Raw genomic sequence first — 115343 nt, 5'->3', positions numbered from 1 at the left:
GGCGGCGATGCACTTCTTGCTGTTGGCGGCCAGGTCGGCCTTGAGCCAGTCGATCTGGGCGCTCTTGTCGAAGGAGTTGGAGTCGAGGGCGACGAAGTGCCAGTTGCCCTCGTCGTAGCTGTAGTAGCTCTTGCCCTGCGGGTAGGCGATGGAGCCGAAGTACGACTTGTATCCGGCGAGGGATCCCGCGGGGTCGTACGTCTCGTGGTTGCCGGGGACCGGGCGGGTCTTCGCCTTGAAGGCGCCCCAGGTCTTGTCGTAGTAGGCGCGGTAGTCGCTGATCCGGGCGTCGTCGTACTGGTTGTCGCCCATCGTCAGATAGAACTTCGGGTTGATTTGCTGGGCGAGCTTGGCGGTCTTGGGGTGGGCGCACTTGCTGTCGGAAGCGGTGCACTGGGCGGCGATGTCACCGGCCGCGACCACGGTGAAGGCGCCGGTCGGCGGCGGCCCGCCGTCGAGGGTGCCGTACACCTCGGCCTCGAAGAGCGAGTAGCCGTACGCGGTGCCGCGCGCGGTGCCGTACACGCGCAGGTACCTGCCCTTGCCGGTGAGGCCGGTGAGGTCGTCGGTGCCGCCGTTGCCCGCTGTCTCCTGGGCGATCGGGGTCCATGTCACCCCGTCCGCCGACATCTCGACGCGGTACGCCTTGGCGTAGGCGTCCTCCCAGATCAGCTTGACCCGGGAGACGGAGGCGGTGGCGCCGAGGTCGACCCGGACCCACTGCGGGTCCGCGCCCTCGGCGCTGGCCCAGCGGGTGGCGGGGTCGCCGTCGAAGGCGTACGCGGCGCCGAACGCGGAGGACTCGGCGGAGGAGGCGGTGGCGGGTTTCCCGTTCGAGACGATCGGGTCGGCGGCGGCCCCGGCCCGTCCGGTCGAGGCGAGCAGCAGTCCGCCGACGAGCGCGAGCACGGCGGCGAGGGTGAGGAGGAGGGTGGGTTGTCTGCCGTGGGACTTGGGGAGGTGGGCTGAGATGTTCAGGTGCATACCTGGACTCCCTGGCGTGGGGGTGACGAGAGCTGGACACAGGTGCGGATTGCCGCACCCCGGGAAGGGGCGTCGGCACGGCGGCCGGGTCAGAGCTCTCGCTGAGCGCGTCATGCCCATGGCAAGTGGGGCACCGCGCCAAGCCGCCGTCAGGGAGACTAGTGGGTAGGAAGGTTTCCTACCAGTGCTTCAACTGGGGCTGTGGGGACGGGTGTTGAGGGCGTTACCGGCCGCGGGAACCGGGCCGGGGGAGGAGCGTCCGCACACGGTGGCGGACCTGGCGGCCGGCCAACCCGCGAACGACAGCGGACCGAAGCCGACCCACCCTCGTCAGCCGGCCCCGCACCCTGTGACGGCGTAAAGCGCTTCACGTGGTTCACGTGGTTCACGTGGTTCACGTGGTTCACGTGGTTCACGTGGTGAGGAAGTAGCTCACGCGCGGATCCGGTCCCGGATCCAGACGCCCGCCTCCTTGAGGATCGAGGTGCCCGTCCAGGTGTCGTCGGTGTCGCAGACGCCCTTCTTGAAGACGGCTCCCGAGCGGTGGTCGTCGGAGTAGTTCCAGTTGACCCAGGAGATCTTCTTGCGCTTCATGAGGTCGAGGTACTTCTGCGCCATCGCGAAGTCGTTGGCGCCCTCGCCCTCGTAGTTCTGGGTGCCGAACTCGGTCACGAAGACGGGCAGCTTGTCGGAGGCCCGGTCGAGGGCGGACAGGTACTCCTCGCGGTGCGAGGCCGCGTAGAAGTGGAACGTGTACATGATGTTCGAGGCCTTTACCGGGTTGTTCACCACCTCGGACTCGTCCGAGTCCTCGGAGACCCCGAAGGACGACCAGGCGCGGGTCCCCACCAGGATCACGGAGTCGGGGTCCTGTGCGCGGATGACCGGGATGATCTTCTCCGTGTACGACTTGATGCGGGACCAGCTGACTCCGGACGGCTCGTTGGCGATCTCGTAGAGCACGCCGGGGTGGTCCTTGTACTTCTTCGCCATGGCGGTGAAGAAGGTCTTGGCGCGCTCCAGGTTGAAGTAGGGGTCGCCCGGGTCGAGCATGTGCCAGTCGATGATCGCGTACATGCCCCGGGCGTGAGCCATGTCGACGAACTTCTGCGCACGGGCGGTGAATTTGGCCGGGTCGTCCTGGTAGCCCTCGTCCTGGACGTACGTGGAGATGCGCAGGACGTCCGCGCGCCAGTCGGTGGCGAGCGCGCCGACCGACTTGCTGGTGACGCACTTCGGGAACCACTGCGTGCCGTGCGTGCTCATCCCGTTGAGCTCTACGGCCTGCCCCGTGCCGTCGCAGAGCTGAGTGCCGCAGACCTTCAGGGGGCCGTTGATCGCCCGGGACCCCGCGGGGGAGGGGTGGGGTCCGGCGGCGGTTGCCGAGGTGGTGCTGGACAGCGCGAGGAGAACAGCCGCAAGGGAACCGGCAGCCATGGACATGACAGATCGACACGATCGGTGCATCACGGGCTCCAGATGAGGGGTGGGGGCTTGCGTTCTTGGCGTGAAAGCTAGGGCTCCGCACAGGTGGCGTCAAGAGTGTTGGGAAACCTTCCTAACGATTAACCGGAACGGAACGAGGAAGCCGCCGGAGACCGGATTCCTTCACGTGCAGCTCAGGGGAGGATCCGCTCCCGGGCCGGGTTCGGCCCGCTTGGCCGCCAACGGCGGACGGACGCCTCGCCACCGCTGCCTCCTGCTCTGTCGGCCGACCCGGAACGCGTACGGACGACGCCGGCCGCGCGGCGCCGCGCACGGTGGTGAACCCCGGGCCCTGGAGCTGTCCCCACGTCCGATCCTGACGGTCGACCCATTACGCCGCCCCGCACACCCGGCACACCATGGGGGCGGCGCAGGCTGATGCGACGTCAACCCGAGTGCGACGCGCGGCGCCGGACCATGACGGCACTCACCATCGAGGAGCCACACATGACCCCGTACCAGCGTGCGTGGGGCGCTCTGCTCGCACTGGCCGTGACGGCCGGCGGCACGGCGTGCGCGCGAACCGACGACACTTCGGCGCGGCAGAACGCCGCACACGACATCGCGGCGCATGCCACCGCCGCACACGTCCTCGCAGCGCATGCCACCGCCGCGCACGCCATCGCCGCACACGCCACCACCGACCACCCCCGGCTCCGCGCGCTCCTGCACCGACTGACCACGAAGGACGGCGGTCCCGGTGCGCTCGTCTCGCTCCGTGACCAGTCCGGCGGCACGGTGCTGACCAGCGGCGTCGCGGACGTGGAGAGCCGCGCGCCGGTGCGCGGGGACAGCCGGTTCCGGATCGGCAGCATGACCAAGCCGTTCGTGGCGACCGTCGTGCTCCAGCTGGTGGGCGAGGGCCGGGTGGCCCTCGACGTGCCGGTGGAGCGCTACCTGCCCGGCGTCGTCCGCGGCCACGGCAACGACGGAAGGAGGATCACGGTCCGTCAGCTCCTCCAGCACACCAGTGGCATCCCCGACTACCTCGACGACCTCAAGTTGGAGGACGTCCTCGGCGACCCGCTGGCCCACCACGACACCCGTGACCTCGTGAACCTCGCGCTCGCCCACCGACCGACCTTCGAGCCCGGCACCGGCTGGAGCTACTCCAGCACCGGCTACCTGCTGGCCGGCCTGCTCATCGAGCGGGTGACCGGCCACCCGTACGGCGACGAGATCCGCCGGCGCGTCATCACACCGCTCGGCCTGCGCCGGACGTCCGTCCCCGGCGACAGCCCGAAGATCGGCGGGCCGCACCCGCGGGGCTACGCCCGGCCGGGCAAGGACGCGCCGCTCAAGGACTTCACCGCGATCAACCCCACCCTCGCGGGCCCGAGCGGCTCCATGATCTCCAGCGGCGCCGACTTCAACCGCTTCCTGGGCGCACTTCTGGGCGGCAAGCTGCTCCGCCCCGCCGAGCTCCACCAGATGATGAGGACCCGCCCGACCGGCAGCCCGGACGGCGGGGCCTACGGCCTCGGCCTGGAGAGCCACCCCCTGCCCTGCGGCGGCCTCGCCTGGGGGCACGACGGCGGCATCCTCGGCTACCAGACGACGGGCGCCGCCACGGTCGACGGCAGGCGGGCCACGGTCATGGTGAACGTCTACCCGGGCGAAACGGCCGCCCAGGACAACGACCTCACGTCCGCCGTCCGGACGGCACTCTGCGAGGGCCGTGAGGAACTCGCGAAGTAGTTCCTGTCGCTGATCAGCGTCCGGCCCGGACGTTGATCAGCGGTGAGCCGGGGCTCGGGGCTACGCCTCGTACCGATGCCGACGCAGCCTCGAAGCGCTTCGATGAATGTACTGGACAGGCGTTATTCGCTCCGGCTATCGTGCGCTCAAACAGGCATCATAGACGTAGCGGGCGTTTTCGAAGCGCTTCATCAAATGGAGATTCCGATGGTCACCCTTGCCGAAGTAGCGCAGCATGCCGGAGTCTCCGCCAGCACCGTGAGCTACGTCCTCAGTGGCAAGCGGACCATCTCCGAGGTGACGAAGCAACGGGTGGAGCACAGCATCCAGGAGCTTGGTTACCATCCGAACGCCGGAGCCAGGGCGTTGGCGAGCAGCAGGTCCAACATCATCGCGCTCATGATGCCGTTGCGTACGGACATGTACGTGCCCGTGATGATGGAGATCGCCATCGCCGTCGCCACCCACGCACGGGAGCACGGGTACGACGTTCTGATGCTCACCGGTGAGGAGGGGCCCGCCGCCGTGCGCCGGGTGGTCGGCAGCGGTCTTGCCGATGCCATCATCCTGATGGACGTGGAGCTCGACGATGCCCGGCTTCCCCTTCTGCGGGAGAGCGGACGGCCTGCGGTGCTCATCGGCCTTCCTGCTCAGACCACCGGCTTCACCTGTGTCGATCTCGATTTCGCCGAGGCAGGGGCCATGTGCGCAGAGCACCTGGCACAGCTGGGGCACCGTCAGATCGCGGTGATCGGTGAGGCGCCGTCCGTGTACGAGCGGAAGACCGGCTTCGCGGAGCGCACCAGCGACGGTCTGCGCTCCCGCGCGCGCGAGCTCGGGTTGAGCGTGCTCTACCGTCCGTGCGAGGGCACCTACGGCGCGATGGCCGGTGCACTCGGCCAGATCTTCACCGAACGCCCCGACATCACGGGATTCGTCGTGCAGAACGAGCAGGCGCTGGAACCGCTGCTCAGCCTGCTGCGACAGGACAGGCGAGCCGTGCCCGAGGACATCTCGGTGGTCGCCGTCTGTCCGGAGCAGGTGGCTCTCCAGGGTTCGGTCCGGCTGACCTCCGTCACCATCCCGGCGCGCGAGATGGCACGTCTCGCAGTCGAGCGTCTCATCGGCAAGATCGAGGGGCAGGCCGACGACGAGGTCCTCCTCCTCGAACCCGAACTCGTCGTTCGTGGAAGCAGCGGCCCGGCTCCCGTCGCTGGGTGAGGGGTGAGGGGCGAGGGGTGAGCAGAGCAGTGGTGCGGTGGGGGCACGGGCGTCTCCCGTGCCCCCACCGCATGCCGGACACAGCGAAGGGCCGACGCAGGCCGGCAGCGACATGGTGTCCACGGTGGCGGCCGGAGCCAGTATCCGCCGCAGCCACACCAGTTGGGCCAGTGCCACGGTCGCGAGCGTCTGGGCCCGCAGCCGCAGCACAGGGGCAGGCACGGCAGGTTGCAGTAACGGCCCCCGCCGGTCGGCGGTATCGGCCCAGTTGACCGTGGGACCGGACGGCCCAGCGCGGTGTGCCCGACCGTGAACAAGAAGAAGCCGAGTCCGGCATCGAAGCCCGTCGAAGCCGATTGACATCAATCGAAGCCGATCGAAGCCGGTCGAAGCCATATGATGCCGGACTCTTTGTGCCGCGCCCCCGACCCCCGCGACCCCCGGGGGCGAGGTGTCTTTCAGGCCGAGAAGGTGACGCGTGCGAGCCGTACCGGGCCGCGCAGTCCGAGGCGGACCTCGTGCGCACCGGCTGCCACGGCGACGGGAGCGCTCACCGTGGTGTAGTCGTAGGGACCCGCCGTGCCGCCCGGGGAAAGCGTGAGCGTGGCCAGTACCGGGCCGTCACCCAGTGAGAGTTCGACCGTGCCCTCGCCCGCGGCCTCCACCGTGATCCCGGCGGCCCCCTTCCCGAAGTCGCAGTCGCGGAACACCAGTCGGCCCGTCCGGTCGACCGCCGGGGCGACGGAGTCCCCCGACGACTTCGTGCGGTCCACGATCTCCGTGTCGCTCTGCTCGTCGAAGTCCGCCGCTTCCAGGCCGCCCACCATGACCGGCCGGGGGACGGAAGGCTCGCCGTCGAGGTCGACGGTCATGGCCAGACGGATGTCCTCGCTGGACGCTCCGAGCAGGAACTCGTACGGGCCCGGTGCCACCCGCTCACGTCCCAGCGCCACGTCCCAGAACGCGAAGGCCGACAGCGGTACGTGGAAGGTGATCTCCGTGACCTCGCCGGGTGCGAGGGTCACCCGCCGGTGCGCGACCAGTTCCCGGCGGGGCCGGGGAATCGACGGCTCCACGGCCCGGGTGTAGAGCTGGGCGACCTCGTCCGCGGTGACCTCACCGGTGTTGCCGACCGTGAAGGACACCTGCAGCGCCCCGTCCCCGACGCGCGTGATGAGGTCGTCGTAGGCGAAGGACGCGTACGACAGGCCGTGGCCGAACGGGAAGAGCGGCGTCCCCTCGAAGTACAGGTACGTCTGGCGGCCGCCGATCACGTCGTAGTCGAGGAGGTCGGGCAGGTCGAAGTCACCGGCGTACCAGGTCTGCGGGAGACGGCCGGCGGGGGAGACGTCGCCGGCCAGGATCCGGGCGAGGGCCGTGCCCGCCGCCTGGCCGCCGTGTGCCGTCCACAGCAGTGCGGGCACGTCCCCGTGATCGAGCGTGTAGGGGTACGACGACACCAGCGCCAGCACCGTGGCCGGGTTGGCCGCGCGGGCCGCCCGCAGGAGGCGCTCCTGGTGGGCGGGCAGGGACAGCGTCGTACGGTCCTCGGTCTCGCGTCCGTTGATGTGCGGATCGTTGCCCGCGACCACCAGGACCACGTCCGCGTTCGCGGCGGCCCGGCTCACCGCGTCCTCGCCGCGCTCGACGACGACGACCTCGAAGATCTCCCCGCCCTCGTCGGCAACCTTCAGGCCGTCGGCGGCCACATGGAGGGGAAGACCCGTACCCATGTGCCGAAGGAGGTGCCCGTTCTCGTGTGGTTCCAGGCGGAACGTCTCCTGTACGACCCAGCCCCCCGGCTGGTCGGCGGAGGCTCTGACGTAGCCGTCCTTGGCGACGGAGAGGTAGCGGCCGTCGGGCGCGCGCAGGGTCAGTACGTCCCCGCCCCAGTCGACGAGGGAGAGTGCGGTGCCGGTCGCGTCGGTGGTGAGCGGGGGCAGGTCCGTCCGGCCCGCCAGCAGGGCCGGGTCGATGGCGCCCTCGGCGCCGCGCACCTCGTCGCCGGCGTCCGCCTCGGGGACGTGCAGGAAGGTTCCGGCCGAGGTCTTCAGCAGGATCCGGTCCACGCCCTCGGTGAACTCCACCTGCTCCGGGCCGAACCGCTCGGACAGGCCGGACAGCGGTGTGCTGCGGTGCAGGAGCGTGCCGCTGTACCAGTCGAGCTTGCACTCGTCGGCGAGCAGGCCGACCACCGCGAGCCGGGTGCCCGGCGCGAGGGGCAGCAGGCCGCCGCTGTTCTTGAGCAGTACGACCGCCTGCTCGGCCGCCTCCTGGGCGAGGGCCCGGTGGGCCGGGGTGTCGAAGTCCGTGGTGGACGCGTGCGGGTCGCTCTCCGGGTCGAACTCGCCGAGCCGGAAGCGGACCGAGAGCTGGCGGCGGACCGCCGCGTCGACGTCCGACTCGGTCAGCAGGTCCTGCTCCAGTGCTCCGCGAACCCGTGCGGCGACCGTCGAGCTGTCGGTGCCGAGGTCGGTGAAGCTGTCGACGCCGGCCAGGAGGGCCGCGGCCGTCGCCTCCTCGTGGGTGTCGAAGTAGTGCTCGGAGTCGACCAGGTTGGACGGAGCGCCCGCGTCCGAACAGACCATCAGGTCCTCGTCGGTCCAGGTGCGCAAGTGCTCGCGCAGGTACGGCGAGACGTGGTTCGGGCGGCCGTTGACCAGGTTGTACGCCGGCATCACACCGGCCACGGCACCCGCCTCGACCGTCTCGCGGAAGGCGCGCAGGTCGTACTCGTGCAGCACGCGCGGGCGGACCGAGGAGGACGTGACGTCGCGGCCCGTCTCGTTGTTGTGGGCCAGCCAGTGCTTGAGGACGGGCGCCGTGCGCCAGTACGTCGGGTGCTCGCCGCGCAGACCGTGCGTGTAGGCGGTGGCGATGACGGAGGTGAGCTTCGGGTCCTCCGAGTAGCCCTCCTCGTTGCGGCCCCACAGGGGGTGGCGCAACAGGTTGACGGTCGGGGCCCAGACATTCAGCCCCACCCGGTCGTCGCGGGCGCACATCGCCCGGACCTCCTTGGACACCGCCTCGCCGACCCGTCGTACGAGATCCGGGTTCCAGGTCGCGCCCAGGCCCACGGCCTGGGGAAAGACGGTGGCCGGACCCATCCAGGCCACCCCGTGCAGGGCCTCCTGGCCGGTGCGGAAAGCGGCGACGCCGAGCCGTTCCACCGCAGGTGCGAACTGGTGCAGGAAGCCGATCTTCTCGTCGAGGGTGAGCTGCGACAGAAGGTCGTCGACGCGCTTCGCGACAGGCAGCCGCAGATCGCGGAAAGGCGGCGGTGTGTGCGACGGGTGGGCTGACACGTGGGATCCCCTTGAGCTGGAACGGTAAGTGTGTGCGAAGCGCTTCGATGCTCGTCAGAGACCGGGGTGGGTGTCAAGAGAGCGACAGCATCGTATGGATCAGGGCGAGCAGATGGCGTCTCTGTACGCCGCAGAGGAATCTTGGAACGACTCTTGTGCGCCTTTGGGTGTTCACTTAACCTCGCAGCAACATCGAAGCGCTTCGACTCCACATTGTGCTGCATTGGTTGGACGTCCGCTTCGACTCAGCTCAGCCAGTTCCAGTCTCGACACCCAGCCGACGGTCTGTCTCCGGTTGTTCGGGTGCGCCATGAAGGGTTGACGCAATGACGACGAATGCCACCTCCTCCGGACCGAGCCGGAGAAGCTTCCTCGCCTCCACGGCAGTCGCCACCGCTGCGGTGGCCGGGGGAATGCCGCTGCTCACCGCTTGCGGCGGTTCGGACAAGAAGTCGCAGGAGGAAGGCACCACGTCGAAGAAGGGCGCCGACAAACTGATCCCGACGTACGCGGCCAGCACGGTCGGCACACCGGACCTTCCTTCGAAGAACGGTTCGCCGGCCGGCTACATCGCCCCGATCAACCTCGCGGCCCTCCCCGCTTCGGCCCCGGCCAAGCTCGGTACCGGCGCTCCCCTCAAGATCATGTCCCCGCTCTGGGGCACCCCGCCGAAGCCGGACTGCGCGTACTACACGGCGGTCGACGCGGCGGCGGGCACCAAGGTCACCTGGCAGAACCAGGACGGCAACACCTACGGCGACAAGCTGGGTGCCGTCCTCGCCTCCAGCTCCATACCCGACATGGTGGTCGTGGCCAACTACCACCTGGTCGGCAAGATCCCGAACGCGGTCACCTCGAAGTTCCTGGACCTCGGCCCCTATCTGGCGGGCGACAAGGCCAAGAAGTACCCGAACCTGGCCGCGATTCCGTCCGACGCCTGGCGCATGAGCATCTTCGGCGGCGCGCTGCGGGGCATTCCGATGCCCTCCGCCACCGCGAGCTTCATCGTTCCGTACTACCGCAAGGACGTCTTCGACAAGAAGGGCTGGTCCGTCCCCAAGTCGGCCGACGAGTACCTCAGTTGGGCCAAGGAGGCCACCAGCGCCAGGGCCAAGGTGTGGGCCTGCGGTGACATGAGCTGGGTCTCGGGGAGCATCTTCGGCGTCTGTCCCAAGTGGAACATCGACGACGACGGCAAGCTGAGGTACCAGATCGAGCGGCCCGACTACCTCGAATCCCTGGAGTGGACCCGCAAGCTGTTCGCCGCCGGCGTGGTCCACCCCGACGACAAGGCGCGCTCGGGCGACGCGGCCCAGCGCTTCACCGCCGGACAGATCCTCTCCTTCAACGGCGACATCTCCCTCTGGTACGTACGAGCTGCCGAACAGGCCCGTACCAACCCGGACTTCACGATGGACGCCATGGACATCTTCGGTGCCGACGGCGGCAACCCCACCCTGTGGGCGGCCCAGCCCGCCGCCGTCTGGTCGATGATCCGCAAGGGCGCCTCGAAGGAGACCGTGGAGAACGCGCTGGCCGCAGCCAACTTCGCGGCCGCGCCCTACGGCACCAAGGAGCGGATGCTCGTCGACTACGGCGTCGAAGACACCCACTACACGGTCAAGGACGGCATCCCCACCAAGAACGAGAAGGGCAACAGCGAGTTGATCAACGCCTGGTCGATGCTGAGCGCCCCGGCTCCCTACCTCGCCCACCCCGACCTCCCCGAGGTCGCCCGCAAGCAGGTCGAGTGGCAGCAGCGGATGGGTGCCTTCATGAAGAAGAACTCCGTCTACGGCATGAACATCGTCGAGCCGACCCGCTACGCCAACCTCGCCAGCCAGCACGAGCAGTTGCAGATCGACTTCGTGCGGGGCAACAAGAGCCTGGCCGACGTGCAGGCCGCCATCTCCACCTGGAGGTCCTCCGGCGGCGACAAGCTGCGCGACTGGTACAAGGAGCTCCTCGACAAGAACGGCAGCGGCAACTGATGTCACTCAAAGCCAGGAGCAGGTCCGACAGGACCTCTCCTCCTACGGCCGTCGAGGAGCCGACGGGCGCGGGCATCACCGCCGACGCGAAGCCGCAGGCGCGCGCTCCGCGAGGGACGGCCAAGGCAGGCAAGGCAGGCAAGGCAGGCAGGGCGGGCGGGGCGGGCGGGGCAGGCAGGGCAGGCAGGGCGGCCAAGGCAGCCAGGGCGGGCAGGGCAGGAAAGGTCGGCAAGGTTCCCTGGCGGCTGCGGCTGCGCCGTGACCGCACGCTCATCCTGATGACCCTGCCCGTCATCCTCCTGCTCCTGCTCTTCCACTACGTCCCGCTGCTGGGCAACGTCACCGCCTTCCAGGACTACGATCCGTACGCCGCTGCCAACGGCATCATGGCGATCTTCGAAAGCCCCTGGGTCGGCATCGAGCAGTTCACGCGGATGCTCCAGGACCCGCTGTTCTGGAGCGCCACGAAGAACACCCTCGTGCTGTTCGCGCTCCAACTGGTGCTGTTCTTCCCGGTACCCATCGCTCTCGCGCTCGTCATCAACAGCGTGATCCGGCCCCGGGTGCGGGCCGTGGCGCAGGCGATCATGTATCTGCCGCACTTCTTCTCGTGGGTCCTCGTCATCACCGTCTTCCAGCAGGTCTTCGGCGGCGCGGGCATCATCGCCCAGACCCTCCAGGACCACGGGTGGGACGGCTTCGACCTGATGACCAACGCGGACCTGTTCAAGTACCTGGTCACCGCGCAGGCCGTGTGGAAGGACGCAGGCTGGGGGATCATCGTCTTCCTCGCCGCGCTGTCCGCCGTCAGCACCGATCTGTACGAGGCGGCCGCCATGGACGGTGCGGGGCGCTGGCGGCGCATGTGGCACGTGACCCTGCCCGCGCTGCGCCCGGTGATCGCACTGCTGCTGGTGCTCAGGGTGGGGGACGCGCTGAGCGTCGGATTCGAGCAGTTCCTGCTCCAGCGGGACGCGGTCGGCGCGGGGGCCAGCGAGGTCCTCGACACCTACGTGTGGAACATGGGCATCCAGAACGGCGACTTCAGCTACGCGGCGGCGGTCGGTCTGGCCAAGGGCTTCATCGGAGTCGCTCTCGTCCTGGGTGCGAACAAGTTCGCGCACCTGCTGGGCGAGCAGGGGGTGTACAAGAAGTGAGCCTCAACACGCAACTCGTCCGCAGCCTCAAGGCTCCGCCGCGCCCCGTCTGGGAGGAACCGCCGAGCAAGGCAGGAGTCACGGCCAAGAGCGGCTTCCTCGTGCTCTGTTGCCTGGGGGTGCTCGTTCCCCTGTGGATCGTGATCATCACCAGTCTCTCTCCCAAGGCAGTGATCGACCGGGTCGGCGGCCTCGTGGTGATCCCCCAGGGCCTCACCTTCGTCAACTACACCGAACTGCTCGGCGGCGGACAGGTCAGCCGGGCGATCCTGGTCTCGATCGGCGTCACGCTCTTCGGGACGCTGTTCTCGATGACGGTGTCGGTACTGGCGGCCTACGGCCTGTCGCGGCCCGGGAGCCTGGGTCACCGGTACTTCCTGATGACCATCATGGCGACCATGTTCTTCGGGGCCGGGCTCATCCCGACGTACCTTCTGGTGCAGTCGCTGGGCCTCACCGACAACTATCTGTCACTGGTCCTGCCGAGCGCGGTCAGCGTCTTCAACATCCTCGTCCTGCGGGCCTTCTTCATGGGGATCTCACCCGAACTCACCGAGTCCGCCCGCATCGACGGGGCCGGTGACCTGCGTATCCTGCTGACCATCATCCTGCCGCTTTCGCGTGCGGTGGTGGCCGTCATCTCGCTGTTCTACGCGGTCGGCTACTGGAGTGCCTGGTTCAACGCCTCCATCTACCTCACCGACCAGGAGATGATGCCGCTCCAGAACGTGCTCATCCAGCTGGTCCAGAAGAACACCGAAATGCCGGCGGGCCTGCAGTACGCGGTCCGCACCGGCCAACTCTCCGCACTGGGGCTCCAGATGGCCGTCATGGTGCTCGCACTGATCCCCGTCGCGGTGGCCTCCCCCTTCGTCCAGCGGCATTTCAAGAAGGGCATGCTCACCGGCGCCATCAAGGGCTGAAGCCCTGCTCCTCCACCCAAGGACGCGGCGCCCGCTCCCACTTCCTCCGGTGACGCGCAGCCGATCGAAATCGTCACCGGAGAGGGCCACCCCCTCAGTCGAGGGGCGTGGTAGTACCCCTGCAATTCCCCCCACCCGTGGAAGGGACACCATGGTCAAGAGCGCGATACGCAGGATCACCACGGCGGTGCTGGCACCGGCGATGGCTCTCGGTGCCGTCGTCGGCCTGGCCTCCGCACCCGCTTCGGCAGCAGTCTGGAACTCCTGCGACCAGTGGAGCGGCACCAGCCTGAACGGCTACAAGCTCTACAACAACATCTGGGGCTCCGGCGCCGGCAGGCAGTGCATCTGGGCCAACTCCGGCACCAACTGGGGGATTTGGGCCGACCACCCCAATACGGGCGGCATCAAGTCCTACGCCAACTCAACGAAGACGATCAACAAGACGATCGACTCCCTCGGCCGGCTCACCAGCGACTACCACGTCAGCGTCCCGTCGTCCGGCGCGTACAACACGTCGTACGACATCTGGGACACCGACCACCAGTACGAGATCATGCTCTGGGTCAACCAGAACGGAGCCGTGGGCCCGATCGGCACCTGGCAGGCGAGCGTCACGCTCGGCGGCCACAGCTGGAACGTCTACAAGGGCACCAACGGATCGAACCAGGTGTTCTCGTTCCTGCGGACGTCCGACTCCAGCTCCGGCACCGTGGACATCAAACCGATACTCCAGTGGCTCGCGTACACCAAGGGCTGGATGCCCGGCAACGAGACCATCGGTGACGTCCAGTTCGGCTACGAGGTCACCTCGTCGTCCGGCGGACTCAACTTCAACACCAACAACCTGACCATCAGCGGCGGCTGATCAGGCACACAAGGCGCCAAGACGCCAAGGCACCAAGGCCGAGGCCGGTCCGCGTCCCTCCCCGGGCACGGACCGGCCTCGGCCCTCTGCGTGGAGCTTTCGGTCAGCGCCGGGCGAACTGGACCCCGGTGGGCTGTACGACGTCCGGCCGTACCGCGAGGGCGCCGATGGTCAGCCGCTCGCCGTGGATGTCGGTGAGTCTGATCGCGCCGCCGCACCCGTTGCCGTCCGCGGCGATGAAGTAGTTGAAGGAGGTGCGCTCCAGTTTCCGCCAGCCGCCGCCCGCAGTACGTACTTCCAGCCCGGCGACGGGGTTGCGGTGGCCGATCGCCTGGAGGGCGCACCAGTGCGGACTGGAGCCGGACTTGTACCGGATGGAGATCTTCTCGGAGGTGCCGGGGCTCACCAGACTCCAGGTGATCGGGATCCGGCCGACCACGAGATCGGCCAGTTGCGCGAACGCCTGTTGGCTGAGGTCGATCTGCCCGGGTTCGCAGGGCAGCGGGCATTCGTTGGTGATCCGTACCGTGATCGATTTGCCGTTGGACGCACGGACGAGCACGTGTGCGCCGCACGCCCTGGACGTCTGGTAGTCGGTGGTGTTCATGGCCGCGACCATGAGGTCCGGGCTCGGGCCGAACAGGCAGGCACCGTTGCCGTCCCCGGCCTCGTAGGCGGTGGCGACGCCCTGGTGGGCGGTGGACTGAAGCCGACCCGGCTGCGGGGCCGGGGCGGGCTTCTGCCGGGGGCGCGGGGTCTTGGTGGGCGAGGGGCGTGCCGCGGTGGTGGTCGGGGCACCCGTCGGAGTGGGGGAGCCGGCTGGGGTGGCGGTGCCGGTCGGGCCGGCCGTCGCGGTCGGGGTGCCTGTCGTGCCGGCGGCGGTGGCGTTCACCTGGGCGGAGGCGAGGGGTGCGTCGGCGACAGCCCCCGCAGCGCCGTCGCGGTCGGCGGGCAGGACCATGACCAGGCAGGCGAGAACGCCCGCGGTGATCAGCGCCGATGCGGCGCCCAGTGTGAGTCTGCGTCGGTGCCTGCGCTGCCGCGCGGCCTGCCTCGGTGTGTTCATTTCCTGTCCGTTCACAAGATCGAGCCGATGGTGCACTGCTGAGTGACCGCCCGAAGCGCAAAGGTTGCCGACGACTTCCCACCGGAAGTGGCCGCGGCAGGACGGCGAAGGGGGAGAGCGGGTGTGGGCCCCGCACGGGAGACCGGCGGGGCCCACTTGGTCAGCGACTGGTCAGCAGGCCGGATGCCTACTGCCGCGGCGCCAGCCCGCGCTCGTGCAGCCACCTCAACTGGCGCGCGGTGTTGCGGCCGAAGCCGCCGCCGTGGTCGGCGAAGGGCCAGACGGTCATGGTGCGGTCCTCCCCGGCGTAGTGGTTGAAGGCGGCGTAGACCGTGGGGGGCGGGCACGTCGGGTCCATGAGGCCGACGCTGAACAGGGCCGGGGCCGTGGCGCTGCGGGCGAAGTGGACGCCGTCGAAGTGGTCGAGCGTGTCGAAGGCCGTCTCGACCCGGTGCGAGCTGTGCCAGCGCAGGTATTTGACGATTTCCTGGTACGGCCCGTCGTCGCTGATCCGCGCCGCCTCGCGGAAGTGGCACAGGAACGGGACGTCGACCAGCGCCGCAGCCACCTGGTCGGGGGCGAGTCCGGCGACCGCGAGGGCCAGGCCGCCGCCCTGGCTGCCGCCCGCCACGACGACCCGCCCGCCGTCCAGTCCTGGCAGTTCGGCGACCGCGTCCACGGCGCGCACGCAGTCCGTCATGAGGCGGCGGTAGTAGTGGTGGTCGGGGGAGTCGATGCCGCGGGTCATGAAGCCCCCGACCCACTGGGTGCCGTCCCCTTCACCGCGGTCCGGGGTGTCGTGCCCCTGGCCCCGGCTGTCGACGACGAGTTGGGCGTAACCCGCGGCGGACCACAGCAGGTGGTCGGTGGGCAGCCCGCGGCCACCGCAGTACCCGGCGTAACTGACGACGACCGGCAACGGCCCCTCGGCACCGCGCGGGCGCAGCAGCCAGGCGGCCACGGGTTCGCCGTTCCAGCCGGGGAAGCGTACGTCGTCCACCTCGACGGTGCTCAGCAGATGCTGGTCGGTGACCCGCTCGGTCTTCACCGCCCCGCTGTACGAGCGGGCTTCGGCCAGGGTCTTGTGCCAGAAGGCGTCGAAGCCCTCCGGCGGGGTCAACTCGGGCCGGTAGGTGCGGAGTTCCTCAGGGGCGTGATCGGTCGCAGACATGGTGGTCCTTGGGAGGAGAGGGTGGGGAGAGGAGAGGAGAGGAGAGGGCGGGGAAGGGTGCGGGAGGAGAGGCGCCGCGGGGAAGCCGACCGCCCCGGCCGCCCGGGGAGGTGGGCGGCCGGGGCGGGGGCTGTTCGGTCAGGAAGGCTTGACAGCCGTACCGGTGACCGAGTCCTTGTTCTTCGTGAGCCGGTACTTCAGCTTGGCCCCACTGTGGAAGTGGAAGGTGAGGGCCACCTGATCGCCGTCACGCAGCGCCTTGAGGAACTCGGGCTTCAGGACGATCGTGCCCTTCGGGTAGTCCGGCGAGAAGGCCAGGTTGAACTCCTGGAACGAAGTCCAGCTGGTCGGACCGGCGTTGCTGCCGTCGCCGTAGGTGGCTTCCATCGTCGCCAGCTGGTCGCCCTGGTACTTCGCCGGGACGGTGAAGGCCTCGGGCGTGCCCGTGGCGTTCGACAGCTCCGGCATGTCGTGGGCGACCACGTCGATCTGCCAGGGCAGCCCGCGCGAGAAGCGGGCCTGGAGCGTCGCGCCGGCCCCGTACTCCTGGCCGGCGGTCAGCCGGGTCAGCGCCGGCGCGGTGAGGGTGAGCCGGTCCTCGTAGACGGTGTAGTCACGGCCCTCGGCGAGTTTGGTGTCTCCCTGCCACAGGCCCCGGAACTTGGTGCCGTTGAGGTTCAGGGTGAGCGACTGGGCGGTGATCGGCTTCGCCTTGGTGACGAAGACCTTGTCGAAGGAGGTGGAGCCCGAGCGGGTGGTCCAGCTCGACTTGATCCAGGCGAACAGGGCCGGGTCCCGCCACTTCAGCTTCTCCCGGTCCAGGTAGTTGAAGGCGTCCCACAGGGCGGTGGTCACGCCCGCCCTGCGCGCCGCGTACCCGACCTGCTCGAAGTACTTCAGCGCCTCGCCCCGCTCGACGCGCTCGGGGTGGTGGAAGTCGGGGTAGCTCAGCAGGCCGAACTCACCGAGGTAGACCGGGATGCCCCGGCTGGTGAAGGTGTCGTGCATCCGGGCGAAGGCGTCGGTCAGGTCGTTCCTAGCGACCTCGTCGTAGCGGGTGCCGCCCGCGACGTTCACGCTGAACGGGTACCAGCCGTAGAAGTGCACGGTGGCGACCAGGTTCGGGTCGCGCAGCCCCTTGATCGTGGTGTACACCGCGTCCATGAACTCCTGGGTGGGAGAGCCCGCCGGGGTGGTGACGACGAGCAGACGGTCCTTGTTCCCGCCGCCCGATCCACGCACGATCTTGTGGAAGGAGGCGTGCAGCTCGTGGTTGTACTGGTTCTTCTGCGCGGGGGTGGCGTCGGCGTAGCTCGGCTCGTTGATCCCCTCGAAGAGCAGTGTGCGCGGCGAGTCCCGGAACGTGGCGGATATCTGTGTCCACAGGGAGTTGAAGCGGGCCAGGACGCTGTCGTGGTCCTTGGTGATCTTCTCGACCCACTGCCACGAGTCGTGGTGGACGTTGAGCACCACGTACAGGCCCTCGGCGAGCGCCCCGTCGACGACCTCCTTGACGCGGTTCAGGTACGTCGCTTCGACGGTGTACGGCGCGGTGACCGACTGGTGCGCGCTCCAGGTCACCGGGACGCGGACGCTCTTGAAGCCCTCGAACCTGATGAACCTGAACAGTTCCCGGTTGGCCTTCGGGTTGCCCCAGGACGTCTCGTCCGGGATCGCGTCCAGGGTGTTGCCCAGGTTCCAGCTGGGCTCCATCGCCGCGACGGCGTCCATGGCGCGGGCCGGGACCTTGACGGCGGCCGGTGCCTGCGCCTGTCCTTCGGCGCCGCCGCCGGGCGCGGCGAGCGCGCTGCCGGACAGCCCCAGGACGACGAGCAGCGACATCAGCAGGGCGGCCAGGCGTCCGGAGCCGCGGCTGCGGCGGTGTGCGGTTCTTCGTACGTCCTTCACAGGTCGTGCCTTTCGGTCGGGGGTGCGGGTGGTGCGGTCCGGCTCAGCCACTGAGGGGCTCGTAGTCGAACCAGTCGAAGTGGACGGTGCCGTCGGCGGCGTACATGCCAGTGACCCGTCCGGTGAAGCCGCCGGCGACCTCGGTCGACAGATAGCGGCCGTCGAGGCCCGCGAGCTCGGTGACCGTGCCGTCGGACTCCTCGACGCCCAGCGTCAGGAAGTCGGGTCCGGTGCACGGCCCGTGCGGGAGCGGCGGGTCGGTGACGGAGAGGGTGAGGACCAGGGGCCAGGCGGGCGCGGGCCGCGCGGCCACGACCGTACGGAGGGAGCCGACGCGCGCGATCACCCGGATCTCGTCGGCGGAGGCCTCGATCGCGTAGTGGTGCTGCTCGTCGAGCCGGACGGCGAGGCCGCCGCGCCCCTCGGCGGGGTCGACGAGGGTACGCGCCCGGAACACCGCGTGCTGCTGGCGGCGCCCGGTGAACACCACGTCGGGCGCGTCGAGGGATGCGCCGCGCGCCCGGAGCGTCAGCCAGCCGGGGCGCTCCTCGGTGGTGCAGTGCTCGACGGGCCGGTCGCGTACGGAGATCCAGTCCGGCCGCAGCCGCGCGTCGTCGAAGTCGTCCCGGGGCTCGTGGCGGGGCCCGGGGGACAGCGGCCACGGGACCTGGGGCAGCTCCAGGGAGACCTCTTGGACGACCGGCCAGTCGTCCACCCAGGTCACGGGGGTCAGGAAGGTCTCCCGGCCGAGCACGTGCCAGCCCGGCGTGCCGCCGCCAGGCCGGACGCCGAGCAGCACCATCCACCAGGAGCCGTCGGGGCCCTGGACCAGGTCGGCGTGCCCGGTGTTCTGGACGGGGCGGTCGGTGCCCCGGTGGGTGAGGACCGGGTTGTCCGGGCAGGGCTCGAACGGGCCGGCGGGGGAGGGGCCGCGGGCGATCGACACGCCGTGGCCGCGCTCGGTGCCGCCCTCGGCGATGAGCAGGTACCAGTACGCGCCGATCCGGTACAGGTGCGGGGCCTCCGGAGCCTTGGCGTCCGGTCCCCCCGCCCAGAGCCGGTGCGGCTCGCCGAGCGTCTGCCCGGTGGCCGGGTCGAGGCGCACCTGCCAACCTCCGGCGACCGTGCACCAGCAGGTGCCGTCCTCGTCCCAGGCCAGGTCGGGGTCGATGCCGGGCACGTCGGGGGCCCACACGGGATCGGACCAGGGGCCCGCGGGGTCGGTGGCGGTGACGATCAGATTGCCGCCGTCCTTGCTGCAGTTGGTGACGATCAGCCAGAAGCGGCCGTCGTGGTGGCGCAGGGTGGGGGCGTAGATCCCGCCGGACGACCACGCGGTGGACAGCGGAAGCTGCTCGGGCCGGTCCAGGACGTTGCCGATCTGCGTCCAGTGGACGAGGTCGCGGCTGTGGAAGAGCGGGATGCCGGGGAAGTATTCGAAGCTGGAGCAGGCGAGGTAGTAGTCGTCGCCGACCCGGCAGACGCTGGGGTCGGGGTGGAGGCCGGGGAGCACCGGATTGGTGGGGCGGGCGTTCGGCTGGTGCAGCGGGGGCACTCGACGGGTCCTTGCTGTCGACGGGTGAGGCGCAGGGCGGGGCGGTGGCGGTTCAGGGAGTGCTGAGGCGGAGCACGACGGCGGTGGCGGTTCAGGGAGTGCTGAGGCGGCGCAGGGCGGGGCGGTGGCGGTTCAGGGAGTGCTGAGGCGGAGCAGGACGGCGGACGGCGCGGTCGGCAGGGCCAGGCTCAGCTCGGCCCGGCCGGGCGTCCAGACGTAATCGGCCCGGCCGGCCGAGGGATAGAGCAGGTCGACCCGGGCGGCGGCATCCCGCAGGTGGGGCAGGCGAAGCGTCGCCGTGGCATCGCTTCCGGGACGGCGCCAGGCCGTGAGACAGGTGGTGGCGGGGGTACGCAGGGCCAGCGCGACCCAGGGGTCGTCCCAGCCGGGCAGGCCCAACGGCCAGGACGGCACGGCCTGCGGCAGGTCGCCGCGGATGGATTTGTACACCGCCACGGCCTCGTGGACCAACGCCCGCGCTTCCGGGGCCAGTTCGGGAAGACGACCGGAGAGATGAATGCGTCCCAGGAGTGCGTTGGCCATGGTGAAGGCCACCTCGTCGAGGGAGTCCTCCGGTTGCGGGTACGCCCACACAGCCCCCTGTTCGGGGGTGACGGCTGTGGGCGCGGAAGCCGCGATGGGGGCGTAGTGGTGGAGGTTCTGCTGATCGCTGGTGGACTGCAACTGCATCCGGGACAGCAGGGCGTCGTCCCAGCGCATCCCCCCGGAGGCGCAGTTCTCCAGGACCAGGTGCGGGTACCGGTCGAGGACGCCGTCGAGCCAGTCGAGCTGCGCCCGGTTGTGGCCGAGCAGGCCCGCGCCCGGGGTCTCGCCCGGGTGGGCGCTGGTGCCGGAGCCGGGATCGACGTTGTGGTCGAGCTTGAGGTAGCCGACGCCCCACTCGCCGACGAGACGGTCCACGACCTCGTCCAGGTGGGCTCGGGCGGCCGGATGGCGCAGATCCAGATGGTGCCGTCCGGCCTCCGTGACGCGGATGCCGTCGCGGCGGAAGAACGCCTCGTCGGGCAGGGACTCGGCCGTCGGGCTGCGTACGCCGACCATCTCCGGCTCCAGCCACAGCCCGGGAACCATGCCCCGTTCCCGGATGCGGTCCAACACCTCGTGGAGGCCGCGCTCCCCGGGGAACCGGGAGGCGGCAGCCTCCCAGGCGCCGACGGTGTTCCACCAGCCGCCGCTCTCGTCGTCGTACCAGCCCGCGTCGATGACGAAGTACTCCGCGCCCGCTTCGGCCGCGGCCTCGATGAGCGGCAGCAGCCGATCGGTCGTGGGGTCGCCCATCAGACAGTTCATGTAGTCGTTGAAGACGACGGGCAGCTGCTGGTGGTCGTCGTGCGGGCGGCGCTGGACGCGACGGTAGCGGGTCAGCGCGGCGAACGCGTCGTCCGGGCCGCCGTCGGCGCTGAAGGACAGGGCGGCGGGCACGGCAGCGAACTCGGCGCCGGGTTCGAGGGGGTGACGCCAGCCGTGCTGGATGTCGGTGGGCCCGAACAGCGCCGCGTAGAGGTCCTGTTGGTTCTCCGCGCACTCCCAACGCCAGCCTCCGCCGTTGTGCTCGATCTGCCACACCCAGGTGCGGCCGGTGCGCCGGTCCGTCCACCCGCCCATGGGCAGGCGTCCGCAACTGGACCAGGTGCCCTGCCCGTTCAGGGCGAATCCGGCCCTGCCGTGCGAGACGCTCACCCGTCCGCCTCGGTCCGGTGTGCTCAGGCGCATCGGCTGCCGCTGCCAACGGCATTCGGCCATCCAGTCGTTCTGCGCCCACAGCAGATCCGCGTCGTCGACGGCCCTCGCGGTGGGCGGGACCAGGCAGCCCACCACGAGCGAGCTGACCGACTCCAGGTTCAGCGCGGCCCGGCCTTCGTTGCGTAAGACCACCTCGCCGCGGAGTGCGGGGACGCCGTCGGGCGACCGGTACGTCACCTCCGCGACCAGAGCGGTCCGCGGCTCGTGGAGGTGCACGCTCAGCACGTGCCAGTCGCCCTCACGGCTCGCGCGGTGGCTCCGGTACCGCAGCCGCCCGCCGAGGTCGGTGCCCACCAGGCGGTCGCCCGACCAGCCGCGGCCGTGGCCCGTGGCGGTCACCTCCACCAGAGGCAGGGACGCACCGAGGCTCGACCGCGCCTCGCCGGGCTGTCCGATGCGGGTGAGGCGCGGACGGCCGTCGTCGAGGGTGATCTCCAGGTGGAGGGCCTCGTGCCCCCACTGGAGGACCGCCTGTCCCCCGGCCGTGTCTTGTTGGGTCATGGCGTCCCTTTCGAGGTCAGTGACCGCGCAGAACCGCGCAACCGCCGGCCGGCAGTTCACGCACGGGGGCATCGGTGAGCAGGTCGTGCGCGGGCTCCGGCAGGGGCACGGCCGCGGCGGTGTGGTTGAGCAGGACCTGCCAGGAGCGGCCGTCGGACGAGCGGCGGGTGACGGCCTCGACACCGGCCGGAAGGCCAGGTGTCTCAGGCTCGACGCCGGCCTCCGTCAGCAGACGGCCGACCAGCGCCGCGTAGGCCGCGTCGTCGAGCCGGGTGGAGAGGTACCAGCCCTGCCCGGTGCCGGAGCGGTGCCGGGTGAGGGCGGGGCTGTCGGTGAGCATGCCGTGGGTGTACGTGGCGAGCGCCTGGGCGCCCTCGGTGTGCAGGAACTCGCTCCAGTCCGTGCCGTGCGACCCGTCCGACAAGGTGATCCGCTCGCCCTGCCCCAGCGGCCGGTACTCCTCCACGCGGACGCCCAGCGCCTCGCGCAGCGGCTCGGCGGGCCAGCCTCCGGTCCTGGCGTGGAGGCGCTCGTCGACGAGGCCGGTCGCGTGCTGGACGAGGAGGATGCCTCCCCCTTCCACGTAACGGCGCAGATTCTCCGCGCCCGCGTCGGTCAGCAGGAACAGTGCCGGAGCGACGACGAGCGGGTAACGCCCCAACCCGTGCTCCGGGTGCGCGAAGTCGACGCCCGCTCCCGCCTCCCACAGCGCGCGGTGCGCCCGGACGAGCGTCGCGTGGTAGTCGAGCCGCCCGGACGGCAGCCCGTCCACACCGAGCGCCCACCAGGCGTCCGGGTCGTCCAGTACGGCGACCGAAGCGCTGACCGTCGACCCGGCCAGCTCGCCCAACCGGGCCACCGCCTCGCCCAGTTGCGCGACCTCGCGGAAGATGCGGCTCTCCGGGCCCGCGTGCGGGATCATCGCCGAGTGCCAGGTCTCCGCACCGGCCCGGGACTGCCGCCACTGGAAGAACAGCGCGCCCTCCGAACCGCGGGCGATGTGGCCGAGGCTGTGGCGCAGGATCTCGCCGGGCTCCTTGCCGAGTATCCGGTCACCGGCGTACACGGTGTTGGTGCCCTGCTCCATCAGCAGCCAGGGGCGCCCGCCGGCCAGCGAACGGGTGCGGTCGGCATGGAAGGCGACACTGGCGGCGGCGCCCATGCCGGGTGCGTTCGGATACTGGTCGGACGTGACGACGTCGAGCTCGCGGGCGAGGGCCCACAGATCCACGTTCTGGTACGAGGGGAGCATCAGGTTGGTCGTCACCGGCCGGTCACTGTGTACGCGGATCGCGTCGCGCTGCTCGCGGAAGGCTGCGATGACCTCGTCGGACCAGAACCGGCGGAAGTCCACTGTCTGGCCCGGGTTCTTGTGCCACTGCGTGGCGCGCGGCGGCAGCACCTGCTCCCAGGAGCTGTAGCGCTGGCTCCAGAAGGCCGTTCCCCAGGCGTCGTTGAGGGCCTCCAGTGAGCCGTGGCGCGCACGCAGCCACACCCGGAAGGCGGCCGCCGTGTGGTCGCAGAAGCACAGCGTGGCGTACTCGTTGTGCACGTGCCACAGGGCGAGGGCCGGGTGGTCGCCGTACCGCTCGGCCAGCGCGGAGGCCATCTTGCGGGCCGCGCGCCGGTAGGCGGGTGCGGAGAGGCAGTAGGTGTCGCGGCTGCCGTGGACCAGGCGGGTGCCCTCGGGGGTGACGGGCAGCGCGTCGGGGTGGGCCAGGGTGAACCAGGGCGGGGGAGAGGCGGTCGGGGTGGCGAGGTCGACGGCCACGCCGTTCGCGTGCAGACGCTCGATGTGGGCGTCGAGCCGGTCGAAGTCGTAGCGTCCCTCCTCCGGTTCGAGCAGGGCCCAGGAGAAGACGCCCACGGTGGCCAGGTTGACCCTGGCCCGGCGCATGAGCGCGTCGTCCTCCTTCCACACCGGCTCGTCCCACTGCTCGGGGTTGTAGTCCCCGCCGAAGGCCAGACCGCCCAGACGGTCGGTGATGCTGCGAGTGGTCATGGGGGTTCCTCGGTTAGGGGAGGGGCTGGGCGCCGGCGCACTGTCGAAGCGCTTCAACCTCCGACGCAAGTTAACGGAACGGTCTTGCGTAACACAAGGGTTCCTCTCGCACGAACAGCCCCTACTGCCCCCCTGATACGGCTACTTGGCAGGACGGCATGGTGAGACCTCGTGAGAGTCGTTCATCGAAGCGCTTCAGTCACCAGCTGATGGGCAGTCCCGTGAGGAACGAGGTGAGCCGCTGGGAGATGATCCGGTCGTCCCGGGCCGAGTAGTGCCAGTGGCACCCGAGGAAGTCCAGGTCCGCGTGGTCGAGGAACCAGTGGCGGACCCCGCTGTCACCTGCGTCGTTGCGCGCCTTGACCACCTGTTGGACGTGCTCGGCGAACGAGCCGCTGCCGAATGAAGGTCGGTCATGGCGTGAGGGGATGTCAACCGGCGTGCAGGGATGAATAGCGTCGTGCAAGCGATTCCACTGCCCGACTTGCTGCACTGCCTCACCTTTTGTGCGCACTCGGACATGTGATGTCTGGCGGGTGCTTCAGGGCCCGTGCGTCACTGGGGCGTCTACGATCTTCCCCACGCGAGGTTCGCCCCCGCACGTACGACCCCGTCCCCGCGTCCCCGCTCCCGAGGCACCGTGACCGAACTCCCGCCCGTACAGACCGCTTTCGTCCGGCTCGACGGGCCGCCCGACCCGGTGGCCATCGGCACGGGCGTCCACGGTCCGGCCGGGCACGTGGACGAATTCCAGTTGCCGGACCTGTGGCAGTTCCACCTCTACCAGTACGAGGCCGACCTGACCGTGGGCGGCGTCGAGCACCTGATCCGCCCCGGCACCGTCAGCCTCGTGCCGCCCGGAACGCCGGTCCGCTACCGCTACCGTGGCCGCTCCGAACACCTCTACGTGCATTTGCGCCTCGGGACGGCGGGTACCGCCCGTACGACGCCGACGGTTCAGCGCGCCGGATCCCAAGCCGCCGTACTCGACCGCCAGTTGCGGCAGGCGCTGGCCGCCTGGCCGCACGCCAGGGGCCGCGCGGTGGCCGAGGTGTGGGCCGCCCTGTGGGGCGTGGCCGAGCTGGACCCGCCCCGGGACGGGAACGCGCAGGCCCTCCATCCCGCGGTGGTCGCGGCGGTGGCCCTGATCGAGGCGCGGCTGGCAGAGCCGCTCGCCGTGCCCGACATCGCGAAGGCGGCCGGCGTCTCCCACAACCACCTGACCCGCCTCTTCGGCACCGCCCTGGGAGACACCGTCGTCGGCTATGTCCGCACCCGCAGGATGGAGCGGGCCCAGCATCTCCTGCGAGCCAGCACCCTCTCGATCTCCAGGGTGGCCGCCGTCGTCGGCATCCCCGACCTCCAGGCGTTCAACAAGGCCTGCCGCCGGGAGCTCGGAGCCTGCCCGCGCACCATCAGGGCATCCTGGAGCGGCACCCCGGCGCACCGCACCACGGTGAGAATCGACCAGTAGACGGTGAACACGGCCCACGCGCTCCGCGAGCGCCCGCTCCTAGCGTGTGCGTCATGACGACGGAGCCCGAGCAACTCGAAGCCGAAGAGACGTCCGACCGGGGCGGCACACTGATCGATTCGGTGCGGATGGCGCGCTTCGTGGCGAGCGGATCGCTGCGGCTCGACGCGGTGGTCCCGGCCGCGATGAACGCCGAGGCCCTGCGGGTGCTGGCGGACGGAGTGGAGTCGGTGCCCTACGGCACACCGGTGTCCCAGGCCTACGCACCGGGCTCCTTCCCCCGCAGGCTGCTCGAACTGCCTCGGGTGGCAGGCGCGTTGCGCAGTCTGGTCGGCCCGGAGCCGACGGTGGACCACCACGCCGTGCACATCCGTGAGCCGCGCGGGGGAGAGGCCCAGCCGCTGCACGCGGACGCCATCATCGACGTACGGCCGGACGCGTTCGACGTCCAGTTGATGTACTACCCGCAGCAGGTGACGCTGGAGATGGGCGGCACGCTGAGCGTGCCCGGAAGCCATCTGCGGCGCACCAACGAGTCCGACACCGGCCGGTACCAGAACCTCCGGGGCCAGGACCGGCTGGTCTGCCCGGCCGGAACGGTGGTGTTCCTGCACCACGGGCTCTGGCACGGGGGCCGCCGCAACGACAGCGACATCCGGCGCTACATGTTCAAGATCCGCTTCAATCCGACGGTGCGCCAGCGCCTCCTGTGGGACCACTCCGACCTGCACGACCCGCAGGTGCACGCCGAACTCGACGCGCACTTCCCGTGGTACGAGCAGGCCGCCGGCCGCCTGGAGCGGTACCAACGCGTCCTGCTGTGGAGGGAGTTGACCGGCGATCCCGCGTTCGACATCGACCACTGGGTGACCAGGGTCACCAACCGTCCCGAGGTGGAGTCCGCATGAGCATCGACACGACGCACCCCGTCCCGCAGACGGCCGGCACTCCGGTACTGCGGCAGCGGCTGCTGGTGCTGTACCTGTCCACGTCCGCCCTGGACGCACCGGTCGTCGGCTGGTCCCGCTACGACGGGACCGGCCGGACCTCCCCGACCGCGGGCGACAGCGACGAACCGCCGTACGAGTCGGGCGTGGCGGCCCTCTGTGACGGCTGGCGGCTGATCCAGGCCTCCCAGCTGATGCCTCCCGGGGCCGGCGGCGAGTACGAAGTCTCCTTCCTCAAGCACGAGTTCCTCTTCGAGCAGATCGTCGACGTGCGGGCGTAAGGCCACCGCGGCATGCCGCGCGTAGGTCAGCGGCCCCCGCCGGGGGAGTCCGGTGCGGCGGCGAAGACCCGGACGTCCCACGCGCCGAGCCGCACAGGCGTGCCTGCCGGGACCACGCCGTCGTCCAGGGTGTCGGTCAGGGCGTCGGTCAGGTCCCGCGGGGCCCGGACGGTGGCCGGTTGCCAGCTCCAGTTGTGGACGACATGCACGCGCCGCCCGTCCTCGGCGGTGCCGGTCGCGACGGTGACGGAGTCCGGCAGACCCTCCCAGCCGCTGCACGGCTCCGGTGCGAGCCATTGCGCGAGCGCACGGGCGAGCGCCCGGCCGGGTACGGTCCCGACACAGGTGACGCGCCCAGCACCGTGGCGGCGCGTGGTGACGGCCGGCCACCGGCCGAAGTGCGGGTGCGCGTACTCGGCGAGTACATCGGCGTCGTCCACCGCGAGCCCCTCCACCCAACGGGTCGCGACCGCGTCGCCCGGCAGCCGGAGCGCACTGTCAGGCGTGCTGCGCAGCGGCAGGTCCGCGTGCAGGTTGCTGAACTCGTCGTGGCGCACGCCCGAGGCCTTCACCAGACCCGCCGGTGTCACCTCGTGGCGCGCCCGCGCCTCCTCGTCGCCGTAGCCGGTGCGCGGCCCCAGCACGAGGTGGCCCCCGGCCTCGGCGTACGCGGCGAGCCAGTCGAGCAGGCCGTCGTCGGCCACGTACAGGCCGGGAGCGATCAGTACGGGGTGCAGTCCGGCCGCCCGTTCCGGAGCCAGGCCGGGCCGGCTGCCGCCGGTGTCGTGCAGCTGCCGGGCGTGCAGGATGCGCACCTGGCAGCCCGCCTCGAACGCGCCCCGGTAGAACGGTTCGAAGATTCCGTCGTACGATCCGCCGTCAGGACCGCCGGAGACGTCCGCGAGCGGCGGGTGGTGCTGCATCAGCCACTTGCTGGGCGCCGAGTACACCATCGCGATGTCGGCGTCCGGGGTGAGGTCGGCGACCAGCTCCCCGGCACGCTCGAACTCGCCGCCCAGACGGGCCAGTTCGGCGTACGCACGGCCGGGCCGGCCGCTGTGCGGGAGGATTCCGCCCCAGTACGTCTCGGTGCCGAAGTGCAGCGTGTGCCAGTGCCAGTACTCGATCATGCGGGCCCCGCGCGCGACCAGCGCCCACGCGGCCTGCCGCCACTGGCCGTCGAAGGCGGGCCGGTTGTCCGAACTGCCGCCGATCGCCTGGGCGTTGGTCTCCGTGACCAGGAACGGCTCCTGGCGCGAGGAGTAGATCCGGTCCGCGCTGTGGTGCAGCGCCCACGCCCCGTACGACATCCACTGCCCCGGCAGCTTCTCGTGCGGCGGCTCCGGCATGGTGAGGCTGTCCTGCATGTCGTAGTACGGGTTGCCCGCCGTGACGTCCAGGCTGTCGGTGAGTTCGTCGTCCTCCAGGCCGGGGGACCCGTAGGCCAGGCACGTGGTGACGAACTGGTCCGGCCTCGCGTACTCACGCACGATGCCGGCCTGCCAGGCGATGAACTCGCTGGTCTGCCGCGCCTGGAAGGCCCGCCAGGCCAGGTCGTACTGCGGCTGCGCGTTGCCCTCCGGCTTCCACAGGTCGGCCCAGGTGGACAGCCGGTGCGACCAGTACACCAGCCCCCACTCGCGGTTGAGGGTCTCCACATCGCCGTACCGCTGCCGCAGATCGTCCACGAACCGCTGGAAGACACCGTGGTTGTGCGGCAGCCGGGGGCCCGGCTCGTTGTCGACCTGGAAGCCGATGACGGCGGGGTGGGAGGCGTAGCGGGCCACGATCGCGCGAATCACCCGCTCCGCGTGGAACCGGAAGGCCGGATGCGTGATGTCGACCTCCTGGCGGCCGCCCCACGCGGCGGGCCTGCCGGCGGCGTCCTCGGCGGCGATCTCCGGGTACTGCCTGGCCAGCCAGGGCGGCACGGCGTAGGTAGGGGTGCCGAGGACGACGGATATGCCGCGTTCGTGGGCGCCGTCGAGGACGGGTTGCAGCCAGTCGAGGTCGAAGCGCCCGTTCTCGGGCTCCCAGGTGGACCAGACGGACTCGCCGACGCGGATGACGCTGAACTTCGCCTCCGCCATCAGATCGAGGTCGGTCTTCAGCCGCTCGTAGGGCTGGTACTCGTGGTAGTAGGCAGCGCCGAACAGGACGCGCCGGGGCAGGAATGTCATGAAAGGGGCCTCAAGGAGACGTAGGAGTAAGGAGATAAGCAGATGCAGGGTTACGGCTGCCGCTGCCCCTGGGTTGCCTCGGCGGAGCGCAGGTGCTCCCGCAGCCACCGCTCGGTGCTGCTGACGTGCAGAAGAGCGGCTGCCTGGCTCAGGGCCGGGTCCCGGTGGGAGAGCGCCGTGAAGATCGCCTCGTGCTCGGCGAGGGTGCGGCTCGCGGCCAGGCTGTCGACGCGCCCCTGCCAGATGCGGGCGGGCAGGGTGCGGCCGGATACGCCTTCGAGGAGGGTGAGCAGCGACTCGTTGCCCGAGGCCGCGACGACGGCCCGGTGGAAGGCGGCGTCGTGCGCGTTGAGCTGCTCGACATCGTCCTGGGCATCGCGCATCGCGTACAAGTGCCCCTCGATTTCGCGCAGTTGTGCGTTGCTGATGCGAGTGGCGGCGAGCGCGGTGGCGGCCGGTTCGAGGAGCCGTCGTACCTCCATCAGGTCCAGCAGTGCGCCCGGGTCGCTCTGCAGCAGTTCGACCGCGCCGCCCAGCCCCTCGAAGAGCAGACTGGGCGCGAGGCTGGTCACGTAGGTACCGTCGCCCCGGCGCACCTCCAACACTCTCGCGACGGACAGCGCCTTGACCGCTTCGCGCGCGAGGTTGCGGGACAGGCCCAGCTGGAGGGCCAACTCCGGTTCCGGCGGCAGCTTCGAGCCAGGAGGCAGGGCGCCGGTGCGGATCAGCTCACGGATCTGCTCGATGGCCTTGTCGGTCAGCGACACTTCGTCCCCCACATGTGACACAGAAACACAGGATGTCCACATGGTCGCCCACCGTCAGCCGCTCACAGCTCCCTGACGTGCGGCACCGCGACCCCGTCGGGCGCCGTGACCGTCACCGTTCCGCTCCCCGTGTCGCGGGTCACCCGGTAGGTCGCTGCCGTGCGGCCCGCGTGGTCGGGAAGCCGGACGGTCGCGTCGTGCGTTCCGGGGGTGACCAGCAGGGTGAGGCCGTCGGCCCAGTCGCCGTCGGGACGGAGCTCGTCGGCGCCGAGAGGGAGCACCGCGCCCGGCCGGACGTACAGCGGCAGGCTGTCGAAGCCGTGGTTCTCGCGGCGCCAGCACGGGCCCTGCACCTGTTCACCGGTCAGCAGATGCGTCCAGGTCCCTTCGGGGAGGTAGAACTCGACGTCGCCGTGGTCGGTGAACACCGGGGCCACGAGCAGGTCGGGGCCGAGCATGTACTGCCTGTCGAGCGTGCGGGACGTCGGGTCGTCGGGGAACTCCAGGAGCATGGGCCGCATCAGGGGCACACCTTCGCGGTGGGCCTCGGCCGCGGCGCCGTACAGATACGGCATCAGGCGGTGCTTGAGCCGGGTGAACTTCCTTGTGACGTCGACCGCTTCGGCACCGAACTCCCACGGCACCCGGTACGAACTGGAACCGTGCAGCCGGCTGTGCGAGGACAGCAGACCGAAGGCCAGCCAGCGCTTGAAGACGGCCGGGTCGGGGGTGCCCTCGAAGCCGCCGATGTCGTGCGACCAGAAGCCGAATCCGGACAGCGACAAGGAGAGCCCGCCGCGCAGCGACTCCGCCATCGCGCCGAACGACGCCCAGCAGTCGCCGCCCCAGTGCACCGGGAACTGCTGGCCGCCCGCCGTGGCCGAGCGCGCGAACAGCACCGCCTCGCCGATGCCGCGCTCCTTCTGCAGCAGTTCGAAGACGACCTGGTTGTAGAGGTGCGTGTAGTAGTTGTGCATGCGCTCCGGGTCGGAGCCGTCGTGCCAGTGGACATCGGTGGGGATGCGCTCGCCGAAGTCCGTCTTGAAACAGTCGACACCCTGGTCGAGGAGGGTCTTCAACTTCCCCTGGAACCAGGCGCAGGCCTCCGGGTTCGTGAAGTCGACCAGGCCCATGCCGGCCTGCCACAGGTCCCACTGCCAGATGTCGCCGTTCGGCCGCCGCACCAGGAAACCGCGCTGCGCGGCCTCCTCGAAGAGGGCGGACTTCTGGGCGATGTACGGGTTGATCCAGAGGGAGATCCGCAGGCCCCGCTCCTTGAGGCGGGCCAGCATGCCCTGCGGGTCGGGGAAGACGTCCGGGTCCCATGCGAAGTCCGACCACTGGTACTCGCGCATCCAGAAGCAGTCGAAGTGGAAGACGCTCAGCGGGATGTCCCGCTCGGCCATGCCGTCGACGAAGGACGCGACGGTCTCCTCGTCGTACTGCGTGGTGAACGACGTGGTCAGCCACAGGCCGAAGGACCAGGCCGGCGGCAGCGCGGGACGGCCGGTGAGGGCGGTGTAGCGGCGCAGTACGTCCTTGGGGGTGGGTCCCGCGACGACGTAGTACGTGAGCGTCTGGTCCTCGACGCTGAACTGCATCTGGCCGACCGACTCGGAGCCGATCTCGTAACCGACCCTGCCGGGGTGGTCGACGAACACGCCGTACGCGCCGGCGGTGGAGAGGTGCAGGCTGAACGGCACGTTCTTGTAGGCCTGTTCGCTGCTGGTGCCGCCGTCGGCCTGCCACATATCGAGGGCCTGGCCGTTCTTGACGAACGGGGTGAAGCGTTCGCCGAGGCCGTAGACCTGCTCGCCGACGCCGAGGGCGAGCTGTCCGGCCATGTGGTGGGCGCCGTCGGGGGTGGTGAAGAAGGCCGTGCCTTTGACGCCCGCCCGTGTCACCTCGCGCCCGTCCGCACCGTGGAAGGACAGCGTCCACGGGGCGGCGGCGTCCAGCCGGACGGACAGGGCGCCGCTCGCCAGCTCGACCACGTCGCCGTCGCGGCGTACCTGCCCGGTGGGGGTGTGCGCACCGGGCAGCGCGAAGTCGGGGCCTGGGCGGCGCTTTCCCGCGAGGTGCGTGACGCGGACGCCGATGACGCCCTCGGCGGGGGAGAAGCAATCGGCCGTCAGCAGCGGGGAGTTGAGGGTGTGACCACGGCGCTCGACGCGCCTGACGGCGGCGTACGCGGTGAATCTGTCGGTGCTCGTACGGATGTCTCGGACCTCGGTGGCGTACGAGGCCTGGACCCCGTCGCGCATCAGCCAGAAGCCGTCGGTGAACTTCATGTTCTTCCCAGGGGAGCAGAGGTGGTTCAGGTCAGCAGGGCGGGCGACGGTGGTGAGGGAGACGCCGTCACCACCTGGGGGCGCGGCCCACGGCCCTTCAACTCACTTCGATCGTTAAGGCGGGACTGCCGCCAACGCCATTTGAGCGTAAGGAAAACGAAAGAGCAAGGGTCACAGGGCGGAAATCGGTGAAGCGCTTCGACACGCTGTGCACTGGGAGTTGAGGGAGTAGTTGGGAAAATGACCCGTCCGATGGGGTAGCGCTTCAACACGTCATGGCGTATTAGTCATGTCGGAAAACAAACCACGTGCGGAGCGGACACAGACGTTCCGCCGGGACCAGCCACCCCTCCCAGGCAAGGCAACCACCGTGACAGCAGCTCCCTCTGCGAATGTGACGCGCGCCGGGCACCGAAGTACCGGCCGGCGGGCCGTCGTCCCGTTCGGCGTTGTCACCGCGCTCGTCGCCGGCGTCGCCCTCGCGGGCTGCGGCCAGCAGCGTGACGGCCACGTCTTCACCGTCCTCAACTCGTCGACCGACGACTCCTACCACGGCTGGGACGCCGACACGCTCTCGCGCTGCGGCAAGCAACTCGGCATCACCATCGAGCAGCAGAGCGTCCCCGCCGCACAGGTGATGACCAAGTCGCTGCGCATGGCGTCCTCGAAGTCGCTCCCGGACGTCATCCAGTTCGACGCCTCCGAGATGCCGACGTTCGCCGAGGCGGGCGGCCTTGTCGACCTGCGCACCCTCGGTCTGTCCACCGAGGACGTCCCCCGGGGCATCGTCGACTTCGGCTCGTACCGGGGCACGTACTACGGGGCCGCCCGCACGGTGAACACCCTCGCCCTCTTCTACCGCAAGGACATCCTCGACAAGGCCGGTCTCCAAGTGCCCACCACTTGGGCCGAGATGAAGGAGACCGCGAAGAAGCTCACCCAGGGCAAGCAGTACGGCATCGCCCTGAGCGCGGGCGGAGCGGAGGACGGCGTCTTCCAGTTCACCCCGTTCATGTGGTCCAACGGCGGTGACGAGACGGAGCTGGATTCCAAGAACGTCGCCGGGGCGCTCGACTACTGGAAGGGCCTCCTCAAGGACGGCTCGCTCTCCAAGTCGACCGTCAACTGGACGCAGGCCGACGTCAACGACCAGTTCATGGCAGGCAACGCCGCGATGATGATCAACGGCCCGTGGCAGGTGGAGACCCTCAACAGCAAGAAGAGTCTGCACTGGGGGATCGCGCAGATCCCCGTCCCCAAGACCGGCGACAAGTCGGTCGGCCCGCTCGGCGGCGCCATCCTCACCGTGCCCAACACCGGCGACACGGCTCGCGAGAAGACCGCCGGGCAGATCATCCAGTGCATGTCCTCCGAGAAGGAGCAGATCACCTACGCGCGCAACAGCTGGATGGTCCCGGCGAACGAGAAGGCCGCCGCGAGCTGGCGCAAGGAAGTGCCCGAACTCGACGCCCTCGCCGACCAGGTGGCCACCGCCCGCTCCCGTACCACGAAGGTCGGAGCCGGCTGGTCGTCCGTGTCGCTGGCTCTCCAGAGCGCCTTCCAGTCCGCGCTCACCGGTCAGGACAGCGCCGCGGCGCTGAAGAAGGCGCAGGCCCGCGCCACGAGCGGGAACTGAGGGGACACACGCACATGTCGACCACCACCGCTTCGGCGCCCGCCGTCGAGCCTGCCGCTCCCACGAAGACGCCTCGTCCGCAGCGCGCCCGACGCCGCCGCAAGCTTTCCCAGTGGGGCTTCGTCGCTCCCGCCGTCGTCTTCATGCTGCTGTTCTTCGGCTACCCGCTCGTCCGCAACGTCGTGATGAGCTTCCAGGACTTCTCGCCGTCCACGTTCTTCGACGGCAAGTCCCCCTTCAACGGCACCGACAACTGGAGCAAGGTCCTCCACGACGACCTCTTCGGCAGGGCGCTGTGGCACACCCTCGTCTTCACGGTCGGCTCCCTGCTCGGCCAGTTCGGCATCGGCCTCGCGCTCGCCGTCTTCTTCACCAGGCGGTTCCCGCTCAACGGGTTCCTGCGCTCGCTGATCCTGCTGCCCTGGCTCGTCCCGATGGTCGTCTCCGGCATCGTGTGGCGCCGCATCCTCGACCAGGACACCGGCGTGCTGAACTCCTTCGCCGACACCCTCGGACTCGGCGGGCACGCCCCGTGGCTGACCAGCCCCGGCACGGCCCTGCTCTCCGTGATCCTGGTGAACATCTGGATCGGCATCCCGTTCCACATGGTGATCCTCTACGGCGGGCTCCAGGAGGTCCCCAAGGAGATGTACGAGGCCGCGGCCCTGGACGGCGCCTCCGCCTGGCGCACCTTCCGCTCCATCACTCTGCCGCTGCTCAAGCCGGTCATCACGGTCGTACTCGTGCTGGGCTTCATGTCGACGGTCAAGATCCTCGACCTGATCCTGGCCCTCACCGACGGCGGCCCGGCCGACTCCACACAGACGCTCGGCACGCTCACGTACCAGAACTCCTTCGTGCAGCTGGACTTCGGTGCGGGCGCGGTCGTCGGCAACGTCCTGATCCTGATGTCCGCCGTCTTCGCGGTGATCTACCTGCGGGCCAACCGCTTGGAGGAGAAGTGACCGGCATGGCGACCACTCACCCGCCCGTCGTACGGAGGCCGGGGCGCCGCTGGGGCGCCACCGTGGCGGGCACGGTCTTCCTCTGCGTGATGCTGTTCCCGTTGTACTGGATGCTCAACACGGCGCTGCAGCCCGAGTCGGGGCTTCTCGAAGTCTCGCCCGTACCGCACTCGTTGGACCTGTCCGGCTTCACCGCCGCCCTCGGTGAACAGGGCGGCCACCTGCTGACCTCCCTCGCTGTCGCGCTGGGCGCCGTCGTCATCTGTCTGGCGATCGCCGCACCCGCCGCGTACGGGCTCGCCCGGTTCCGGCTGCCCGCCGCCAGGAGCATCGTGTTCGGCACCCTCATCACGCAGATGGTGCCGGGCATCGTCGTCGCCAACGCCCTCTACAGTGCGTACGTCGAACTCGGCCTGGTCAACTCCTACTTCGGGCTGATGCTCGCCGACGCCTCGCTCGGCATCCCCTTCGCCATCGTCCTGATGCGCTCCTTCATGCTGTCCGTCCCCAGGGAGGTCATCGAGGCGGCGGAGGTCGACGGCGCGGGCAGATTGCGTACGTTCGTCCAGGTCGTGCTGCCGATGAGCCGCAACTCCCTGATCACCGCAGGGCTGTTCTCCTTCCTGTACGCGTGGAGCGACTTCATGTTCGCGCTCACTCTCAACACCACCGACGACGTCAAACCCGTCACGCTCGGCATCTATCAGTACATCGGCGCCCACGTCGGCGACTGGGGGTCGGTCATGGCGGCCGCCGTCCTGTCGGCGGTCCCGGCGGCCGTGCTGCTCGTCCTCGCCCAGAAGTACATCGCCGCCGGCATCACCGGCGGCTCCGTCAAGTAGGGCCTCACGTAAGGTTTCCCATGAGCGACTTGTCACCCATGCCCTCCTTCCCCCCGGGCTTCGTGTTCGGCGCGGCCACCGCTTCGTACCAGATCGAGGGCGCCGTCGACGAGGACGGCCGCGGCCCCTCCATCTGGGACACCTACAGCCACACCCCGGGCCGTACCGACGGCGGCGACACCGGCGACGTGGCCTGCGACCACTACCACCGCTACCCCCAGGACGTGGCGCTCCTGCGCGACCTGGGCGTCGACTCGTACCGGTTCTCGATCGCCTGGCCGCGCATCCAGCCGACCGGGCGGGGGCCCGCGAACCCCAAGGGCCTCGACTTCTACTCCCGCCTGGTGGACGAGCTGCTGGCGGCGGGCGTCGAACCGGCCGCCACCCTCTACCACTGGGACCTGCCACAGGCCCTCGAAGAGCGGGGCGGCTGGCGGGTCCGGGAGACCGCGGAGCGGTTCGCCCAGTACACGGCGATCGTCGCCGAGCACCTCGCCGACCGCGTCCCGCGCTGGATCACCCTCAACGAGCCCTGGTGCAGCGCCTTCCTCGGCTACTCGGTGGGCCGCCACGCACCCGGTGCGCAGGAGGGCACCGGCGCGCTCGCCGCAGCACACCATCTGCTCGTCGGCCACGGCCTGGCCATGCGGGCGCTGCGCGCGGCCGGTGTGCGCGAGGCGGGCATCACCCTCAACCTCGACCGGAACGTCCCCGCCACCGACTCGGCCACCGACCGTGCCGCCGTCGTCCGCGCCGACACCCAGCACAACCTCGTGTGGACCGAGCCGCTCCTCGCGGGCCGCTACCCGGGCACGGACGAGGACACCTGGGGCGAGCTCATCACCCGGCAGGACTTCCGGCGCGAAGGGGACCTCGAACTCATCGCGCAGCCAATGGACTTCCTCGGTGTCAACTACTACCGGCCGATCGTCGTCGCGGAGGCCCCGCACCGCGAGAGCGACCCCGCGCTGCGCGTCGCCACCGACAACCGGTACACCGAGAGGCCGTATCCGGACGTCCGCCGTACGGCGATGGGCTGGCCGGTCGTCCCCGAGACCTTCACGGACCTGCTGACCTCGCTCAAGGAAACGTACGGCAAGGCCCTGCCGCCGATCCACATCACGGAGAACGGCTCGGCGGAACACGACGAGGTCACCGCGGACGGAGCCGTGCACGACGCCGACCGCATCGCCTACCTGCACGGTCACCTCACGGCACTGCGGACCGCCATGGACGCGGGCGTCGACGTACGCGGCTACTACGTCTGGTCGCTCCTGGACAACTTCGAATGGGCCCTCGGCTACGCGAAACGGTTCGGCATCGTCCACGTCGACTACGGCACGCAGCGGCGCACACCGAAGGACAGCTTCCACTGGTACCGGGAGCTGCTCGCGGCACGCCGGGGGTGACTGACGCCGGCACCGTGCGGAAGCCGGACCGCCGCCGGGTGCACGCCTCCTGACGGACCGCGGCCAGGTGCACGGCACCTGACGGACCGCCGCCGGGTGCACGGCTCCTGACGGACCGTCAACCCCCGTCGTGCGGGTCCGGCTCTCTCAGTCGAAGACGTCCAGGAGGTCCAGCCAGGAGCCGTCGTCGTGGGAGGCGGGGCGGGCCCGCATCGGGACCGGATCCGGGTAGGTCTCCGCCGCGGCCCTCGCGCGGACGATGTCCGGCCCTCCGCACGCCGCGACCGCGAAAGCGCCGAAGACCTTGGCGAACGCGGCCGGGTCGCGGAACTCCACGCCGAACGCCCGGCCGTCCCGCAACGGCACCCACACCACCCGGTCGAACCGTGCCCAGTCCAGCACCGGCTGGCCGTCCGCGGTCGACCGTCCCTCCAGCCACAGCCGCGCCACGTGCAGCAGGTTCACCTTCTCCATCGGCAGCCGCTTGCGCCGCACCCGCAATTCATGCGCCGCGAGCGTGACTTGCTGGTCCTTCCTCGGGTACCAGACGACACCGATCCCGAACGGCACCCACAGCAGGATCCCGATCATCGGCCAGACCAGAGCGTCGCCCCACGACCGGAGCAGCCCGCCGTCCAGCAGGTACAGGGCCCCGAAGACCACCACCCACTTCGCCGTCATCCGCCAGAACCCGCTGCCCTGCCGGTACAGGACCCGCCGCTTCCCCGTCATCGCCATGCCCGAACGCTATCCGCCGCCCCGCTGCCCACCGTAGGCACCCTTCGGCAGCCGGGCCGTACGAAACCCCTTGCGCAATGGTCAAGAGTCCTTGACCATTGGGTGCATGCCTACCGAAGATCTTCCCGAGACGTTTCACGTCACCACTGATGAGCAGCTGCGCGCCGTCTCCAATCTCACGCGTCACCGGATCATGGCCGTGCTGCGCTTCGAGCCGGCGACCATCACGCAGATCGCCGGGCGGGTGGGCCTCGCGAAGGGGAGTTCCAGCTATCACGTGCGGCTGCTGGAGCGGGCCGGACTGGTGAAGGTGGTGCGGACGCGGAAGGTGCGGGGGGTCACCGAGCGGTACTACGCGATGGCCGCGCGGTCGATCGCGCTGCCGGATCCGGGTCAGGGCGGGCCGGATGTGCTGATGCGCAACGCGGTGGCGGACCTGGAGGCGTCACCGGTGGAAGAGCGGCAGGTGCGGATGACGCATCTGCGGCTCACCGACGAGCAGTTCGCAGAGCTGGGGGCGCGGCTGCGGGCACTGGCGGACGAGTACCGGGAGCTGTCCGATCCGTCGCTGCCGGACGCGTCACTCGTCTTCGCGCTGTTCCACCCGGTATCGCGCGAGCAGGCCGAGGGAGACTCCAAGTGACCCAGGACGTACGGAGGTTGCCGACCGGCTTCGGACGGCTGTGGACCGCACAGACAGTCTCCTCGCTCGGTGACGGGGTGACGCACGGCGCGCTGCCGCTGCTCGCGTTGATGCTGACGCGGGATCCGATGGCGCTGGCCGTCGTGACGGCCGCCGGGACGCTGCCGTGGCTGCTCTTCGGGGTGGTCGGCGGTGCACTGGTCGACCGCTGGGACCGCCGGCGCACGATGTGGGTCGCGGACACGGCGCGTGCGGTGCTGCTCGTGATACCGGTGGCGGCCGCCGCGTTCGACCTGCTGAGCATTCCGCTGCTCGCGGCCGTCGCCTTCCTGCTCGGCCTCGGCGGACTCTTCTTCGACACGGCCGCCACGGCCTATCTGCCGGACCTGCTCGGCCGCGACCCCGCACTCCTGGAGCGCGCCAACTCCCGCCTGCGCGGCGCCCAGACCGCCGCGTCCGGCTTCGCGGGCCCGCCCGCGGGCAGTGCGCTGCTGGCGCTCGGGCGCGCGGTCCCGCTGCTCGCCGACGCGGTGTCGTTCGCGCTCTCCGCATTGCTCGTACGGTCACTGCCCGCCGTGCCCCGGCCCGTACCGGAGGCCCGTGAGTCGCTGCTGCGCCAGGCGCGGGCCGGAGCCTCGTACGTATTGCGCAATCAGTTGCTGCTCGGGCTGGCGCTGCGTCCGGCGGTCGGGAACATCGCCTTCCTCGCCCTGGAGACCGTCCTCGCCCTCTTCGCGCACGAACGTCTGGGCATCGACACCTACGGCTTCGGCCTGCTCCTCACCGCGGAGGCCACCGGCGGCCTGCTCGGCGCAGCAGTCGCCTCCTTCCTCGGCCGACGACTCGGCACAGGCACCGCGCTGACCTGCACGGCCGCGGTCGAGGGACTCGCCATCCTGGGCCTGGCCGCCGCCCCCAACCCGTATGTCGCCGGGCTCGCGCTCGCCGTCTGCGGGGCGGGCATGGGCGCCACGATGGTGCTCGCACCCTCCCTCCGGCAGGCGATCGTCCCGGCCCACCTGATGGGCCGGGTCGCCTCCACCTCCCGCATGCTCGCCATGTGCGCCGCCCCGTTCGGCGCCTTCCTCGGCGGCTGGCTGGCCACCACGTACAACGTGCGCACCCCGCTCTACGCCGCCGCCGGCCTCCTCCTCACCATGACCGCCGTCACGGCGACCATGACCAGCAACCGCCGGGTCGAGGCCGCGCTGCGTGACGCTGCCTCAGCCGACGATCCTGGCCACCGTGAATCCCCGGATCCCCTTCGGGAGGGTGCAGCGGATCCGGTGTGACGCTCCGCCGTGGTTATCGTGGCGGAGCAGGCTGGACGGGAGCGGCGCGAGGCCACCGTGAACCAACCCTGCGGGAAGAGACGAAGCGATGACCTTGCATTCCGATGTGGCCGAGTTGCTGGCGGGGGCCGGCATCGTCGATGTGGACGTGGACGATGCCGTCGCGGACGAGCACGTCCGAGGCTCCGCGTACCAGCGCATCGTCTCGGTGACCGCCTCCTCGCGGAGCCGTGACCGGGACCGCGCGATCGTTGCCACGATCCTGCGGGACCCCCACGAGATGGGGTCCAAGACGGCGGTGGTCGCCCTCGTGGACGCGATCGCGAGGAAGGTGAGCGGTCCTGCCGAGTTCCGGCAGTGGTCGGCCGAACTGCTGCCGGAGATCGACCGGCTCAAGACGGAGGCGTACCGCGAGTTCATCCGCCGCCGCATCCACGACTGGCTGCTCTGTCTGTCCGTCGAGGACGGTCACGTGCCGGCACCGGGCGAGCTGGCGGAGGTCACGGACTGGATGCAGCGCGTCCTCGCAGAGGAAGCGACGTCGCCGGCGGTACTCGCCACGCTCGCCGAGTCGGCCAACACCAGGAAGACACGGAACATCGCGAAGCACCGAGCCGGATTGCCGGTTCTTCGAGTCGAGCGGCCTGCCGGGGCCGAGCGGGGCTGAGCCGGCCGGGCCCGGTGGCCCGGTGGTCTGGCCGCGCAGATGCGTGCCGTCCTGGCCGGGGAGCTCGACGACGTACACAGAGCACGGTCCCTCGTCCCCCACCTCCTGGACGTCGGCTTCGACCGGAACCCGGGGACAACACCCCTGCGCCGCATGGACTTCGTCCTGGCCCAACGGTTTCGGAAACCGGCCCGGCCCCGGTGATCCCGCGACGACGCTGCCCGAACCCGGCCCGGTGAACGAGGCACTCGCCGACACCGTCGCCCCGTGTCCGCCCGCAAGAACCTGCCCGGCGGCATCGGCGCCGCCTGTGTGATCGGTCTCCGCGACCACCGGACAGGCCTGTCCCAGCGGCTGACGCGCCGCCCCTCGCTGCCCCTCGCCGTCCCGCGCCGCCCCGCCCCGAGACGGAGCCAGGAGTCGGCACTTGCCGTGCCATCGCCGAGGATCTAGCATCCCCTCTCGATCACCACAATTGGTCCAGTCCATTTCAGCCTGAGGTCGAACACCACGTCGGGAGAGATCTGTTGGCCCCGTTCCCGCTCGCTTCGGAACAACGCAGCATGCTCTTCCTGGAGGGCCTCTTCGGTCCCGGGATCTTCCGCAACACGCTCATCGCCCTCCCGCTCCGGCCCGGGACGACGAGAGCCCGGATCCAGTCCGCGATCACGCGTCTGCAACAGCGGCAGGAGGCGCTGCGCAGCGCTCTGGTCGGGCGTGCGCCCTACCTTCAGCGGATCGAGGCCGTCGATCCGCTGTTGCGTACCGTCGTCGCGCGGCCCGGCGAGAGCGCGGGAGACCTGTTGGCCGCCAGGAAGGTCGTCTGCCTGGGGTCGACGCAGGTGCGCGAGGTCCCCGGCCGCGCGGAGTACGAGCTGATCGAGGACGCCGCCGGGCTGGAGCGATTCCTGCTGGTGACCCTGGACCACATCGTCTGCGACGGGCATGCCGAGCGAGTCCTCGCGGCCGAGCTGACGGCGCTGCTGGAGGAGGACGAGTCCGGGAGCCGCAGGAGCGGTTCGGACGAACTGCCGGTGGGGTTCCGGGAGTTGTGTGAGCAGCGGGTCGAGGCCGCGGTGAATGCGGAGCGCGAGATACGTTACTGGTCCCGCTCCCTGAAGAGCCTCGAACCGGTTTCGGGACTGATACCCAGACCCGGCGGGCCGGCCGGCGAACTGTCTCTGAGCCAGGTGCAGAAGCTCTACCGTGGACCGGCACTGCACACGCTGGTCGCCGCTGTCTGCCGGGCCCATGGAGCCACCGCGTTCTCCGTGTTGGCGGTACTGACCGCGGCTGCGATTCGGCATCGCGGCGGGCCCCGTACCCTCGCACTGTTCACGCCGGTCTCGACGCGGCAGCGGCCGGGGTTCGACGTGGCGGCCGGCTGCTTCGTACACGACCGTCCGGTGATCTGCCACGTCGATCCGGACCGGACGCCGGCGGACTCTTTCAGGTCCGTCATGAGCCAGAATCTGGCCGCGCTCCGGTTCTCCGCGCTGAGCGTCGCGGATCTTGCCCACGCCGTACCGCCGTTGGGCGAGGCGCTGCTTTCCGACGGCATCGACTACGTACAGCTGCACGTGGGGATGCCGGCGGAGTCCGCGACCGGGGCGACATGTGTTGCCGAGGCGACCGGCCCGGTGCCGGCCCCGGACGAACGCGAGCTCCGCGACCTGGGACCCTTCCAGCCGGCCCTGGACCTGAGCGTCACCACTCTGCGCTTCGAGTTCACCCCCGAGGCCACGACCGTGCGGGCCTTCTGCGGGGGTCCCCCCGGCGGGCTGGCCGTGGCCGAGAGCCTCGCCGACGACGTGCTGGCGCTGCTCGCCGGCGTACTGCGCGACGCGGACGGCACGGTCGGGGCCCTGGTCGAAAGCTCGCTGTCGCGATGAGTGCGGAGGTGCGCTCCGGGCACGGCGGTCCCGTCGAGGTCAAGCGGCGCGAACGGCGGCTGTGGTCACGGGACTTCGGGCTGTTCTTCCTCTCCCGGGCCGTGGCCCGGCTCGGTGACACGATGCTGCCGGTGGCGCTGGCCGCGGGACTGCTCCAGCAGGGGTACGACGTCACGTCGGTCGGTGTGGCCATGGCGGTGCCCACGGTGTCCTGGGCGGGCCTGGTGATCTTCGCAGGGGTGATCGCCGACCGTGTCAATCCGCGTCGGCTGATGATCGGGGCCGACCTGGTCCGGCTGGTCAGCCAGTGCCTCGCGGCCGTCCTCTTCTTCTCCGGTCACGTGGTGCTCTGGCAGGTCCTGGTGATCGGTCTCGTCAACGGCGGCGCCGCGGCGGTCTTCCAGCCCGGAGTGGCAAGCACGGTGCGCCAGTTGTCCGCGGACGCGCAGCAGGGCAACGGGGCGATCCGCACCGTCGAGGCGGTGATGTCGCTCGCCGGCCCGACGGCCGCAGGACTGCTGGTCGCCGTGACGTCGGCCGGCAGCGTCTTCGCCGTGCACGCCGGGACGTACGCGGTCAGCGCCGTGTGCCTGTGGGTGATGCGGCTGCCGGACCGTGCGGCGGCGCCGCAGACGCGCGCCGAGAAGACGGGTACGACGCCGTCCGGGACCGGCGGCATGCGCCAGGGCCTGCGGGAGGGCTGGCTGGCGGTCCGGGTGCGGCCGTGGCTGTGGGGCGTACTGGTGCTGTGGTGCTTCTTCGCACTCACCGCGCGCGGCCCCGCCCAGCCGCTGATCGCGACGGAGATGGTCCAGCAGCACGGCCCGGCCGTCTACGGTCTCGTCAACTCGGCGCTCGGCTGCGGCACCGTCGTCGGCGGAATCCTCGCCATGCGGCTACGGCCCGCCTTCCAACTGCGGGCCGGGGCTGTGGGCGTGGCGCTGTTCGCCGTCTTCCCGTTCGCGGTGGGCAGCGGGCTTGCGGTGCCCGCGATCGCGGCGGGCGCGGCCGTCGGCGGTATGGGAATGGCGTTCTGGGGGGTGATGTGGGCGACCAGCATCCAGACCCAGGTCCCGCACGACGTGCTCAACCGCGTATACGCCTATGACATCGCCGGTTCGATCGCCCTTCTGCCGGTCGGTGAGGCGCTCGCCGGGCCCGCCGCGGAGCAGTTCGGCCTGCGCACCATGCTGCTGGCCGGTGCGGTGTGCACCGTGGTGGTGTCGGCGGCGCTGCTGAGCGTCCCGGCGATCCGGCGGCTGCGGCGGGTCGACGGTCCGCACTGAGCGGCCGGGCTCCGGCCGCCCGACTGCGGGGCGGGGCTGCGGTCGTCCGACTGCGGGGCAGGGCTGCGGTCGTCCGGCTACGACTTGACCAGGCGGCTGTCGAAGCCGGCCCGTACCAGATGGTCGTAGGCCCGGCGCACCGCGGCAGGCACCTGCTGCTCGGTCGCGAAGCCGAGCCGGGGATACTCCTGTATCCGCTGCAACTCCCCGGCCAGCATGTCCATGACGAGCTTCTGGTCTCCGATGGCCACCAGGTAGTCCTCCAGGCCGGTGCGCTCGGACGCGCACTGCACGGCGACCTCCGGCCACAGCTTGCGGCAGGTGGCGTAGGCCCGCCGCTCCATGTACGGCTTGCAGATGAGCATGACGGAATCGACGGCCGGGCCCCACTCGTCCAGCAGCGCGCGGGTGTAGGTGATGTTCTGCCCGGTGTTGACGGCGCGCGGCTCGACCAGGACGGCGTCGGCGGGCACTCCGCGCGCGATCGCGTGCTCCTGGTAGTGCACCGCCTCGCCGCGCGGAAAACGGTCCTTGGTGGTGGGGCTGTTGCCGCCGGTGAACACGACGAGCGGGAAGAGCCCGGCGTGGTAGTGGCCGACCGCGGTCGCCGCGACCCCGAGATCATGGCTGCCGAGCCCGATCGCCGCGGAGCAGGGGCGGACCGGTCGGTTCAGGACCAGGTAGTCCCACACCTGCTGTGCGGCGCGCAGATCCTTCTCATGGATGGTGATGGTCATGGGTGTTCCACCTTCGCCTCACGTGTGCGGGGTCAGCAGTCCGTCGATCAGATTCCGTGGCCGGGCGGCGGCGCCGAGCAGCGCCCGGTGCAGGGGCTCCAGCCGCTCGGGGGCGAAGCCGCAGGCGCGCCAGTCGTCGTAGGGCAGGGCGAAGCCGAGCTGCTGCCACAGCCGTGCGTTGGCGGCCTCGTGGCTGCCCGCAGGCTCCAGCAGGATCAACGGCGTGGCCGTCCAGAGGCTGTCGAGCAAGGTGCCACCGCCCGGTTTGCTGACGAGGGCACTCGCCGACCGGGCCAGCTCGTACGGCAGTTGTCGTCCCTGTTCCCCGGGATCCGCTCCCTGTTCCCCAGGGACCGCTCCCTCTTCCCCGGGGCCCGCGGGGACCCCGAGCAGCGGCGGCAGTCCGTCGTCGTGCCAGGGATGCCAGGTGGGGTCGAGGGTGAAGCAGCGGGCCCAGTCGACGGCGGCCGACTCCCCCGGCACGATCAGGTCGAGCGGCCGGCCGGCCGCCGCCAGCTCCCGCGCCCGGTCCTGGTAGCTGCCGATGGCCCAGCCGCCGCCGTGCACCAGCAGCCGCCCCGTGCGTGCGGACCAGGGCAGGGGCGGGCGCGTGTCGACGGGGATGGTCCAGGGCAGGGTGCCGTCGTCACGGGCCAGCCAGACGTGCTCGGCCTGGGGCACGAGGTGGCTCGCGCGGCGGTACGACGGTGAGACCACGGCATCGACGTGGCAGGCCACGATGCGCGCAGGCCGCGACCGACGGCCGAGGAAACTGTCGAGAAGGCGCAGCCAGAATCCGGAGAACACCACGAAGGTGTCCACCCCCTGCTCCTCCCAGCGCTCCTCAAGGGCGCCGCGGGCCTGCGGCGTGATGTCGTCCACCGGGTCGGATGCCAGTCGCTGGGCGGCCAGCGCGAAGCGCAGATCCTGCTGGAAGTGCCTGCGGGACTCCACCACGGCCGCCAGCCGGTCGTCCGGCAGCCAGCGTTCCAGTACGTCGACGGAGACGTCCGCGCCGCGCTCCCGCAGCCGTTGGGCAAGCCGCAGACCGGGAACATGGGCGCCGAGCGCGACCCCGGAGGTGAGGACGGCGATCATCCTGTACGTACCTCCGCGCGTGTCGTGCGGATCCCGGCGGCCGCCGCGCAGCTCTCGGTGCGACCGCGCAGCGCGGGGAAGTCGTCCGGCGCGCAGAACGCGGCGCAGACGAGCCGGCCCCGCGGGGCACACAGGCTGCCGCCGGAAAGCGGCAGTACCCCGGGGCGTGCGTCGCCCCCGTACAGCAGCCCCTCCGTACGCAGCGCGGAGAGCAGGGAGGTCACGTCGGCTCCGTGGTCCACGAACATGTCCTGCTGCCACAGATGGGCGCGCAGGCCGTGCGTCCTGGCACGTTCGTCGAGTTCCAGCGTCAGCAGGCCCATCGACATCCGGGCGTTGATCTCCAGTACGGGCAGCCAGCCGCCGTCGGCCAGCAGCATGGAGTCGATCCCGGCAGGGCCGAAGTAGCCCGCCGCTGCCAGGGCGCGGGCCACCTTTTCCAGGACGGCCCGATAGCCACGGCGGTCGAGCTCGGCCGGCAGATCCGGCGGCACCGGGTGGGAGACCGCGTGCCGGTAGCCGCCGTTGGTCATGCCCTGCAGGCCGCGCAGGGACCAGGTGCCGTCCCGGCGCACCTCCAGATGGGCGGAGAAGTCCAGGGCCCGCTCGTAACGGCGCTGCACCACCAGCTCGGTACGCAGGCCCTCGTCCTCCTGGGCCTGCAGTCTGCGTACCAGCCGGCGCAGCGCGCCCGGCCCGGCGACCTCGACGGTGCCGCGGCCGGCCACCCCGTAGGGGTCCTTCACCAGGACGGTGCCCTGCAACTCTTGCCCTGCGACCGCCAGTTCGGCGGAGGAGCGGACCACGGTGCCCGCCCCCGGCAGTTCCAGCCGGGCCGCCAGCTCCGACGACCACACCTTGCCGTTGACCTGCTGGACCACGGAGAGCGGTGGCAACGCACCGGCCGTGCCAGGGAGTTGGCGCAGCAACTGTGCGGTCGCGGGGAGCACCGCGTACGGCTGGATGTCCGCGGCCGAGGCGAGGGCGTGGCACAGCGCTAGATCGCCGGAGATCGCCTCTTCCACAGTGGCGCCGGTGTCGTCGGCAGCGGCTGGTCCGGCCGCGACCGACTGGAAGGTGAGGCCCGCCGCTCCGAGGGCTTCGAGCTGGGCCGGGGCCAGGGTGTTGCGGGTGACCAGCAGGTCTTGGGGCCGACAGGCCGCCGCAAGGACTTCGTCGAGGCCGCCGACCACCGTGTGGGCCTCGGCGCCCGCCAGGCTCGGCAGCCGGGCGAGGGAGGGGGGACGCCAGAACCGTTCCGCGTCGAAGGTGCCGAAGCGAGCGGTGCCCCGGGAGCGCAGTGGGCCGGTTCCGACCGTCACCGGGAGGGTTCCCGGTTCGCGACGACCTCCGCGCTGAACGTACGCACCGAATTGAGATGCTGCAGGCTCAGGTTCTCGAAGTCCAGCTCGATGTCGAATTCATCCTCGATCTGCAACAGAAATTGGATGGCCTCCAGCGAATCCAGACCGAGCTCACTCACCATATTGGCATCGGGCGAGATCTGGCCGGGCTCAAGCCGGCTGCTGAGCACGTGGGCCAGAACCTTCATCACGCGTATCTCGGTGTCCGTCATCTCCTGCACCGCTCATACCCCGTTCATGTAGAGAAGAATGCACTTCGAGCAGACCGGCATCATTCCCGTCTCCGCCAGAATCTTCCGGACCCGGCGGAACCGCTCGCCCTGCCACAGTTCCAGTGTCGGCGTCTCGTACAGATTCCCGACGACGAACTCCGGGAAGAACTTGCACGAACTCACATTGCCGTCCGCATGCACCTCCATGCGGTTGGTGACGGCCAGGCAGCGGGTGCGCCGCTGGGCCGGCTCCGAGGTGCCGAGGATGAACGACTCCACCTCGTCCTCCGCCAGATCCGGCTGGTAGCGGATCCGCGGCGACCAGGTGCGCGAGGCCAGCCGCGCCATCGAGTCCCGCAGCACCGGCAGCAGTTCCTCGGGAAGTTGGTACGTGTACGAGTGCCAGGTGGGCCGCGCCGTGCCGGTATCGGGCTCCAGCCAGGTGAAGTGCTCGTCGTACACCTCGTCCATCGCCTCGGCGATCTGCGGGCTGATGTACCAGGGGAACTGGAAATAGACGGTGTTGATTCCGAGTTCCTCCGCCCATTCCATGAACTCGTACATCCGGTGCACGGTGACATGGGAGACCATGCATCCGACCGACACCTGGCCGCGGTACTCGCCTTTTCGCTTCAGGTCGAGCATGGTCTCCATGTTCTGCACCGTCCGCTTGAATGTGCCGCGGCCGCGCAGTTCTTCGTGGTCGGAACCCAGCCCGTCCAGACTCACGAGAAGGTTGAGGTTCTCGCCTATCCGCAGCAAATCATCCATGTGGCGTTTGAACAGCAGGCCGTTGGTGCACATGGTCGTGGTGCGCGGATAGCGCTCGATCAGCCGTGACACCTCGTCGAAGCGACTGTGCATCAAGGGCTCGCCGCCCCATATGTACAGCTTTCCGGGCACCCCGGACGTCTCCTGCAAAATGTTCTCGACCAGTTTCGGGTCGAGCTCCTGGCGCTGCTTGTCGATTCCCCAGTCGCGGAAGAACCCCTGCTCATTCCACTGATAGCAGTGCGTGCAACGAAGATTGCACTTGTAGGTGAGTTGCAGGCTGACCTCGCGCGGCACATCCGCCGCATAGGCGCGGTCGGCGCGCAATCCAGCCCGGGATTCAGAGCGAATGGCAACCGTGTGTTTGATGTCCGCGAATTCCTTCGCGGTGAGGGTACGGCTCGTCCTGGGGGACATTTCTCTCCTCGGTTCGACCAGCATGTCAAAGCGAATTCGTGGAGCAATGCGACGCATCGTGGCGTGCGCACGTTGCCGCTGTCAACCGCCGGGCGGACTGTCCGGCCGAACCGGCAACCCCCCTGTCGCGAGCGGCTGTTCTGAGGTACAGCCCCAGGTGGGGGCCTTGACACCCACAGATGGTCTAGGCCATTATTTTCCTGCCTCACACTGCCTGCCGGACATGGGTGAGCAGCTGGATCTGAAATGCCGACCCGGAGGTCGACCATGGCATCGTGCGTGTTGGGCAGGCTCGCGAATGCGGTAATTCAACTCGGCTTCACCAGAGCGACGTCTCCTGACTAGGTGCGCCGCCGGATTTCCCAGTGGCTGGTTTCCGTCGTGCCCTCCGTGCGCAATGTCAGAAGTCCGGATCGGGCTGTTGCACTCACTGCAACGCTGCAAGTGAGAAGCCTGTGAAGTGGAATTTCCCGGCCCCGCCGTGCAGCATCATGAATCCCCGCCCCGCCCCGCCCCGCCCCGCCCCGACGCGACGGCGCCCGGCAGCGGGGGCTGCCGGGCGCCGTTGGGGGATTCTTCGGATCAGCAGGCCCCGAGGTCCTGCCAGACTCCCCACTCGCCGGTGGTGCCGGGCTCCTCCCCGGTCGTCCACCACTTGGCCTTCCAGGTGTGGCCCTTGTGCGAAGCCTGCTGGCCGCCGGTGTAGACCGTGGCACTTGCCCACGGCGCGGCCGTGCACTGGTGGCCGGTGCCGCCGGTGACGGTCAGGACGTAACTCGCGGAATGCAGGGCGGACGGGCTCGTGCCGGTGATGTTCAGGGTGTACGTGCCCGAAACGGTGGCCGCCGTCGTGTGCACGGTCAGCGTCGAGGAGCCGCCCGCGGTCACGGAGGAGGGGCTGAGGGTCGCGCTGACGCCGGCGGGTGCGCCGCTGACGCCGAGCGACACCGTCTTGGCCTGCCCCTTCGTCACCGCGGTCTGCACCGTGGCGGTGGTCGAACTCCCGGCCACCACCGACCCGTTGGCGGGCGTGGCGGTCAGTGAGAAGTCGTCGGCCGGGGTGGTGGTGCCGCTCGTGAACGGCGCGAAGATATGGGTGAAGTCCCAGGTGTTCTGCGGGATCCCGGAGCAGTTGTCGGCGGCCGCGCCGCCCGGACAGCTGCCGTTGTCCCGCTGCAGCGCCCAGAAGGACAGGGTGTTGATGCCCTTGGCGACGGCCCAGTGGTAGACCTGGGTGGCGTTGGCCAGGGTGAAGGTCTCGGCGGGGCCGAAGTCGTCGACGCCCGGCATCTCGGTGACGCCGATCATCCCCCAGAGCTGGGCGGGCGTCTTGGCCGGATAGAGCTTGGCGAGCTGGTTGTACAGGCCCTGTGCGGCCGTCTCCGTGTCGTTGGCCATCTGGTGGGTGGCGTTGTCGTAGTAGTCGAAGGTCATGAGGTTCGCGACGTCGACGCGCGCGCCGTTGGTCACCGCGTTCTTCAGGACCGCCAGCCCGCTCGCGGCGAGGCCCTTGGTCGTCGTCGGGAGCGTGTACGAGAACTCGACCTTGCGGCTGTTCGCGGCCGCCCAGTCCTGCACGAGCTTGATGGCCTTGTTCCTGCGGTCCACACCCGCCGCGTTGTCCAGCGAGTCGACCTCGATGTCCATGTCGAGGCGGGAGACGTCGTAGGTGGTGATGACCTTCTCGTACACCGCCGCGATCTGGTTGACTTCGGTGCAGCTGTCGGCGATCTCGGTGCCGGTCGTGTCCGCGGTGTACCCGCCGAAGGAGGGGATGACGTCCCCGCCGGCCGCCTGGATGGCCTTGATGTCGTTGCCGAAGGAGGACGCGGCGATCGGTGTGGAGGCGTTGCCGTTCCAGAGGGCGGTGCAGGAACCGGCCGTGGCGGTCTGGATGAACGCCATGGTCAGGTGCTTGGCCCCGGACTGGGCGGCCAGCGCGGCCGGGCTCTCGCCGGTCCAGGACTCGAAGTAGGGGGCGAACACGCGGGCGGGGAGCGGGGCGGCGGCCCGGGTGGTGTCGTCGGCGCCCGCTGCCTGTGCCGTGCCCAGGCCCGTCGCGGTGAGGGTCGCCGCGGCGAGCGAGGCGACGGCGGCGGCGAGGAGGGTGCGGACGGAGCGTCTGCTTCTCATGTCGGTCCAAGGTGTGGGGGACGGCTGCCGGCCTCCCTGCGGTGCGGCGGCAGTGAGAAGGGAATAGCCCCGTAGTCAGTGGCGCGTCAATGGCCTGAACCCATGCAGGACTAGACCAATTTCCGGGCAGACTGCCCGCTCTCTGGCGGGTTGTGCGACTGGCGGACTGGACCACTCCGTACGGTTTTGCCTGCCCATGAACCGGCAGGCGTGCCGCAGGGCGGCCCGACGTACCGCCGAACCCAGGGCTTCGCCGCCCGAGGGCGCCTCAGGCCAGGCCCGTCTCGATGGCGCGACGGACGGCGTCGGCCCGGTCGCGGATGCCCGCCTTGGCGAAGAGGTTGTTGATGTGGGTCTTGACCGTGGCCTCGCTGATGAAGAGCTTCTCGGCGATGCCCCGGTTGGGCAGTCCCCGTCCGATCAGCGTGAGTACTTCGCGTTCGCGGCGTGTGAGGTCCGCGGGCAGCCCCCGGCCGAACTGCCCCTCCCCGGGCGGCTTCTGGCCGAACTGCCGCTCCTGGGGCGGTCCCTGGCCGAGGAGCGGTGCCTTGGCCCTGGCGGTGGCGAGCAGCCGGTCCTGGACCTCGCGGTCGAGCACGGACTGACCGGCGGCCGCGGCCCGGATCGCCCGGGTGATGTCCTGGCGTCCCGCGTTCTTCGTCAGGTATCCGCGGGCCCCCGCACCCAGCGCGCCCAGGATCGAGTCGTCGTCGGCGAACGTGGTCAGCACGACCACCGCCACCTCCGGGTGCTCCTCACCCAGCCGGCGCGTGGTCTCGATGCCGTCCATCACGGGCATCCGCAGGTCCATCAGGACGACGTCGACCGGCCCGGCGGCGGCAGCCGCCAGCACCTCGGTCCCGTCCGCGGCGGCCGCGACGACGTCGATGTCATCGGACAGCGCGAGCACCGCGGCGAGCGGCTCCCGTACGGCGGCCTGATCGTCGGCGACGATCACCCTCAACCGCTGTGGCTTCTCGGTCGGTTCACTCATCCCGGGATCACTGCCTCCACTTGCCAGCCGCCCTGATCCGGCCCTTCGGTGACCGGTCCCGCGGTGACGGTTCCGCCCAGCAGGGCGACGCGTTCGCGCATTCCGATCAGCCCCAGTCCACTGCCGGAGCCCGCCTTCACCGTACGGCCGGCGGGTCCGTTGTGAACCCTCAGTACGGTCGACGAGGCGCCGAACTCCAGCTCCACGCCGACCTTTCCGCCGGGAGCGTACCGGGTGGCGTTGGTCAGTGCCTCCTGAGCGATCCGCAGCAGATTCTGCGTCACCCGGGCAGGCACCGTACGGACGGCCCCGGTGACGGCGAGCGCGTCGCGGTGGCCCGACGACTCGAGCATCGCGATCAGGCTCTCCCGCAGGGGAAGCGCGTCCTCGCGCAGCGCCTGCACGGTCCACTGCGCCTGTTTCAGACTCTCCCTCACCAGGCCGTGGGCCTTGTCGTTGGCCTCCCTGACCTTGTCCAGGTCGCCGGTGTCGAGCAGGGCGTCGGCCAGCTCCAACTGCATGTTGATGCCGGCCAGCGAGTGCGCCAGTACGTCGTGCACGTCCCTGGCGATCCGGCTGCGCTCGGTCAGTACAGCGGTCCGGGCCTCTGCCCGTGCGGCGCGTTCGGCCGACTCGGCCGCGGAGATCGCCGACAGTACCGCCCGGCGCTGGGTGCGGTTGACGATACCGACCAGCACGGGGGTGCCGGTGGCGAGACCGAGCGTCCAGTGCGACAGGTGGTATCCCGGCCCGAGGTGGAAGTACAGGACGGCGGCGCAGAGCAGACTGCACGTTCCGGCGAGGATCAGCGCAGGTCTGGTCTCCAGCCGATAGCCGATGTGCCCGGCGAGGAAGAAGGCGAAGAGGGAAGCCGTTCCGCCGCTGCCGGCGCCGAGCAGGGCGGCCGCCGCGACGACGCCGAGGGAGAGCCAGACGAGGGCGAGGCGCGGGGGAACCCTGTGCTCGGGCAGGTGCCGGGCCAGCAGCGACGCGGAGTTGAGCACGAAGAGGAGACCGACGGCCAGCCCCTGGCCGCTCAGACCCATCGGCCGGATCGTCCACGCGCCGACGACGACGACCGCGAGGGTCAGCACCCACTGCGCTCGCGGGTCCTGTCCAGTGACGGCGGGACGTGGGGCCGCCCCCCGGGCCTCGACACTCCCGGGGGGCGGAACGCTTTCGGTGGTGGGCACCCGCCGAACATTACGCACGGTCAGGCGGCACGGTCGAGGGCGGGCACGGGGAGCACCACCGCCCGCATCCGGCTCCGTACGAAGATCGTGGCCACCCGCGTGACCACTTCGGTGAGCGCCATCAGCACGAACGCCGCCACCCAGGCCTGGTCGCCGGTGATGTGGTGGGTGATGCTGAACCGGGCGACGTCATCGGCGCCGCCGCCGTGCTCGACCCACAGCTGGAAACCCATCCGCGCTCCCATGCCCACGATCCACAGGACCGCCGACACCGCACCGGCCTTGATCAGGAGGTGCCCGTCCACGGCACGGATCCGGGTGTAGACGCCCCCGGCGACGCCGAGCGCGGCGCCCACGGCGATCAGGGCCCCGATCAGCACCAGGTCGTTGCCCCCGGTGGGGATGGTGTCCAGATACGAATGGGCCACGAAGGCCACGATCCCCAACGGGATCAGGAAGGTCTTGAGGTCGAGTCGCCCTTCCCGCAACTGCCGGAAGACGACGAGGATGAGGGCGATGTCGGTGATCCACTCGGTCGTTGTCATGCCCTCAAGACTGCTGCTGTACGGCGCTCAGCACCTGGACCCACGGGTGGAACCGTGGGTGGAGTTCCCCCGCTCCTCCCCTTCTCCACCCCCTGCCTGAGCGCTACCGCCGCGGTGATCTCGTGTGCGGTCGCTGGGCGGCGAGCCAGGTGCGGATCGCGTCCGCCGTCGTGCCCGCGTGCTCCTCGTTGATGCTCCAGTGGCTGCCGGAGACGTCCACGGTGTCGTGGGGCTCCGGCCAGGAGGCCCGCCGGTCGCCGTCCGGGGCTTCGTGCCCGTCGGGGGTCCGTGGCACCGGTTCCGTGGCGCGGACCAGCAGAGTGGGGAGGCCGGTCGGCGCCGGCTGCCAGCCGCGGGCCAGGCGGGTGTAGGCGCCCAGCGCGGCCATGGACATGTCGTCCACCGCCTCGTCGAACCGCTCGCCCGTCCGCAGGGCGAGCCGCGCGGGCATGGCGAGCAGCCACGGCTCGTCCTCGCGGTCCGGAGTGACGTGGTAGGTGTCGACGACGACGAGGGCGGACGGTGGTGTGCCGGTCGCCGCGAGCCGGGCGGCCACCGAGTGCGCGGGGCAGCCGCCCATCGAATAGCCGAGGACGACGTACGGGCGGTCGCCGAGGTGCTCGCGCACGGTGGTGGCGTGCAGCTCCACCAGCGTTTCCCAGTCGCGCGGGACGGTGTCTCCGTGGTCGACACCGGGGTGCTGGAGCTCCAGGACGTCCCGCTCGCCGTCGAAGAAGGGGGCCAGCGCCGTGTACCAGGGCCTGCCCAGTTGGGTGGCGAAGCCGGGGAAGCACACGAGCGCGGGAGCGTCGGCGCCTTCGGCCAGCCGCAGCGGCGCGAGCGCGTGCCGGGCGCTGTCGGCGCGGTCGAAGGCGGGCAGGGCGAGCGAGGCGGTCACCAGAAGATGCATCGCCGAGACGACGTCGCCCGTCTCGCACACCCGCCGGTAGAGGGACGCCAGGGTCTGCGGCGGCCGCGTCGGGGCGGGTTTCGGCGGCGTGGGTGCGGATTCGGGCTCGGGCTTGGGTTCGGGTACGGGCTCGGCGTGGGCGTTCTCGGGGATCGCCGCGCTCAGTTCCTCGTACAGCCGGGCGGACAGCCGCGCGGTACTCGGCTGGTCGAACACGAGGGTCGGGGGCAGCGGCAGACCGGTGAGCGCGCTCAGTCGGTTGCGCAGCAGCACGCTGGTCAGGGAGTCGAAACCCAGCCCGATGAAAGGGCGGTCGGGGGCCACGGCGGACGCGTCCGGGTGGCCGAGCACCGCGGCGACCTCCGTACGGACCAGCTCCAGCACGGCGGGCGCACGGTCGGGACCCGGCAGTGCTGCCAGCCGGTCCCGCCAGGGAACGTCCTCGTGCCTCGGGCGGTCGCCCGTGGTCCCCGTCGGCCTGCCGCCGTCGCGGCTGCCGTCCTGGGACCCGGCGGTCGGGCGGGCCGGGCGCAGCAGGGCGCGCAGCGGCGGCGGGACCGGCGGCCCGCCGGGGGCTGGTGGCCGGGAACGGTCGAGCAGCAGCGGGACGAGCACCGGCTCGCCGCTGTCCAGCGCGGCGTCGAACATCGCCAGACCCTGCTCGGGGGAGACCGCGCGCAGTACTTCGTCCCTGGCCCGGACGGTGAGGTCGGTGCGCGCCGCCATCCCGTCCCCGCCCGCCCACGGCCCCCAGGCGAGGGAGAGCGCGGGCAGGCCGAGGGCCGCGCGGTGGTGCGCGAGCGCGTCCAGGAAGGCGTTGGCGGCGGCGTAGTTGGCCTGTCCGGGATGGCCAAGGACCGCGGCCGCCGAGGAGAACAGTACGAAGTGCGTCAGGGGAAGGTGCCGCGTCAGCTCGTGCAGGTTCCAGGCCGCGTCCGCCTTCGGCCGGAGCACCGCTGCGAGCCGTTCGGGCGTCAGCGCCTCCAGCACACCGTCGTCCAGAACCCCGGCGGCGTGTACGACGGCGGTCAGGCGGGGCGCGAACTCCCCCACGGCAGAGGCCAGTTGAGTGCGGTCGGCGGCGTCGCACGCGATCACGTCCACGCGGGCCCCCGCCTGCTCCAGCGCGGACCGCAGCCGCTGGGCCCCCGCCGCGCGCGGGCCGTGACGGCTGATGAGGACGAGGTGGCGCACCTTGTGCCTGCGCACCAGGTGATGGGCCAGCAGACCGCCGAGGGCGCCGGTGCCGCCGGTGAGCAGGACGGTGCCGTCGCCCGCGAAGTCCTCGCCGGAACCCTCGCCGGAACCCTTGCCGAAGCCGTTGCCGATGCCGTTGCCTTCGCCGAAGTCGTCGCTGATGCCGGAGGGGTTCTCGGCGACCGCGAGGCGGGGGACACGTACCGTACCTTCCGCGAGGGAGAGTTGGGGTTCGCCCGTGGCCAGGGCGGCGGGCAGCAGGTGCAGCGACTCGGGGCGGCCGTCCGTGTCCACCACGGTGAGGCGGCCCGGATACTCCGACTGCGCGGCACGCACCAGGCCCCACACCGCGGCGGCGGGCAGGTCGGGCGCCGGCCCTGTGGCGCCACGGGTCACCACGACCAAGCGGGCTCCGGGCGCCGCGGGGCCGGACAGCCGGGCCCGCAGCAGTTCCAGTGCGCGCGTGGTCATGGTGTGGGTGTCCGCCGCAGGATCGGTGGATCCGGCCGATTCGGCTGCTGCGGACGGGGAGGCCAGGGAGACGACGACCGTTTCGCAGGCGGCGGCCCCCGCAGTGGTGGGCTGTGAGGCCAGTGCGGCGCGCAGGCCCAGGTCGTCCGGCTCGGCCACGGTCAGTGCCGGACCGTCCCCGCCCGCGCCGCCTCCTGCCGGAATGCCGGTCCACCGCAGCCCGTACAGTCCCGCGGCCGCGCCCAGTCCCAGCCCCACAGCATCGACGGAATCCGGGACCGGCCGCGTGGTCAGCGACTCCACGCGCGCCACCGGCCTGCCCGCGTGGTCGGCCAGGTCCAGCGTGACCGTGTCCGGACCGGTGGAGCGGAGCCGTACGCGCAGCGCGGTGGCGCCGGTGGCGTACACCGTCGTACCTCGCCAGGCGAAGGGAAGCCGGGCGGGACCCGCAGGTGGGGCGGCGAGCACTTCGGCGTGCAGCGCGGCGTCCCACAGCGCGGGATGGAGGGCGTACCGCCCGGCATCGGCCGTCGCCGACTCCGGCAGCCGTACCTCGGCGAACAGCTCCCCGTCCCGCCGCCAGGCGGCGGTGACGCCCTGGAACGCAGGGCCGTACGCGTATCCGGCATCGGCCAGGCGCGCGTAGGCACCGGTGAGGTCCACGGGAACGGCGCCCGGGGGCGGCCACACGCCGGCGCCGGTGTCCCGGCTCGGACTGTCGGTCGCCGGGCCGAGCCGCCCGGTCGCGTGGTGCGTCCAGGGGCCGAGCGCACCCGACTCCTCCGGGCGGGAGTGGAGGTCGGCGACGCGCCGGCCGGAGCCGTCCGGCTCCCCGAGGACCACCTGGACCTGCACCCGGTCACCGAAGTCGTGCGGCAGGACCAGCGGGGCGAGCAGAGCGAAGTCCTCCAGTACGTCGAGCCCGCACGCCTCGCCCGCATGGAGCACCAGCTCGGCGAACGCGGCACCGGGCACGAGCGGGAGCCCCGCGACGACATGGTCGCGCAGCCACGGCTGGGCCGCGCCGGACAAGTGGCCGGTGCACAGCAGCCGTTCCGTACCGGGCACGGTGGTCGGCCGGGCCAGCACCGGGTGACCGCGGTCGTCCCCGGCCGGGGCGGAGGTCTCGCTCAGCCAGTGGCGCTGCCGCTGGAAGGGGTAGGTCGGCAGCTCCACCCGCCGGGCCCCGCTGTCCGCGTACACCTGTCGCCAGTCCACCGGCAGACCGTGTACGTGCAGCCGGGCGAGCGTGGCCTGCGCGGTCTCGGGCTCCGGCTCCCCGGCGCGTACGAAGGCCGTGAACAGCGGTCCTTCGCCCTCCCCTGCCAGGCCGGGGTCGGCCAGGGCCGCCGCGGTGAGGGGAGCGCCGGGCCCGGCCTCCGCGAAGGCCGTGACCCGCTCCTCGCGCGCCAGCCGGTGCAGTACGTCCCCGAAGCGCACGGTCTCGCGGACGTGCCGCACCCAGTACGCGGCCGAGCACAGGTCGTCCCCGACGGCCGGCCGCCCGGTGAGCGCCGACACCACCGGGATGCGCGGCGCCCGGTACGCCAACCGCGACGCGACGCGGCCGAACTCGGCGAGCATCGGCTCCATCAAGGGGGAGTGGAAGGCATGGCCGACCCGCAGCCGCGTGGTGCGGCGGCCGAGCCGGGCGAACCGGTCGGCGAAGGCGAGTACGGCGGCCTCCTCTCCGGAGACGACCACCGACCGCGGACCGTTCACCGCCGCGACGGCGACCGCGACCCGGTCCGCAGGATCGGAGACGTCCGCCGGCCCAGAGGCATCGTCGGAGACGTCCGCCGGCCCAGAGGCATCGTCGGAGACGTCCGCCGGACCCGAGACATCGTCGGAGAATTCCGCAGGACCGAAAGCGGCCGCCAGCGCCTCCACCACCTCCGCCTCGGAGGCGTCCAGCGCCATCATGGCGCCGTTCCCGGGCAGTTGACGCATCAGCCGGCCCCGGGCGGCCACCAGTTCCACGGCGTCCCGTTCCGACAGAACGCCCGCGACGTGGGCCGCCGCCAGTTCGCCGACCGAGTGCCCGGCCAGTACGTCCGGCCGTACTCCCCACGACTCCAGCAGCCGGAACAGTGCGACCTCGAAGACGAACAGGCCCGCCTGCGCGACATCCGTCCGGTCGAGCAGGGCGGCCTCGCGGCTGCCCTCCTGTGCCCACAGCACCGCGCGCAGCGGGCCGTCCAGACGGCTGCCGCCGAACCCGTCGTACGCGTCGAACCGCTCGCACAACGCGTCGAAGGCGGCGGCGAAGACGGGAAAAGTCTCGTGCAACTCACGGCCCATGCCCGGCCGTTGGGCGCCCTGGCCGGAGAACAGCAGGGCCAGCCGCCCGGCGGCCCGCACCGCCCCGGTGCCGCTGCTGCCGGTCGCCGCCCAGGTGTCCAGGGCGGTCAGGAGCGAAGCGCGGTCGGCGCCGGGCACCGCCGCCCGGTGGGCGAGCGCGGTGCGGGTCGTGGCCAGGGAGAACGCGACATCCCACGGGGACAGTCCCGGCTGCTCCCGCAGCAGGGCAGCGGTCTGCCGGGCCTGCGCGCGCAGGGCATCGGGGTCCGCGCCGGACAGCAGCAGCGGCGGGGCCTGCTTCCACGGCGTGCGGGTTCCGGAGGCCGGATCCGAGAAGGGCTGCTCCGAGACGGGACCCTGCTCCAGGATGACGTGGGCGTTGGTCCCGCTGATGCCGAACGCGGAGACACCTGCCCGGCGCGGACTGCCGGGCACGGGGCGCCATTCCCGCTCCCGCGTCAGCGGCCGTACGGTGCCCGACGACCAGTCCACGCGCGGCGACGGTTCCTCGCTGTGCAGCATGCGGGGGAGGCGCCCGTGCTGCATGGCCAGGACGGTCTTGATGACGCCGCCGACCCCGGCGGCGGCCTGGGTGTGCCCGATGTTGGACTTCAGCGCGCCCAGCCACAGCGGCCGGTCGGCGGGCCTTTCGCGCCCGTACACCGCCAGCAGCGCCTGGGCCTCGATGGGGTCGCCGAGTGCGGTGCCGGTGCCGTGCGCCTCGACCGCGTCGATGTCGGCCGGGGACAGACCGGCGTCGGCCAGTGCCTGCCGGATCACCTCCTGCTGGGCCGGACCGTGGGGCGCGGTCAGCCCGTTGGAGGCGCCGTCGGAGTTGACGGCCGAGCCGCGGAGCAGCGCCAGCACCGGGTGCCCGTTGCGCCGGGCGTCGGACAGCCGCTCCAGCAGGACCAGACCTGCGCCCTCGGCCCAGGCGGCGCCGTCGGCCGACGCGGAGAACGGCTTGCACCGGCCGTCCGGGGCCACCCCGCGCAGCCTGCTGAACGCGACGAAGGGCGCCGGGGTCGCCATCACCGTGACCCCTCCGGCCACGGCCAGCGCACACCTGCCCGACCGCAGCGCCCGTGCGGCCGAGTCCATCGCCACCAGCGAGGACGAGCAGGCCGTGTCGATGGTGACGGCCGGCCCGCGCAGGCCCAGGGTGTACGCGATACGGCCCGACGCTACGCTCCCCGCCGAGCCCAGGGCGAGATGCGCTTCCAGTTCGTGCGCCCCGCGGTGCAGGAAGCGGGCGCCGTAGTCGGCGTGCATCAGGCCGACGAACACGCCGGTGTCGCTGCCGCGCAGTGCCGCCGGGTCGATGCCCGCCCGCTCGCAGACCTCCCACGCGGTCTCAAGGAGCAGCCGCTGCTGCGGATCGGTGGCCAGCGCCTCCCGCGGGGACATGCCGAAGAAGGAGGCGTCGAAGTCGGCCGCCCCGCGCAGGAATCCGCCGCGGCGGGTGACGGAGGTGCCGAGCCGGTCCGGGTCGGGGTCGAAGAGCCCTTCCGTGTCCCAGCCGCGGTCCGCGGGGAAGTCCGAGGTCGCGTCCGTGCCGTCGGCCACCAGGCGCCACAGGTCCTCGGGCGATGCCACGTCCTGGGCGCCGCCCGGATAGCGGCACGCCATGGCGACGATGGCGATCGGATCGTCGGACGGCGCATGGGCATGGGTACCGCTCGTACGGGCGGTAGGGACGGGCACCGCGGCCTGCCCGCCGCACAGTGCGTCGGTCAGGAATTCCGCCACGGCGGCGGGCGTCGGGTGGTCGAACACCAAGGTCGCGGGCAGGGCGAGACCGGTCGCCGTGCCGAGCCGGTCGCGCAGCAGGACGCCCCCGAGAGAGGTGAGCCCGAAAGAGGTGAAGGGCCTGCCGGACTCCAAGGGAAGCACCGGCTCACCGCACGTCCGCCCCGTGCAGTCGAGGACCACGCGCAGTACGGCCTCGTACCGCCCGGACGGCGCCAGATCCAGCAGACGCCCGCGCAGCACGGACGCGGCGGCCTCCCGCTCGGCCGCCATCCGCTCGGCCAACTGCCGGGCGAGCGCCGGACGGTCGGTCTTGCCGGTGGCTGTACGGGGCAGGGCGCCGGTCTCGTACACCTCGTCGGGCACCTTGAAGCCAGACAGCCGCTCCTGGCAGTGGGCACGCACCCGATCGGTGTCGATGCCGTGCGGGCCGGGGACAACGAACGCGACGGGCACCTCGCCCAGCGCGTCGTGCGGCCTGCCGACGACGGCCGCGTCCGCGACGCCGGGGGAGGCCAGCAACACCTGCTCGACCTCGGCCGGGTTGATGTTCTCGCCGCCGCGGATGATCAATTCCTTGACGCGGCCGGTGACTTGCAGCCGGCCGTGGTCCAGGCGGCCGAGGTCCCCGGTGCGGTACCAGCCGTCCCGGAACGCCCGTGCGGTCTCGTCCGGGCGGCCGTGGTAGCCGATCATCAGGTTCGGACCGCGGACCCAGATCTCCCCCTCTTCCCCGTCGGCGGCCTCCTCACCGCTCTCTCCCCGGTCCCCGTCGGCGGCCTCCTCGCCGCTTTTGGGAGCGGTCAGCCGGACCTCGACCCCGGGCACCGGCAGCCGGCCGAAGTCGTCGTCCCCGGGCCGGTCGAGGGGCTTGACGGCGATCTTCCCGCAGGTCTCGGTGGAGCCGTAGCCGTCGAGCAACGGCGCGCCGAGCAGCTCCTCGACGCCCGCCCGCAGCGCCGGGGGACACGGCGCACCCGCGGTCACGCAGAGGCGCAGGCCGGACGGCGGCCGCCGTCCCTCACGCACCGAATCCACCAGGAGGTGATACGTGGCGGGAACCCCGGCCAGGACGGTGAACGACTGCTCGGCGAGCGCCTCCGCGACGCTCGCACCCCGGTCGAGGAGATACGCGCTCGCCCCCACCGAGACCACGCCCAGCAGGCACAACGAGTGTGCGTAGGCGTGGAACACCGGCAGCGGGCACAGCAGCCGGTCCTCCGGCTCAAGCCCCCACAACGGGACGTAGGCCGCGGCCACCGACCACAGCCAGGCGCGCTGGCTGGAGACCACGCCCTTGGCGGTGCCCGTGGTGCCGGACGTGTAGTGGATCCACGCGGGCTCGTCCAGACCGAGGTCGTCACGGGGCGGAAGATCCGGCTCGGTCCTGAGCAGCTCCTCGAACGAGACCGCGCCCGCGACCGTGGATGCGGCCGTGGGCGCGGTCGCCCCGCCCGTGCCGGTGCCTGTGTCCGGCACGGCGCCCGCGTCCGTCCCAACGCCCGCGTCCGGCACAGCGTCTGCGTCCGGCACAGCGCCTGCGCCTGTGTCTGCCACCACCACGACACGCAACCGGGGCCGCCCAGCAGCCAGTCGGGCGACCTGAGGCAGCAGCGCCTCCTCGGTGACGATCACGACCGCGCCGCAGTCGTCGAGGAGGTACGCCAGCTCCGCATCGGCCGCCCCGGGGTCGAGCGCCACCCCCACCGCTCCCGCGCGCAGAACCGCCAGGCAACTTTCCACCCACTCCACGCGGTTGCCCAGATGGAGCGCCACCCGCGCCCCGCGCCGAACGCCCAGCCCCGCCAGATGGCCCGCCAGCCGCGCGGTCCGGCTCTGCAGTTCCTGGTACGTCACGCGCCGCCGCGCATCCTGGAAGGCGGTCCTGCCGCCCCGGAGTTCCGCGTGCGCCTTCAACACCCCGGGCACCGCACGGATCAGAGCGTCGCTCACCTCGGCCATCCCCACCCCTTCGTACCACGGAGCGCACCACAGCACCCCGCCCGGTCACCGTAACGACCTTCGGATAACGCGGACGTCAGTCCACCGACGGGCGGGACGAGGGCGCCGGACAAGGGCGCGTGTCACCGTTTATCAACTCTTGATCGTTTATACATCGGCGTCCGCGAAGGCCGAGCAGCAAGCAAAGGAACCACGACACCCTCAGAAAGGGCACGCCATGACGACGAGAGCGAACCACCGCAACGCCGACGCGGTCGCGCACTCGGCCCCACCCGGCGAACGTACGCTCATCGACGTCACGGTGACCTCGTCGGGGCTCAGTTTCGGCACCGCCCAGGAGGCCACCGACTGGATGCACGGGGAAACCGCCCTGCAGCGGGCACTGACCGCCCGCGCCTGCGCCGACGACTGCCTGCCCCTGTCCCAGGCCGCCGACCTGACCGACCGGCTGAACACCGTACTCTCGGGCATCGCCCACCTCACGGCGGTGGCGGAACTGGCCCGGCAGGTCGCCGAAGTCGCCGCGCAGCGCGGCGATCGGCCGTCCGAGGCCCTGGCCCGGTACGTGCGGGGGAACGCCCTGTGGCACATCAACGCCTTCACCGAGGCCGAGTCCGAACTCACCCGCGGCCTGGAGCTCTGCGACGGCGACGCCGGTCTGCGGCTGCGCGCCGCCGCCCACCTCACCCTGTGCGCCAACGCCCGGGTGCACGGCCGGTTCGACGACGCGGTCGCGCACGGGGAGGCGTCGGTGCGGTTCTTCCGTGCTCTGGGCGCCGCGACCGCCGAAGGCACGGCCCTGGGCGAGCCGGCCTTCAACTACGCCGGGCAGGGCCGCCTGTCCGAGGCGCGGGCGGTGGCCGAGCGCGGCGCCCGGCTGGCCGGCGGCCGGGAATCGGTGTTCCGGGCCATCGGCCTGTACTACCTGGCCCGGGTCCTGCGTCTGTGCGGCGCCCGGGACCTCGCCCTGCGCCAGGCCGATGACGGCCTGGCGCTCTTCCGCGCCCTGAACGTGCCTTCCTTCGAGGCCGCGTCCGGCAACCTGGTCGCCGAACTCCACGCCGAGGACGAGCGGTACGCGCTCGCGGCGCAGACCGCCGAGACGTTCCTGCCGCCGGCCCGCCGGGTCAGCGCGATGCTGGAGGCCGGCCTGCTCAGAACTCTCGGCCGCAGCCTCGACCAGCTGGGACAGCAGGCCCGCGCCGAGGCCTGTCTGCGGGCCGCCCTGAGCCTCTTCGAACGGCTCCGGGCCCGCCAGGACATCGAGCAGCCCCTTCGGCTGCTGCCCGATCGACGCACGCCCGCGACTCAACCCACCCCCGCGACCTCGTTTGTCCCCCGGTGAACGAAGGACGGCAGTCTCCGTGATGTGGCCGCACCGGCCCCCAACTGAGCCTTCCTCAATCGGCAGGAGGGCCGCCCCCGGTGGTGCGGGTGGGGGCGGCGTCCCCACCCGCACCACCGGGACCTGTCGTCACACCGGACCCGCAGCTCAGGGACTTGTAGGCACACCGGCCAGGGGATCCGGCCCGACCGTATGACCCAGCAGGTGCAGCGGCCCCGCCGTCACCCCGGCGTGCTCCACGGCCTCCCAGTAGGCGTGGGCCGCCGCCGTGTCCACCAGGCCGTGCACCAGCGGCAGTTCGGGGTGTGCCGCGTGCAGAAGTGATTCCACCCGGCAGGAGGCGAGTGTTCCCTCGATCCACGGCTGGGCCAGATAGCCGGCCGCAGCCGGAGCGGGCAGCCCTTCGGCGACCTCACGGCTCAGCTCGCCGAAGCGCAGGAGACCACCGCCCAGCACGAGGACGTCTCTGCGTTCCCGCATCCGCGCCAGTGCCCGGCCGGTGTCGAAGCAGTGCGGGAAGGAGTCGTCGACCACCACCGTGCCCGGCGCGAGCCGGTCCACGTCCAGTACCGCGCCGGAGCCGCTCACCGCGGTCACCAGCAGACCGGCCTCGTACACCGCGTCGGGCAGTGCGGGACGGGACTCCGCCACCTCCACCTTGCCCACCAGGCCACGCTCCCGCAGCCGTTGGGCCAACTTCAGCAGCCGGGGCCCGCTGCCGGGTACGTCGCACAGCACCAGCCGCCGTGGCGGCCGGGTGGCGCGGGAGAGCAGCAGTTCCAGGGAGGAGGCGCCGATCGAGCCGAGCCCGGCGAACGCCACCTCCAGGTCCGCGAGATCCTTCCCGGTGGCTTCGAGTGCCGCGTGCACCGTCCGGACCACCGAGACGACGGTCGCCGCGTGCCCGGTCGTCACGGCCGCGGGTCCGTCCGCGGAACGCAGTACGTCGAAGCCGTAACCGGTCAGCGACGGAATCATCCCGGCCAGCGAGACGGACCGGGCTCCGAGTGACGAGGCGAGCGACACCGCACGGGCCAAGTGCGCGACGAGCCCGGCGTCCCGGTCCAGTTCGTCGGCGAAGAGGGGTACGCAGACGAAACCCGAGCTTCCCAGCGGGGTGTGGACCGTCTCCAGCAGGCGCGGCGCGCCGTCGGGGAAGAGCAGCTCGCGCAGGTCCTCCCGCCGCAGCGAGTCCTCGGGCAGTCCCGCCGGTCCCGCCAGTCGCACCAGATGACCGGGGGCCGGCAGATAGCCGACCAGCGCGGCGTCCATCGTCTTCCGCCGACCCGACGCAGAACCCGGCGGGCAGTCCGCGCCAGGCATGCCCACCGCTCGTGCGAGCCGTTCCTGGAGCGCCCGCGCGAAGTCCTCCAGCGCGGCCGGGGAGAAGGCCGCGGTGGATCCTCGTACCGTCACCCGCAGCCCGGCGCCCTCCGGCCGTACGGCGAGGAAGACGTCCGTCGCCGACGACGGCGGCGCGAACGCGCTGTCCCCGTCGTCCCCCTCGTCCCCCTCGTCCCCCTCGTCCCACGACACGGTCAGCGACTGCTCGTGCGAGGCGGCCGGCAGGGAGAAGTCGAGGAAGGTGAAGAAGAACTGCGACGTCAGCGGAAGACCGTGGACATCGCGGGGCACGACGTCCTCGTGCCTGCGCGCCGCCTCGGCCTCGGCCACGGTCCGGCGCAGGGCCTCACCGAAGTCCGCTGCCACGCGCTCGTCGTCCTGCCCGGCCGCAGGCCGTACGGGCACGGCGGTGGCGAACGGACCGAAGATCCGGTGCACGTCGGGCAGCGCGCGGTCGCGGCCGCTCACCGCCAGGCCGACGATCAGATCCCTGCGGCCGGTCAGCCGGGCCAACTGCTGGTAATAAGCGGTGAGCAGCGGCGCGTACAGCGTCGCCCCCGCCTGCGCCGCGAGTGCCCGCAGCGCAGCCGTCCGATCCGCGTCGAGTACGAACCCCGAAGATACGAACCCCGAAGAACGGAAGGGTGGCGCTGCACGCCCCGCGCCACTTCCCCCTTCGTCGCCGCGCAGCACCGGAGGCCGGTACGGGGCGTCCACCCGGGTCCTGCGCTCCGCGGTGCCCGGCGCGTTTCTGCCGGACTGCTCGTCGGCCGGCAGCAGGGCGTGGTCGCGGAAGGTGGCGCGGGGCGCGGGCAGGTCAGCGGCGCGGCCCGCGGCCAGCCGGTCGTAGACCGCCGTCAGCTCCTGTACGAGCAGCGCGGCGCTGTACCCGTCGCCGATGAGGTGGTGTGCGTGCACCAGGAGCACGTGCTCCTGCTCCCCGAGACTGAGGACCCGGAGCCGCAGCAGCGGCCAGGCCCACGGTTCGAAGCGTCGCTCCGCCTCTGCCGCCGCACGTTCGGCCACCTCGGCGCGGTCGGTGAGCGTCTCGAAGACGACCGGCAGCCGCAGCGACGGCGGAAGCTCCTGTTGAACGGGTGGCCGGGTACCGGAGGGGAAGACCGTACGCAGCATGCCGTGGCGTTCCACGAGCAGGTCCACCGAAGCCTGGAACACCTCGGGGTCCAGCCTGCCGGACAGCCGCAGCCGCGCCGGCCAGGAACCACTTGTGCCGGGCGAGATGGCCTCCGCGAGCAGGAAACCGCGCTGGGCCGGCGTGACGGGGAAGGGGTCCTGATGGTGCGAAGTCGTCGCGGCAGCCTCGTAGGTACGGGCCGCGGTGGTGCCGCCGTGCGCTCCCGCGACCGTCGCGTCCACGACCGCGGCGAGCTCGGCCAGGGTGCGGTGTTCGTAGACCACGGTCGGCCGGGGCAGCGGTGCCCTGACCTCGCCGAGCCGCGCGAACACCTGGAGGACGAGCATCGAGTCCCCGCCCAGATCGAAGAAGTCGTCCTCCCGGCAGACGGCATCGATCCCCAGCAACTCCCGCCAAATGGCGGCCAGTTGCTGCTCCGTCGGTGTGAGGGTCGAGCCCTCGGGCGGAAAGCCGGCACTCTCCTCCCGTACGGGGAGATCGGCGAGCGCACGGCGATCGACCTTGCCCGTCCCGGTGAGCGGCAGCTCGTCCAGCACCGTGATCCGCGCCGGGACCATGTAGGCCGGAAGGAGGCCGGTCACGTGGCGGCGAACCGTGCGCGGTTCCGGTCGCCCGGCTCCGGGACGGGCGGTGACGTACCCCAGCAGCCGGCCCTCGCTTGCGACGACCGAGGCCTGTGCGATGCCGGGATGGGTCTGGAGGGCTGCCTCGACCTCTCCCGGCTCCACCCGGTTGCCACGGATCTTCACCTGGCCGTCGATGCGTCCGAGGAACTCCAGAGTTCCGTTTCCACGGCGCCTGGCCCGGTCGCCGCTGCGGTACCACCGGCGCCCGTCCAGAACCGTGAACGCCTGGGCGGTCAGCTCGGGTTCATCGAGGTAGCCGGGCGTCAGACCCACTCCCGCGATCAGCAGTTCACCCGGCTCGTCAGGACGGCAGGGTGCCCCGTCCTCTCCGACGATCAGCAGGTCGGTACCGGTGACCGGCTGTCCGATCGGCAGCGTCTTCAGGTCGTCGTCCGGACGCGCCGTAATGACGTGGCAGGTGGCGTTGATGGTCGTTTCAGTGGGGCCGTACAGATTGGCGATGCGCTGTCCGGCGCCGAAGAGGTCGAACCAGCGGCGTACGTACGGGGCGGGCAGTGCCTCGCCGCCCACGTGCACCCAGCGCAGCGCCGACAGGTCCGGTCGCCCTGCTCCCCGTCGCACCCGCTCCTCGGCGGCTGACAACAGCTGTTCCCACAGTGTCGGGACGGAACTCCACACGGTGATCCGGGTCCGTTCCGCGTACGCCAGGAGCAGCTCGGGGTCCCGCAACAGCTCTCGCGGTACGGTCACCACGGTCGCGCCCACCAGGAGCGGCGCGAGCAGTTGGCGCACGGAGGCGTCGAAGCACGGCGACGCGGTCTGCGCCAGGCGGTCACCGACGCCGTAGCCGAAGGTGGCGACGGCCCAGTCGAGGTAGTTCTCCATCGCCCGGTACGTGATCGGGACCGCCTTCGGGCGCCCGGTGGAACCCGAGGTGAAGATGACGTACGCGGTGGTCCCGGCGTCGGGTACGGGCAGGGGGACGCGGTCGTCCGCCTCCGGTTCCGGCGGGCCGTCACCGCGTACCGCCCGTACGCCGTCGAGAGAGTCTGCCGTGCGCAGGGTCGGCGCGTGGCACACCACGGTGGAGACATGCGCACGCCTCAGCTGGTCTGCCAGCCGGGCGGGGGGATGCGCCGCGTCGAGCGGAACCCAGCCGGCCCCGGCTCGCAGGATGCCGACCACACCGATCACGGTGTCGGGACCCGGCTCGGTGAGCAGACCGACCAACTGGCCCGTGCGTACGCCGTCGGCGCGCAACCGGGCGGCGAGCAGCCGGGAGGCGCGGTCGAGTGCCGCGTAGGTCAGAGCCGTCCCGCCATGTTCCACGGCGGTCGCGTCGGGCGTGGCACGGAACTGCCGCAGCAGCCGGCCGACCACACCGGGCGGTGCGTCCGCCTCAACGGGCGGCAGGGGCGCCAAGGGGATGCCGGACTCCGGTACGGAGTGTTCCGGGGAGGTGCACAGCGCGGCGAGTTCCTCGCGGTACTCCTGGTCCAGCCGGGCCACCGTCGCCGGTTCGAACAGCCGGTCCGGAAAGTTCCACGACATGCGCAGCATGGGCCCGTCCGCCCAGCACAGCAGGCTCAGCCGGGTTGCGGCAGAGCCGGTTCCGGCCGCGTCGGCGCGTATCTCGACCGGGCAGTCGGCCCCGAGGTGTGCCGGGAAGCGGGCGAAGCTGAAGCCCGCCGGGCTCACCGTGCGCGGACCACCGGCGGGCAGGAGGCCGGCCAGATCCAGACTGCTCACCGTGGAGTGACGTTCGCTCTCCCGCCAGGTGTGGCGCAGCCGTTCGGCCAGCGCGGTGACCGGCTCGCCGAGGGCCGTGTCGCACAGCAGGGGGAGGGTGTCGGCGAAGGGGCCGACGAGCCGGCCCATCCCCTCGAAGCGTTCTTCACGCCGGGCACGGGCCACGTTGACCGCGATGTCCTGGCGCCCCGTCCACCGCGCCAGGCAGTGTACGTAGGCGGCGAGCAACAGATGGAAAAGGGACACCTCGTGTGCGGCGGCCAGCCGCTCCAGGCGGGCGGTGAGCGTCGCGTCGAGCGAGCCGTAGTGCTGCCGGACGGGGCCCGAGGGGGGCGCGTCGGGATCACCGTCGTACGGCAGCCGCAGCGGCTCGCGCCTCCCGGCCAGGCGGTCCGCCCAGTAGCGGCGGTCGGCGTCCGACGCGCCTGTGCCGGCGGACCGGGCGCTCAGCGCGGCGTACGCCGTGAAGCTCGGGGCGTCCGGCTCCGGGGCCGGGAGCTCCCCCCGCCACAGCACGGTGTACAGCGACCACAGGTCCTCGGCCAGGACGTTCAGGCTGTACCCGTCCGCCGCCGCATGGTGCACCACCAGCAACAGGTGTGCGAGGGACGGATCCTGACGGAGCAGCACGGCCCGCACCGGCGGTCCCGAGGCCAGATCGAAGGGCTGGTTGCACAGCACCGTCTCCAGGCCGGCCACCTGCTCCGCACCGCACTCGCGGATCTCGTACCAGGCCGACAGGGGCGCGGCGGGTGCCAGGTGCTGCACCGGCCCGGTGCCCGACTCGTCGACCCGCACGCGCAGCATGCCGTGCCGTTCCGCCAGTTCGGCCAGTGCCAGGCCGAGCACATGGGTGTCCAGGGGGCCGCGGACCGTCATACGGAGGTGACCGCGGGCCGGTACGTCGGGGTGCAGCCGGCTGCTGGTGTGCAGGGCCAGTTGTACGGGTGTCAGGGGAGCCGGGGCGGAGTCCGTCACGGGCTCGGTGGCCGTGTCCAGGTGGGCTGCCAGCTCGTGCACGGTCCGGTACTCGAAGAAGAGTGTGGCGGGCAGCGGCCGCCCCACTCTGCGTTCGAGCCGCTTGGCGAGGTCGACCGCGCCCAGCGAATCCAGCCCCATCGAGAGGAACGGCGCGTCGTCGTCCACGGCGGACGCCGGAACTCCCAGTGACTGCGACAGCAGTTCACGCAGCAGGGCGGCGGCGGGGGCGGGGGAGGTCACCACGTCCGTCGAGGCGGCTGGGTGTCCGGTCGTGGACCGTGGCGCGGGCAGTGGCCCTCGCGGATGCACGGCCCGGGTGGGCGCGCGATCGGGCCGAACTGCCTTGTCGGCGATGACCAGTTGAGCGAGGTCCGTGCCGCAGGCGGAGATCAGGGCCGCCAGGGCCGGCGCGGTCGCCAGCGGCCGCCCCGCCTCATGAGTGAGTACGTCGCCGGGGAACGCGGCGGCGAGACCCGTCTCTGCGAACGGCCCGAGGTTCACCGACAGCCACGGCCGCCCCGCCTGCCGCTCGGCGCCGGCGAACGAGTCCAGGAAGGAGTTCGCGGCCGCGTAGGAACCAAGTGCCCCGGCCAGTCCGGGCAGTACCGAGGAGACGGAGGAGAACGCCACGCACACCCCGGGGTGGCGACCCCGCCGGCGCAACGCCTCGGACAGCAGCACAGTGCCGAGCGTCTTCGCTCCCAGCGCCTCTGCCATCTCCTCCGCCTTCGTCCCGCGCAGACTGCCGGGCCGCACCACTCCTGCCGCGTGGAAGAGGGCGTCCACCTCAGGCAGCGCGGCCACCAGCGCCTCGACGTCGTCCCGCACGGTGAGGTCGGCCCGGTGGTAACGGGCGTCGGCGCCGAGACCGGCGAGCTCCTCCAGCAGACCCGCGGGCGGCTGCGGGGAACGTCCCGTCAGCCAGAGCACCGGTCGGCCACGGACGGCGAGTTCCCGGGCCAGTGCGGAACCGAGGCCCCCACCGCCGCCGGTGATCAGGAAGGTGCCGTCGGCGGGCAGCCGGCCCGAAGTGCCGGGCAGCTCCGCCGCTTCCACCGCTTCTGCCGCCTCCACTGCTTCCGCCGCTTCCGCCGCGACGGTCCGCACCAGCCGCTGTCCGTTCCGCCAGGCGACGGCTCCGGGCGCCTGCGGCGCCGTCGCCTCGGCGAGGACGGCTTCGAGCCGCTGCCCGGCATCGTCCAGTGAACAGAGGTCGACCCAGTTGGCCACCGCTCCGGCGTACTCCGACGGCACGGCCAGTGCCAGACCGCCCAGCACCGCCTGCGCCGGGTCCGGCCGTTCGCATCCGTACCCGGTGACGTGCACGTCCTCGGTCACGACCAGCAGCCGTCGGGCCTTCGTCAGATCGAACAGGGCGAGGGCCTCTTGGAACGCCGTGACCAGCGCGCGCTGGGTCCGGTCGAGATCCGCTGCCGTGCCGTGACCGGCCGGTCCGGCCAGGAGAAGCACAGCCTCGGGACGGGTGCCGGCAGTCACGTCCGTCTGTACCTGTACGTCTCGTTCCGCGAGGCGTCGGGTGAGCTCGCGCACGGCCGTCGGGTCGGCGCCGGCCACCAGAACAGGTCCGCAGCGATGGTCCGTGGTCAGGGACCCGGTCCGCCAGGTGACGTGGCGCAGCAGTGGGTGCCCCCTGGCCCCGGGCAGGTAGCGGCGCCGCTGGTACGGGTAGGGCGGCAGAGGAGCTCGCCGTCGGCCCGAGTCGGGTTCCGCACGAGTGAGCCCCACACCGCGAGCCCACAAGCGCGCCACCGTTTCCAGCAACTCCCGCGCTCCGCCCGCGGCGTCCTGTGCTGCGCCCGCGGCTTCCTGCGCCGCGCCCGCGGCCTCCTGTGCTCCGCCCGTTGCTTCCTGCGCGGCGCCTGCGGTTGCCCGGGCCGCGCCTGTTGCTGTGCCTGCGGTTTCCCGCGCTGCGCCCGCGGCTTTCTGCGCCGCGCCCGCGGCCTCCTGTGCTCCGCCCGCGGCCTCCTGCGCCGCGCCTGCGGCTTCCCGGGCTCCGCCCGTTGTCTCCCGCCCTCCGCCCGCGTTCTCCCGCCTTCCGCCCACGACTCCGCCCCGGGGCGCTCGGGGACGCTCCGGCTCGGAGGGGGCGGAAAGCACGAGCACCTCTCCGTCGGTGTCCGCCGTACCGGCACTCCGGTGCCGGGCGGCAGCCGCACGTACGAGACCCGCGAGGCTCTCCTGCGGGCCGAGTTCCACGAACGTGTCGTAGCCCTCCTCCAGCAGCCGCGTCACGGCCCGCCCGAACAGCACCGGCCGCAGGGCGTGTTCACGCAGGTGGTCCGGGTCCATGGGCGGATGCCACTCGGCGGTGAGCGTGCTCATCACCGGCAGGCCGGGAGCCGTGACCTCCACGGTGCGCGCCGCGTCGGCCAGGGCCTGGGCGATCGGTTCCATCAGGGGCGAGTGGAAGGCGCGCGACACCTCCAGCATGCGTACGGCCGCGCCCCGCGCGGAGAGCCGCTCCGCCGCCCGCCCGATCGCGCCGGGGCTTCCGGAGAGCACCAGCCTGCCGGGACCGTTGTACGCGGCGACCGCGAGGTCTCCCGGATCCGCCGCGACCAGGGCGTCCACGACCTCCTCCTCGGCTCCCCGTACCGCCACCATCGCGCCCAGCGGGGTCGATGCCCCCATGAGCCGTCCGCGCTGCGCCGCGAATGCCAGCGCGTCGGTGAACGACAGCATCCCGCCGGAGCAGGCGGCGGCGAGTTCGCCGACACTGTGCCCGACCAGCGCGTCCGGCCGTACGCCCCATGCCAGCAACTGCCGGGCGAGCGCCACCCCGTGGGCCACGAGCAGCGGTTGCGCCACTTCGGTGGCGGCCTGGGCCCGCGCGTCCACGTCGGCGTCGACGCACCAGGCGGTCAGCTCCCGCCCGTTCACCGCGCCGACCCGGGCGGACGCCTCATCGAGTGTCTCGCGGTAGACCGGCGCCGTCGCGTAGAGCGCACGGCCCTGGCCCGGCCGGAGCGCACCCTGGCCGGGGAACATGAAGACGGTCCGCGGACGGTTCGTCACCGTCCCCGTGGCTGTTCCCGGCAGGTGGCCGCCACCGGGAGCGGTGGCTGCGGCCAGGCGTTCGCGGAGGTCGCCGTCGGCCACCACGGCGAGGCGGTGCGCGCCCTCGTCGCGGGCCGTCGCCGCGGCCAGGCACACCTCGCCCTCGTCCAGCTCGGGGTGGCCGGACAGGTGCTCCAGGATGCGGGACGCCCAGCCGTCCAGACCGGCCTTGCTGCCCGCCGACAGCGTCAGCAGGTGCGGACCGCCGCCCCCGCGCGGAGCGTGCTCGGCCACCGGCGGTGCCTGCTGAGCACGACCTGCAGCCGGCGGTGCCTGCTGAGCACGACCCGCAGCAGGCGGCGCCTGCTCCAGCACCGCGTGCGCGTTCGTGCCGCCGAACCCGAAGGCGTTGACGCCCGCTCTGCGGGGACCGGACGACGGCCAGGCAGTCTCCTCGGTGACCAGCGCGAATCCGGACCGCTCGACCGCGGGCGACGGCGGCGTGTGAGAGAGGGAGGCCGGCAGTCGTCCGTGCCCGAGCGCCAGCACCACCTTCACCAGTGAGGGCAGGGCTGCCGCGTTCAGCAGATGCCCGATGTTCGTCTTCACCGAGCCGAGCAGCCGCGGCCGGCCGTCAGGACCGGCCGGGAAGGCGTGCGCCAGGGACCGCAGCTCGATGGGATCACCTACGGCCGTGCCCGTCCCGTGCGCCTCGACATACGTCACGGACGCCGGGTCGACGCCGCAGGCCTCGTACGCGCGAGTGATCACCTCCCGCTGCCGCAGGGGGTTGGGCGCCATCAGGCTCAGCGACGCGCCGTCGTTGTTGACCGCGGTGCCCCGCACGACGGCGAGCACCTCGTCGCCGTCCCGGTGGGCGTCCGGCAGGCGCCGCAGGACGAGGGCCGCACCTCCCTCACCGGGTACGAACCCGTCGGCCGCCGCACTGAAGGCGCGGCTGCGTCCGCCGGGCGACAGCGCCTGTGCGGCCTCCAGGGCCTGGTACCCGTCCGGAGTGAGATGAAGGTTGACCCCGCCGACGACGGCGATGTCGCACTCACCGTCCGCGAGGCTGCGCCGCGCCAGATGCAGGGCGACCAGACCCGATGAACACGCGGTGTCCACGACGAGCGCCGGGCCGTCCAGGTCCAGGCAGTGCGAGACCCGGGCGGCCATCAGGCTGGGCAGGTTGCCCGTCAGGGCCGTCGCGGACGCTGCCGGGGAGGCGTCGGCGAGGATCTGCCGGTAGCCGCTGTCTCCGGCGGCGGCGAAGACACCGACCCGCAGGCCGATCCTTCGGAGCCCGGCGTAACCGGCCCGTTCCAGGGCCTCGTGAGCCAGTTCGAGGAAGATCCGGGCCTGCGGATCCAGCGTGCGGGCCTCCTCGTCGCCGATGCCGAAGTGCCCGGCGTCGAAGGCGTACGGGTCGTCCAGGAACGCCCCCCGGCGTCCATGGGTCACGGTGGGCGGCGGCCCGGCCGGCACCTCATCGGCAAGCGCGGTGCCCCAGCGGCCCGGCGGCACGTCGGTGACGGCGTCACGGCCGGCCGTCAGCAGTTCCCAGAACTCCTCCGGTGTGCTCGCGCCGGGGAACCGGCAGGCCATCGCGACGACCGCCGTCGCGCTCCTGTCGCCCGCCGCGTGCGGTACCGCCCTTTCGTTCGTGGTGAGCGACCTCGGCGCAGAGTTCTCCCCCGTCGCGGCCAGCAGATGGTCGGTGAGCGCGGCGACGGTGTCGTTGCGCATCACGGCAGGGCCCAGAGTGATTTCCAGGGCCCTTTCCAGCTCGGCAAGCGTCTCCATGGCCTTCAGTGAGGTGCCGCCCAGCTCGGCGAACCGGTCACGGTCTCCGAAGGACGCCTCGGGCAGTCCCAGTACGCGGGCCCAGGCGTCGCGCACCGTCTGCCGCACCTCACCGCGGTGGCGGGGCACCGGGCGCGGCCCCTCCGGCCAGGTCGACGGCCAGGTCGACGGCCCGGTCGACGGGCAGTCCGACGCCCCGCCCTCCGGTCCGGCCGCGGCGTCGTCCGGAATCCCGGACGACGCGAGCGGCCGGTACGCACCCGCCTCGTAACGCGCCCGCATCCGATGCCTCTGCAGCTTGCCGCTCGTGGTCCGCGGGAAGGCCGACGGCGGCAGCGCGAGCACACGTACGTCGTCGTGGCCCAGCGCACCACGGATCCGCCGTGCGACCTCGTCCAGGACCTCGCAGGCGCCGCGCGGCGGCCGGGCCCAGGGGACGAGGACCAGCACCCGCTCGCCGCCGGTCGCCGGGTCGGTCGAGCCGATCACCACCGGGTTTCCCGGCGGCAGCCCGGGGCTCGCGCGCGCGACCTCCTCCATGTCGGGGGCGTGGAAGGTACGGCCGTTGAGGAAGAGGACGTCCTTGTGGCGGCCGCTGACACACAGCCGGTCGTCCCTCAGGAACCCCATGTCCCCGGTGCGCAGCCAGGCGCCGGTAAAGGTCCCCGCCGACGCCTGCGGCAACCGGTGATAGCCGCGGGCGACCTGGGGGCCGCTCACCTCGATGTGTCCCACCTGCCGGTCGCCCAGTGGCCGGCGGAAGTTGTCGGTGATCCGGACCGAACAGCCGGGCACCGGTATGCCGACGTCCATCACTTCCAGCGCGTCACCGCCCGGTTCGCGCTCCACGGCCAGGCCCCGGCTGAACGCCACCCGCTCCAGGGAGACCGGAACGGCCACCTCGCCCAGCGGCGGGAACGTGACGGCCAAGGTGGCCTCGGCCAGCCCGTACACGGGAGTCGCCGCCCGCGGGTCCAGCCGGGCCGGCCGCATCTTGGCGGCGAAGGCCCGCCACACCGTCGCGGAGATCGGTTCGGCGCCCACCAGGATCAGCCGTACGGGGCTCAGGTCGAGCCCGGAGAGCACCTCGTCGGGAATGCGCCGAACGGCCAGCGCGAGCGCGAAGTTGGCGGCCGACAGGACCGTGGCCCGGTGCCTGGCGGCCACGTCGACCCACAGGCGCGGACTCTTCGCGAACGAGAGCGGACCGATGTGCACCTGCTTCGCGCGCGCCGCCAGCGGCGCCAGATGAGTTCCGATGAGGCCCATGTCGTGGAAGTGGGGCATCCAGCTGACCAGGACGTCCCGCTCGGAGAGAGCGGAGGCGGCGATGATCTGACGCAGGTTGGCCACCACGGCTGCATGGGTGAGCTCCACCCCCTTGGGGGCCCCGGTGCTGCCGGACGAGAACTGAAGAAACGCCAGGTCGCCGGGGGCCGGCGTGGCGAGGTGGGCCGGCGTGGCGGCCTCGGCCGGCGTGGGGCAGCCCCGCAACGTTTCCAGCCGCAACACCTCGACCGGTTGCGGCAGTTCGTCCGCCACGCTCGCGCACGCCGCGTCCACCACGACGGGCGGGCGGCCGAGGTGCTCCCACACCGGACCGACCCGCCGGGCGTCGGGCGCGAGCGGCACCGGGACCAGACCGGCAGCGAGCGCGCCCCAGAACATGGGCTGGAAGTCCTCGCTGCGTTCCGCGAGCAGGGGCAGGCAGGTACCGGGCGCGACCCCCGCGGCGCGCAGGCCGCCCGCGACGCGCAGGGACTCCTCGAGGAGCTGCCGGAAGGTGACGGCCGACTCGCCTGCGTCGCCGCGGACGTGCACGACGCCTTGTTCGGGGGCCTGACGGGCCGCGTCCAGCAGTACGTCCAGAAGCGTTTCGGGGTACATGAGTCCGTTCGGTCGTACGTGGGCGAGGCGGGACACGGTCGCGGAGGATTGCACTCCAGTGTGGGGCAGACAGCGGGCCCCTGAGCCCGCGCCCCCGGTCGGAGGTGGGCCCACCTGCCGTGCGCGCAGCCCACCGCAGCCCACCGCATCCCAGCTCGTCCAGCTCAGTCCGACGTTCGTCGCCGAGCTTGCCGGGGCTGCGGGCCACGCGCCCGTGGGATGATTTGCGACGTCGGCAGCGTGCCGACCTGGGAAGGGGGCCATCGCATGGCCGCAGGATTTTCGGCGTGGAAAGTCAATCAGCAGTACGCGGTGAACGACCGCACGGCCCTCAACGGCAAGCACTACCTCTGCCTGGTGGCGCACAAGTCCAACTCGGCGAACAGCCCCAAGAGTGCCGTCAAGATCTGGAAGCGGTACGAAACCTGATAGATCGGCTTGTTCCGGGCGGCAATCTCCTCGCCCCCGGACAGGCCCGCGCGACACGCGCCACCACACCCACGGCCGTGGTGGCGCGAGGGGACGGCCCGTCCGGTCGCCTGCGACGTCCGTCAAGGCCCAACCGGGAACATGCCGTCCATACGTTGTCCACATGTGCCGACCCGGCTCCACCGAACGCATGCGGGTAATCCCGGAATGCATCACAGTCCGCACGGCGGAGGTCGTGTGTGCATTCGGAAGCACGGTGGGTGTGCGGAAAGAGCGACTCTGCAGCCGTTACCCGGAAGGGAGCGGTGGGCCGGGGGTGGGCGGGGTGGCGTGCCGGGTGGCGCAAAGCCGTCCGTGGCCTCCTGGCACCGGAGAGGGCTTGGGGGGCGGCCGGCAGGAACGTGCGAGCTGACGTCCTGTCAGGGGGTAGGTGGGTGGTGCAGGCGAGGGTTACGGGAATGTCCGTGTTCAGTAACGCGAACCGGGCGCCCTGTCAGGAGGACGTTGAAGCTTCACAGTGTGGGTCTCAGCCGGCAATCACTCGGCTGAACCGGACCGGCCCTTCAGCGGGTCGGCCGGCCACCTGCATGAAGGGGTTCTTCTTGTCTTCTTCCCGTACCACCCGCGCTCTGATCGCTGCCACTCTCGCGGCAGGTGCCGCGGCGAGCGCGCTCGCCGCACCGGCCGTCGCCGCCGACCGCGACCACCAGCCCGCTCCGGCAAGGTCGGCGGTGGAGCTGGGGCGCATCCAGTACGACAGCCCGGGGCACGACGACAACTCCAACCGCTCGCGCAACGCGGAATGGGTCGACGTCCGCAACACCTCCCGCAAGCCGGTCAACCTCGAAGGCTGGACCCTCAGCGACAGGGCCGGCCACCGCTTCACCTTCCACGGAGTACGGCTGGCTGGGCGCTCCACGGTCCGTGTCCACACCGGTATCGGCCGTGACACCCGCACGGACGTCTTCCAGGACTCCCGCCACTACGTGTGGGACAACAAGCGGGGCACCGCCGTCCTGAAGGACCGCCGCGGCCACCACATCGACAGCAAGTCCTGGAACCACCACCACTGAACCCACGGACGGGTGCCGCTCGGCACTACGGTCCGAGTCCCGGCCGGAGCGCAAGACCACCGGCCATGAGGGACGGGACCCGCCCGAATGGGACGCTGCCGAACCGGCCCGGTCCCTTGCTTCGCCCCGCCTCCCGGCGGGGCGAAGCGCTGTGCGAGCCCCCGAAGCGGTGCCGCTCGCGCAGGCTTCACCGTGCCGGAAGCGGGCACCCACCAGAGGATGACCCTGAGGGTTCCGGCCCCGGTGACGACGGCAGTTGCCCCCTGCACGCCGTAGGGCGCCGCACGGCCCGGCCCGCGGTGCCCCCTCGGGACCTGCCGCATCCAGGAGGACCACGCAGCCCGCCGGCGTCCGACCCGCTCCGGGCGGTCAGGGTGCGTCGACCAGCAGGCGGCCTTCGGCCGGCCGTTGGTGGCGACGATCTGGGTCTCGGCGCGGGTGCCCGGCCTGACCTTCGCCAGTTTGACCTTGCTGGTGTTCGCGTGCCTACCAGCGTGTTGATCTTCCCGGCGCCACGTCCGGCGTCCTCATGGCCGGAGGCTCCGGTATAGGGTTCTGCCATGACGGATGACTGGCGGTCGGACCGGATCGGAAGTGCCCTTCGCGGTGAGAACCCCACGGTGCTGCGCCGGTTGAGGGCAGGGTTCGCGGCCATCGGCGATGTTCAGTTCCTGCCGGGCTACTCGGTGCTGCTCGCGGACGATCCGCAGGTGCAGCGGCTCTCCGACCTGCCGAAGGCGAAGAGGCTGTCCTTCTTGTCGGACATGGACGCGCTCGGTGAGGCGGTCGAGCGTGCCTGTCGGCGGCTCGACCCGGCCTTCCGCAGAGTGAACTTGGAGATCCTCGGCAACACCGACGGATTCCTGCACGTGCATGTATGGCCACGGTTCGAGTGGGAGCCGGTGGAGCTGGTCCACATGCCGGTCTGGCTCTATTCCCGCGAGCACTGGCAGGACGAGCGTCATGCCTTGTCTGCTCGGCACGATGCGTTGCGGAAGACGATCGGTGAGGAACTGGATCTGCTGACCTCCTCCTGAGCCGGGGCTCAGGAGGCGAGTTCGTCCCAGCGAACAGGGGCAGAACAGGGGCAGGGGCTGGGCAGTTGCTGCTTGCCCGGCGGCCCACGCGTACACCGCCCCTTTCCGCATAAGCGAAGCTCCCGGCACCGAGGGTGAGCCGGCCGGCCGCGCCTGACGCCCCGTACGGCGAAGCGGAGGGCGCTCGAACTCATTGTCAGTGGGGCCGCCTAGTGTTTCTCCCACTCGTCACGGTGCGTTGCTGCTGACGGGTTTCATCAGCGTGCCGCCGGTTCGGCGGCCGTCCGGAACAACGGGGAGAACAGCGCATGGGGTGGGTTCCGGCGGGCGACTACGAAGTCGCCCTGGAGGCAGGCAAGGTGGTCTGCCGCAACGGGAAGGGCCGGCGGCTGAAGTCCGTCCCGGCCAGCTTGAAGGACGACCCGGCGGTCGTCGGGCTCCGGCAGTTGACCGAGTGGCTGGAGCGGCACGACCGCAACTGCCTGACCGAAGTTGAGCAGTGGATGGTGCGTTCGCTGCCCGTCCCCACGGCCGTACTCGCCCGGGTCTGGCCGGACCCGGCGTGGCAGGCGGCCCTGCGGGACGTGGTGGTCACCGGCGCGGACGGCGGGGTCGCCGGGTTCCTTCGCGACGTCGACCCCGACCGCGGCCTCGGTCTCGTCGACCTGGAAGGCGACACGATCCGCATCACCCCGGATGTCGTCAGCGTGCCCCACCCCGTACTTCTCGACGACCTCGACGACCTGCGGGAGTTCGCGGTCGAACTGGGGGTGCAGCAGAGCGTGGAGCAGCTGTTCCGCGAGGTGTGGCGCCGCCCGCCAGGCCTCGCCCAGGACACCACCTCCGTGGACACCTACGCCGGCGGCGTGTTCAAGGAACTGCGCTTCCTGCACGGCCGCGTCACCCAGCTCGGGTACCGGTCGCGCGGCGGATACGCGGTCTGCCCGGTCGTCGAGGACGGCGTCACCGTCGAAGCCCGCATCTGGATCGGCGAGAACGACGGATACGGCGAGTACGACACCGAGACGGGCCCGCTGACCTGGGCCGACCCTGCGGGGCGCGCGCTGACGGCGGCCGAGGTCGGCCCTGTCGCGTGGTCCGAGGGCATGCGCATGGCGGCGGCGCTCTACGCCGGCCGCGATGTAGAGGACGAGGAGCGGGCGGCATGAGCACCACGACGACCAACACCAACACCAACACGAACACCAACACCAACACGACGGCCGTGGCGGTCCTCCCTGCCCAGGCCCGGGACGGGAGCACGCCCACCCCCGCCGCCGAGGCTCGCGCGGCAGCCCTGCTGGACGCGGGCGCGATTCTCCCGGCCGGCACCACCGACCGGGACGACGCCGACGCGCTGACCGCCCGCGCCTACACGCACACTGCCCTCGGCGACCGCCCCGTGGTCCGGCTCGTGCCCGGCACTCTCGGTGAAGCCGAGGACCTGGCCCTGGAGTTCCTCGGGCTGGCCAGGACCGCCGAGGCCCCCGTCGTGGGCCAAGTGCGCCGGGAGACACTGGGCTTCCCGGCCTGGGCGCTGGTCAACGACCCGGCCAACGGGCATCACGCCCTGGCCCTGGTCAAAGACATCGAGCGGCTGGGCCGACAGGCCAGGACCCGCGCCGGAGCGGCCAAGGACGGCTTCGACGCACTCGGCACCCGGCTCGGCCGGTCCGTGCCCCACTTCCTCCCCACCTACTACGAGCAGGTGGCACGCCTCTTCCTCCAGGCCGAGAACACCACCTACGCCGCCTCCTTCTTCGGCAAGGCCCGCGAGGCCGAGCGGGTGCACGGGCTGGTCGTGGACGAGGACCGGCAGCGGGCCGTCTTCCTGGAGTTCGCCTTCGCCGGCGCGCTGACCGTCAAGGCGCTGCGGCAGTATGTGCGCGACTTGGCGGCCCGACTCGCACCGGCGGACGCCTGGGCACAGTTCCGCCGTCTGCTGGTCGAGCGCTGCGCGGCCGGCATGCCGCCGTACGCGGCGCTGCCGCAGGACGTGCGCACGCTGGTCAAGACCGCCGGGCTGGACCGCGAGGCCGCGGAATGCGAGCTGGTGGCCGATCTGATCGGCTCCCCGGGAGTCGTCCGCGCCCCCGCCTCTTTCTGGGCGGCCTACCGCTCCGCGCTCATCACCCTCGCCCGACGGGACGCGGCCGTACGGGCCCGGCTCCTCGGCTTCTTCCCGGACACCTTCAGTGAGAACGACCGGGACACGGACGGCGAAGCGGGCTGGCTCGCCCTGCTGGCCGAGTCCGGCGCCGAGGACCTGCTGACCGCCCTCCCGGACCCCTCCGACCGCACTCCCGCCGACTCCGCCGACCCCGCCGCCCCGTCGGTCTCCCCGGCGGACTGGCTCGCCCGCTGGGAGGCACACCGCCGGCAGCACCGGGCCACCTCGGGACGCAGCCCGCAGACCCTCGACCTGGCCGCCCGGATGGCCGACCGGCTGCGCGTCGACGGGCGCCCCGTCGAGCTGTTCCAGGGCCGCTGGCAGCGCACCGCCGACCTGGACCTTCTCGACCTCTGCCTGGCCTCCGGCGTCCCCGTCGCCGAGCCGGCCGACCACCACACGGGCACCGCGCAATCCCCCGGTGTCCCGGTCGGCCCGTGGCTCACCGACACCGTGCCCGGCGCACGGGATCTCACCGCCGTCGCCGAACAGCCGTTCTTCCGCGCCCTTCTGAGCCGGAACGTCGGCGACCTCGGCGCCGGACGCGGCAAGCGGCTGGACGACGCCGGCCTGGCGAAGCTGGCGGCGCACCCGGTGCTCTCCGTCATCCTGCAGGAGTGGCTCACCGCTCGCGCCGAGGAGTACACGGCCGCGCGCGGGCTCCCCGGGCTGCACACCGCTTTCCAGAGGCTCTCGGCGTTCCGCGCAGTGGTCTCGGACGTCGCCCCAAAGGCCGTGCGACTCCTCAAGGGCCACGATGTCGTTCCGCTGCTCGCCGCCACCCTGCGCATCGGCGTCCTCGACGAACTGGGCTGGCCCGCGCTCGACGAGACCTACGCCGAACTGGCCGCCGAGGCCGCCGGGGCCGCTGCCGCGCGTCAGCGGCACCACCGGTCGGAGAGCGTCGGTGTCACCGGCGCCTGGCCCGCGCTGATCCTGAACACCCTCGAACGAGCCGTCGTCATCGGCCCGGAAGGCGTTCTGCTGCGGCACACCCTGCGGCTGCCCGCCACCGTCGACCACTGGCGGACGCTCGCCCTCCGTTACGTCGACGGGGAGTTGCTGGTCATCTGGTGGGAGGACGGCAAGCAGCGCGGCTACTGGTCGCACCGCCCCGCCGAGGTATTCAACGTCGGCGGTGAGCAGATCCCCCGCTGGGGCGGCTCAGGACCCTCGGACGAGGTCTGCCTGCCGCTGCCCGGCGGCGGCCGTGCCACCGGCGGCAAGGCCCTGCACGCGGGCGACACCTCCCTCCCGCCACAGCGCGCCGTCATCTCCGACGGCACCGGATTCTGGCGCGAAGGCCGCCAGGGCACACAGCGGGTGTGGCTGGAGTACGACCCGGCCGGTGGCACGCACGGCCGCGCGTCCCTCCCCGCCTTCCTCCGCTCCGGGGTACGGGACGGCACCCGGCTGCTCACCGAGCACTGCCAGGTGCTGCCCCTCCAGCCCGGTCTGGAGACCACCCCGTTCGGCACGGACGGCACGGTCCTCGGCCGCTGGGTCCGCCACACGGTCACCGAGCCCGGCACGGGCACCCCCGCCGGCGGGCACCGGATCGTCGCCGGCACCCCCGACGGCCACACGGTCACTCTGCCGCACCTGCTGCCCGACGGCGGCTCCCCGGTGCCGCTCGGCGCCCTCACCCTGCCCGGCGGATCACGGCCGGTCGCGGCCCTCCGCCACCGATCCGTCGAAGCGCACCCGGCGGACACGGACGGCACCGGTGGCAGCCTGTGGTCCGTCACCCCCGGCTCATCCGGGGGGAACGACGCGGCGGGCACCCCCTACGTGCCCCCCGTCTCCTACTGGCACGCCCTGCGCCCGAGGGACGAGCAGGGCTCCACCGCACTGCGGAACCTGACGAACTCCCGGGCGGGGGAGCTGCTCAAGGAGGTCGCCGCCGCGGTCGCCCGGCACCTGGAAGCGTTCAGGGCAGTCAAGGAGTACACCGGACCCTCGTCGCGGGAGCTGAGCCAGGAGGCCGTCGCCCGGGTGCTGCCCGAAGTGTCCGACGCACGCCTCCTCGCGGGCGTCACCGCACTCGTCCGCAACGCGGTGGACCGCGCTGCCGCAGTCGCCCAGTACCTGGAACCGCCCCGGCCCGTGCAGCCGGCCACCCCCCGCAACGCCGCTCGCACCCAGGGCATGTTCTTCGACCACGAGCCCGAGCACGCCGACGACACGACCCTGCGGAACGCCTCCGCATGGGGCTCCGAGCAGATGCACGGCGGCTGGTGGGGAGCCGGGAGCCGGTGGACCGCGATCCGGCAGATCCTCGCCGTCAACCATGTCCTCGGCGGCGAGCCCGCGTTCGGCCCACCCACGCCGTCGAAGGTCCCGTTCACCTCCGCGGACGGCTGGCAGCGGGACGAGTACACCGTGCCCGGCAACGCCCCGGCCTGGACCTCCCTCCTCGACAAGCTGCCCGAACTGGCCTACCGGGCCGCCTCGGCGACCACCTCGCCCGAGCACCGCGCCGGCCTCCTCGTACTGCTGGAAACCCTCGCCGCAGGCCCGCTGGCCGACCCGGCGGGCACCGTCCGGCAGGTGGTACTCGTCGAGCCGTTCGGCGCAGGGACACCCGGTACGGGACGCCACGAGGCCGTGCACCGCCTCGGCCAGGTGCTGCGCAGAGGCGCCCGTACCGTCGTGGTCATCGCCGACCGCGGCCGCAACGACCGCCACGACGCGGCACGCTGGCTTGCCCTGGACCACGATCCGACCGGCGCCTTCGGACCCGTTCCCGGCTTCACCCTGGACCGCGAGCGCGTCCACGGGCAGGGCATCGCCCGCGACCGGCTCACCCGGCTCACCGCTCTGGTACGGGAACAGGGCCCGGCACCCTGGCGTCCGGAGGCCGCCGAGGCCTTCCACACGGCCACCGGAATCGGACCCCTCCAGTCCACCGCCCTCCTGTCGGCAGCCGTCACGGAGCCCGGCGCCGAGGCGCTCGCCCTGCTCGGGGCGAAGACACGCGCCTTTGAAACGGCCCAGGCCAGGCTGGACGCACTGCCCCGCGACGACCGGCACGCCCTGCTCCAGGCACTGCTGCCCGCGGACCCGGCCGAGTGGTGGTCCACGGGCCCCGACGTCCGGGCCGCCGCCGAGGTCTGGCAGGAGCGCCTGGCCTCCCTCGTCCGCGTCCCCGAGGAACTGGACCTCGACCTGTCGGGCACCACCCCGGACGCCGTCGACCTGATCCTCAACACGGGCTCCCGGACCTGGCTCGCCCACGGCACCGACGTCCCGGACGGCACCGGTCGCCCGAGCCCGCGCCGGGTGGGAGCACGCGGTGCGCTCTCCTCGGCCCTGACCGCCCTGCGCACCCTCGCCTACACGCTGCCGTACGGGCACCCCCTGCGCGCACACCTGCCCGTCGGACTCGCGGCCCTGCGCGGTCGCCTCGCCGACCCGGAACTGGTGCTGGACCTCGGTCTGAACTGGACCGAGTCGGGGAACTCGATCGGCCCCGCGATCCGCGCCGCCCACGGGCTCCCCGAGTCCGGCGGCGCAGACGCCGACGGCCTGGTCAGGGCCGGCACGGCGCTGCTCCTCGCCCCCGGCCACGGCAGCAACGAGAAGCTGCTGATCCGCCCGGCGGGCCTGGCGGGTCCCGACGACCCGGCGTTCGGCCTCGTCGAGGGCACCGTCGGCCCTCACAGCACCGGCGACCTGCTCGCCCTGCGCGCACTGCTGGGCGAGGAGACCACCGCGTTGGCCGCGGCGGGCGCCCCCGACGGCTCACCGCAGTACCCGGCCCAGGACCCGACGCGTGCGGTACCGGATCTGATGGCCGAGGCCGCCGACGCTCTCGGCCTGAGCGCGGACGCCGCCGCCCTCTATCTGATGCTGCTCGCCCTGCCCGACCCGACGGACCGCAACTGCGTCCGCTGGACCGAGTGGAAGCCGGCCCGGGTCAAGAAGGCCCGGGCGGAACTCGCCGCCACCGACCTCGTCATGGAGGCGAAGCGCTCCCGCGCGGGCCGCACCCTGTTCCTGCCCTGCGGCTGGCTCGAACGCGGCGCCCCCGCACTGCCCCTGGAGACCTGGAAGGAACGCTTCTACCCCGAGGCGGGGCCCGGCCGGACCCTGCCCCACCTCCCCGTGCCCGCGCTGTTCGCAGCCGCCTGGGCACGGGTCCGCGGCGGCGATGCCCCCGCCTTCGAAGAGCTGGACACCCGCACACCCCGGAAGGGCCGCCGCCGATGACGAACGACACCACGACCACCATGGACAGCACCACCAAGGACAGCACCACTACGGGCGGTGTCCCCGGCCAGGCGACGGCGCCTGGGCAGGCGCCCCGCCAGGTCACGCCGCCCGAGGACCGGTACGCCACCGAGCTGACCTTCCTCGCCGCCCACGACTCCGGGCCCCGCCCGCCCGGCTGGCTGCTCACCCCGCGTGCCGTCGTCACCTTCGTGATGGGCAGTGCGGGCGAGGCACTGAGCCTGCCGAAGGGCGCCAGGCCCGGAGCCGGGGTGCCCCGCCGCCTGGTGATCGAGCAGAAGTTCGTCGGCGAACGCGCCCTGGTCGAACGGTGTGTGGTCACCCTCGCCGGAGAGCGCGGACTCCTCCTCGTGGGCGAACCGGGCACCGCCAAATCCATGCTCTCCGAGCTGCTGTCGGTGGCCGTTTGCGGTACCAGCGCGCTCACCGTGCAGGGCACCGCGGGCACCACCGAGGACCAGCTCAAGTACGGCTGGAACTACGCGCTGCTCCTCGCCCAGGGCCCCACCGAGCAGGCCCTGGTGCCCTCCCCGGTACTCACCGCCATGACCCGGGGGGCCGTCGCCCGCGTCGAGGAGGTCACCCGCTGCCTGCCGGAGGTCCAGGACGCCCTCGTGTCGCTGCTCTCCGAGCGGCGGATCGCGGTCCCCGAACTCGCGGGCGGCGAGGGCGCCCAGGTGCACGCGGCCCCCGGGTTCACCCTCATCGCCACCGCCAACCTGCGGGACAAGGGCGTCTCGGAGATGTCCGCCGCGCTGAAGCGGCGCTTCAACTTCGAGACCGTGGGCCCCATCGGGGACGTGGACGCCGAGACCGCGCTCGTCCGGCGCCAGTCGCGGGCCGCCGTCGAACGCGTGGGCGCCGCCTACCAGGTGGACGACGCGGTCCTCGAAGCCCTGGTCACCGCCTTCCGGGACCTGCGCGACGGCCGCTCGGCAGAGGGCTGGGAGGTCGAGCGTCCCTCCACGGTGATGAGCACGGCGGAGGCGGTCTCCGTGGCGGGCGCCCTGGGCCTGGCTGCCGCCTACTTCCCCGGCGACCGGGACGTGCTCTCCCTCCTGCCCGGCCATCTGCTCGGTGTCGTACGAAAGGACGACCCCGCCGACGCGGCACGGCTGCTGGGGTACTGGGACGGGCCGGTGCGCAGGCGCGCGGAGCAGGGATCGGCCACCTGGCGTGCCCTGTGGGACCTGCGCGCGGTGCTGGAGAACTGACGGATGAGCAAGCCGACCACCCCCGAGGCACTGTCCCCCACCGAGGCGCGGATCACCGCCGAGACACTGTCCCCCGCCGAGGTGCCGACCACCCCCGAGACGCGGATCACCGCCGATCTGTCGACCACCCCCGAGGCGCGGATCACCGCCGAAGTGTCGTCCACGGCCGAGGTGTTGCCCAGCGCCGGTGTGTCCGCCGCTTCCCCGGCGCGGGCCCCGGCGGACAGGCCCGTCACCCCGGAAGCCGCGGTGGCGGCCCTGGCGGCGACCGGACCCGGGCTGCCGTTCCTGGTCGGGGTGCGCCACCACGCGCCCTCGCTGGCGGCCGCCCTCCCGGCACTGCTGGACGCGGCCGCCCCCGACGTCCTCCTCGTCGAACTGCCCGCCGAGTTCCAGCCCTGGCTCGGCTGGCTCGCCCACGAGGAAACCGAGGCCCCGGTGGCGCTGGCCGCCGTGCCCGCCGACGGCGCCGGGGCCGGCTCGGCAGGCGAACGGGGGCCGGCCTTCTACCCGTTCGCGGACTTCTCTCCCGAACTGGTCGCCCTGCGCTGGGCGGAGAGCAACGGGGTCCCGGCCGTGGCCTGCGATCTGCCGCTGGCCGACCGGGCGTGGACGGGGGCCGGCCCGGACACCCCCGCCCCCGCCCCGGGCGCCGACTCCGCGTCCGCGCCGGGGGAGGGGCACGGGCTGTCCGCCGCGCTCCGGTCCCGGCTCACCGGCCGGGACGGCGACGACCTGTGGGACCGGCTGGTGGAGGCCCCCGCGCCAGGTTCGTCTCCCGAGGCGCTCCGCCGTGCCGCCCTGCTCACCGGCTGGGCGCTGCGTCACGAGGCCGAGGCACGGGGCGCGGTGCACGGTACGGACCTGGCACGCGAGGCCTGTATGCGCGGACATGTCGCCGAGGCCCTGGCGAGCGGGAGGCGGCCCGCCGTGGTGGTGGGAGCCTTCCACACCCCGGCGCTGCTGCCGTCCGCCGCCGGAACCGCCGGGGCCCCCGTACCGGACGTACCAGACGCACCGGACGCGACGGCCACCACGCCGGTACCGGACGCGTCCGCCGCCACGCCCGTACCGGACGCGGAAGGCCACGTGAACGGCGCTGCCGGGACGGCGACATGCACCGTCTCCCTGGTTCCGTACACGTACCCGCTGCTCGACTCGCGCTCCGGCTACCCGGCGGGCATCCGGGACCCGGAGTGGCAGCACACCGTCCTGGACGCCGCAGGGGACCCGGCCGCGCTGCACGAGGCGCTGATCCGCACCGCGGTCCGCGTCTGCGCCGCACTGCGGGAACAGGGCCACCCTTACGGCCCGGCGGACGGCCGAGAGGTCGTGCGGGTGGCCGGTGACCTGGCCCGCCTGCGCGACCTGCCCGCACCCGGCCGCGGTGAATTCCTGGAAGCCGTGCAGACGGTACTGGGACGCGGCGAGACCTACGGTACGGGCCGCGCCGTCGCGCGGGCCCTCGAACGCGTACTCGTCGGAGCCCGCGGCGGACGGCCCGCGCCCGCCGCGCCGCGCAGCGGACTGGGCCCCGCCGTCGAGGCCGAGACCGTGGCGCTCTCCCTCCCCGGTCCGCAGGACGCGTACGAGAAGACGCCGCGCGACCTCCGGCTCGACCCGGCGCGCTCCACCCTGGACCGGCGCCGCGAACTGCTGCTGCGCAGGCTGAAGGTGTGCGGCATCCCCTACGCGCAGGAGCAGGGGGTGACCGGCGCGGCGGGCACGGAAGGACTCACGACGCGCTGGCAGGTGCGGTGGACCCCGGCGACGGCAGCGATGCTCACCGCGGCCGGGGCCCGCGGCGTCACCCCGGCCCAGGCGGCCGAGGGCGTGCTTCGGCAGCGGCACGCGGACGAGCGGGCGGAGGGCGGACCGACGGCTGCCCAGGTCGTCGGCGGCCTCACGGAAGCCGCCGAGTGCGGGCTCCCCGGCCTGGCCGACGAACGGTTGACGGAACTGGCGGCCGTCCTGCCCGCAAGCGGTACCCTCCCCGAACTCCTCGCCGGGCTCGACCTGTTGGACCGTATCGACGCCGGCCACCTGCCGGGCCTGGCCGCGCCCGACAATCCCCCCTCCCCAGCCCCGGCGGCCCCCGCCCGTGCCACCCGTGCCGCCCGCACCGCGCACGCGGCCGAACTCCTGACCTCGGCCGCGGTACGCCAGGTCGACGGTCTGACCGGCTCCGAGGAGGCCGAGGACGCCAGGGCGCTGCTCGAACTGGCCCAGCGGGCCGACCGGGTGGGCGGCATCCGGCTCACCGACGCTCTCGCCCGGCTGGCCGCCGACGGCACCCCGCTGATCGCCGCGGCCGCCGGAGCGGTCAGGGTCCTCACGGGCCACGACGAGGCCGAGGCCTTCGGGGTGCGTGTCGCCTCCTGGGTGGACGGAGCCGTGGACAGCACCTCCCGGACCGCGCTCGCCGCCCGCCTCACCGGTGTCCTGACGGTGGCGGGCCCGCTCCTGACAGTCGGCGCCGGCGCCCTGGACCCGTTGCTGCACCGGGTAGTCGAGCTGGACGACACCGCGTTCCTGGCCCGGCTGCCGGCCCTGCGCGGTGGTTTCGACACCCTGAGCACGGCTGCCCGCGACCGGTTGTTGGACACCGTCGAGGAGCGGCTGGGTGAGCGGGTGGGCACCCTCGACGCGGACGACCCGGCGGAGCTGGCCCGCCGAACGGCCGCCGACCTCGCGGCCCGCGAGCTCCTGACCGGCCTCGGCCTGCCCGTCCCGCCATCCGTGCTGCCCGTCCCGCCACCCGTGCTGCCCGTCCCGCCACCCGTGCACGACGACCGGTTCCCACCGCCGTCCGGCCACCACCCCACCGCGACGCGCCCCACCGCCGCACCCTCCACCGGGGCGACCCCCGCGCGTACCCTCGCGCCCGCCGACCGGTGGCGGCTCGTGCTCGGCCGGCGCCCTGACCAACTGCCGTCCGGCGCCGCCCGCCTGGCTACCGCGCTGGACGAGCTCTACGGCGCGGGACACGGCGAGGGTTCCCGCGGCGGCCTGCCCGGCCCCGGCCACGGGGGCGGCAGGGAACCGTCGTTCCCCGGCGTCCGCGAGTGGTCCGAGGAACTGGCCGCGCTGTTCGGCCCCGGCATCCGTGAGGAGGTCCTCGCCGCCGCAGCTGTGACAGGTCGCCAGGACGTCCTCGCCGCACTCGACCCGGCGGCCTCCACCCCCTCCGTGGAACTCCTCCGGACGGTTCTGCGGTACGCCGGCGGCCTCCCCGAGGCCCGCCTCGCGGCGCTCCGGCCGCTGGTGCGGCACCTGGTCGACGAACTGACCCGGCAGCTCGCCACGCGGCTGCGACCTGCGCTCACCGGCACGACGCCGGCCCGGCCCACCCGCCGCCCCGGCGGCCGACTGGACCTGCCACGTACGCTGCGCGCCAACCTCGCCACCGCCCGCCGGACGGCCGACGGAAAGGTCCAGGTGATCCCCGAGAAGCCGGTCTTCCGCAGTCGCGCCCGGCGGTCGGCCGACTGGCGCCTGATCCTGGGCACCGATGTTTCCGGATCCATGGAGGCGTCCACGATCTGGTCCGCGCTGACCGCCTCTGTGCTCGCCGGGGTACCGACCCTGAGCACTCATTTCCTGGCGTTCTCCACGGAGGTCGTCGACCTCACCGGCCATGTGCACGATCCCCTCTCCCTCCTGCTGGAGGTGAGCGTGGGCGGGGGCACGCACATCGCCGCCGGGCTGCGGCACGCCCGCAGCCTGATCACGGTGCCCACCCGCACCCTCGTCGTCGTCATCAGCGACTTCGAGGAGGGCGCGCCGCTCGGCGGACTGCTGGCCGAGGTGCGGGCCCTGGTGACCACCGGCTGCCACGTCCTCGGGTGCGCGAGTCTCGACGACACCGGCCGGCCCCGCTACTCGACGGGCGTCGCCGGGCAGCTCGTGGCCGCCGGAATGCCCGTGGCGGCCCTCAGTCCACTCGAACTGGCCCGCTGGATAGGGGAGAAGACCGCATGACCACCGCCCAGTTGCCACCCGTCGCGCCGGAGGTCACCGCCACGCTGGTGGAGAACCTCTCGCCCCGGCTGCGCAAGCGGCTGGACGCGGCGGTCACCAAGCTCGGCACCCGCCCGACGCACCGCGCCGGGGACACGGTGACGATCGCGGTCGACGACGAGACCGAGTTGCGCCTGCACGCCCCGGGCGGCGTGGTGGCGACGGCGGACGCCATCACCTGCGGCTGCCTCCTCGCTCCGGCATGCGTCCACCGCGCGGCCGCCGCCTGTGCCGCCCCCACGGCGGACCCGGCGCCGGATCCCGACCCCGACCCCGACCCGGAGCCGGAGCGCGCCGTCCGGCCCACCGGGACGGCCCCCGAACAGGCCTCCGCCACGGAGCCCGCCCCCACCCCCGACTCCACCCCCGCCCCCCACTCCGCCCCCACCTCCGACGCCTCACCCGAGGTGGCGAGCCCCGCCGAGCGTGCCGCCGCCGACACCCTGTGGTCGGCGGGCGCCGCCGTGCTGGAGGCCGGCGTCGACGGGGCCGGTGCCGTCACCCAGTCGGCCCTCCTCCGTGCCGCGCACACCGCCCGGCTCCGGCACCTGCCGCGCGCCGCGGGTGCCGCACTGTCCGTCGTCACACTGCTGCGCGCGACCCGCGCAGGGGACCCGTCCTACCGCACCGCCGACCTCGTCACGGCCCTGGCCGAACTCCTGGGCACCGCACACCGGGTGAGGACGGCGTCCGGGGCGGAGCTGGCCGCCGTCAGAGGCCGTGCGCGCCGCCCGTACAGCCCGGACGGCTCGCTGCGCCTGTACGGCCTGTTCACCGAACCCGTGGTCACCGACTCGGGGCACGGCGGTGTCCGCACCTGGGTCGCCGGAGCCGACGGCCGCCTCTGCACGGTCGGCGACGTGGCACCGGGTGGCGTCGGACGCGCCCTGGGCGTGGCCGACCGGGCCGTGCGTCTGGGGGACAGTGCGCTCACCCATCGAGAGCTGGGCCGGGCCGGCCTGGCGGTCTCGGGGGCGACGGTCTCGCCGGACGGCAGACTGGGTGCGGGGAAGGGCGTCAAGGCCGTTACCGCGCGGGGCGCCGCGTGGACGGAGCTGCCGCTCACCGCCCTGTGGGAGACGCCACCGTCCGAACAGGCCGCCCGCGCCCTGCGATCCACCTCGCGCTACGCGCAGCCGGACGGCGGCGACAGCGATCTGCTCTTCCTGGACGTCGAACTCCTCGGCGCCGTAAGGGAGTCGGGCGGCACCTGCCTGCTCGCGCTGTGCGAGGGAGGCTTGCGCATCCGGCTCACCGTCGCCGACGACGACCCCGCGCTGGCCCACCGCGACAACCTGATGCTGCTGGCCACGGCGCCGGGTACCCGGCTGAGGATCATCGGCCGCCTGGTGCCCGCCCTCCACCCCCGGCTCGCCCTCCTCGCCTGCTCGCACCCCACCGGCGAGGGGACGATCGACCTGGGCTTCGACCGCCTGCGCCGGGCCGATCTCCCGGACCCGGCTGCTCCCGTGCACCCCGCCCCGCCACAGCCCGGGGGGTCGGGCGCGCACTCACCCCTGTACCTCCTGGAGCGCCGGGTCGAACAGACGGTCCTGGCGGGCCGCGCCGCCCTCGGCATGCTCGGCGACATCACCGCCGAGAGCCGCCGCATGCGCCGCGGGGGCCTTCCCACGGCTGCCGGACTCCTCACCGCCCTGTGCGCCTCGGCGGCCCAACGCGAGCGCGACCTCTTCGGCCGCCTCCTGCCTGCCGACACCGAAGGCTTCGCCACCTCCTGGCTCACCGCGGCCCGTTACACGGCCGCCGTGGCCGAGTCCCTGTGCGCGGCAACCTGGGAACCGACGCAGTAGGGCCGGGCCAGGCCCGGCCGTGGCACAAACCGTCAGCCGATGACCTGCTTCGTCCGCCGGGGACCGGGGGCCGGCCCCCGGCGGAACGGTCTACTTGGACTGCGTGGAGACGCTCACGCCGCTGAAGCTCTGCGCGGCGGCGAGGCTGAAGTAGACCCAGCCCGAGGGCGGGTTGTCGATGGTCAGGGTCTCGCTGTTGCCCGCGTTCGTGGACTTCGCCTGGTAGCTGCTGGTGGTGGCCCAGTTGCCGCCGCCGTAGTACAGGTCGGCGTTGCCGGAGCCGCCGCTGCTGGTGATGGTGATGGTCAGTTGCTTGACCCCGGCCGGCAGGTTGACGAAGTGGTAGCTGTAGCCGCCGGTGGCGGCGGCGAGGTTGTCGCGCCGGCAGTTCTTGTCGAACTGCCGGGGGTCGCTGAGGGTGCACAGCGGGGTGCCGGCCGAGGCTTCCGGCAGCGGGCCGCAGCCGTTGGTCGCGCAGGTGGTCGTCAGCCAGGTCGTGAAGTCGGCGTCGTAGCGGGTGCCGATGGTCTGCTTCAGGAAGGTGCGGGCGCCGTTCCAGTCACCGGCGCGGTACTTGGTGAGTACGGTCTCGATGTCGGCGGGGTGCGCCTGAAGCATGTAGCGGACCGCGAGGAAGCCCCAGCGGTAGACCCGGTTCGAGCTGACCGCGGGGTCCTCGTCCTGACCGTAGACGGTGTCGAACAGGTCGCTGAGCTTGTAGGTCTTCTTGGCGGCCTCGGCGATCGCGTCGGCGTTGCGCTCGCCCCGGTAGCCGAACGAGATGTTCTCGGCGATGCCCTCGACCCACCAGATGGTCGGCGTGGTCATGCCCGCGTCGAAGTCGCCGGCCATGTTGTACCGGCCGTCGAGGTAGTGGGTGTACTCGTGGTTGAGGTTCCAGATCTGGAATTGGGGGAGCAGCCACTGGGCTTCGTGGGCGATGAAGCGTGCCTGGTTGCCCGGGGTGGCCGGGTTGCCCTCCTCGTACATGCCGCCGTTGTCGACGTCGATGTTGTAGATGGCCCAGGCGTACAGCGAGTACTGGGTGTAGTCGTCGAAGACGACGACCTCCAGGTTGGTGTTCACGTCGCCGGGGATCGCACCCTTGTCGCCGATGACCCGGTGGAAGTAGGTGTCCTGGTTGACCAGGCTGGTGCAGGTGCCGGCCAACTGGCCGGGGGACATGTCCTGGGCGCGGATCTTCAGGCCCGGGGTGCAGGTGTGCTGGGTCGGCAGGATCGCCGGGAGCACGCGCTCACCCAGGTCGCAGATGGCGTAGGCCGCGCAGTTGTTCCTGTCGTACTGGCGTGTGTACCAGCCCAGGTTCATGGTGATCGGCGCGGTGGGGCCGACGTTCGGGTACCGGTTGATCAGGTCCCTCAGCAGCGGCCGGACCCGGTCCTTGAGCTCGGGGACGTCCAGGGCGTAACCGAGGAAGCGGCCGACGTTGCTCACGACGTCCAGACGGTTCAGCTGCGCGCCGTTGCGGGTGATGAAACCGGCCCAGGTGTTGAGGACGGCGGGGTCTGCCTTGAGGGCGGCCCGCCAGCCGCGGCCGTCGTTCTTGGCCTTGAAGCCGTTCTCGACGACCCACTCGACGTGCTGCATGGCGAGGTTCATCTGACCGGGCCAGGTGCCGTCGTAGCTGCCGAGCATCCACTTCACGACGCCGGCGTACCGGCCCGCCGTGTGGGAGCTGTCGATGAGCGTGACGACCTCGTTCAGGATTTCGCCGTTGGCGTCGGTGACGTCCTTGCTGCGCGGGGAGGCGAAGAAGGCGTCCAGCGCACCGAGCGTCGCACTGCTCAGCGCCGTGCCGTAGTCGCCCACGACGGCCGAGTTGTTCTCCTGCACGTAGTAGCCGGCGCGCAGGAACATCACCAGCTGCCCGATGGAGGTGTTGTTGCTGCCCGAGTACGTGGTGGAAGCGTCGCGCAGCGCCTGGGCGACGGTCACCATCTGGGGCTCGCGGAAGGCCTTCCGGGCGTTCTCCCCGGTGAGGTTGAACAGCGGGTAGGTACAGGTGATGTGTGGGAGGGCCTTGAGCTGCTGGACCAACATGCTGCCCGTGGCGTTGATGACGCCGGAGAGATCGCTGCACGCGTCCACGGTGGCCGAGGACCGCCGGCCGGGCTTGACGGGCTTGACGGCGGGCGCGGGCGCCGGGGCGGACTCCTCAACACTGTCCTGCGAGGAGATCCGGAAGCGGGAGCGGGTGCTCAGCGCATCGGGCGACCTGGGGACCGGGATCGACCGCGGCGCCGAGGCCGCGGTTTTACTTGCGTGCGCACCGACCGGGGCCGCGGCACCGACGGGGGCGGCCTGGCTCTGCGGAGTGAACAGTCCGAGCGTGAGGAAGACGGCTGCGCCGAGCGCGGGAAGTCTTCGTGCGCGGATCTTCGATATGTGGAAGGGACGCATCTGTGGGGGCCTCCGGGCCGTTGTGGCCACGTGCTGGGGACGCACGGGCAGCTAACACGTGATGTGTAAAATTTCACATGTCGCATTGTTCGGGAAGCCTTTCGGCCAGATTCGTCGGCCACCGTCTTGTTGTGGCTGGCTACGAGTGGGCGTGGGAGCGGGTGAGCAGGCCCTGACGGTCAGGGACGCGGTCGCTCAACTGACCTTCCTGCTGGCGGAGTTGAACAGAGCGGTCTGTTCCTCTGTCCGGGAAGCAGATCCGCGGGCCCTTCCACTGCCGGACCGCAGCCGTCGGGAAGGCGAGCCGCGCACTCCAGCCTCCTGCGAACTGAGGAAGGAGGTGGGGGACGTCGTCGGACCACGGGGCGTGAGTGCACCGGCCGAACTGCAGACTCCCGTGGCTGATCAGAGGAAAGAGGCTTCGCAAGCGCGGATTCGTGAGCCAGGGTGAGCTCGTCGACCTGGAGGAACGGCCCTCTGATGAGCAGTTCGGCGACCGAGGTTCCTGCCTGCCACGTGTGTGCCATGTTGACGACGGTCTGCAGCTCGGTGGTTCGGCCGTAGGCAGCATCTCCGACGCCGCTCCACCATGCTCCTGGGCCAGTGGTCAGATCTGCTCACCGCCTTGCACAGGGTCGCTCCGCCTGCGTCGGCGACGCGCGACCTGCGTGGGCGGTGCGAGGAGGCCTTCGCCGGGGTCGGCAGGCGACTGTCCGAGGCTGTCATCAGCACGCGGTTGAACGTCACCGCGTGGGGCAGGGCCGTCCAGCGGTGCGAGCGGTTGCTGGAGACGGAAGGGGTCACCGTGTTGCTCCACGGTGACTTGCACCTGGGCAACGTGCTCGACGGCGGCGCGGAGCGCGGTCTCATGGCCGTCGGCCCGAAGGCCTGTGTCGGTGATCCGTGCTTCGACGCCGTGGACTACGTACTGGCCGGCGCCGGGCAGGAGGGCGTCGACACCCGCTGCACGCGCGTGGCGGCAGCCTGCGGACCCGGTGACCACACCGACAGCCCTCAATACAGCGTTCGTATGTGAGGGAGACTCTGCCTTCGTAGGGAGACTCTGCCTTCGTCGGGAACGCGGGCGACTGCACGGGGTGGGGTGGGATCCGCCGCCCCCGGCCCCGGCCTCCGAGCCGGGTACCGCGGGCGGCGGCCGTTCACCGGCCCGAGCGGGCCCTGGGCTCAGCGCCAGGTCTGGTTGCGGTTACCGCTGCACGGGAGGGTCCGCAGCCCCCACTGGCTGTCGTCCAGGCACTCGCCCGTGGCCTGGCTCTTGAAGGTCAGCCTGTCACCGTTCCTGTACACGAACCAGCTCTGCTGGCGCGACGAGTTGCACGGCCGCGTGTCGAGCGTGGCACCGTCGTCGTAGAGGCACTCGCGGGTCGCGACGTTCTTGAGCTGTCGGGTGTTGTCCGCCCAGTTGTGCACGCTCCACTTCTGGAAGATGCCACCGTTGCAGGCGTATCCGCGCAGGCCGTACTCGCTGTCGTCGAGGCAGGAACCCGTGGCCATGTTCCCGTACGTCTCGACCGCGTCGGTCACCCCGAGGACGCCGGGAGCGGAACCTGCTTCGGCACGTGCGGCCGTCGCGGCTGTCGCGGCCGTCGGCTGCGCCGATACGGCTGTGGCGCCGCCGGAAAGTAATCCGGCTGCGGTCAGAAGCGCGAGGGATCCCCTGCGGAAGGAAGGCGAAAGCATGTCTCTTCTCCTCTTGTGATGCCACCGTGAGAACTCCGGCGGCTCTTCATCGATCGAGCCCGGCTGCAAGCCGGTGAACCGGCCGCTGATGTGCGGTGGTTCGTGGCTCCACTGAAGGCGGAGGAGTGTTGCGGCGGTGTAGGCGCTTTTCGATACGCCCGCGATACGTCTCGATACGCCCGCGATACGTCTCGATACGCCCCCGATACGTCCGAGCCCGGGACGTCACAAAACCGCGGCCGACCCGGCCGACGGGCAGGGTGCCGGCCGCCGTCCGCGGCGAGTTGTCCGCGAACTTTCCCGGGATTGTTCGCGATCGGTAACAGGCGCAGCCCTTTGCCGCCTTGTCCCGTCCTGCCATGTGGTTGCAAGGGTGACCGGGGGATCGGCGAGGAACTGCGCGAAAAGGGGCGGACATGGTACGACAGGACGGCGGGCGGAGCTGGTACGGCAAGGCGGTCGGGGCCGCGCTCGGGGTGACGATGCTCGCCACCGGCGTCTCGGTGTGGACCGCGCAGGCCAGTGCCGAGGGCAACTCGGCGCCGGGGGCGAACGCGCCGGCCACGCCGGGCAGCGCCGTCAAGCCGGTCGCAGTGACCATCGCGCACGCCTCGGATGCGGGGCCGCGCGGTGTCAACCTCACCATCGACGACGGCCCCGACCCCGTATGGACCCCTCAAGTGCTCGATCTGCTGCGGGAGTTCGGGGTGAAGGCCACGTTCTGCATGGTGGGGAAGCAGGCGCAGGCCCACCCGGATCTCGTGAAAAAGGTGGTCGCAGCCGGGCATCGGCTGTGTGACCACACGGTGTCGCACGACACCGCCATGGACAAGAAGTCCCCGACCTACCAGTCGCAGCAGATGCTCGACGCCGAGCGCATGATCACCGAGGCGTCCGGGGGCGTTCGGCCGATGTACTACCGGGCGCCCGGCGGGGCCTTCACCCCCTACAGCCGTACGCTCGCCGCCGGCCGGGGCATGCGCCCGCTGGGCTGGAACGTGGACACCAAGGACTTCGAACGTCCCGGTACGGACGCCATCGTCGCCACCGTCGAGCGGGAACTCCACAACGGCCCGACACTCCTCTTCCACGACGCGGGCGGCAATCGTACGCAGACCGTCGAAGCCCTGCGCCGGCTCCTGCCTCAACTGAAGAAGCAGGGCTACTCCTTCGGCTTCCCGGTGCACTGAGCCCGGCCCCGACCGCACGGAAGCAGCCGCACCTCCCGGGCGATCCTGTCTTTCCACCCGCCGTCAGGTTCAAGGCTCAGTGCTCGCAGAGGGAGAACTCCCGCTCGTAGAGCTGCTCGTTGTGCTCGGCGACGAAGAACTTGCGTTCCTGCATGAGCTGTTCGCGGTATGCCCTGGCCTGTTCCAGCGTCATGGTGGACGTGTCGGACCAGGGCTGCTGCGGCGGCACATCGGATGTCGAGACGATGCTTTGCGAAGGGTCGACCAGGAAGAACGCAAGGATCTTGCGATGCCCCGGCCGGGTCGGGTCCGCGAGGCGGAATGCCCCGACGCGGTGCTGCAGGACGTTCGGGAACGCCAGGCAGCGGCCCGCCGGGGTGGGGGCCGACCCCAGCACCTGGTTCAGGGGGTCTTCGTCGTCCAGACCGTAGACCTCACTCACCCCGTTGTTGTCATTCTGCTCGTAGTCCGGCTCGTCGAGTGCCGCCCGGAAGCTCAGCCGGCTCTCGGTGATGTTCTCGCTGTCCCAGTAGTAGATGCCGGTCGAGACGATCCGCTCGTTCAGCATCCCCTCGACGTGCCAGGAACCACCGGCGTACTCGGGCTTTTCCGGGGTGAGATGAATGGTGGCGAGTTTCGCGATGACCTGGAGACGGCGGCCGCGCAGGTCGACTCGCGCGGCGTCGTCGGGCAACGCGGGCGGGCTGAATTCCGGGGCGTCCGGGACTGCCGGAACGCGCTCCTGCCACCACTCGTCCATGGCGATTTCGTAGGCCCTGTAGGCCTCTTCGTAGCCGTCGTCGCCCTTCTCACCGTCGGGTTCGACGGGCTCGGTGCCGTCGTACCACGAGTAGGGATCGGCCTTGATCCGCAGCGGCCGGGGATCGTTCAGGTCCGTGAGCACATTCTCGAAGAGGGGGCGCATACGGCCGAACAGGTCGGGCAGGACGGCGGCGAGTTCGTGGTGATCAACGGGGTGGACATTGTTGACGTACGAGCGGAAGGCGATTTCGCCGTCCTCTCCGACCTCGACATCCGTGGGCAGCCACTGGAACTTGTCGGAGAACTCGTACTGCGTCCACCTGGTCGTCTCCGGGTGCTGCCAGGCCCGCTCGGGCCCGCCGCTCACCTCTCGTACGTTGCAGAACAGTGAGGGGTGCACCAGGTCCAGCACCTGGCCGTCGGATCCCGGGTGCCAGTCCTTGTCCGCTTCGGGGACCTCCTCCAGAACCCGGACCGCCTCGCGCAGTCGGGACCTTAGCCCGTCGTCGACCAGCGTGTCCGACTGCCACACCCCGTCCACGGCGGACACCTCGATGCCGCTCTGCTCGCTCCTCAGCCCGGCGTAGTGCGCGAGTTCGGCCAGCACATAGCGAACCTGTGCATCGGTGAGGCCCTGGTCAGTCGCTTCCCTCGCCCATCTGGCGACGATCTCCGCGTCGTTCATCTTGGCGAACCACTCCGGCTTGGACCGTATGTGGGCGCTGCACTGCATCATTTCGAGCTCCCGCAGTGTCCGGGGCCGCGCGGACGAGGCGGTGCGGGAAGCGGCAAAGGGCAGTGGGAACGGGGACAGCGCAGTCAACTCTCTCGGTCCTTCCAGGTGGTGTGCGATGGCGTGGGGAAGGCTACTTCAGGGGACTGACAACGACTCTGCGCCGGTGTCGGAGCCACGTGGGGGAACCTGGGGCCCGGCGCGAGCGGCCGAAGTCAACTTCCTTCCCCGTTGCGCGAGTTGGCCCCCAGGTGCGGCCTCGGGCTTACGTCGCGTACTGTCCGGGGGATCATGCAGGTGGGCCGGCCCCCGGGAGCGGGGCCTGCCCGAGCCGGCCGCGACCGCACCCCGGAGGACATGATGCCCAGGCCCGAGCTCGTCAAGATCGATCAGCACACCCGGCTCAGTCTCGCCCTGGCCAAGGCCGGCGACTACGAGCCCGCCATCCGGCTGGGCCGCGAGGCGATGTGGCTCGCCCGCCGGGAACTGGTCGCCGACGACGGCGTGGACACCCGCCTGGCCCTGGCCGCCTCCCTGCACAACCTGGCCCTCGTGACGTCCTGGCACGGACTCCACGAAGAGGCTCTGCGCGCCGCCGACGAGGCCGTCGGCTTCTTCCGCGACATCGCCGCCGAGGAACCGGACCTCGGCCGCCCACGCCTCGCCGACTCCCTCGACAGCCTCGGCACCCGGCTCGCCGACCTGGGCAGGCCCGAGGACGCGCTCCCGCTGTCCAGGGAAGCGGTGGCACTCTTCCGCGGCCTCGACCCCACCGGGCACCACCGCGCGGAGCTCGCCCGGTGCCTCCACAACATGGCCGTACGCCTGACCGACACCGGCCGCCACGAGGAGGCCTTCGCCGCCCTCACCGAGGCCCTCGACATCCACCGCACCTCCGTCGAGGCCCTCGACATCCACCGCACCTCCGTCGAGGCCCTCGACATCCACCGCACCTCCGTCGAGGCCCTCGACATCCACCGCACCTCCGTCCCCGACGGGCCCGCCGACCACCGCGAGGTCCACCTCCACATAGTGGCCAGGCTCGCCAAGTGCCACGCCGCACTCGGCAACGACACCGTGGTCCCCCTGCTCGCCCTCGAATCCGTCCAGCTCGTGACGCTGCTTCCCGCGGACCACCGAGCCCGCCAGTCGGCCGAACTCCTCGACCACTGGCGCTACCTCGCCCGCCACCTCGCCCGGACCGGCTACCGCACGGAGGCCCGGCAGGTAAAGACCGCGGCCAGACGCCTGCGTTGGCAGCCGCACCACGCAGAGGTCCACCAGCACGAGACCCCGGCGGGCTAGCTGCGTCGGGCCGACGGCCCCGGCGGCGTGGAATTCCCGGCTGTACACGCGAGTTGAGGGCGACATGGCGCAAGCAGCGGCGCCCCGATCCCTGCGGCCACCGGCGGACGTGTGGTGCCGCCGACGCTCATCCGCCCGTCGCCGTCCGCTCGTCCACCTGCCCCCGTCCGCCCGTCCACCTGCCCCCGGCGCCCGTCCGCCCGCCGCCGGTGTGCCATGGGGGCGCCCCCTTCCTTCGCCCGTAGTTCACCCGCCTTCGCCCGTAGTTCACCCGGCCGTTCCGGAGTGCAGAAATCCTCTTAGTGGTGCGCCCCGGATCACGGATCGCTGCCGTCCGCACGAAGGAGAGCCGGTCCCCATGTCCCACCCCGTGCCCGAATGGGCCGACCCCCAGGTGCCCGCGGAGTCGCTCGATCCGCAAGGGCTCAGCCGCCGAGGGCTGATGCGCCGCGCCGGACTGTTCGGCGCGGCCTTCGCCGCCGCCTCGTTGCCCTCGCCCGCGCTGGCCGACGGACGGGTGCACCGGCCCCAGGAGCACGGCCACGGAGGAGGGCACGAGCACGCCCCCGACCTGGTCTACCTGGTCGGGGACCACCACAACCACACCGTCTACAGCCACGACGCCAAGTACACGTTCTCCCAACTGGCCAAGGCAGGAGAGAAGTTCGGCCTCGACTGGATGGTCTTCACCGAGCACAGCAATGTCGGCCACGCCGAGTTCGGCGCCGCGCGTGAACACCGTGAGATCCTGCGGGCCCGCGCGGAGAACAGGCGCATGCTGATTTTCCAGGGCCTTGAGTGGTACGTCCCCGGCGCCGAGCACTGCACCGTCTTCTCACCGCCCGGCCGGCACGAGGTCGATCTGCTCACCCGCTTCGAGGACGCCTTCGACGGCAAGCTGCTCGGCTACACGGCCGGCGCCCCGACGCACCCCGACACCCCGCGCAACGAGGCGCACGCGATCAAGGCCCTCAAGTGGCTGGCCGAACAGCGTCGCACCCGGTACGTCGACGATGTCCTCGTCCTCGCCAACCACCCCATGCGGCTCGGCATCGACTCACCGCACGAGATACGCGGCTGGCGCGACGCCGCACCCGAGATCATGATCGGCATGGAGGGCGCTCCCGGCGCCCAGGCCGGCGCGATCCCGGGCTGGCATCCGGCCACCAACGTCCGCGGCGAGTACACGAACTCACCCTCCGCCGACTCCTGGCCCGGCTACCCCCGGGGTGCGTACGTCACCTACGGCGGCTTCGACTGGGCGACCGCGACCGTCGGCGGCCTGTGGGACGCGATGCTCGCGGAGGGCAAGCTCTTCACCATCACCTCCAACTCCGACGTCCACCGCGTCGCCCAGGACACCTGGGTCAACGGAGCCTGGCCCCCCGGACAGGACTTCGACAGCACCGGCCGCCTCCCCGACCCGTACCACACCACCGAACCGCAGCCCGGCGGCGACTTCTGGCCCGGCCAGTTCAGCCGTACGCACGTGGGCGTCACCCGGTACGGCTACCGGAACGTGATGGCGGGGCTGCGAGCAGGCCGGGTCTGGGTCGACCACGGCCATCTCGTCGACGGCATCGACGTCAAGGTGCGCGGCGAGCACGGCAACAGCGCCACCCTCGGCGGCCGGCTGCGCGCCCGGCGCGGCGAGCGGCTCACCCTCACCGTCACGGTGACCGCGGCGTCCCGCCGGAATCCGTACGGTGTGCTGCCGCGCCTGGAACACGTCGACGTCATCCGCGGCGCGGTGCACGGCCCGGCCGCCGACCGTGACGACTGGCACGCCCCGGACACCAGGGTCGCCCACACCGCCGACGTGTCGGGCCGCCGCGGCACGTACACCCTGCGCATCCCGCTCGGGCGGGTGGACGAATCGTTCTACGTACGGCTGCGCGGCAGCGACGGCAAGCGCCACGGAACGGGCTTCCTCGGCGCGGCGACCGACCCCCACGGCCCCCTGCCGCACGAGCCGGGCAAGGGCAACCCGTGGCTCGACACCTGGTTCTACACCAACCCGGTCTTCGTGGACGCCGTGCGCTGAGCCGGCCGTCGGCCGGGCCGCAGACAAGGCCGGTCAGGACGGCCCGAAGACTGCCGGCCCGGGGCGAAGAGGACGCGGTTCGGTGTCAGTGGCTGCTGCGGGTGCGGGGGGCTTGGTACTGCGCGTCGGTGCCGTGCTCAAGCCAGGTGGTCTCCGGGCGGTCGTCATCCGGGGCGGTGGCGTCCCACAGCGCGAGGTGCTGCATGAAGCGGTCCTCGGTGGCGCCGTGCCAGTGCTCCTCGCCGGGCGGGCAGGTGACGGTCTCATCGGGGTGGGCGGCGTAGACGGTGCCGTCACGGGTGCCGATCAGAGCGGTGCCGGCGACAACGTGCAGGGCCTGGCCGACGGCGTGGCGGTGCCAGGCGGTGCGGGCGCCGGGGGCGAAGCGCACCATGTTGACACGGATGCGGGACGGCTCCTGGCCCGCGTGGACGACGTCGAGCCAGACGTCTCCGTTGAACCAGTCCTCGGGGCCCTTGCCGGTGGGCTGCGGCTTGACGAATTCATGGCGTGCTCCTTCGTACGGATCGGATGCCGGGGGGGCGGCAGGAGTCAGGCGGCGTCAGCGTGGGCGAGGCCGGTGCCCAGGGTGCGGGAGGCGGTGGCCTGGGCGGTGATCCCCGCGCCCTTGGCCTCGGCGGTGGGGATGGCGTCGTAGCCGGCGACGAACCGCAGCGGCGGGGTGTCCAGTTCGATGACCCTCAGCAGTGCGTCGGCGAGCTTGGCCGGGTGGACGGCCTGCTGCCCGTTCATCGACTGCCACATCGCCTTGGTGGTCTTCGTGCGCTCGGCGTAGTCGTCGACGGACAGTTCCGCCCAGCTGGTGGAGGAGTCCACGAGCAGCTCGGTGCGGAAGAAGCCGGGCTCGACGATGGTGGTGCGGATGCCGTACGGCTCGACGTCGTAGCGCAGGGACTCCATCCAACCCTCGATACCGAACTTGGAAGCGGCGTAGGCGACGCAGAACTCCTGGCCGACCAGCCCGGCGATCGAGGAGACGGTGACGATGTGACCGGCGCGCTGCTCGCGCATGACGGGCAGGACGGCGCGGGTGATGTTCATCGGGCCGAACAGGTTCGTCTCCATCTGCGCGCGCATCTGCGCATCGGAGATCTCCTCGAAGTAGCCGGCCTGGAACGTGGCAGCGTTGTTGATCAGCACGTCGATACGGCCGAACCGGGTCACGGCGGCGTCGACAGCGGCCTGGGTGGCGTGGGTGCTGGTGATGTCGAGGGCGGTGACCAGCAGGTTTTCGTACTCACCGCCCAGCGCCTTGAGTACGTTTTCGGGGCGGCAGCCGGTGGCGGCGACCTGGTGGCCGGCGGTCAGGGCCTGGCGGGCGATGTCGGTGCCCAGGCCGCAACCCGCACCGGTGACAAAGATGACCTTGCTCATGAGAAGGGGATGCTCCTGCGTAAAGAGGGGGAGCGTCAGTGGTCCTGCGGGGCGTCGGCCGACGCCAGGACGGCCTTCAGCCGGCCGGCGGCGCCCATGGCGTTGGGCCGGCCGGCGTAGAACGCCAGTGGGTGATGGCCTCGCTCAGCTCGGCCTCGGTCCGCCCGTTCTCCAGGGCCGGCTTGAGGTGGAAGCCGAGCTGGTCGGAGCAGTACAGGGCGATCAGCGCGGTGACGGTGACCAGGCTGCGATCCCGCGGGGAGAGCCCCCCCCGCTCCCGGACGTCGCCGAAGAGCACCTGGTCGGTGAGGTCGGCGAGCTTGGAGGCGATGTCACCGATGGCCGGCTGTGCTGCGGATTCCCTTTCCGGCACGATGCACTTCCTTCCGCTGTCCTTTCGCTGTCCTGTCCGGCGCAACATTTGAACGAGCTGGGCGAGTTCCTCAAGGCGCGCCGCTCCGAACTGAGCCCGCGCGCCGCGGGCCTGCCCGACAGCGGCGGGCAGCGCCGGGTCGCCGGGCTGCGCAGGGAAGAGGTGGCTCAGCTCGCCGCGATCTCCACGGACTACTACACCCGGCTGGAGCAGGGGCGGCTGCCCGCCTCGGCGCCGGTGCTGGAGGCGGTGAGCCAAGCGCTGCAGCTGGACGACGACCAGCGCCGCTACGTGTTCGGCCTGGCGGGGAAGGAGACGGCGAAGCCGCGCCGTCGGGCTCGGCAGAAGGTTCAGCCGCAGTTGCGCAGGGTTCTGGACGACCTCACTGCCACGCCCGCCATTGTGATGGGCCGCCGCATGGATGTCATCGCCTGGAACCCCCTCGCAGCGGCACTCGTCACCGACTTCGCCGCCGTCCCGGAAAAGCACCGCAATTACGTGCGGATCCTTTTCACCGACCCGGCGATGCGCACCCTGTATGCCGACTGGAAGAGCGTGGCACGGACCGCAGTTGCGCAATTGCGCATGGAGGCGGCGAAGTATCCGGACGATCCGCGCCTGACCGCATTGGTCGGTGAACTGTGCGTACAGGACGAGGACTTCCGCCAGTGGTGGGCCGCACACCATGTTGCCACCCTCAGCGTGGGCACAAAGGTTCTCCACCATCCCGTCGCCGGTGAGCTCTGCCTGGACTGGGACACCCTGACCGCCAGCACCGATCCCGACCAGCAACTCGTCGTCTGGACCGCCGAAGTCGGCTCCACCACCCACGACGGCCTGCGCATCCTTGCCTCCTGGGCCGCGGACCAGCACCGGGCCACCGCAGAACCGGCCGAGTGAGGGCACCCACCGTGGGTCGCGGGAAGTCGGTGGGGCGGGCCGGTGTGACCGGCCAGTTCGGGACGCTTCTCAGCGGCGTCGCTGGTCGGCGCGCAGTTCGAAGTCGCCGTAGCTGTCCTCGACCGGGCTGACTGTGACACCGGGCGCGACGATCTCGTCGACGGCGTCGAGCACCTCGGACGACAGCGTGACGTCGGTGGCAGGCGGGAACGCCTCCAACTGGTCCATGGTGCGCGGGCCGATGATTGCCGGGGTGACGCCGGGGTGGTTGATGACGAAGGCGACGGCCAGCTCGATCAGGGTGAGGCCCGCCTTCTCCGAACGAGCGCGAGCTGTTCGACGGCACCGAGCTTGCCGGTTGGCGGGGGTGCTCATGTCGAAGCGGGCCCGGGGGCGTGCCGCGGAGGCGGGCCCTCGGTGACGTTCTTGCGGTAGCGACCCGAGAGCTCGTGCAGAGCGTCTACCACTGGACGCCGCTGCAGGCCGGTCTCGCCTTCCTGCCGATGACGCTGGTCAACTTCGTCCTCGCCGTCCAGGTGCCGCAGCTGCTTGAGCGGGCGAGCAGGCCGCAGGTGCTCACCGCCGGGCACGCCCTGACCATGGTGGGCATGGTGTGGCTCAGCCCTGCACACGCCCTACTTGACGGGCGTGGCGTTGCCGATGGTGCTCAAAGGCGCCGGCCAAGGTCTGGTGCTGGCCCCACTGACCTCCAGCGGCGTCGACGGCGTCGCCCCCCGCGGACGCGGGAGCCGCCTCGGGCCTGGTCAACACCGTGCACCAGATCGGCAGCGCGCTCAGCCTGAGCATCCTGACCGCCGTGGCCGCATCCGTCTCCGCCGGTCACGAGGCCACCGACATCGCGGCCCGCTCGGGTGCCGCGCTGACCGGGTCCGCCGCCCTGCTTGCCCTGGCCCTCGCGGCCACCCTCATCCTCATCGTCCCCGTGCGCGACATCATCACGTAGAAGGGATGGCCACCGGTGATCTACACGCGTGCGGGCGGCTACCAGTTCACTGCCGACCCGGACGACCTGGAGGCATACGAGACGGCCCAGGTGCATGTGCTGCTGACCGAGGTCCGCCGCCTGATCACCGGCACCATCGCCCCGCACGCCGCCCTGGACCGCAGGACAAGCGGGTACGGCACATCCTCGCCCAGCTCAACTCCGTCGAGTCCACTCTCGACCTGATCGCCTGACGGGAGGAAAACGTCATGCGCCGGGGTGCAAGCGGAGTGCTCTGCCGCAGGACTACCCGCCGTTCAAGACGGTGTTCGGGTTCCTCACCCGCTGGTCGGCGGCCGGGGTCTTCAACCTGATCCGTGACCAGCTGCGGCGCCGGATCCGGCGAGTCATGGGCACGTCCCCGCACCCGGTGGCGGTGGTGATCGATTCGCAGTCCGTGAAGGTCGCCGCCACCGTCCCGCGCGCCACGTCCGGATACGACGCGGGGAAGAAGACGTCCGACCGAAAGAGACACATAGTCGTGGACCTGAAAGGGCTCCCGCTGTGCGTGATGGTCACCCCGGCCGATACGCACGACAGTGTCGCTGTCCGGGAAGCCCTCTTGCGGCTGCGGCTGATGCACCCCGAAATCGCCATCGTCTGGGCCGATTCGGCCTACGCGGGCGCCCTCGTCGACTGGGCCAGGTCCTTCCTCCACCTGACGATCAAGACCGTGAGCAGGCCCAAGGGGGCGAAGGGCTCTGTGGTTCTACCGAGGCGGTGGGTGGTGGAGAGGAGCCTGGCGTGGCTGCTTCATGCGCGCAGGAATGTGCGCGACTACGAAACCCTGCCCGAGCACTCGGAGACGATGCTCACTCTCGCGGCGATCACGCTCATGACTCGCCGGCTCACCCGATCCGCGGTCTACCCTGACGCAGCGCGGCCACGACCGGTTGAAACCGTTCATGCTGCATGAACGGTGGGCTGGGCGGCTTGGGGGTTCGAACTGGTTCGGCTCTCCCCGTAACGGGACTGTCAGTGCAGCCCAGCACAATGTGCGCATGAGCTATGACCTGGCTGTTTGGGAAGGCCCGCGCCCCTCCGACGATGCGGTGGCAGTCAACGTCTTCGACGCCCTTCGTGCCGCATGTATGGGGCAGAGCATCCCGCCCACTGATCTGATCAGACAACTCGTCGGGGACCTGGTGGAGCGCTGGCCCGACCTCGGCCAGGGCGACGAAGAAGCCGACGACGCCATCCCCTGGTCCACCGGACCGTTGATCAGCGAAGCCAGCGGTCCGCTGATCTACTTCGGCATGGTCTTCAGCAAGTACGACCAGGCCGCGGAGTTTGCTGTGGAGCGGGCCCGTGCACTCGGCCACGTCTGCTTTGATCCCCAGGACTGGCGTCTCCTCACCTGAGCACCTCCTTACGAGGTACGAAAACCTCAGCTGTCGGCACAGCTCTACAGGCGGGCCCAACGTGCTGCTTCAACGACTGCCCGGTCGCGGCCGACCTGCACAGCCTTGCCCGGCAGGTTCAAGATGGGGGTTCTCAGAAAGAGGTGGCCTCGTTGCGCGCCAACGAGGCAGGATCGGCCCTGTGATACGCCATGCCCACGGGGACCCCGAACTGCTTGCCCTGGTTCGCCGCTATGTCACGCCCGAGGGCGAGCGACGGCGTTACATGAAGCTCGGCGGCGGCTTGCTACACATGCGAAGCCCTGAGTACGACCGCTTCATACACGATCTCCGCGACGACGCAGGACTCATCACCGCAGACGAGATCGCCACCCTGCTTGAGGGCGGCTGGCGAGAGCGGAGAACAGCAGCTTGGCTCGTAGCCGTCTCCCGCCGGACCGAGTTCCGTGAGCGCCTCGGAGAACTCCTACTGACCAGTGAGGTCTGCTGTGCTGGGTTGGCCTACTGCGTGGCCCTGGCCAGTTTCGGAACGGCGCGCGATGCTGATCTGCTCGCCGCCTACCTTGATCGCTACCTTTGCCGCTCCGACCTCGGCTACGACCAGACCGTCGTCATGGGTGCTCTCCAGTTCATCAGCCTGAATCTTGGAAGCGATCAGGCCGACCGATTCCTGGGCCCGGACGGCCTGTGGCAGCAGTGGCTCCACAACGCGCCTCACATGCAGACGAACCCGGACCCTCTCCCCTCCGTCTTGAGCCTCATTCGTCGGCTCTATGCCGTCGTCGACGAATGCGCCGACGTGAGATGACGGCTTCACATCTCGTGGTGATCTCTTGCCCGACACGCCTGGGAACAGTCAGGTCTGTGTGCGGGACGCGATGTAGCCGAGCGTGTCTGGCCTGTCCGGTCCAGCGGGCGGTATTGCTGGTGCCGAAGAAGTCGGCGAGGACCGATGCCGGTAATCGGTGGTCATCGCGCGACGAGCGCACGAGATCAGCAGAGGTTCAAGGATGGGCTCTCAGACGGACCGGGAGGACATCCACCAGGCCCACCACGCCTACTTGGACGACATGGTCGAAGGAGACACCGTCCGGACCATGACCGACGCGACGGTGTACAGAAGCGCGCAGACTGGCGGTTGCTCCTGACCACCGACTCCGGCCGCTGCGGCGACACGTGGATCCCCCTGAGAACGGTCGCGACGACATGGTGACCCACCCTGGCCAAGGGGCCAAGGGCTCCCCAAGGGTCCCCACAGCCCCACATCTCTCAGGAGAACGCATCGTGGCAGCTCTTGAGTTCGTCGTGCTGCTCGGCTGAGCTCTCTTGGTGAGCGGTTGGTGAGCGGTGCTCTCGCGCACCGACTCAATGCGGTCGCTCCCGTACTGCAACGGGCCGCTGGCGTTCTGCTCGACTTCGTACCCGCGCTCCGCGAGACCGAGCTGCCACCAGAGGTGCTGCTGCTCGTCCTCCTGCCGGTGCTCCTGTTCTGGGAAGCCGTGGCGACCTCGCTGCGGGCGATCCGGCGGGCGGCCTGCCGTGGGGCGCGGTCTGGGTACTGGGGGCCGCCGTCGCACCGACCGACGCCACCCGCCGTGGGCGTGGTCTGCCCTTCGAGAGAGCCCTCGCCGAGCAGGGCATCCAACTCCTGAGGCTCTCTCGCGAGCGGGAGAAGCAGCGGTTCGGGGAACCGATCCTCAAGAAGGTGCGCCGGCTGATCGAATCCGTCAACGACACGCTCAAAGGCCAGCTCGACCTGGAGCAACACGGCGGTCGAACCTTCGAGGGCGTCGCCATCCAAGGGCTCAGCGCGTCCTGGCGATGGCCGCCGGGATCTGGCACAACAACAGAATCGGTGCCCAGTCACCCGGCCGTTGGTCGCCTACGATCACTGATCACATTGAGCAGCCACCAGCTCACCGAGTTGGCATGCCGCCGTGCGGGCTGTTCACCACCAACGGCAGAGACCCCTCAACGAGGTAGTCGTGCCCGGGGTACTCGACGTGGAGGTGACCGCCGTTCTCGGCGGAAGCCATGCCGCGCAGGTTGTCCGCGAGCACTGCCCTGCCGACGGCGTCACCGCTGATCACCAGGAACTGCCGTTTGGAGTCCAGGTGGACAAGCACCCCGGGGCCGGGAGTGTCATTGACCTCGACTCCTGCAAGGACGCCGCTGCCCGGGGAGGAGGTGAATAGCCCCTCGCCCCGGGCCACCACGTCTGCCAAGCGGTCCAGTTCCTCCGCCGACGCGGAGAGATCCACTTCGTCGTATGCGGGGGCGGAGACCAGTCTCACGGGCGTCACTCCTTCAAGTTCGGCCCTCCATGATGCCTGCGAGATCGTCCGTCATACATCCGGGTCAGGATCATGGCCAGGCGGCTCAGGCGGGAACCGACTTGATCGTTATTCGGTCGGTGTGAGTGAAGTAGCTCGGCCGCTGCGGGGCCGGCTCGTTTGTCCTTCGGGGGAGGCGTAGGAATGCAGGTCTCGAGTACGGAAGGTGGGGCGCCCGCTTCTGCGCCGGGGTGCGGCTGGTACTTGCTGGCTCCCGCTCTCTGCGCCTTTGGCGTGTATGGCGGCACAGCGTGGACCGTTCGGTCGTGGGCGAGTTGACCGCTCGGAAACGACGCCAGCAACAACATAGGGCTGAAGATGCTCATGCCTGTCGTGTGGCTCTGCATGACTCTGCTGCTGCTTCTACTCCAACTCTCAATACGGCGTCGGCTCTTTCGAGGCGGGCGGGCCGCCATGTGGCTCGCACCGCTCGGCTTCGCCATCGCGTTGACGTTGTTGTACCGGTTGGGGATGAGTTGGCCGTACCACCCACCCGGAGGCCAGTGCGTGGAGGGCTCTATCCGCTCTTTCCGTTCACGGGCAAGACGGGCCCGCACTCCGCCGAGTAGATGCTGCCGGTCGATCATGAGCGGAGTCGGATGAGGGGATGTATCGACTGCAGGCGGCCATTGCCACCGAATCCGTACTCCGCGAGTTGGTCGGCTCCACCACAGAGGCGTGCATCGTTCCTCTCGCCCAACACCTCTGGCTCCTGCCGATGACCGACGCGCTGTTCGATGCGGTCACGGTCGCCGGAGCACTCGAACTCGACGGCTTCTGGAAGGCACCAGCGGGCTCCGATTTGCTGCTGACCACGTGCTCGGAGGCAGGGCCGGTGGCCTACGTCGAGGCCGATTACTTCGGTGGGGCAGGAACCCAGACCGCCCAGGTCTGGGATGCAGGCCAGGTAGTGCTTGGCATTGCGCCTTGCCGAAGGGGAGCCGTCGCCGACGACCGGCATTCCGAGCTCTCAGGTGCTGCGGTGGCTCGGCGTCGCAAAGGGCAATCACGTCGACGAGTTCGCCGCAATCGGCCTCGGGCGTCACCGCGACACAGGTGACTGGCTCTCACACTGAAACCGGTCAAGACCCGTCGAGCCGATACCACTTGACTTGGTGCACAGAAGCCGGCAAACACCCTGGGCGAGCACCGCCGCGCGCCTCCTCCTGGTCGCGGCCGGCCGCCGTCTCTCACCTCTGCCGACTTCGGGCCTCGCGGTCCAGGAACTCGATCACTCGCGTTTCCGAACGGAGAAGCCGCTCGCGCTGCTCAGGAGGAAGAGAGGCGAGGAGGTCGACCAGGACTTGCTGCCGTGGAACGTAGACCATGTTGCCGGAGTAGACCCTGCAGCTGGAACACCAGGCGAGCCCGATGCAGCGCTCGAACATGGAGGACGAGGGCGGATGGAAGCGATACTGATACGAGCAGACGGGTGTTCTGCAAGTGGCACAGATCCGTCGATCACCGTCTGGAACCGTGCTCCAGTTCCCTACCTGTCGCCAACGTTCTCGCCCGGCCGGTGCTCTTCAAGTCGTCATGCCGAACATTCTCCTTCACGGAGTTTCTCGCAGCGCAGCCGTCCGAGGAATATTACTTCCGCGGTCGCCTCGCTTGACTTGGTGCAGAGGCGGGTTTGCACTCTGCCGGGAGCTCAGCGAAGAAGACTCGGACCGGGGGCGACGAAGACACCACCGCGGTCCAGCAGTTGGTACGGCGCGGAACAGTTGCTCGGTCCCGCCCGCGCAGCCCTTGACGCGTTGTGCGAGCACGTGGAACGCGAAGACATCTGCCAGATGATCAATTCCAAGGGGCCAGTGGGGTCAGTTGTTCCCCGAGGCCGGCGAGGCCCGTGTGTTCAGGGGAACTGAAGGTTTCTCGGCGGGAACCCGAGGGCCCCGTGCCCTGATTCCCGGGTGTGGCCCCTTGTGTTCGTCATGAATCCGCGCGTGCGCCTCGCTGATGTGGGGGAGTACGTGCCGTCCGGACTCGGTTCACGCTTCGTCGCGGTGGGTGAGGTGGCCGTCGGCGAGTCGCCAGTAGTGCTGGTGAGGAGTCAGTTGCCAGGTCTCGTCGGCATCGATCACCCGTGTGATCCATTCGTGGAGTTGCGGGAGGGCATGCGCTCGTAGAACAGCGCGGGTGGCAGCACGTTGAGCGGAATCGACGGGGTGGACGCCTATGCGGAAGCCGACCATGTCCGGGTGGATGCCGTGGCCGTAGTTGCGGGGGTTCGGAGCAACCCATGCTGCACCCAGGACGATGGTCCCGCTGTCATGCCCGATGAGGAACTGCAGGTCCGTGACGCGGGTCAGGTAGGGGCCGAGACACTCGTTGATGTCGGTGGTGGTCAGTGGCCAGGCACGGTGCCGGGGCAGTCTTCGATTTCGTGCGGACATGGCAAGCAGAATGGCAGAGGTCACTGCCGACCCTCACGGGTGTTCTGTTCTGCGGCGGTTTCCAGAAGCTGGCGGGCGGAGTCCGCGCAGCGCATCGCGGTCTCCTCGTGAGTCCGAACATCTTGGTGAGGTGGAGCGGGTCGGGCCCATGGGTGAAGGCCTCTTCGAGTTGCCGGTCGACGCGGAGCCGCTCCAGCGTTGCGTGTTGTCCGCGCGTCAGCCGTGCGAACCGCATCAGGGTGGCGTTGATCCAGTGGTTGCCGGCAGCGTGTCCACGCCCGAACTCCCACTGCTCCAGGTCGAGTTGAAGTAGCAACTGATCGCGTTCGTCACGGAGTTCGCGTTGTGTGTGGGGGCAATCGTCGCAGCCGGCGAGTACGACTCCATGGCGTTGGGGCGGTCCGGGGCGTGCGCCGGCAGGTTCTCTCCGTACCCGGAAACGTCGTTGTCGTCGGTTACGACGGCACGTCGCTCACCGAGTTTGCCGATCCTGCGCTGACGACGTTCCGCCGGCCCGCGGTCCGGCTGGCCCTGGAGGTCAGTCGGAGTGTGATCGCGTTGGTCGGCAACCGGGGCGTGCTCACGGGGGAGCTTCTCCCCGACCCGGAACTGGTCGTCCGGGCCTCGACGGGGCCGGTCAGAGGCGGGGGCAGGGGTTCTCCGGGTCCTGTACCTCGTGGCCCCGTACGGACGGGGACGCGCTGCCGTCGGCCGTGCCGGTCAGGCACACGCTGCCCAGGTCCAGAGTGAAGCGCGTCCCGGTGCCGGGCTGCTCGCGTGTCTTCAGCACGCTGTCCACGTATCCGCTGCGGTTCAGCGAGCCGCGCACCTGCGCAGGGGCCTTGAGGCCCTTCACCGCCTTGGTGACGCGGTCGGTGTGCGCCTTGGTGACGCACTTGTTCCTGGCCTCCAGCTCCGCCTCCGCCTTCTTGTCCTCCTCGGTCACCTTGTACGAGCCAGGGTTCAACTCGTCGGGCGAGGGCGGCGGCCCGTCGGAGATGGTCGGCGGCTGAGAGGCCGGCGCAGTGGCGGGTGCGTCGTCGGCGAGCGGCGGCTCCGTGGGGAGGTCGGGGGAGCAGGGCTCGGCGACCTTGTTCAGGAACCTCATGAAGGTGAGCAGCTGAGCGGAGTCCTCGGGGCCGGGCTCGGCATCCGGCTTCGGAGCCGCCGCGGCGTCGGCGCCCTTCGCGGGCTTGGCCGCCGTCGCGGGGCCGCTGTCGTCGGCCTGAGTGGTGCCGCATGCGGTGAGGGCCAGTGCGCACAGGGCAGTTGCGGAGATGAGGTAATGGTGCGTGCCGAAGATTCGCTTCATGTGCACATCCTGTGCGCGCCGGATCGACGGCACGTGAGTACGGGTACTCAACTGCCCCTGGGTGATCTTCCCCGAGGCGTTTGAGTAGACCGAACCAAGCCGGATCCGGCCCTTGGGCCTCTCGCACAAGCCTCGCAAATCTCCCACATTCTCGCCGACCTGGAGGAACGTCTCGTTACTTCAGACAGGCCCTGGGGGCAAGGTGCGCAACGGCTTCCACCCGTCCGGCTCCCTGCCCGACGCCCCGCTCTCCGGCCACTGGGTCTCCGCCCAGTTCCAGCAGCCCCCTGAAGAACGCGTAACCGGCGCTGTCATCAGCGGGTGTCGTAGCGGCTCCGTCATGGGGCGCCCCTGGACAGGCCAGGGGCGCCCCCTTGGTGTCGGCCGACCCGTACGGTCGGTCCCGCGGCCCGGCTCGACCTACTTCGTGCCGAGGTAGTAGCCGACCTGGGGCGGCTGGTTGTAGCCGGTGGTCTGCCAGGCCACGCCCATCCGGTAGACCGGGTCGTGCATCAGGGTCGGCAGCCGGTGCTCGGTCGGGTGCGGGGTGGTGTAGAGCCGCAGGGCAGTCGAGTCGGCGTTGCGCCAGAGCATCTCCTCGCGCCAGTCGCCGAGCAGGTCGGCCGTCAGGGCGGGATTGCCCTTGGTCCAGTTGTTGGAGCGGGCGTCGGGGTCGGACCAGATGCGGGTGAGCTCGTCGTCACCGTCGTACTTCAGGATCTGCCCGTAGCCGGACCCGGCCGTGCCCGACCAGCGGTGGTCCAGGAGCTCGCGGTTCGCGTCCCCGTCCCACCAGATCGCCGAGTTGTACGAGGCCGCCCCGCCGAAGGCCGGTGCCTTGTCGCTGATCTTCGTGCCGGTGGCGGTGTAGAGCCCGCCGCCGCTCGACCAGCACTCCGCGCCCGCGTGCACGCGGGTGAGATCGGCGCAGATGCCGCGGCCCACATCGGTTCCGGTCCTGCTGCCCCAGAGGATCCGGCCGGTCCGCGCGTCGTGCATCTCGTAGCCGTACGCGGAGTCGGTGTGCTCGTGCACGTTGAAGGACTCCAGGCCGGGGCGGGCCGGGTCCAGGTCGCCGACGTGCAGGGCGTCGCCGTGGCCCAGCCTGGTGGTCCACAGGCCCGAGCCGTTGTCGTCGACGGCCATCGCGCCGTAGAGGATTTCGTCCTTGCCGTCGCCGTCCACATCGGCGACCGCGAGGTTGTGGTTGCCCTGCTGGTCGTAGCCCTTGCCGTGGTTCGTGGAGCTGTTGCTGTCGAACTTCCAGCGACGGGTCAGATCCGTGCCGTTCCAGTCGTACGCGGCGAGGGCGACGCGCTCGTAGATGCCGCGGCTGAAGACCATGCTGGGCCGGGAGCCGGACAGGTAGGCGGTGGCGGAGAGCAGCCTGCCCTCCCTGTTGCCCCAGGTGTCGCCCCAGTCGGAGACGGCCCCGCGAGCGGGCTCGAAGGGCACCGAGTCCATGACCTTGCCGTTCTGCCCGTTGAAGACGGACAGGAACTCCGGGCCGCTCAGCACCGCGCAGTTGGCCGCGAGGTGGGAGGCGTCCGGATCGCCGATGACGGTTCCTGCGGCGTCCTTGGAGCCGTCGGAGGTGCGGGCCGCGACCTCGGCCCGGCCGTCACCGTCGTAGTCGTACACCTGGAAGGAGTCGTAGTGCGAGCCGCTGCGTATGTTCGTGCCGAGGTTCAGCCGCCACAGCCGCCGGCCGGTGAGCTCGTACGCGTCGTAGAGGGTGGGGCCCGTGCAGGTGCCCGAGTTGGCGACGTCCGTGGCGTTGGACGGCACCCACTTGAGCACCAGCTCGTACTGTCCGTCGCCGTCCAGGTCGGCGACGGACGCGTCGTTGGCGGCGTAGGTGTAGGCGACGCCGTCGCGGGTGGTGCCGCCCTGAGATTTGTCCAGCGGGATGTCCAGGCGGCCCGAGCCCCAGACGCCCGTCCTGGCAGCGGGCTGCTCACCGCCGTTCACGACGGCCCGGATCTCGTACGTGGAAGATGAAGTCCCGGTTGGGTCGAGGAAGTTGGTCTTGGGTGTTTCCTGGATGAGGGTGCCGCCCCGGTAGAGCTTGAAGGAGACGCTCTCGGGGTCGTCGCCGAGCATCCGCCAGCTGACCAGGACGCCGCCACTGGCAGGAACGGCGACCGGCCCGCGGTCGAGCCGCTCGGCGGGACGGGCGGCGGCCAGTGCCCGAGCCGTGCTGTCGGCCGGGGCCGCGAGCCGTGCGGCGGGTGGCGCGTGCTCGGCCGCTCCGGCGAACTGATCGGCCGTCACGGCACCGCCGCCGCTGAGCAGGACGGTGGCGACGAGCGCCGGGAGGAGCGTGGCGGGGCGGCGGTGCCTGCGGGATCTGCGGGAGCTGCTGGAGGATCTCGACACGGTCGGCCTCCCGTGGCGGAGGACGGGGGAGTGCGGCGTCATTGCGGTCAACCCCTTCGTGGCGCGTGCCCGGACACACGGCGGTGACCGCCGGGCGGTGTGCGAAGCGCTTCGATATTGCGGGTGAGGCTAAGGGGAAGGCCAAGGCCGTAACAAGACTCAGGTACGAATCAGCCGGGCGCTTCTGCGGGGTAGCGGAGGCCCATAAGCGAGGGACCGTAAGGGTGATGGGGGTCGAGTCGACGCTCACCTTGGCATGTACGCTGTCGACGAGTGCATATCGAAGCGCTTCGGAAAAATTGGCTGCCCAGCCTGCCGCTCACCAAGGGGGCCCGCACGTGACCGAGAGCCCGCTGCCGTTCTTCGATCTGCTGTGCCAGCCGCTCCGGGGCTGGAACGAGGAGGGCTACGAGGGGAAGTGGACGCCGCGTGCCCCCGGCGGCCGGGTGGCCAGGGAGACCTTCACACTGGTCGGGCACGACGGCGGGCACCTCCTCAAGCAGACCGGGACGGGTGGGTACCTCTCTGTCGCCGCCGCCGGCGCGAAGGTTGCCGGGGGAAGGAAAGTTTTCGGCGTCGGGCGGTCCTTCCGGGTGCGCACGGTGGCCGCAGACAGGGAGCCGTCCGGCACGGTCGAGGCGCTGCTGCACGGCGTTCCCGGACCAGGGGAGGACGGTTAGCGTGCTGAGGCTCCCGGGTTCCCGTACCGCTGATGACGCCGCCATTGCCGACGTGGCCGGCGAAGACGCGGCCGTCGATGACGTGGCCGGCGAAGACGTGGCCGTCGATGACGTGGCCGGCGATGACGCGGCCGTCGAGTTCCACGCCTTCTTCGAGCGGCACTACGCCGAACTCTCCCGGCTCGCCCACCTCCTCACCGGTGAGGCCGACGGTGCGGACGACCTGGCGGCCGAC

Annotated in this window: 77 protein-coding genes and 3 pseudogenes (2 of these 80 cut by a window edge); 43 read left to right on the top strand and 37 right to left on the bottom strand. The window is 71.2% G+C overall.

The annotated features are described in order from the left end of the window. Positions 1 to 984, bottom strand: the 5' portion of a protein-coding gene (locus AB0D18_RS22105; protein ID WP_362421042.1) for a discoidin domain-containing protein. Its footprint begins 366 nt before the window's first position; the window shows 984 of its 1350 coding nt (coding positions 1–984); its start codon is at positions 982 to 984; its stop codon lies beyond the left edge, outside the window. A 432-nt stretch (positions 985 to 1416) separates the two neighbouring features. Next, the gene (locus AB0D18_RS22100) at positions 1417 to 2427 is read right to left on the bottom strand and encodes a glycoside hydrolase family 5 protein (protein WP_362421040.1); all 1011 of its coding nucleotides are present in this window, start codon (positions 2425 to 2427) and stop codon (positions 1417 to 1419) included. 489 nt (positions 2428 to 2916) lie between these two features. Here AB0D18_RS22100 and AB0D18_RS22095 point away from each other — a divergent pair, with 489 nt between their 5' ends. Further along, positions 2917 to 4167 (top strand): serine hydrolase domain-containing protein, encoded by a 1251-nt coding sequence (locus AB0D18_RS22095; protein WP_362421038.1) that lies wholly within the window; start codon positions 2917 to 2919, stop codon positions 4165 to 4167. 207 nt (positions 4168 to 4374) lie between these two features. Continuing rightward, entirely contained in the window at positions 4375 to 5388 is a 1014-nt protein-coding gene (locus tag AB0D18_RS22090) for a LacI family DNA-binding transcriptional regulator (protein ID WP_362421035.1), read from the top strand. A 458-nt stretch (positions 5389 to 5846) separates the two neighbouring features. On the opposite strand, the gene AB0D18_RS22085 is transcribed toward AB0D18_RS22090, so the two are convergent. After that, positions 5847 to 8693 (bottom strand): glycoside hydrolase family 3 C-terminal domain-containing protein, encoded by a 2847-nt coding sequence (locus AB0D18_RS22085; RefSeq protein WP_362421033.1) that lies wholly within the window; start codon positions 8691 to 8693, stop codon positions 5847 to 5849. A 326-nt stretch (positions 8694 to 9019) separates the two neighbouring features. Here AB0D18_RS22085 and AB0D18_RS22080 point away from each other — a divergent pair, with 326 nt between their 5' ends. The 4 genes from AB0D18_RS22080 to AB0D18_RS22065 all read left to right on the top strand — a co-directional run bounded on the left by AB0D18_RS22080 (position 9020) and on the right by AB0D18_RS22065 (position 13632). After that, the gene (locus AB0D18_RS22080; RefSeq protein ID WP_362421030.1) at positions 9020 to 10684 is read left to right on the top strand and encodes an extracellular solute-binding protein; all 1665 of its coding nucleotides are present in this window, start codon (positions 9020 to 9022) and stop codon (positions 10682 to 10684) included. Further along, the gene (locus AB0D18_RS22075) at positions 10684 to 11841 is read left to right on the top strand and encodes an ABC transporter permease subunit (RefSeq protein WP_362421027.1); all 1158 of its coding nucleotides are present in this window, start codon (positions 10684 to 10686) and stop codon (positions 11839 to 11841) included. The genes AB0D18_RS22080 and AB0D18_RS22075 overlap by 1 nt, the downstream gene beginning before the upstream one ends. After that, positions 11838 to 12764 (top strand): carbohydrate ABC transporter permease, encoded by a 927-nt coding sequence (locus AB0D18_RS22070; protein WP_362421024.1) that lies wholly within the window; start codon positions 11838 to 11840, stop codon positions 12762 to 12764. Before AB0D18_RS22075 ends, AB0D18_RS22070 begins: the two co-directional genes overlap by 4 nt. Before the next feature lie 151 nt (positions 12765 to 12915). Then, positions 12916 to 13632, top strand: coding sequence for a hypothetical protein (locus AB0D18_RS22065; protein WP_362421022.1), 717 nt, complete (start codon positions 12916 to 12918; stop codon positions 13630 to 13632). A 103-nt stretch (positions 13633 to 13735) separates the two neighbouring features. Here AB0D18_RS22065 and AB0D18_RS22060 read toward each other — a convergent pair whose 3' ends face one another. The 7 genes from AB0D18_RS22060 to AB0D18_RS22030 all read right to left on the bottom strand — a co-directional run bounded on the left by AB0D18_RS22060 (position 13736) and on the right by AB0D18_RS22030 (position 23966). Further along, positions 13736 to 14698 carry an expansin EXLX1 family cellulose-binding protein gene (locus AB0D18_RS22060; RefSeq protein WP_362421021.1) on the bottom strand — a complete coding sequence of 321 codons (963 nt, stop codon included), beginning with the start codon at positions 14696 to 14698 and terminating at the stop codon, positions 13736 to 13738. Positions 14699 to 14885: 187 nt separating this feature from the next. Next, entirely contained in the window at positions 14886 to 15869 is a 984-nt protein-coding gene (locus tag AB0D18_RS22055) for an acetylxylan esterase (protein ID WP_362421018.1), read from the bottom strand. Between the two features lie 138 nt (positions 15870 to 16007). Next, positions 16008 to 17777 (bottom strand): cellulase family glycosylhydrolase, encoded by a 1770-nt coding sequence (locus tag AB0D18_RS22050; RefSeq protein WP_362421155.1) that lies wholly within the window; start codon positions 17775 to 17777, stop codon positions 16008 to 16010. 43 nt (positions 17778 to 17820) lie between these two features. Then, positions 17821 to 19332: a glycoside hydrolase family 43 protein gene (locus AB0D18_RS22045; RefSeq protein ID WP_362421015.1), complete on the bottom strand. Its 1512-nt coding sequence runs from the start codon at positions 19330 to 19332 to the stop codon at positions 17821 to 17823. Between the two features lie 132 nt (positions 19333 to 19464). Then, positions 19465 to 21597 carry a glycoside hydrolase family 36 protein gene (locus AB0D18_RS22040; protein WP_362421012.1) on the bottom strand — a complete coding sequence of 711 codons (2133 nt, stop codon included), beginning with the start codon at positions 21595 to 21597 and terminating at the stop codon, positions 19465 to 19467. A gap of 16 nt (positions 21598 to 21613) precedes the next feature. Then, the gene (locus AB0D18_RS22035; protein WP_362421009.1) at positions 21614 to 23599 is read right to left on the bottom strand and encodes a beta-galactosidase; all 1986 of its coding nucleotides are present in this window, start codon (positions 23597 to 23599) and stop codon (positions 21614 to 21616) included. A gap of 199 nt (positions 23600 to 23798) precedes the next feature. Then, positions 23799 to 23966 (bottom strand): hypothetical protein, encoded by a 168-nt coding sequence (locus AB0D18_RS22030; RefSeq protein ID WP_362421006.1) that lies wholly within the window; start codon positions 23964 to 23966, stop codon positions 23799 to 23801. 273 nt (positions 23967 to 24239) lie between these two features. Between AB0D18_RS22030 and AB0D18_RS22025 the strand changes: the two genes are divergently transcribed. Genes AB0D18_RS22025 through AB0D18_RS22015 form a run of 3 tightly spaced genes read left to right on the top strand, consistent with a single transcriptional unit; the run spans position 24240 to position 26301 of the window. Further along, positions 24240 to 25073 (top strand): AraC family transcriptional regulator, encoded by an 834-nt coding sequence (locus AB0D18_RS22025; RefSeq protein ID WP_362421003.1) that lies wholly within the window; start codon positions 24240 to 24242, stop codon positions 25071 to 25073. Positions 25074 to 25126: 53 nt separating this feature from the next. Then, positions 25127 to 25981, top strand: a complete 855-nt coding sequence (locus AB0D18_RS22020) for a phytanoyl-CoA dioxygenase family protein (RefSeq protein WP_362421000.1) — start codon at positions 25127 to 25129, stop codon at positions 25979 to 25981. Beyond that, a complete protein-coding gene (locus AB0D18_RS22015; protein WP_362420997.1) occupies positions 25978 to 26301 on the top strand; it encodes a hypothetical protein in 324 nt (107 codons plus the stop codon). Before AB0D18_RS22020 ends, AB0D18_RS22015 begins: the two co-directional genes overlap by 4 nt. 26 nt (positions 26302 to 26327) lie before the next feature. Here AB0D18_RS22015 and AB0D18_RS22010 read toward each other — a convergent pair whose 3' ends face one another. The 3 genes from AB0D18_RS22010 to yicI all read right to left on the bottom strand — a co-directional run bounded on the left by AB0D18_RS22010 (position 26328) and on the right by yicI (position 31539). Beyond that, positions 26328 to 28481: a beta-galactosidase gene (locus tag AB0D18_RS22010; RefSeq protein WP_362420994.1), complete on the bottom strand. Its 2154-nt coding sequence runs from the start codon at positions 28479 to 28481 to the stop codon at positions 26328 to 26330. A gap of 50 nt (positions 28482 to 28531) precedes the next feature. After that, positions 28532 to 29248: a FadR/GntR family transcriptional regulator gene (locus AB0D18_RS22005; RefSeq protein ID WP_362421153.1), complete on the bottom strand. Its 717-nt coding sequence runs from the start codon at positions 29246 to 29248 to the stop codon at positions 28532 to 28534. Positions 29249 to 29310: 62 nt separating this feature from the next. Further along, the gene (gene yicI / locus AB0D18_RS22000) at positions 29311 to 31539 is read right to left on the bottom strand and encodes an alpha-xylosidase (RefSeq protein ID WP_362420991.1); all 2229 of its coding nucleotides are present in this window, start codon (positions 31537 to 31539) and stop codon (positions 29311 to 29313) included. A gap of 289 nt (positions 31540 to 31828) precedes the next feature. Between yicI and AB0D18_RS21995 the strand changes: the two genes are divergently transcribed. The 4 genes from AB0D18_RS21995 to AB0D18_RS21980 are packed head-to-tail and all read left to right on the top strand — an operon-like array spanning position 31829 to position 36391. After that, positions 31829 to 33175 carry a sugar ABC transporter substrate-binding protein gene (locus AB0D18_RS21995; protein WP_362420988.1) on the top strand — a complete coding sequence of 449 codons (1347 nt, stop codon included), beginning with the start codon at positions 31829 to 31831 and terminating at the stop codon, positions 33173 to 33175. 14 nt (positions 33176 to 33189) lie between these two features. Next, entirely contained in the window at positions 33190 to 34140 is a 951-nt protein-coding gene (locus AB0D18_RS21990; protein WP_362420985.1) for a sugar ABC transporter permease, read from the top strand. 5 nt (positions 34141 to 34145) lie between these two features. Then, a complete protein-coding gene (locus AB0D18_RS21985) occupies positions 34146 to 34982 on the top strand; it encodes a carbohydrate ABC transporter permease (protein WP_362420983.1) in 837 nt (278 codons plus the stop codon). Between the two features lie 29 nt (positions 34983 to 35011). Then, positions 35012 to 36391, top strand: a complete 1380-nt coding sequence (locus AB0D18_RS21980; protein WP_362421151.1) for a GH1 family beta-glucosidase — start codon at positions 35012 to 35014, stop codon at positions 36389 to 36391. Between the two features lie 147 nt (positions 36392 to 36538). Here AB0D18_RS21980 and AB0D18_RS21975 read toward each other — a convergent pair whose 3' ends face one another. Further along, positions 36539 to 37129, bottom strand: a complete 591-nt coding sequence (locus AB0D18_RS21975) for a hypothetical protein (RefSeq protein WP_362420980.1) — start codon at positions 37127 to 37129, stop codon at positions 36539 to 36541. A 106-nt stretch (positions 37130 to 37235) separates the two neighbouring features. On the opposite strand from AB0D18_RS21975, the gene AB0D18_RS21970 reads away from it, so the two are divergent. The 6 genes from AB0D18_RS21970 (at position 37236) to AB0D18_RS21945 (ending at position 42909) form a co-directional block, all read left to right on the top strand. After that, complete coding sequence (locus tag AB0D18_RS21970; RefSeq protein ID WP_362420977.1) at positions 37236 to 37772, top strand: helix-turn-helix domain-containing protein; 537 nt, start codon at positions 37236 to 37238, stop codon at positions 37770 to 37772. Next, on the top strand, positions 37769 to 39064 hold the full coding sequence (locus AB0D18_RS21965) for an MFS transporter (protein WP_362420974.1): 1296 nt from the start codon (positions 37769 to 37771) through the stop codon (positions 39062 to 39064). The genes AB0D18_RS21970 and AB0D18_RS21965 overlap by 4 nt, the downstream gene beginning before the upstream one ends. A gap of 88 nt (positions 39065 to 39152) precedes the next feature. Continuing rightward, positions 39153 to 39731, top strand: a complete 579-nt coding sequence (locus AB0D18_RS21960; RefSeq protein WP_362420971.1) for a hypothetical protein — start codon at positions 39153 to 39155, stop codon at positions 39729 to 39731. 267 nt (positions 39732 to 39998) lie between these two features. Then, positions 39999 to 40184, top strand: a complete 186-nt coding sequence (locus AB0D18_RS21955; protein WP_362420968.1) for a hypothetical protein — start codon at positions 39999 to 40001, stop codon at positions 40182 to 40184. A gap of 74 nt (positions 40185 to 40258) precedes the next feature. Next, complete coding sequence (locus AB0D18_RS21950; RefSeq protein ID WP_362420965.1) at positions 40259 to 41623, top strand: condensation domain-containing protein; 1365 nt, start codon at positions 40259 to 40261, stop codon at positions 41621 to 41623. Then, complete coding sequence (locus AB0D18_RS21945; protein ID WP_362420962.1) at positions 41620 to 42909, top strand: MFS transporter; 1290 nt, start codon at positions 41620 to 41622, stop codon at positions 42907 to 42909. The genes AB0D18_RS21950 and AB0D18_RS21945 overlap by 4 nt, the downstream gene beginning before the upstream one ends. Before the next feature lie 77 nt (positions 42910 to 42986). On the opposite strand, the gene AB0D18_RS21940 is transcribed toward AB0D18_RS21945, so the two are convergent. The 10 genes from AB0D18_RS21940 to AB0D18_RS21895 all read right to left on the bottom strand — a co-directional run bounded on the left by AB0D18_RS21940 (position 42987) and on the right by AB0D18_RS21895 (position 60963). Next, positions 42987 to 43646, bottom strand: a complete 660-nt coding sequence (locus AB0D18_RS21940; RefSeq protein WP_362420959.1) for a YdcF family protein — start codon at positions 43644 to 43646, stop codon at positions 42987 to 42989. Between the two features lie 18 nt (positions 43647 to 43664). After that, complete coding sequence (locus tag AB0D18_RS21935) at positions 43665 to 44744, bottom strand: hypothetical protein (protein WP_362420956.1); 1080 nt, start codon at positions 44742 to 44744, stop codon at positions 43665 to 43667. Beyond that, positions 44741 to 46066: a hypothetical protein gene (locus AB0D18_RS21930; protein ID WP_362420953.1), complete on the bottom strand. Its 1326-nt coding sequence runs from the start codon at positions 46064 to 46066 to the stop codon at positions 44741 to 44743. Before AB0D18_RS21930 ends, AB0D18_RS21935 begins: the two co-directional genes overlap by 4 nt. Further along, a complete protein-coding gene (locus tag AB0D18_RS21925) occupies positions 46063 to 46320 on the bottom strand; it encodes an acyl carrier protein (protein ID WP_362420950.1) in 258 nt (85 codons plus the stop codon). The genes AB0D18_RS21930 and AB0D18_RS21925 overlap by 4 nt, the downstream gene beginning before the upstream one ends. A 12-nt stretch (positions 46321 to 46332) precedes the next feature. Beyond that, positions 46333 to 47508 (bottom strand): radical SAM protein, encoded by a 1176-nt coding sequence (locus AB0D18_RS21920; RefSeq protein ID WP_362420947.1) that lies wholly within the window; start codon positions 47506 to 47508, stop codon positions 46333 to 46335. 582 nt (positions 47509 to 48090) lie between these two features. Continuing rightward, entirely contained in the window at positions 48091 to 49641 is a 1551-nt protein-coding gene (locus AB0D18_RS21915) for a glycosyl hydrolase family 18 protein (RefSeq protein WP_362420944.1), read from the bottom strand. 268 nt (positions 49642 to 49909) lie between these two features. After that, a complete protein-coding gene (locus tag AB0D18_RS21910) occupies positions 49910 to 50635 on the bottom strand; it encodes a response regulator transcription factor (RefSeq protein ID WP_362420941.1) in 726 nt (241 codons plus the stop codon). Continuing rightward, positions 50632 to 51681, bottom strand: a complete 1050-nt coding sequence (locus AB0D18_RS21905; protein ID WP_362421150.1) for a histidine kinase — start codon at positions 51679 to 51681, stop codon at positions 50632 to 50634. The genes AB0D18_RS21910 and AB0D18_RS21905 overlap by 4 nt, the downstream gene beginning before the upstream one ends. Positions 51682 to 51848: 167 nt before the next feature. After that, on the bottom strand, positions 51849 to 52373 hold the full coding sequence (locus AB0D18_RS21900; protein ID WP_362420938.1) for a hypothetical protein: 525 nt from the start codon (positions 52371 to 52373) through the stop codon (positions 51849 to 51851). A gap of 103 nt (positions 52374 to 52476) precedes the next feature. Then, positions 52477 to 60963, bottom strand: coding sequence for a type I polyketide synthase (locus tag AB0D18_RS21895; RefSeq protein ID WP_362420935.1), 8487 nt, complete (start codon positions 60961 to 60963; stop codon positions 52477 to 52479). 217 nt (positions 60964 to 61180) lie between these two features. Between AB0D18_RS21895 and AB0D18_RS21890 the strand changes: the two genes are divergently transcribed. Then, positions 61181 to 62308, top strand: a complete 1128-nt coding sequence (locus AB0D18_RS21890; RefSeq protein ID WP_362420932.1) for a hypothetical protein — start codon at positions 61181 to 61183, stop codon at positions 62306 to 62308. A 147-nt stretch (positions 62309 to 62455) separates the two neighbouring features. On the opposite strand, the gene AB0D18_RS21885 is transcribed toward AB0D18_RS21890, so the two are convergent. Further along, positions 62456 to 74833, bottom strand: coding sequence for an amino acid adenylation domain-containing protein (locus AB0D18_RS21885; RefSeq protein WP_362420929.1), 12378 nt, complete (start codon positions 74831 to 74833; stop codon positions 62456 to 62458). Between the two features lie 267 nt (positions 74834 to 75100). Here AB0D18_RS21885 and AB0D18_RS21880 point away from each other — a divergent pair, with 267 nt between their 5' ends. From AB0D18_RS21880 to AB0D18_RS21845, 8 genes are all read left to right on the top strand, one after another. Further along, entirely contained in the window at positions 75101 to 75262 is a 162-nt protein-coding gene (locus AB0D18_RS21880; RefSeq protein WP_362420926.1) for a carbohydrate-binding protein, read from the top strand. 602 nt (positions 75263 to 75864) lie between these two features. Next, entirely contained in the window at positions 75865 to 76335 is a 471-nt protein-coding gene (locus AB0D18_RS21875; protein WP_362420923.1) for a lamin tail domain-containing protein, read from the top strand. Positions 76336 to 76895: 560 nt separating this feature from the next. Further along, positions 76896 to 77372: a diadenosine tetraphosphate hydrolase gene (locus AB0D18_RS21870; protein ID WP_362420920.1), complete on the top strand. Its 477-nt coding sequence runs from the start codon at positions 76896 to 76898 to the stop codon at positions 77370 to 77372. A gap of 308 nt (positions 77373 to 77680) precedes the next feature. Then, positions 77681 to 78541, top strand: a complete 861-nt coding sequence (locus AB0D18_RS21865; RefSeq protein WP_362420917.1) for a DUF4132 domain-containing protein — start codon at positions 77681 to 77683, stop codon at positions 78539 to 78541. Next, the gene (locus AB0D18_RS21860; RefSeq protein WP_362420914.1) at positions 78538 to 83754 is read left to right on the top strand and encodes a hypothetical protein; all 5217 of its coding nucleotides are present in this window, start codon (positions 78538 to 78540) and stop codon (positions 83752 to 83754) included. Before AB0D18_RS21865 ends, AB0D18_RS21860 begins: the two co-directional genes overlap by 4 nt. Further along, positions 83751 to 84989, top strand: coding sequence for an AAA family ATPase (locus AB0D18_RS21855; RefSeq protein WP_362420911.1), 1239 nt, complete (start codon positions 83751 to 83753; stop codon positions 84987 to 84989). The genes AB0D18_RS21860 and AB0D18_RS21855 overlap by 4 nt, the downstream gene beginning before the upstream one ends. A gap of 3 nt (positions 84990 to 84992) precedes the next feature. Further along, positions 84993 to 88970, top strand: coding sequence for a DUF5682 family protein (locus AB0D18_RS21850; RefSeq protein WP_362420908.1), 3978 nt, complete (start codon positions 84993 to 84995; stop codon positions 88968 to 88970). Further along, positions 88967 to 90820, top strand: a complete 1854-nt coding sequence (locus AB0D18_RS21845) for a hypothetical protein (protein WP_362420906.1) — start codon at positions 88967 to 88969, stop codon at positions 90818 to 90820. Before AB0D18_RS21850 ends, AB0D18_RS21845 begins: the two co-directional genes overlap by 4 nt. A 90-nt stretch (positions 90821 to 90910) precedes the next feature. Here the strand turns inward: AB0D18_RS21845 and AB0D18_RS21840 are convergent, their stop codons facing one another. Beyond that, complete coding sequence (locus AB0D18_RS21840) at positions 90911 to 93241, bottom strand: collagenase (protein ID WP_362420903.1); 2331 nt, start codon at positions 93239 to 93241, stop codon at positions 90911 to 90913. Between the two features lie 139 nt (positions 93242 to 93380). Beyond that, positions 93381 to 93812, bottom strand: a complete 432-nt coding sequence (locus AB0D18_RS21835) for a DUF6193 family natural product biosynthesis protein (protein ID WP_362420900.1) — start codon at positions 93810 to 93812, stop codon at positions 93381 to 93383. A 54-nt stretch (positions 93813 to 93866) separates the two neighbouring features. Here AB0D18_RS21835 and AB0D18_RS21830 point away from each other — a divergent pair, with 54 nt between their 5' ends. Next, positions 93867 to 94277, top strand: coding sequence for an aminoglycoside phosphotransferase family protein (locus tag AB0D18_RS21830; RefSeq protein ID WP_362420897.1), 411 nt, complete (start codon positions 93867 to 93869; stop codon positions 94275 to 94277). 149 nt (positions 94278 to 94426) lie between these two features. On the opposite strand, the gene AB0D18_RS21825 is transcribed toward AB0D18_RS21830, so the two are convergent. Beyond that, positions 94427 to 94942, bottom strand: coding sequence for an RICIN domain-containing protein (locus tag AB0D18_RS21825; RefSeq protein WP_362420894.1), 516 nt, complete (start codon positions 94940 to 94942; stop codon positions 94427 to 94429). 416 nt (positions 94943 to 95358) lie between these two features. On the opposite strand from AB0D18_RS21825, the gene AB0D18_RS21820 reads away from it, so the two are divergent. Next, entirely contained in the window at positions 95359 to 96132 is a 774-nt protein-coding gene (locus tag AB0D18_RS21820; protein ID WP_362420891.1) for a polysaccharide deacetylase family protein, read from the top strand. 76 nt (positions 96133 to 96208) lie between these two features. Here AB0D18_RS21820 and AB0D18_RS21815 read toward each other — a convergent pair whose 3' ends face one another. Further along, positions 96209 to 97717: a DUF4246 domain-containing protein gene (locus AB0D18_RS21815; protein ID WP_362420888.1), complete on the bottom strand. Its 1509-nt coding sequence runs from the start codon at positions 97715 to 97717 to the stop codon at positions 96209 to 96211. A 267-nt stretch (positions 97718 to 97984) separates the two neighbouring features. Here AB0D18_RS21815 and AB0D18_RS21810 point away from each other — a divergent pair, with 267 nt between their 5' ends. Further along, on the top strand, positions 97985 to 98932 hold the full coding sequence (locus tag AB0D18_RS21810) for a tetratricopeptide repeat protein (RefSeq protein WP_362420885.1): 948 nt from the start codon (positions 97985 to 97987) through the stop codon (positions 98930 to 98932). A 358-nt stretch (positions 98933 to 99290) separates the two neighbouring features. Further along, positions 99291 to 100976, top strand: a complete 1686-nt coding sequence (locus AB0D18_RS21805) for a PHP domain-containing protein (protein ID WP_362420883.1) — start codon at positions 99291 to 99293, stop codon at positions 100974 to 100976. A gap of 85 nt (positions 100977 to 101061) precedes the next feature. On the opposite strand, the gene AB0D18_RS21800 is transcribed toward AB0D18_RS21805, so the two are convergent. The 3 genes and pseudogenes from AB0D18_RS21800 to AB0D18_RS21790 form a co-directional block, all read right to left on the bottom strand. Then, a complete protein-coding gene (locus tag AB0D18_RS21800) occupies positions 101062 to 101532 on the bottom strand; it encodes a cupin domain-containing protein (protein ID WP_362421148.1) in 471 nt (156 codons plus the stop codon). After that, positions 101529 to 102371, bottom strand: a complete 843-nt coding sequence (locus AB0D18_RS21795) for an SDR family oxidoreductase (RefSeq protein WP_362420880.1) — start codon at positions 102369 to 102371, stop codon at positions 101529 to 101531. Before AB0D18_RS21795 ends, AB0D18_RS21800 begins: the two co-directional genes overlap by 4 nt. 35 nt (positions 102372 to 102406) lie before the next feature. Continuing rightward, positions 102407 to 102744: pseudogene (locus AB0D18_RS21790) on the bottom strand (carboxymuconolactone decarboxylase family protein). 48 nt (positions 102745 to 102792) lie between these two features. Between AB0D18_RS21790 and AB0D18_RS21785 the strand changes: the two are divergent. Then, positions 102793 to 103644 carry a helix-turn-helix transcriptional regulator gene (locus AB0D18_RS21785; RefSeq protein WP_362420877.1) on the top strand — a complete coding sequence of 284 codons (852 nt, stop codon included), beginning with the start codon at positions 102793 to 102795 and terminating at the stop codon, positions 103642 to 103644. A gap of 69 nt (positions 103645 to 103713) precedes the next feature. Here the strand turns inward: AB0D18_RS21785 and AB0D18_RS21780 are convergent, their stop codons facing one another. Beyond that, positions 103714 to 104019: an aldo/keto reductase gene (locus tag AB0D18_RS21780; RefSeq protein WP_362420874.1), complete on the bottom strand. Its 306-nt coding sequence runs from the start codon at positions 104017 to 104019 to the stop codon at positions 103714 to 103716. 397 nt (positions 104020 to 104416) lie between these two features. On the opposite strand from AB0D18_RS21780, the gene AB0D18_RS21775 reads away from it, so the two are divergent. The 6 genes and pseudogenes from AB0D18_RS21775 to AB0D18_RS21750 all read left to right on the top strand — a co-directional run bounded on the left by AB0D18_RS21775 (position 104417) and on the right by AB0D18_RS21750 (position 107156). Next, positions 104417 to 104608, top strand: coding sequence for a hypothetical protein (locus AB0D18_RS21775; protein ID WP_362420871.1), 192 nt, complete (start codon positions 104417 to 104419; stop codon positions 104606 to 104608). Then, positions 104609 to 104841: pseudogene (locus tag AB0D18_RS21770) on the top strand (RacP protein); the annotation flags it as partial. Positions 104842 to 104864: 23 nt separating this feature from the next. Further along, positions 104865 to 105506: pseudogene (locus AB0D18_RS21765) on the top strand (IS5 family transposase); the annotation flags it as partial. 142 nt (positions 105507 to 105648) lie between these two features. Then, a complete protein-coding gene (locus AB0D18_RS21760; protein ID WP_362420868.1) occupies positions 105649 to 106008 on the top strand; it encodes a hypothetical protein in 360 nt (119 codons plus the stop codon). Positions 106009 to 106189: 181 nt separating this feature from the next. Continuing rightward, a complete protein-coding gene (locus AB0D18_RS21755; protein ID WP_362420865.1) occupies positions 106190 to 106816 on the top strand; it encodes a DUF6000 family protein in 627 nt (208 codons plus the stop codon). A gap of 202 nt (positions 106817 to 107018) precedes the next feature. Then, a complete protein-coding gene (locus AB0D18_RS21750; protein WP_362420862.1) occupies positions 107019 to 107156 on the top strand; it encodes a hypothetical protein in 138 nt (45 codons plus the stop codon). 768 nt (positions 107157 to 107924) lie between these two features. On the opposite strand, the gene AB0D18_RS21745 is transcribed toward AB0D18_RS21750, so the two are convergent. Then, complete coding sequence (locus AB0D18_RS21745; protein ID WP_362420859.1) at positions 107925 to 108302, bottom strand: hypothetical protein; 378 nt, start codon at positions 108300 to 108302, stop codon at positions 107925 to 107927. 646 nt (positions 108303 to 108948) lie between these two features. Between AB0D18_RS21745 and AB0D18_RS21740 the strand changes: the two genes are divergently transcribed. Further along, complete coding sequence (locus AB0D18_RS21740; RefSeq protein ID WP_362420856.1) at positions 108949 to 109401, top strand: hypothetical protein; 453 nt, start codon at positions 108949 to 108951, stop codon at positions 109399 to 109401. A gap of 931 nt (positions 109402 to 110332) precedes the next feature. On the opposite strand, the gene AB0D18_RS21735 is transcribed toward AB0D18_RS21740, so the two are convergent. Beyond that, on the bottom strand, positions 110333 to 110737 hold the full coding sequence (locus tag AB0D18_RS21735) for a hypothetical protein (RefSeq protein WP_362420853.1): 405 nt from the start codon (positions 110735 to 110737) through the stop codon (positions 110333 to 110335). Positions 110738 to 111082: 345 nt separating this feature from the next. Between AB0D18_RS21735 and AB0D18_RS21730 the strand changes: the two genes are divergently transcribed. Beyond that, entirely contained in the window at positions 111083 to 111487 is a 405-nt protein-coding gene (locus AB0D18_RS21730; RefSeq protein WP_362420850.1) for a substrate-binding domain-containing protein, read from the top strand. Here AB0D18_RS21730 and AB0D18_RS21725 read toward each other — a convergent pair. After that, entirely contained in the window at positions 111375 to 112049 is a 675-nt protein-coding gene (locus AB0D18_RS21725; RefSeq protein ID WP_362420847.1) for a hypothetical protein, read from the bottom strand. The genes AB0D18_RS21730 and AB0D18_RS21725 overlap by 113 nt on opposite strands. A 420-nt stretch (positions 112050 to 112469) precedes the next feature. Further along, positions 112470 to 114428: a rhamnogalacturonan lyase gene (locus AB0D18_RS21720; protein ID WP_362420844.1), complete on the bottom strand. Its 1959-nt coding sequence runs from the start codon at positions 114426 to 114428 to the stop codon at positions 112470 to 112472. 338 nt (positions 114429 to 114766) lie between these two features. On the opposite strand from AB0D18_RS21720, the gene AB0D18_RS21715 reads away from it, so the two are divergent. Both AB0D18_RS21715 and AB0D18_RS21710 read left to right on the top strand, forming a co-directional pair. Next, on the top strand, positions 114767 to 115108 hold the full coding sequence (locus tag AB0D18_RS21715; RefSeq protein ID WP_362420841.1) for a hypothetical protein: 342 nt from the start codon (positions 114767 to 114769) through the stop codon (positions 115106 to 115108). A gap of 112 nt (positions 115109 to 115220) precedes the next feature. Beyond that, on the top strand, positions 115221 to 115343 hold the 5' portion of the coding sequence (locus AB0D18_RS21710) for a SigE family RNA polymerase sigma factor (RefSeq protein ID WP_362421146.1). 423 nt of this gene lie beyond the right edge of the window; only the first 123 of its 546 coding nucleotides appear in the window; its start codon is at positions 115221 to 115223; the stop codon falls past the right edge of the window.

Origin of the sequence: Streptomyces sp. NPDC048442 (assembly GCF_040651475.1) — a bacterium.
Lineage (GTDB): Bacteria > Actinomycetota > Actinomycetes > Streptomycetales > Streptomycetaceae > Streptomyces.
Note: the sequence above shows the minus strand (reverse complement) of the source record. Positions and strands in the feature narration are given on the sequence as shown.

Bases quoted from the DNA above. Each gene is read 5' to 3' on its own strand.
- AB0D18_RS22040 (WP_362421012.1), bottom strand. From the start codon at position 21,597: ATGACCCAACAAGACACGGCCGGGGGACAGGCGGTCCTCCAGTGGGGG.
- AB0D18_RS21870 (WP_362420920.1), top strand. From the start codon at position 76,896: ATGACGGATGACTGGCGGTCGGACCGGATCGGAAGTGCCCTTCGCGGT.
- AB0D18_RS21760 (WP_362420868.1), top strand. From the start codon at position 105,649: ATGAGCTATGACCTGGCTGTTTGGGAAGGCCCGCGCCCCTCCGACGAT.
- AB0D18_RS21835 (WP_362420900.1), bottom strand. From the start codon at position 93,812: ATGCTGCCTACGGCCGAACCACCGAGCTGCAGACCGTCGTCAACATGG.
- AB0D18_RS22080 (WP_362421030.1), top strand. From the start codon at position 9,020: ATGACGACGAATGCCACCTCCTCCGGACCGAGCCGGAGAAGCTTCCTC.
- AB0D18_RS22090 (WP_362421035.1), top strand. From the start codon at position 4,375: ATGGTCACCCTTGCCGAAGTAGCGCAGCATGCCGGAGTCTCCGCCAGC.
- AB0D18_RS22020 (WP_362421000.1), top strand. From the start codon at position 25,127: ATGACGACGGAGCCCGAGCAACTCGAAGCCGAAGAGACGTCCGACCGG.
- AB0D18_RS21990 (WP_362420985.1), top strand. From the start codon at position 33,190: ATGTCGACCACCACCGCTTCGGCGCCCGCCGTCGAGCCTGCCGCTCCC.
- AB0D18_RS21735 (WP_362420853.1), bottom strand. From the start codon at position 110,737: ATGTCCGCACGAAATCGAAGACTGCCCCGGCACCGTGCCTGGCCACTG.
- AB0D18_RS21840 (WP_362420903.1), bottom strand. From the start codon at position 93,241: ATGCGTCCCTTCCACATATCGAAGATCCGCGCACGAAGACTTCCCGCG.
- yicI (WP_362420991.1), bottom strand. From the start codon at position 31,539: ATGAAGTTCACCGACGGCTTCTGGCTGATGCGCGACGGGGTCCAGGCC.
- AB0D18_RS21850 (WP_362420908.1), top strand. From the start codon at position 84,993: ATGAGCAAGCCGACCACCCCCGAGGCACTGTCCCCCACCGAGGCGCGG.
- AB0D18_RS21975 (WP_362420980.1), bottom strand. From the start codon at position 37,129: ATGGCGATGACGGGGAAGCGGCGGGTCCTGTACCGGCAGGGCAGCGGG.
- AB0D18_RS21940 (WP_362420959.1), bottom strand. From the start codon at position 43,646: ATGACCATCACCATCCATGAGAAGGATCTGCGCGCCGCACAGCAGGTG.
- AB0D18_RS21825 (WP_362420894.1), bottom strand. From the start codon at position 94,942: ATGCTTTCGCCTTCCTTCCGCAGGGGATCCCTCGCGCTTCTGACCGCA.
- AB0D18_RS21820 (WP_362420891.1), top strand. From the start codon at position 95,359: ATGGTACGACAGGACGGCGGGCGGAGCTGGTACGGCAAGGCGGTCGGG.
- AB0D18_RS21970 (WP_362420977.1), top strand. From the start codon at position 37,236: ATGCCTACCGAAGATCTTCCCGAGACGTTTCACGTCACCACTGATGAG.
- AB0D18_RS22035 (WP_362421009.1), bottom strand. From the start codon at position 23,599: ATGACCACTCGCAGCATCACCGACCGTCTGGGCGGTCTGGCCTTCGGC.
- AB0D18_RS21780 (WP_362420874.1), bottom strand. From the start codon at position 104,019: ATGAGCACCCCCGCCAACCGGCAAGCTCGGTGCCGTCGAACAGCTCGC.
- AB0D18_RS21925 (WP_362420950.1), bottom strand. From the start codon at position 46,320: ATGACGGACACCGAGATACGCGTGATGAAGGTTCTGGCCCACGTGCTC.
- AB0D18_RS22075 (WP_362421027.1), top strand. From the start codon at position 10,684: ATGTCACTCAAAGCCAGGAGCAGGTCCGACAGGACCTCTCCTCCTACG.
- AB0D18_RS22100 (WP_362421040.1), bottom strand. From the start codon at position 2,427: ATGTCCATGGCTGCCGGTTCCCTTGCGGCTGTTCTCCTCGCGCTGTCC.
- AB0D18_RS21740 (WP_362420856.1), top strand. From the start codon at position 108,949: ATGTATCGACTGCAGGCGGCCATTGCCACCGAATCCGTACTCCGCGAG.
- AB0D18_RS21805 (WP_362420883.1), top strand. From the start codon at position 99,291: ATGTCCCACCCCGTGCCCGAATGGGCCGACCCCCAGGTGCCCGCGGAG.
- AB0D18_RS21895 (WP_362420935.1), bottom strand. From the start codon at position 60,963: ATGGCCGAGGTGAGCGACGCTCTGATCCGTGCGGTGCCCGGGGTGTTG.
- AB0D18_RS21890 (WP_362420932.1), top strand. From the start codon at position 61,181: ATGACGACGAGAGCGAACCACCGCAACGCCGACGCGGTCGCGCACTCG.
- AB0D18_RS21960 (WP_362420971.1), top strand. From the start codon at position 39,153: ATGACCTTGCATTCCGATGTGGCCGAGTTGCTGGCGGGGGCCGGCATC.
- AB0D18_RS21910 (WP_362420941.1), bottom strand. From the start codon at position 50,635: ATGAGTGAACCGACCGAGAAGCCACAGCGGTTGAGGGTGATCGTCGCC.
- AB0D18_RS21885 (WP_362420929.1), bottom strand. From the start codon at position 74,833: ATGTACCCCGAAACGCTTCTGGACGTACTGCTGGACGCGGCCCGTCAG.
- AB0D18_RS21920 (WP_362420947.1), bottom strand. From the start codon at position 47,508: ATGTCCCCCAGGACGAGCCGTACCCTCACCGCGAAGGAATTCGCGGAC.
- AB0D18_RS21880 (WP_362420926.1), top strand. From the start codon at position 75,101: ATGGCCGCAGGATTTTCGGCGTGGAAAGTCAATCAGCAGTACGCGGTG.
- AB0D18_RS21915 (WP_362420944.1), bottom strand. From the start codon at position 49,641: ATGAGAAGCAGACGCTCCGTCCGCACCCTCCTCGCCGCCGCCGTCGCC.
- AB0D18_RS22065 (WP_362421022.1), top strand. From the start codon at position 12,916: ATGGTCAAGAGCGCGATACGCAGGATCACCACGGCGGTGCTGGCACCG.
- AB0D18_RS21995 (WP_362420988.1), top strand. From the start codon at position 31,829: ATGTCGGAAAACAAACCACGTGCGGAGCGGACACAGACGTTCCGCCGG.
- AB0D18_RS22095 (WP_362421038.1), top strand. From the start codon at position 2,917: ATGACCCCGTACCAGCGTGCGTGGGGCGCTCTGCTCGCACTGGCCGTG.
- AB0D18_RS21855 (WP_362420911.1), top strand. From the start codon at position 83,751: ATGACGAACGACACCACGACCACCATGGACAGCACCACCAAGGACAGC.
- AB0D18_RS21725 (WP_362420847.1), bottom strand. From the start codon at position 112,049: ATGAAGCGAATCTTCGGCACGCACCATTACCTCATCTCCGCAACTGCC.
- AB0D18_RS21900 (WP_362420938.1), bottom strand. From the start codon at position 52,373: ATGACAACGACCGAGTGGATCACCGACATCGCCCTCATCCTCGTCGTC.
- AB0D18_RS21935 (WP_362420956.1), bottom strand. From the start codon at position 44,744: ATGATCGCCGTCCTCACCTCCGGGGTCGCGCTCGGCGCCCATGTTCCC.
- AB0D18_RS21750 (WP_362420862.1), top strand. From the start codon at position 107,019: ATGGGCTCTCAGACGGACCGGGAGGACATCCACCAGGCCCACCACGCC.
- AB0D18_RS21985 (WP_362420983.1), top strand. From the start codon at position 34,146: ATGGCGACCACTCACCCGCCCGTCGTACGGAGGCCGGGGCGCCGCTGG.
- AB0D18_RS22010 (WP_362420994.1), bottom strand. From the start codon at position 28,481: ATGACATTCCTGCCCCGGCGCGTCCTGTTCGGCGCTGCCTACTACCAC.
- AB0D18_RS22015 (WP_362420997.1), top strand. From the start codon at position 25,978: ATGAGCATCGACACGACGCACCCCGTCCCGCAGACGGCCGGCACTCCG.
- AB0D18_RS21865 (WP_362420917.1), top strand. From the start codon at position 77,681: ATGGGGTGGGTTCCGGCGGGCGACTACGAAGTCGCCCTGGAGGCAGGC.
- AB0D18_RS21845 (WP_362420906.1), top strand. From the start codon at position 88,967: ATGACCACCGCCCAGTTGCCACCCGTCGCGCCGGAGGTCACCGCCACG.
- AB0D18_RS21945 (WP_362420962.1), top strand. From the start codon at position 41,620: ATGAGTGCGGAGGTGCGCTCCGGGCACGGCGGTCCCGTCGAGGTCAAG.
- AB0D18_RS22055 (WP_362421018.1), bottom strand. From the start codon at position 15,869: ATGTCTGCGACCGATCACGCCCCTGAGGAACTCCGCACCTACCGGCCC.
- AB0D18_RS21905 (WP_362421150.1), bottom strand. From the start codon at position 51,681: ATGGGTCTGAGCGGCCAGGGGCTGGCCGTCGGTCTCCTCTTCGTGCTC.
- AB0D18_RS21810 (WP_362420885.1), top strand. From the start codon at position 97,985: ATGATGCCCAGGCCCGAGCTCGTCAAGATCGATCAGCACACCCGGCTC.
- AB0D18_RS21795 (WP_362420880.1), bottom strand. From the start codon at position 102,371: ATGAGCAAGGTCATCTTTGTCACCGGTGCGGGTTGCGGCCTGGGCACC.
- AB0D18_RS21860 (WP_362420914.1), top strand. From the start codon at position 78,538: ATGAGCACCACGACGACCAACACCAACACCAACACGAACACCAACACC.
- AB0D18_RS22060 (WP_362421021.1), bottom strand. From the start codon at position 14,698: ATGAACACACCGAGGCAGGCCGCGCGGCAGCGCAGGCACCGACGCAGA.